At 39.8% G+C, this 115,343-nt stretch carries 103 protein-coding genes (1 of these 103 running past the window's edge); 64 read left to right on the top strand and 39 right to left on the bottom strand.

Annotated features, from left to right (window positions below; all coding sequences use genetic code 11):
- Both QNI15_RS29255 and metH read left to right on the top strand, forming a co-directional pair.
- Positions 1 to 605, top strand: the 3' portion of a protein-coding gene (locus QNI15_RS29255) for a patatin-like phospholipase family protein (protein WP_314002038.1). It extends 442 nt beyond the left edge of the window; only the last 605 of its 1,047 coding nucleotides appear in the window; the start codon falls outside the window, past its left edge; the stop codon is at positions 603 to 605.
- 62 nt (positions 606 to 667) lie between these two features.
- Positions 668 to 4,426 carry a methionine synthase gene (gene metH, locus QNI15_RS29250; protein WP_314035205.1) on the top strand — a complete coding sequence of 1,253 codons (3,759 nt, stop codon included), beginning with the start codon at positions 668 to 670 and terminating at the stop codon, positions 4,424 to 4,426.
- A gap of 177 nt (positions 4,427 to 4,603) precedes the next feature.
- On the opposite strand, the gene QNI15_RS29245 is transcribed toward metH, so the two are convergent.
- A complete protein-coding gene (locus tag QNI15_RS29245) occupies positions 4,604 to 7,549 on the bottom strand; it encodes a glycosyltransferase family 117 protein (RefSeq protein ID WP_314002034.1) in 2,946 nt (981 codons plus the stop codon).
- A gap of 176 nt (positions 7,550 to 7,725) precedes the next feature.
- On the opposite strand from QNI15_RS29245, the gene QNI15_RS29240 reads away from it, so the two are divergent.
- Together QNI15_RS29240 and QNI15_RS29235 are read left to right on the top strand one after the other, a co-directional pair.
- The gene (locus QNI15_RS29240) at positions 7,726 to 8,724 is read left to right on the top strand and encodes a DMT family transporter (RefSeq protein WP_314002032.1); all 999 of its coding nucleotides are present in this window, start codon (positions 7,726 to 7,728) and stop codon (positions 8,722 to 8,724) included.
- Between the two features lie 13 nt (positions 8,725 to 8,737).
- Entirely contained in the window at positions 8,738 to 9,190 is a 453-nt protein-coding gene (locus QNI15_RS29235; RefSeq protein WP_314002030.1) for an HAD family hydrolase, read from the top strand.
- 55 nt (positions 9,191 to 9,245) lie between these two features.
- Here the strand turns inward: QNI15_RS29235 and QNI15_RS29230 are convergent, their stop codons facing one another.
- From QNI15_RS29230 to rplS, 3 genes are all read right to left on the bottom strand, one after another.
- Entirely contained in the window at positions 9,246 to 9,938 is a 693-nt protein-coding gene (locus tag QNI15_RS29230) for a DUF3592 domain-containing protein (protein WP_314002028.1), read from the bottom strand.
- 137 nt (positions 9,939 to 10,075) lie between these two features.
- Positions 10,076 to 10,861: a diaminopimelate epimerase gene (dapF, locus tag QNI15_RS29225; protein WP_314035204.1), complete on the bottom strand. Its 786-nt coding sequence runs from the start codon at positions 10,859 to 10,861 to the stop codon at positions 10,076 to 10,078.
- Positions 10,862 to 11,107: 246 nt separating this feature from the next.
- Entirely contained in the window at positions 11,108 to 11,479 is a 372-nt protein-coding gene (gene rplS, locus QNI15_RS29220) for a 50S ribosomal protein L19 (protein ID WP_313986287.1), read from the bottom strand.
- A 268-nt stretch (positions 11,480 to 11,747) separates the two neighbouring features.
- On the opposite strand from rplS, the gene QNI15_RS29215 reads away from it, so the two are divergent.
- Both QNI15_RS29215 and map read left to right on the top strand, forming a co-directional pair.
- Positions 11,748 to 13,253: a glycine--tRNA ligase gene (locus QNI15_RS29215; RefSeq protein WP_314035203.1), complete on the top strand. Its 1,506-nt coding sequence runs from the start codon at positions 11,748 to 11,750 to the stop codon at positions 13,251 to 13,253.
- A gap of 309 nt (positions 13,254 to 13,562) precedes the next feature.
- Positions 13,563 to 14,327: a type I methionyl aminopeptidase gene (gene map / locus QNI15_RS29210; protein WP_314002022.1), complete on the top strand. Its 765-nt coding sequence runs from the start codon at positions 13,563 to 13,565 to the stop codon at positions 14,325 to 14,327.
- Positions 14,328 to 14,868: 541 nt separating this feature from the next.
- On the opposite strand, the gene QNI15_RS29205 is transcribed toward map, so the two are convergent.
- Positions 14,869 to 15,912 carry an LLM class flavin-dependent oxidoreductase gene (locus QNI15_RS29205; RefSeq protein WP_314002020.1) on the bottom strand — a complete coding sequence of 348 codons (1,044 nt, stop codon included), beginning with the start codon at positions 15,910 to 15,912 and terminating at the stop codon, positions 14,869 to 14,871.
- Positions 15,913 to 16,042: 130 nt separating this feature from the next.
- Here QNI15_RS29205 and QNI15_RS29200 point away from each other — a divergent pair, with 130 nt between their 5' ends.
- Positions 16,043 to 16,978 (top strand): serine hydrolase, encoded by a 936-nt coding sequence (locus QNI15_RS29200; RefSeq protein ID WP_314002018.1) that lies wholly within the window; start codon positions 16,043 to 16,045, stop codon positions 16,976 to 16,978.
- A gap of 427 nt (positions 16,979 to 17,405) precedes the next feature.
- On the top strand, positions 17,406 to 17,897 hold the full coding sequence (locus tag QNI15_RS29195; RefSeq protein ID WP_314035202.1) for a hypothetical protein: 492 nt from the start codon (positions 17,406 to 17,408) through the stop codon (positions 17,895 to 17,897).
- A gap of 118 nt (positions 17,898 to 18,015) precedes the next feature.
- Here QNI15_RS29195 and trpS read toward each other — a convergent pair whose 3' ends face one another.
- From trpS to QNI15_RS29180, 3 genes are all read right to left on the bottom strand, one after another.
- Complete coding sequence (trpS, locus tag QNI15_RS29190) at positions 18,016 to 18,987, bottom strand: tryptophan--tRNA ligase (protein ID WP_313986275.1); 972 nt, start codon at positions 18,985 to 18,987, stop codon at positions 18,016 to 18,018.
- A gap of 77 nt (positions 18,988 to 19,064) precedes the next feature.
- The gene (locus tag QNI15_RS29185) at positions 19,065 to 19,994 is read right to left on the bottom strand and encodes a DMT family transporter (protein WP_314002014.1); all 930 of its coding nucleotides are present in this window, start codon (positions 19,992 to 19,994) and stop codon (positions 19,065 to 19,067) included.
- Positions 19,995 to 20,102: 108 nt separating this feature from the next.
- The gene (locus QNI15_RS29180; RefSeq protein WP_313986271.1) at positions 20,103 to 21,182 is read right to left on the bottom strand and encodes an LptF/LptG family permease; all 1,080 of its coding nucleotides are present in this window, start codon (positions 21,180 to 21,182) and stop codon (positions 20,103 to 20,105) included.
- Between the two features lie 179 nt (positions 21,183 to 21,361).
- On the opposite strand from QNI15_RS29180, the gene QNI15_RS29175 reads away from it, so the two are divergent.
- The 5 genes from QNI15_RS29175 to pyrF all read left to right on the top strand — a co-directional run bounded on the left by QNI15_RS29175 (position 21,362) and on the right by pyrF (position 27,346).
- The gene (locus tag QNI15_RS29175) at positions 21,362 to 22,426 is read left to right on the top strand and encodes a quinone-dependent dihydroorotate dehydrogenase (protein WP_314002012.1); all 1,065 of its coding nucleotides are present in this window, start codon (positions 21,362 to 21,364) and stop codon (positions 22,424 to 22,426) included.
- 53 nt (positions 22,427 to 22,479) lie between these two features.
- Positions 22,480 to 22,920 (top strand): GNAT family N-acetyltransferase, encoded by a 441-nt coding sequence (locus QNI15_RS29170; protein ID WP_313986267.1) that lies wholly within the window; start codon positions 22,480 to 22,482, stop codon positions 22,918 to 22,920.
- Positions 22,921 to 23,024: 104 nt separating this feature from the next.
- Positions 23,025 to 25,640, top strand: a complete 2,616-nt coding sequence (locus QNI15_RS29165; protein ID WP_314002008.1) for an FtsK/SpoIIIE family DNA translocase — start codon at positions 23,025 to 23,027, stop codon at positions 25,638 to 25,640.
- 126 nt (positions 25,641 to 25,766) lie between these two features.
- On the top strand, positions 25,767 to 26,408 hold the full coding sequence (locus QNI15_RS29160) for a LolA family protein (protein WP_313986264.1): 642 nt from the start codon (positions 25,767 to 25,769) through the stop codon (positions 26,406 to 26,408).
- 122 nt (positions 26,409 to 26,530) lie between these two features.
- A complete protein-coding gene (gene pyrF / locus QNI15_RS29155) occupies positions 26,531 to 27,346 on the top strand; it encodes an orotidine-5'-phosphate decarboxylase (RefSeq protein WP_313986262.1) in 816 nt (271 codons plus the stop codon).
- Between the two features lie 73 nt (positions 27,347 to 27,419).
- On the opposite strand, the gene frr is transcribed toward pyrF, so the two are convergent.
- From frr to QNI15_RS29140, 3 genes are all read right to left on the bottom strand, one after another.
- Complete coding sequence (frr, locus tag QNI15_RS29150) at positions 27,420 to 27,980, bottom strand: ribosome recycling factor (protein ID WP_313986260.1); 561 nt, start codon at positions 27,978 to 27,980, stop codon at positions 27,420 to 27,422.
- A 68-nt stretch (positions 27,981 to 28,048) separates the two neighbouring features.
- Entirely contained in the window at positions 28,049 to 28,765 is a 717-nt protein-coding gene (gene pyrH, locus QNI15_RS29145) for a UMP kinase (RefSeq protein WP_313986258.1), read from the bottom strand.
- 204 nt (positions 28,766 to 28,969) lie between these two features.
- Complete coding sequence (locus QNI15_RS29140) at positions 28,970 to 29,443, bottom strand: biotin/lipoyl-containing protein (RefSeq protein WP_314035201.1); 474 nt, start codon at positions 29,441 to 29,443, stop codon at positions 28,970 to 28,972.
- 164 nt (positions 29,444 to 29,607) lie between these two features.
- On the opposite strand from QNI15_RS29140, the gene QNI15_RS29135 reads away from it, so the two are divergent.
- From QNI15_RS29135 to QNI15_RS29120, 4 genes are all read left to right on the top strand, one after another.
- Entirely contained in the window at positions 29,608 to 32,238 is a 2,631-nt protein-coding gene (locus QNI15_RS29135; RefSeq protein WP_314035200.1) for a M1 family metallopeptidase, read from the top strand.
- A gap of 393 nt (positions 32,239 to 32,631) precedes the next feature.
- Complete coding sequence (locus QNI15_RS29130; protein WP_314035199.1) at positions 32,632 to 33,552, top strand: sugar phosphate isomerase/epimerase family protein; 921 nt, start codon at positions 32,632 to 32,634, stop codon at positions 33,550 to 33,552.
- A 25-nt stretch (positions 33,553 to 33,577) separates the two neighbouring features.
- A complete protein-coding gene (locus QNI15_RS29125) occupies positions 33,578 to 34,405 on the top strand; it encodes a 3-keto-disaccharide hydrolase (protein WP_314035198.1) in 828 nt (275 codons plus the stop codon).
- A 105-nt stretch (positions 34,406 to 34,510) separates the two neighbouring features.
- Positions 34,511 to 35,857, top strand: a complete 1,347-nt coding sequence (locus tag QNI15_RS29120) for a Gfo/Idh/MocA family oxidoreductase (protein ID WP_314035196.1) — start codon at positions 34,511 to 34,513, stop codon at positions 35,855 to 35,857.
- A 135-nt stretch (positions 35,858 to 35,992) separates the two neighbouring features.
- Here QNI15_RS29120 and QNI15_RS29115 read toward each other — a convergent pair whose 3' ends face one another.
- Entirely contained in the window at positions 35,993 to 37,432 is a 1,440-nt protein-coding gene (locus QNI15_RS29115; protein WP_314035194.1) for an OmpA family protein, read from the bottom strand.
- Positions 37,433 to 37,710: 278 nt separating this feature from the next.
- Between QNI15_RS29115 and QNI15_RS29110 the strand changes: the two genes are divergently transcribed.
- From QNI15_RS29110 to QNI15_RS29060, 11 genes are all read left to right on the top strand, one after another.
- Positions 37,711 to 38,766, top strand: a complete 1,056-nt coding sequence (locus QNI15_RS29110) for a DUF6807 domain-containing protein (protein WP_390902222.1) — start codon at positions 37,711 to 37,713, stop codon at positions 38,764 to 38,766.
- A gap of 72 nt (positions 38,767 to 38,838) precedes the next feature.
- Positions 38,839 to 39,831, top strand: a complete 993-nt coding sequence (locus tag QNI15_RS29105; protein ID WP_314035191.1) for an SMP-30/gluconolactonase/LRE family protein — start codon at positions 38,839 to 38,841, stop codon at positions 39,829 to 39,831.
- 629 nt (positions 39,832 to 40,460) lie between these two features.
- Complete coding sequence (locus tag QNI15_RS29100) at positions 40,461 to 41,369, top strand: helix-turn-helix domain-containing protein (RefSeq protein WP_314035190.1); 909 nt, start codon at positions 40,461 to 40,463, stop codon at positions 41,367 to 41,369.
- A gap of 75 nt (positions 41,370 to 41,444) precedes the next feature.
- A complete protein-coding gene (locus tag QNI15_RS29095) occupies positions 41,445 to 42,230 on the top strand; it encodes an SDR family NAD(P)-dependent oxidoreductase (protein WP_314035188.1) in 786 nt (261 codons plus the stop codon).
- A gap of 134 nt (positions 42,231 to 42,364) precedes the next feature.
- Entirely contained in the window at positions 42,365 to 43,786 is a 1,422-nt protein-coding gene (locus tag QNI15_RS29090; RefSeq protein ID WP_314035187.1) for a S41 family peptidase, read from the top strand.
- Positions 43,787 to 43,893: 107 nt separating this feature from the next.
- Complete coding sequence (locus tag QNI15_RS29085) at positions 43,894 to 44,988, top strand: Ldh family oxidoreductase (protein WP_314035184.1); 1,095 nt, start codon at positions 43,894 to 43,896, stop codon at positions 44,986 to 44,988.
- A gap of 315 nt (positions 44,989 to 45,303) precedes the next feature.
- The gene (locus tag QNI15_RS29080) at positions 45,304 to 45,669 is read left to right on the top strand and encodes a hypothetical protein (RefSeq protein WP_314035183.1); all 366 of its coding nucleotides are present in this window, start codon (positions 45,304 to 45,306) and stop codon (positions 45,667 to 45,669) included.
- 60 nt (positions 45,670 to 45,729) lie between these two features.
- Positions 45,730 to 46,647, top strand: coding sequence for a pyridoxamine 5'-phosphate oxidase family protein (locus tag QNI15_RS29075; RefSeq protein WP_314035182.1), 918 nt, complete (start codon positions 45,730 to 45,732; stop codon positions 46,645 to 46,647).
- A 31-nt stretch (positions 46,648 to 46,678) separates the two neighbouring features.
- The gene (locus tag QNI15_RS29070) at positions 46,679 to 47,152 is read left to right on the top strand and encodes a nucleoside deaminase (RefSeq protein ID WP_314035180.1); all 474 of its coding nucleotides are present in this window, start codon (positions 46,679 to 46,681) and stop codon (positions 47,150 to 47,152) included.
- Positions 47,153 to 47,158: 6 nt separating this feature from the next.
- Complete coding sequence (locus QNI15_RS29065) at positions 47,159 to 48,040, top strand: helix-turn-helix domain-containing protein (RefSeq protein ID WP_314035179.1); 882 nt, start codon at positions 47,159 to 47,161, stop codon at positions 48,038 to 48,040.
- Positions 48,041 to 48,142: 102 nt separating this feature from the next.
- A complete protein-coding gene (locus tag QNI15_RS29060; RefSeq protein ID WP_314035178.1) occupies positions 48,143 to 49,378 on the top strand; it encodes a DUF1028 domain-containing protein in 1,236 nt (411 codons plus the stop codon).
- A gap of 880 nt (positions 49,379 to 50,258) precedes the next feature.
- Here the strand turns inward: QNI15_RS29060 and pgl are convergent.
- Both pgl and zwf read right to left on the bottom strand, forming a co-directional pair.
- On the bottom strand, positions 50,259 to 51,011 hold the full coding sequence (pgl, locus tag QNI15_RS29055; RefSeq protein WP_314035177.1) for a 6-phosphogluconolactonase: 753 nt from the start codon (positions 51,009 to 51,011) through the stop codon (positions 50,259 to 50,261).
- A gap of 153 nt (positions 51,012 to 51,164) precedes the next feature.
- Positions 51,165 to 52,682 carry a glucose-6-phosphate dehydrogenase gene (gene zwf / locus QNI15_RS29050; protein ID WP_314035176.1) on the bottom strand — a complete coding sequence of 506 codons (1,518 nt, stop codon included), beginning with the start codon at positions 52,680 to 52,682 and terminating at the stop codon, positions 51,165 to 51,167.
- Positions 52,683 to 52,843: 161 nt separating this feature from the next.
- Between zwf and QNI15_RS29045 the strand changes: the two genes are divergently transcribed.
- Both QNI15_RS29045 and gndA read left to right on the top strand, forming a co-directional pair.
- Positions 52,844 to 53,287 carry an RpiB/LacA/LacB family sugar-phosphate isomerase gene (locus QNI15_RS29045; RefSeq protein ID WP_313983772.1) on the top strand — a complete coding sequence of 148 codons (444 nt, stop codon included), beginning with the start codon at positions 52,844 to 52,846 and terminating at the stop codon, positions 53,285 to 53,287.
- 242 nt (positions 53,288 to 53,529) lie between these two features.
- Positions 53,530 to 54,933 (top strand): NADP-dependent phosphogluconate dehydrogenase, encoded by a 1,404-nt coding sequence (gndA, locus tag QNI15_RS29040; RefSeq protein ID WP_314035175.1) that lies wholly within the window; start codon positions 53,530 to 53,532, stop codon positions 54,931 to 54,933.
- Positions 54,934 to 55,293: 360 nt separating this feature from the next.
- On the opposite strand, the gene QNI15_RS29035 is transcribed toward gndA, so the two are convergent.
- The 5 genes from QNI15_RS29035 to QNI15_RS29015 all read right to left on the bottom strand — a co-directional run bounded on the left by QNI15_RS29035 (position 55,294) and on the right by QNI15_RS29015 (position 63,495).
- Positions 55,294 to 57,747, bottom strand: a complete 2,454-nt coding sequence (locus QNI15_RS29035) for a TonB-dependent receptor domain-containing protein (protein WP_314035173.1) — start codon at positions 57,745 to 57,747, stop codon at positions 55,294 to 55,296.
- A 63-nt stretch (positions 57,748 to 57,810) separates the two neighbouring features.
- Entirely contained in the window at positions 57,811 to 59,232 is a 1,422-nt protein-coding gene (locus tag QNI15_RS29030; RefSeq protein WP_314035171.1) for an HTTM domain-containing protein, read from the bottom strand.
- Between the two features lie 380 nt (positions 59,233 to 59,612).
- Positions 59,613 to 60,719 carry an imelysin family protein gene (locus QNI15_RS29025; protein ID WP_314035169.1) on the bottom strand — a complete coding sequence of 369 codons (1,107 nt, stop codon included), beginning with the start codon at positions 60,717 to 60,719 and terminating at the stop codon, positions 59,613 to 59,615.
- Between the two features lie 34 nt (positions 60,720 to 60,753).
- The gene (locus tag QNI15_RS29020; RefSeq protein ID WP_314035168.1) at positions 60,754 to 62,187 is read right to left on the bottom strand and encodes a di-heme oxidoreductase family protein; all 1,434 of its coding nucleotides are present in this window, start codon (positions 62,185 to 62,187) and stop codon (positions 60,754 to 60,756) included.
- A gap of 138 nt (positions 62,188 to 62,325) precedes the next feature.
- A complete protein-coding gene (locus tag QNI15_RS29015) occupies positions 62,326 to 63,495 on the bottom strand; it encodes an imelysin family protein (RefSeq protein ID WP_314001969.1) in 1,170 nt (389 codons plus the stop codon).
- 267 nt (positions 63,496 to 63,762) lie between these two features.
- On the opposite strand from QNI15_RS29015, the gene QNI15_RS29010 reads away from it, so the two are divergent.
- The 10 genes from QNI15_RS29010 (at position 63,763) to QNI15_RS28965 (ending at position 72,892) form a co-directional block, all read left to right on the top strand.
- Positions 63,763 to 64,581: a metallophosphoesterase family protein gene (locus tag QNI15_RS29010; protein ID WP_314035166.1), complete on the top strand. Its 819-nt coding sequence runs from the start codon at positions 63,763 to 63,765 to the stop codon at positions 64,579 to 64,581.
- 185 nt (positions 64,582 to 64,766) lie between these two features.
- Positions 64,767 to 65,528 (top strand): hypothetical protein, encoded by a 762-nt coding sequence (locus tag QNI15_RS29005; protein ID WP_314001965.1) that lies wholly within the window; start codon positions 64,767 to 64,769, stop codon positions 65,526 to 65,528.
- Between the two features lie 77 nt (positions 65,529 to 65,605).
- The gene (locus QNI15_RS29000) at positions 65,606 to 66,334 is read left to right on the top strand and encodes a hypothetical protein (protein ID WP_314001963.1); all 729 of its coding nucleotides are present in this window, start codon (positions 65,606 to 65,608) and stop codon (positions 66,332 to 66,334) included.
- Between the two features lie 219 nt (positions 66,335 to 66,553).
- Complete coding sequence (locus QNI15_RS28995; protein ID WP_314035164.1) at positions 66,554 to 67,504, top strand: polysaccharide deacetylase family protein; 951 nt, start codon at positions 66,554 to 66,556, stop codon at positions 67,502 to 67,504.
- 24 nt (positions 67,505 to 67,528) lie between these two features.
- Positions 67,529 to 68,161: a DUF6891 domain-containing protein gene (locus tag QNI15_RS28990; protein WP_314035163.1), complete on the top strand. Its 633-nt coding sequence runs from the start codon at positions 67,529 to 67,531 to the stop codon at positions 68,159 to 68,161.
- A gap of 53 nt (positions 68,162 to 68,214) precedes the next feature.
- Positions 68,215 to 69,363, top strand: a complete 1,149-nt coding sequence (locus tag QNI15_RS28985) for a Gfo/Idh/MocA family protein (protein ID WP_313983735.1) — start codon at positions 68,215 to 68,217, stop codon at positions 69,361 to 69,363.
- 87 nt (positions 69,364 to 69,450) lie between these two features.
- A complete protein-coding gene (locus QNI15_RS28980; protein WP_313983732.1) occupies positions 69,451 to 70,374 on the top strand; it encodes a sugar phosphate isomerase/epimerase family protein in 924 nt (307 codons plus the stop codon).
- A 119-nt stretch (positions 70,375 to 70,493) separates the two neighbouring features.
- Positions 70,494 to 70,997, top strand: a complete 504-nt coding sequence (locus QNI15_RS28975; RefSeq protein WP_314035161.1) for a hypothetical protein — start codon at positions 70,494 to 70,496, stop codon at positions 70,995 to 70,997.
- 92 nt (positions 70,998 to 71,089) lie between these two features.
- Complete coding sequence (gene tgt, locus QNI15_RS28970) at positions 71,090 to 72,220, top strand: tRNA guanosine(34) transglycosylase Tgt (protein WP_314001953.1); 1,131 nt, start codon at positions 71,090 to 71,092, stop codon at positions 72,218 to 72,220.
- A 30-nt stretch (positions 72,221 to 72,250) separates the two neighbouring features.
- Positions 72,251 to 72,892 (top strand): NUDIX hydrolase, encoded by a 642-nt coding sequence (locus QNI15_RS28965; protein ID WP_314001951.1) that lies wholly within the window; start codon positions 72,251 to 72,253, stop codon positions 72,890 to 72,892.
- 677 nt (positions 72,893 to 73,569) lie between these two features.
- On the opposite strand, the gene QNI15_RS28960 is transcribed toward QNI15_RS28965, so the two are convergent.
- From QNI15_RS28960 to QNI15_RS28940, 5 genes are all read right to left on the bottom strand, one after another.
- A complete protein-coding gene (locus QNI15_RS28960; RefSeq protein ID WP_314035160.1) occupies positions 73,570 to 73,932 on the bottom strand; it encodes a CoA-binding protein in 363 nt (120 codons plus the stop codon).
- Positions 73,933 to 74,015: 83 nt separating this feature from the next.
- A complete protein-coding gene (locus tag QNI15_RS28955; RefSeq protein ID WP_314035158.1) occupies positions 74,016 to 75,683 on the bottom strand; it encodes a hypothetical protein in 1,668 nt (555 codons plus the stop codon).
- 37 nt (positions 75,684 to 75,720) lie between these two features.
- A complete protein-coding gene (locus QNI15_RS28950) occupies positions 75,721 to 76,497 on the bottom strand; it encodes an ABC transporter ATP-binding protein (protein ID WP_314035155.1) in 777 nt (258 codons plus the stop codon).
- Positions 76,498 to 76,722: 225 nt separating this feature from the next.
- Complete coding sequence (locus QNI15_RS28945; RefSeq protein WP_314035153.1) at positions 76,723 to 77,574, bottom strand: hypothetical protein; 852 nt, start codon at positions 77,572 to 77,574, stop codon at positions 76,723 to 76,725.
- A gap of 250 nt (positions 77,575 to 77,824) precedes the next feature.
- Positions 77,825 to 78,982 (bottom strand): Gfo/Idh/MocA family protein, encoded by a 1,158-nt coding sequence (locus tag QNI15_RS28940; RefSeq protein ID WP_314001942.1) that lies wholly within the window; start codon positions 78,980 to 78,982, stop codon positions 77,825 to 77,827.
- A 449-nt stretch (positions 78,983 to 79,431) separates the two neighbouring features.
- Here QNI15_RS28940 and QNI15_RS28935 point away from each other — a divergent pair, with 449 nt between their 5' ends.
- Both QNI15_RS28935 and QNI15_RS28930 read left to right on the top strand, forming a co-directional pair.
- Entirely contained in the window at positions 79,432 to 82,437 is a 3,006-nt protein-coding gene (locus QNI15_RS28935; RefSeq protein ID WP_314035151.1) for a TonB-dependent receptor domain-containing protein, read from the top strand.
- Between the two features lie 188 nt (positions 82,438 to 82,625).
- Positions 82,626 to 82,769, top strand: a complete 144-nt coding sequence (locus QNI15_RS28930; protein WP_314035150.1) for a hypothetical protein — start codon at positions 82,626 to 82,628, stop codon at positions 82,767 to 82,769.
- Between the two features lie 372 nt (positions 82,770 to 83,141).
- Here the strand turns inward: QNI15_RS28930 and QNI15_RS28925 are convergent, their stop codons facing one another.
- Positions 83,142 to 83,765, bottom strand: a complete 624-nt coding sequence (locus QNI15_RS28925) for a hypothetical protein (RefSeq protein ID WP_314035149.1) — start codon at positions 83,763 to 83,765, stop codon at positions 83,142 to 83,144.
- Between the two features lie 308 nt (positions 83,766 to 84,073).
- On the opposite strand from QNI15_RS28925, the gene QNI15_RS28920 reads away from it, so the two are divergent.
- The gene (locus QNI15_RS28920) at positions 84,074 to 85,324 is read left to right on the top strand and encodes a hypothetical protein (RefSeq protein WP_314035148.1); all 1,251 of its coding nucleotides are present in this window, start codon (positions 84,074 to 84,076) and stop codon (positions 85,322 to 85,324) included.
- Between the two features lie 114 nt (positions 85,325 to 85,438).
- On the opposite strand, the gene QNI15_RS28915 is transcribed toward QNI15_RS28920, so the two are convergent.
- The 3 genes from QNI15_RS28915 to QNI15_RS28905 all read right to left on the bottom strand — a co-directional run bounded on the left by QNI15_RS28915 (position 85,439) and on the right by QNI15_RS28905 (position 87,482).
- Positions 85,439 to 86,266, bottom strand: a complete 828-nt coding sequence (locus QNI15_RS28915; protein WP_314035147.1) for a hypothetical protein — start codon at positions 86,264 to 86,266, stop codon at positions 85,439 to 85,441.
- A gap of 356 nt (positions 86,267 to 86,622) precedes the next feature.
- Positions 86,623 to 87,228, bottom strand: a complete 606-nt coding sequence (locus QNI15_RS28910; protein WP_314035146.1) for a hypothetical protein — start codon at positions 87,226 to 87,228, stop codon at positions 86,623 to 86,625.
- A gap of 35 nt (positions 87,229 to 87,263) precedes the next feature.
- Positions 87,264 to 87,482, bottom strand: coding sequence for a hypothetical protein (locus tag QNI15_RS28905; RefSeq protein ID WP_314001934.1), 219 nt, complete (start codon positions 87,480 to 87,482; stop codon positions 87,264 to 87,266).
- Positions 87,483 to 87,992: 510 nt separating this feature from the next.
- Here QNI15_RS28905 and QNI15_RS28900 point away from each other — a divergent pair.
- From QNI15_RS28900 to QNI15_RS28875, 6 genes are all read left to right on the top strand, one after another.
- Complete coding sequence (locus QNI15_RS28900; protein WP_314035145.1) at positions 87,993 to 89,030, top strand: hypothetical protein; 1,038 nt, start codon at positions 87,993 to 87,995, stop codon at positions 89,028 to 89,030.
- A 45-nt stretch (positions 89,031 to 89,075) separates the two neighbouring features.
- On the top strand, positions 89,076 to 89,336 hold the full coding sequence (locus QNI15_RS28895) for a hypothetical protein (RefSeq protein WP_313983700.1): 261 nt from the start codon (positions 89,076 to 89,078) through the stop codon (positions 89,334 to 89,336).
- An 11-nt stretch (positions 89,337 to 89,347) separates the two neighbouring features.
- Complete coding sequence (locus QNI15_RS28890; RefSeq protein WP_314035144.1) at positions 89,348 to 90,382, top strand: hypothetical protein; 1,035 nt, start codon at positions 89,348 to 89,350, stop codon at positions 90,380 to 90,382.
- 208 nt (positions 90,383 to 90,590) lie between these two features.
- Complete coding sequence (locus tag QNI15_RS28885; protein ID WP_314035143.1) at positions 90,591 to 91,073, top strand: Imm26 family immunity protein; 483 nt, start codon at positions 90,591 to 90,593, stop codon at positions 91,071 to 91,073.
- Positions 91,074 to 91,176: 103 nt separating this feature from the next.
- A complete protein-coding gene (locus QNI15_RS28880) occupies positions 91,177 to 91,614 on the top strand; it encodes a hypothetical protein (RefSeq protein ID WP_314035142.1) in 438 nt (145 codons plus the stop codon).
- Positions 91,615 to 91,772: 158 nt separating this feature from the next.
- A complete protein-coding gene (locus QNI15_RS28875; RefSeq protein WP_314035141.1) occupies positions 91,773 to 92,243 on the top strand; it encodes a hypothetical protein in 471 nt (156 codons plus the stop codon).
- A gap of 122 nt (positions 92,244 to 92,365) precedes the next feature.
- On the opposite strand, the gene QNI15_RS28870 is transcribed toward QNI15_RS28875, so the two are convergent.
- Both QNI15_RS28870 and QNI15_RS28865 read right to left on the bottom strand, forming a co-directional pair.
- The gene (locus QNI15_RS28870; protein WP_314035140.1) at positions 92,366 to 93,277 is read right to left on the bottom strand and encodes a helix-turn-helix domain-containing protein; all 912 of its coding nucleotides are present in this window, start codon (positions 93,275 to 93,277) and stop codon (positions 92,366 to 92,368) included.
- A gap of 627 nt (positions 93,278 to 93,904) precedes the next feature.
- Positions 93,905 to 94,813, bottom strand: coding sequence for an alpha/beta hydrolase (locus QNI15_RS28865; RefSeq protein ID WP_314035139.1), 909 nt, complete (start codon positions 94,811 to 94,813; stop codon positions 93,905 to 93,907).
- A 993-nt stretch (positions 94,814 to 95,806) separates the two neighbouring features.
- On the opposite strand from QNI15_RS28865, the gene QNI15_RS28860 reads away from it, so the two are divergent.
- The 8 genes from QNI15_RS28860 (at position 95,807) to QNI15_RS28825 (ending at position 101,245) form a co-directional block, all read left to right on the top strand.
- Positions 95,807 to 96,160 (top strand): helix-turn-helix domain-containing protein, encoded by a 354-nt coding sequence (locus QNI15_RS28860; RefSeq protein ID WP_314001920.1) that lies wholly within the window; start codon positions 95,807 to 95,809, stop codon positions 96,158 to 96,160.
- A gap of 3 nt (positions 96,161 to 96,163) precedes the next feature.
- Positions 96,164 to 96,322 carry a hypothetical protein gene (locus QNI15_RS28855; protein ID WP_314001918.1) on the top strand — a complete coding sequence of 53 codons (159 nt, stop codon included), beginning with the start codon at positions 96,164 to 96,166 and terminating at the stop codon, positions 96,320 to 96,322.
- Entirely contained in the window at positions 96,319 to 96,726 is a 408-nt protein-coding gene (locus QNI15_RS28850; RefSeq protein ID WP_314001916.1) for a hypothetical protein, read from the top strand. The genes QNI15_RS28855 and QNI15_RS28850 overlap by 4 nt, the downstream gene beginning before the upstream one ends.
- Entirely contained in the window at positions 96,686 to 97,861 is a 1,176-nt protein-coding gene (locus tag QNI15_RS28845) for a hypothetical protein (protein ID WP_314001915.1), read from the top strand. The genes QNI15_RS28850 and QNI15_RS28845 overlap by 41 nt, the downstream gene beginning before the upstream one ends.
- A 982-nt stretch (positions 97,862 to 98,843) precedes the next feature.
- Positions 98,844 to 99,314 (top strand): helix-turn-helix domain-containing protein, encoded by a 471-nt coding sequence (locus tag QNI15_RS28840; protein WP_314035138.1) that lies wholly within the window; start codon positions 98,844 to 98,846, stop codon positions 99,312 to 99,314.
- Between the two features lie 50 nt (positions 99,315 to 99,364).
- Complete coding sequence (locus tag QNI15_RS28835) at positions 99,365 to 99,745, top strand: hypothetical protein (RefSeq protein ID WP_314035137.1); 381 nt, start codon at positions 99,365 to 99,367, stop codon at positions 99,743 to 99,745.
- Positions 99,746 to 99,914: 169 nt separating this feature from the next.
- Positions 99,915 to 100,496: a hypothetical protein gene (locus QNI15_RS28830; protein WP_314035136.1), complete on the top strand. Its 582-nt coding sequence runs from the start codon at positions 99,915 to 99,917 to the stop codon at positions 100,494 to 100,496.
- Between the two features lie 5 nt (positions 100,497 to 100,501).
- A complete protein-coding gene (locus QNI15_RS28825) occupies positions 100,502 to 101,245 on the top strand; it encodes a hypothetical protein (RefSeq protein ID WP_314035135.1) in 744 nt (247 codons plus the stop codon).
- A gap of 95 nt (positions 101,246 to 101,340) precedes the next feature.
- On the opposite strand, the gene QNI15_RS28820 is transcribed toward QNI15_RS28825, so the two are convergent.
- Positions 101,341 to 101,739: a hypothetical protein gene (locus QNI15_RS28820; RefSeq protein WP_314035134.1), complete on the bottom strand. Its 399-nt coding sequence runs from the start codon at positions 101,737 to 101,739 to the stop codon at positions 101,341 to 101,343.
- Between the two features lie 154 nt (positions 101,740 to 101,893).
- On the opposite strand from QNI15_RS28820, the gene QNI15_RS28815 reads away from it, so the two are divergent.
- Positions 101,894 to 102,877, top strand: coding sequence for an HNH endonuclease (locus QNI15_RS28815; RefSeq protein WP_314035133.1), 984 nt, complete (start codon positions 101,894 to 101,896; stop codon positions 102,875 to 102,877).
- A gap of 92 nt (positions 102,878 to 102,969) precedes the next feature.
- On the opposite strand, the gene QNI15_RS28810 is transcribed toward QNI15_RS28815, so the two are convergent.
- The 6 genes from QNI15_RS28810 to QNI15_RS28785 form a co-directional block, all read right to left on the bottom strand.
- The gene (locus QNI15_RS28810) at positions 102,970 to 103,236 is read right to left on the bottom strand and encodes a hypothetical protein (RefSeq protein ID WP_314035132.1); all 267 of its coding nucleotides are present in this window, start codon (positions 103,234 to 103,236) and stop codon (positions 102,970 to 102,972) included.
- Between the two features lie 79 nt (positions 103,237 to 103,315).
- On the bottom strand, positions 103,316 to 104,077 hold the full coding sequence (locus QNI15_RS28805) for an HNH endonuclease (protein ID WP_314035131.1): 762 nt from the start codon (positions 104,075 to 104,077) through the stop codon (positions 103,316 to 103,318).
- Positions 104,061 to 105,173, bottom strand: a complete 1,113-nt coding sequence (locus QNI15_RS28800; RefSeq protein ID WP_314035130.1) for a hypothetical protein — start codon at positions 105,171 to 105,173, stop codon at positions 104,061 to 104,063. The genes QNI15_RS28805 and QNI15_RS28800 overlap by 17 nt, the downstream gene beginning before the upstream one ends.
- Positions 105,166 to 107,508, bottom strand: coding sequence for a sensor histidine kinase (locus tag QNI15_RS28795; RefSeq protein WP_314035129.1), 2,343 nt, complete (start codon positions 107,506 to 107,508; stop codon positions 105,166 to 105,168). Before QNI15_RS28795 ends, QNI15_RS28800 begins: the two co-directional genes overlap by 8 nt.
- Positions 107,498 to 108,736 carry a DNA cytosine methyltransferase gene (locus tag QNI15_RS28790; RefSeq protein WP_314035127.1) on the bottom strand — a complete coding sequence of 413 codons (1,239 nt, stop codon included), beginning with the start codon at positions 108,734 to 108,736 and terminating at the stop codon, positions 107,498 to 107,500. The genes QNI15_RS28795 and QNI15_RS28790 overlap by 11 nt, the downstream gene beginning before the upstream one ends.
- Positions 108,711 to 109,124 carry a very short patch repair endonuclease gene (locus QNI15_RS28785; protein ID WP_314035126.1) on the bottom strand — a complete coding sequence of 138 codons (414 nt, stop codon included), beginning with the start codon at positions 109,122 to 109,124 and terminating at the stop codon, positions 108,711 to 108,713. The genes QNI15_RS28790 and QNI15_RS28785 overlap by 26 nt, the downstream gene beginning before the upstream one ends.
- A gap of 737 nt (positions 109,125 to 109,861) precedes the next feature.
- Between QNI15_RS28785 and QNI15_RS28780 the strand changes: the two genes are divergently transcribed.
- The 5 genes from QNI15_RS28780 (at position 109,862) to QNI15_RS28760 (ending at position 112,290) form a co-directional block, all read left to right on the top strand.
- Positions 109,862 to 110,281 (top strand): hypothetical protein, encoded by a 420-nt coding sequence (locus QNI15_RS28780; protein WP_314001897.1) that lies wholly within the window; start codon positions 109,862 to 109,864, stop codon positions 110,279 to 110,281.
- 89 nt (positions 110,282 to 110,370) lie between these two features.
- The gene (locus QNI15_RS28775; protein WP_314035124.1) at positions 110,371 to 110,625 is read left to right on the top strand and encodes a hypothetical protein; all 255 of its coding nucleotides are present in this window, start codon (positions 110,371 to 110,373) and stop codon (positions 110,623 to 110,625) included.
- A 389-nt stretch (positions 110,626 to 111,014) separates the two neighbouring features.
- The gene (locus QNI15_RS28770) at positions 111,015 to 111,200 is read left to right on the top strand and encodes a hypothetical protein (RefSeq protein ID WP_313983627.1); all 186 of its coding nucleotides are present in this window, start codon (positions 111,015 to 111,017) and stop codon (positions 111,198 to 111,200) included.
- Positions 111,201 to 111,245: 45 nt separating this feature from the next.
- Positions 111,246 to 111,536 (top strand): hypothetical protein, encoded by a 291-nt coding sequence (locus QNI15_RS28765; protein ID WP_314035122.1) that lies wholly within the window; start codon positions 111,246 to 111,248, stop codon positions 111,534 to 111,536.
- A gap of 232 nt (positions 111,537 to 111,768) precedes the next feature.
- Positions 111,769 to 112,290, top strand: a complete 522-nt coding sequence (locus QNI15_RS28760; protein WP_314035120.1) for a lysozyme — start codon at positions 111,769 to 111,771, stop codon at positions 112,288 to 112,290.
- A 72-nt stretch (positions 112,291 to 112,362) separates the two neighbouring features.
- On the opposite strand, the gene QNI15_RS28755 is transcribed toward QNI15_RS28760, so the two are convergent.
- Both QNI15_RS28755 and QNI15_RS28750 read right to left on the bottom strand, forming a co-directional pair.
- Positions 112,363 to 113,379, bottom strand: coding sequence for a hypothetical protein (locus QNI15_RS28755; protein ID WP_314035118.1), 1,017 nt, complete (start codon positions 113,377 to 113,379; stop codon positions 112,363 to 112,365).
- Between the two features lie 518 nt (positions 113,380 to 113,897).
- Complete coding sequence (locus QNI15_RS28750) at positions 113,898 to 114,497, bottom strand: FMN-dependent NADH-azoreductase (protein ID WP_314035115.1); 600 nt, start codon at positions 114,495 to 114,497, stop codon at positions 113,898 to 113,900.
- Between the two features lie 117 nt (positions 114,498 to 114,614).
- Here QNI15_RS28750 and QNI15_RS28745 point away from each other — a divergent pair, with 117 nt between their 5' ends.
- A complete protein-coding gene (locus QNI15_RS28745; protein ID WP_314001881.1) occupies positions 114,615 to 114,980 on the top strand; it encodes a winged helix-turn-helix transcriptional regulator in 366 nt (121 codons plus the stop codon).
- Positions 114,981 to 115,343 lie beyond the last annotated feature (363 nt).

Genomic DNA, 115,343 nt, shown 5'->3' with positions numbered 1-115,343 from the left:
ACGGTATGAGGGATTTATATGTCACAGGCACCAATCTTACCCAACAAAAGGTCGAAGTGTTGTCATACGAAACCTATCCAGCCATGAAAGTATCAGATGCAGTTCGTATTTCTATGTCGATACCTCTGTATTTTAAAGCCATGTTTATAGATTCTCTTGGTAATACTATAGCAAAACCTGCGCCTGGTCAGAAGGTAAATGTAATGGTAGATGGAGGTATTTTAGCTAATTATCCTATTGACCTTTTTGACCAGAACAAGTATTTATACAGGCCACAACCTGAACTTTCTTCAGATACCTATGTATTCAATCCGGAAACACTTGGTTTGCGTCTGGATAGAGAAGAGCAAATAACCTATGACACTCAACAGAAAGGGCTCGCACCCTATGAGATTTACAACTTTAAGAGTTATATGTCTGCCTTTTACACTATTGTCAGTGAAAATCTGAATCGTAACAAACTCAAAACAGAAGACTGGCGTCGGACAATCAGTATCAATACCCTTAACTTCGGACCCAAAATTAAACACCTTTCTAAAGCAGAAAAAGAACAACTAATGGAAAGTGGCAGGTTCGGAACAATTGGATTCCTGCATAAGAAATAATTTTCATCTACTATACTAAGAATATATACCATACATCGACATTAACACATAGCTATACCTACATGACTGACATTCGCGATATTCTCAAGCAACGTATCCTGATACTTGATGGAGCCATGGGAACCATGATTCAACGATATCATCTGACAGAAGAAGACTACAGAGGAGAACGCTTTAAGGATTTCCCCCATGATTTGAAAGGTAACAATGACTTGTTATCTATTACACAACCAGCAATCATTAAGGAAATCCATACCAAATATCTGGAAGCAGGTGCAGATATCATTGAAACCAATACCTTTTCAGGTACTTCTATCGCGATGGCAGACTACCATATGGAAGATCTGGTATATGAATTGAACTATGAGTCAGCGAAGGTAGCAAAAGAAGCGGTAATAGAATTTAATGCAAAATACCCTGAAAAGCCTCGCTTTGTAGCAGGTGCTATGGGCCCAACTAACCGTACTGCATCTTTATCGCCAGATGTTAACAATCCTGGTTATCGTGCCATTACGTTTGATCAACTGGTTGACGCTTATTATGAGCAGGTACGCGGACTTGTTGATGGTGGAGCGGATATACTATTGGTAGAAACCATTTTTGATACGCTTAATGCCAAAGCGGCTTTATTTGCCATTGATTTATTCTTTGTCAATAACAAAGACAAGCAGCCTTTGCCTATCATGGTTTCCGGAACCATCACAGATGCCTCCGGACGTACCCTATCCGGACAGACAACGGAAGCATTCTTAACCTCTGTATCACATCTGCCATTGCTTTCAGTAGGACTTAATTGTGCACTAGGTGCAGACTTAATGCGTCCGTATGTCCAAACACTGGCAAAGGAATCTCCTTTCTTTACCTCTGCATATCCTAATGCCGGACTACCAAACGAATTTGGCGAATATGATCAATCTCCGGATGAGATGGCAGCCATTGTAGAAGGGTTTCTGTCAGATAGCTTTGTCAATATAATAGGTGGGTGTTGTGGTACTACACCTGATCATATTCAGGCTATTGCAAAAGTAGCAGCCAACTATCAACCACGTCCTCTACCCCAGTTTGACAAGACAATGAAATTGTCAGGTCTGGAACCATTACGGGTAACTAAAGAAACTAATTTCATCAATGTTGGGGAACGAACCAATGTAACAGGATCGAAAGCATTTGCACGACTTATTAAAACAGGGGATTATGAAGCAGCCCTGAGTGTAGCACGTCAGCAGGTAGAAGGTGGAGCCCAGGTCATAGATATTAACATGGACGAAGGGATGCTTGATTCCGTAGAGGTGATGACTACATTTCTGAATCTGATAGCAGCAGAACCTGATATCTCCCGTGTCCCAATCATGATAGACTCTTCCAAATGGGAAGTTATTGAAGCCGGATTGAAATGTGTACAGGGTAAGGCAATTGTAAATTCTATCTCCCTAAAAGAAGGGGAAGAAAAATTCAAAGACTATGCACATAAGATACTGCGTTATGGTGCAGCAACTGTGGTAATGGCTTTTGATGAACAGGGGCAGGCAGACTCATACGAACGCAGAATTCAGATTTGTGAAAGAGCATACAACATTCTGGTAAAAGAAGTAGGCTTCCCACCTGAAGATATCATCTTCGACCCTAACATCCTGACAGTTGCAACAGGGATTGAAGAACACAACAACTATGCAGTTGATTTCTTTAATGCAACCAAATGGATAAAAGAAAACCTTCCTTATGCAAAAGTATCAGGTGGGGTATCCAATATATCATTTAGTTTCCGGGGTAATGACCATGTACGTGAAGCTATGCACTCTGCTTTTCTGTATCATGGAATCAAGGCTGGAATGGATATGGGTATTGTCAATGCAGGTCAGTTGGCAGTTTATGATGATATACCCAAAGATTTACTGGAACTAGTAGAAGATGTGTTGCTTAACCGTCGTCCGGACGGAACTGAGAGATTAATTGCTTTTGCTGAAACAGTAAAGGCGCAAGGCAAGGAAAAAGTCGAAGATCTGGCCTGGAGAAACGGAACAGTTGGCGAACGTCTTGCACATAGTCTTGTAAAAGGTATTGTAGATTATATCGATCAGGATGTAGAAGAGGCCCGTCAGCAAGTAGATCGTCCATTAAAAGTTATTGAGGGGCCATTGATGGATGGGATGAATGTGGTTGGAGATCTGTTTGGTGCAGGAAAAATGTTTCTTCCTCAGGTGGTAAAATCGGCTCGGGTAATGAAAAAAGCAGTAGCTTATCTGCTACCATTTATCGAAGCAGAAAAAAGCGGTGGTGGAAGTTCTTCGGCAGGTAAAATCTTGCTGGCAACAGTTAAAGGAGATGTGCATGATATCGGAAAGAATATCGTAGGTGTGGTGTTAGGTTGTAATAACTACGAAATCGTTGACCTTGGTGTAATGGTACCTACAGACAAAATTCTGGAAGCAGCTCGTAGAGAAAATGCTGACATTATTGGTTTGAGTGGCTTGATTACGCCAAGTCTGGATGAGATGGTAGGCGTTGCAAAAGAAATGGAACGCCAAGGATTTACCATTCCATTACTGATTGGTGGTGCAACAACTTCACGTATCCATACTGCAGTCAAAATTGATCCTCATTACTCCGGTCCGGTTATCCATGTGCTGGATGCGAGTCGCTCGGTACCAGTTGCCGGAAAGCTAGTACAAAACGAACAAACCCGTGAAGAAATATTTCAGGAGATAAAAGGCGAATATGCCAAACTTCGTTCAGACCATGCGAATCGTCAGAAAGACAAGAACTACGTTTCTATTGAAAAAGCACGTGAGAATAGACTGAAAATTGATTGGGAAGCCTCCCCGATGTATCAGCCTAAGTTCCTGGGCAATCGTTACTTTGAAGATTATGACCTTGCTGAAATAGCTAAATACATCGACTGGACTCCATTCTTCCAGACATGGCAGCTACAAGGTAAGTATCCAAAGATATTTGAAAACCCGGTTGTAGGAGAAGAAGCAAAACGTCTTTATGAAGATGCTCAACAGATGCTTCAAAAAATCATAACAGATAAATCCCTGAAAGCAAAAGCTGTTGTAGGTTTCTATCCGGCAAATGCGGTTGGCGATGATGTAGTTCTCTATGACTATCAAGAAGAAGTAGTAGAAGTGCCTTGTGAAAAACATGGCTCTCATAAACATGTAAAATATGTAGTAAAAGATGCTCAGGTTCGGAAGCAGGAGGCTGTCACAAACAAACTTCACTTTATTCGCCAACAAGGACAAAAAGCGGCCAATGTTCCGAATATATGTCTCTCAGACTTTATTGCACCTCTTGAAACAGGTAAGACAGATTACATTGGTGCCTTTGCAGTTACGGCGGGTATTGGTATTGAGTCTCTTTTAGAACAATACGAAAAAGATCATGATGATTATAACTCTATTATGATCAAGGCATTGGCAGATCGTCTCGCCGAAGCATTTGCAGAACTCATGCATGAACGTGTCCGCCGGGAATTCTGGGGATATGCAACCAATGAGAAACTAAGCAATGAAGATCTGATTTCGGAAGAATACCAGGGTATTCGTCCAGCCCCTGGCTATCCAGCCTGCCCGGATCATACAGAAAAACGCACCTTGTTTGATCTGCTGGACGCAGAACAACAGATTGGAATTACATTAACAGAAAGCTTTGCTATGTATCCGGCCAGTTCTGTAAGTGGATGGTATTTCTCTCATGAACAAGCAAAATATTTTCCAGTTGGCAAGATGGCTAAGGATCAATTGGAAGATTATGCTCAACGTAAGAATATGACCATAGAAGAAGCAGAAAAATGGTTGGCGCCTAATTTGAATTATGATTAATTAATTCTGCGATTCATAAACTACAAATTCATTTATTCAAAGGCTTGTTTTCCTGCTATATTCAGGATGCAAGCCTTTTGTTTTACTTAAATCTGATTGACTATCATTTTCCAACAGTGGCAAATAAAAAATCCCCTGAGAGATCAGGGGATTTTTTATCATCTATAATCTTGTATTTTATTGTCCACCGAAAGCAGGAGCATACCGATTCAATACTTTTTCATAAGCATCCGCTTCTTTTTTACCAGCTTCTTTCAAGGCATTGGCAACCTGACTCAGAATGTACATACTCAACCGGGAATCATCATTCTGTGGATCGTTCTGCATATAGTAATCCAGATTTTTTACAGCACGATCACCCATAATCTTCGCTACCTCCATACCCTTTTTCTCATCTCCTGTTTTTAACAGTACAGAAACCAAAGGTGTAGTGTATAAATCGTATGGGATAGTCTGATCTGGTAATACCTTCAAGCAGAATAATGCAACCTCACGAGCCTTATCATTTTTACCTTCCATCATTAATTGCTCTGCCAGTTCAAGGAATGCACGACGAGGAACAATAGTAGGCAGTGCCCGATAGTTTGCATCATAATATACTTTAGGGTTGTCCGTATTACGCCAGAAGGTCTTTTTCATCATGTTGTCAAACATAATGTCAGAGTTTACATAGCCATCACGTGCTCCCTGTACCCTAACAGGTAATAAACGCATAGCATATCCTTCCTGCTGCATATACTCACGCAGTCCCAGGTAACTGGATTGAGATAATGTTGTATTAAAGTAAATAGGACGCTCCCAGTTATTATTGGTAATCATATCAAGCATAATCAGGTCTGGTTTTAACAGATCACCACGATTCACACTCCATACCATCTCAGATTTGATAGAATCCTGCAATTCAGTTTTCACAATGCCCATACTACGCACTTTGTTTACATCTACAGGCAATACCAGTGTTTTGGAAGGCAGGATAGTCAGCTTTTCACTACCATATGCATACTGGATAGCAGGGTTTTCATCCTTTACCAGTTGCATATATTGTTTCAGATTTATACCACCTTTCACAGCTTCATTTTCTATTACTGGAATCTGTTCATTTTTTCCTTTATAGTTCTTCTCTTCCAGAGAGATAGGTAATGCCTCAGACTCATATACCTTACGTTTCATTTGGCTGATATACCATTCTGTTCCCAGCAAACTTAGGTTACACACCCGTACATCCGTACGGAAACCTTCTACATCCTGCACATACCATAGAGGGAAGGTATCATTATCTCCACCTGTAAACAAGATTGCATTTGGAGCGCAGGAATTCAGTAAATTCTTTGCCCAATCTACCTGCATATAGCGACCCGAACGGTCATGATCATCATATCCCTGTTGAAGCATAATTCCTGGTACAATCAGAGAAACAGCCGTAGTAGCAAAAGCAACTGTAGTGGAATTTTTCAGGTACTTAAGTAGTGCATCACCAAGAGCAATTACTCCCAGTCCGATCCATATAGTAAAGGCATAAAACGACCCTACATAAATATAATCCCGCTCACGAGGTTCAACAGGAGGTGAGTTCAGATACAGTACCAACGCTATTCCAGTAAGGAAATACAAAATAAAGGTTGCACCAAAACCTTCCTTGTCACGATTAAATTGAAAGACCAATCCAATAGCACCTAAAATCAGTGGCAATGCCCAAAAATTGTTTCGGGCTCTGTTATGCTCTACTTCAGTAGGAACTGCTTTTCCTGCCATTACAGGTGTTAATGTACCCGCTCCTTCAATGTCACTTTCCCGGCCAATAAAGTTCCAGCCGAAATAGCGGAAATACATATATCCGATCTGGTAAGTGAATAGAAACTTAATGTTATCAGCAAAGGTAGGGCGTTCATCCGGACGTAGCCCTAATTTCTGACGATATAATTGAGGGTGGTTGTCCTGACGGCTAAACAAACGAGGGAATAACATCTGTCCACGATCTTCATACACATACTCAATCTTATAATCATAGATTTCGTATTTGTCTTTGCCTTTCAGATATACAGGACTAGTACGTTTTGTGTCTACCAATTGAGTAATGAAAGTAGGTCCGAAGAATAAAGGACGATCACCATACTGTTCACGTTTCAGGTATTTTACGAACTCAATTACGTTACTTGGATCATTTTCATTGATTGGCGGATTAAAATTTGACCGAACCAATGCCAGCATGTAACAGGAATATCCGACGATGATAAACGTAAATGAAAGAATAGCCGTATTCCACAGTACTTTCTGGTGCTTCTGAGTATAATAGATACCAAAAACCAAGGCCCCAACAAACAAAAGAACAAAGAAGATAATACCTGAATTAAATGGTAATCCTAAACTGTTAACAAAGAAGATCTCAATACTTCCTGCCAGACTTGGTAATCCAGGGATAACTCCCAGCATGATAAATAGAATCACAGCACCACTGATTGCCAAAGCAGCCAGCAGACCCATCACACTGAACTTATAATTTTTATGGTAGTAGACTAATCCAAGAGCAGGTAAGGCAACAAGGTTTAGTAAGTGAACACCTGTAGAAAGACCAATCATGTAAGCTGTAAAGATAAGCCAGCGATTAGCTGCTGCCTCATCTTCTATTAACTCCCATTTCAGAATAGCCCAGAAAACAAATGCTGTAAAGAAAGAAGACATCGCATATACTTCTGCTTCTACAGCAGACCACCAGGCGGAGTCACAAAACGTATAAGCCAACGCTCCTACAACACCAGCTCCCATTAAAAGGAAAGTTTCACCAAATACGAGTTGCTCTGCGGACTTTTTGAAAACTTTACGACCTAATAACGTAATAGTCCAGAATAAAAACAAAGAAGCTCCGGCACTGGTCAATACTGACTGCATATTAATCCAGAATGCAACTTTAGTTACATCAGATCCAGCCAGCAAGGCAAATGCCCTGTTAACCATCAAAAATATAGGTGCTCCGGGAGGGTGAGGAACCTGCAGTTTGTATGATGCAGCAATGAACTCGCCACAATCCCAGAAACTAGCCGTAGGCTCAACGGTGAGAGTGTACACAACAGCCGCAATGAGAAACACTACCCAGCCAGTAATGTCATTAATTCGCTTAAAACTCATGAAGTACAAGATTAATGGTTATTCGGTTTGTGCAACGAAGCACATGATAAAACAAATATTTTTGTTATAAACAACACTTTGTAGCAAGGGGCGAAAATAGTAAAAAAATATTGGAACTTTGGAAATAATCCTTTTGTAACCTAATTATCAAATTTATTCATTGAAATACTTTTTCCTTGACAACTAAATCAGCGTCTGTTACTACCTCTATCAACCCCTTACTGGGCATTATTGCTGTCTTTTTTTCAGCTCTGCTTTTTTCAGCGAAGGCAGTCATGATCAAACTGGCATTTCGCTATCCTGTAGATCCGGTTTCTCTGCTATGTCTGCGTATGGTATTTTCATTGCCTTTCTTTGTAGGAGTTGCATTGTATGTGAACCGGAAAACATGGCTCCCTAAACTACCTTTGCTAGGGAGAGAATTAGGAGGCGTAACGGAAAAAACCAATTTAGCTGAGAATGCAGAATCTGAAAGTCAATCCAGGCTCACATTTACAGACTATGGAAAGCTAGCTGGCTTGGGTATACTTGGATATTATGCTGCCAGTATTCTGGATTTCTGGGGATTACAATACGTCAGCGCAGGTCTGGAAAGGCTTATTTTATTTGTATACCCTACGTTGGTTGTTGTGATTTCCTGGTCAGTATTCAAAAAACCAATAGGCCGTACTGAGGTGTTTGCATTAGTCCTTACGTATGCCGGCATGCTGGTTGTGTTTTCAGGCCAATCCTTTCTTAAGCAAACTAATATATGGATGGGTGCCTTTCTGATCTTCGGAAGTGCACTAACGTATGCTATTTATCTAGTAGGTAGTGGTCGCATGATCCCACGCTTTGGTGCCGTTCGATTCAATGCTTATGCCATGATAGTATCCTCTTTTGCAGTGATTCTACACTATCTGATCTCTTATCCGGAATCGTTATGGCATTTTCCGGCACAGGTTTATTATTACGGAATGGCCCTGGCTATATTTTCGACAGTTATCCCTACCTTTCTGGTAACAGCAGGAATAAAGATTATTGGCGCAGGTAGAGCTGCCATTGTAGCCAGCATAGGTCCGGTTTCTACTATTGTTTTGGGTTATTTCTTTTTAAATGAAACGGTGGAATTACGAGAAGGGATCGGCACTGTTCTGGTTTTGGCAGGAGTATTGCTGGTAAGTACAAAAAAATAACAAAGCCATTTGTATGCGCATCGCCTTTGATCTGGATGACACCTTACTCTGTTCCAGGTACCGATTTCCGACAGAGTTGCCTACAAGATCTTTTTTTGCCAGAGTTATATCGTATGAACAACTGAGAGAAGGAACCAAAGAACTCTTTGAGTTTTGTAAAACTCAAGGCTGGCAAACCTGGATATATACAACCTCCTATCGCACTCCAAGTTATATTCGTCGGATTTTCTGGCTTTACGGTATTCGATTGGATGGAGTTATTAACCAATCCATACATGAAAGAAAAGTTTCAGTTCGTAGCTCCAAATATCCACCTACGTTTGGAATAGATATCCTGATTGATGATAGTAAAGGTGTCGAAATAGAAGGACAAAAATATTCTTTCAAGGTTTGTTGTATCAAAGTGGGCGAAGAAAAATGGATTGAAAAAATAAAGAGGTTTTTAGTAGAGAACCAATATAATTAAAATACCCTATTCCCTCTGCTGGAATAGGGTATTTTAATTATAACTCAATAAACGATTAGGCTTCCTGTGGAAGAAAAGAAAGATCTACATAATGTCGCTTTTTAGGATTTTTGGGATCTATCAATACTTTTAACTGTGTCTGAGAAATATAGGGAGCAGGATCAAACCAGATATTCTTACTTTGAAATACATAAACCTTATTAGATAAAGTATCTACCCATTGACAGTAGATGACAAAAGGATTTCGTCCATTAATTGTCAGATTAGTATTCAGTGATATAGAACTGAATTGCGCCTGAACGGACTCGCCATGTTGTTGTAACCATTCTGTATTTACTTTTTGCTTGTAAATGGAGAAACCAACTGCTCCTCCTATTGTAGAGAACACCAGCCCAAGTCCTCCCAGAATCAGTGTAACACCCCACATCGAAAAGAAGTCAGGCAGCATAATATCAGTTGGATTCTCAGGATTATAGTACACTTTCACCGTTTCGCCAATGGAATAAGCAGCAGGATTAGAACCGGTGTTTCCAGCCACGTTAAAAACACTTCCGGTCTGAGTGCTAAACTGAACCATCGGATAATAGGTACCTCCTCCATCGCTATCTCTGTGATAATTCAACTGAGTAACGATGCCTTCTGATGTTTCTGAGTTTGCGATGAAATTTCGGGAATGGATAAGACTAAATACAGAACCAATTACTAGTGCCACACCGACACCTCCAAAGATATAGACGAATAGTTTCATAAATTAAGAGTTTGTCCATTAGTAACCGTTTAAGCTGAATGTAAACAATGACCACTCTTAACGAAAAACGGGTTAACTTCTTCACCAGGGAAAGAAATCAACCCGTTTACAACAATCAATACTGTTATAGAATTATATCATATTTCAATCATACCCTCAAACACCTTCTCTGCAGGACCTATCAGATAAATATCTGTAAACTCCTGCTCTCCTACCTGGTTAAAGGCCACCTGTAGGTCTCCTCCTTTTGTGCGAATCTGCACAGGACTTTTTAACTGATGAAAGTTGGCTGCCAGTGCACAGGCTGTCACACCCGTACCACAGGAATAGGTTTCATCTTCCACACCTCGTTCGTAGGTACGTACAAACAGACTATTGTCTGGCAGAAATTCTACAAAATTTACATTTGTGCCTCCTTTGGGTCCAAAATAATCATTATAACGAATAGCGCGTCCTTGTTTTACAACTTCCTCATGGGTCATAGATTGAACCTGTTCCATAAAGGTGACGTAGTGAGGAGAACCCGTATTCAGGAAATCATATCCGGCTTCACGTTGTACATAGCGAACATCATTCATCTTCAAATACACCAGATTATCCTTCACAGATGCTTCATGCAATCCATCCACAGCCTCGAAGGTAGTTGTCTCTTTAAAGATCCCTAATGCATGTGCAAATCGTACCAGACAACGCCCTCCATTGCCACACATACTACTTGTATTTCCATCGGAATTGAAGTACACCATTCGGAAATCATACTCCGGATGGTTCTGCAATAACATCAACCCATCTGCTCCTATACCAAAACGACGATCACACAATTTGGCAACGAGTTCCTGACTTATTGGAAAGGTTTGTTTGCGGTCATCAATGATCACAAAGTCGTTTCCTGTCCCCTGATATTTATAAAAATGAAGCAACATAAAATCTGAAAAAAAATTTTGTATGCAAAGGTGCAAAATATTCCTGTAGACTAAAAATAAGCCGCTTTTACCCGAAAATCTGTATCCGGTAAAATATGCATAATCAGTTTACTTCCTACAGAACTACCTGACTATGAGGCATATAAACAAAAAAACCGTCCATCAGACGGCTTCTTTGCTACTACAACTATGAAAACTATGCAAAAAACTTAGGTGAAATTTCCCAAATATACAAATATTTTTTTTCTATGCTTGCCCCACTACGGTTTTTTTCTCTTTAATACGAGCCGCTTTACCTTGCTTACCACGCAGGTAGAACAGACGTGCCCGACGCACTTTACCTTGACGAACCAGTTCGATCTTCTCAATACTTGGAGATAAAATTGGGAAAATACGCTCAACACCGATACCATTAGAAACTTTTCTTACAGTAAAAGTTTCACCAGTAGTACTAGCATTGCGACGCTGAATCACAGTACCTTGAAATTGCTGAATACGCTCTTTGTTACCTTCACGGATTTTTACGTGAACGTTTATTGTATCCCCAGCTTTAAACTCAGGAAAATTAGCCTTGCGTCCTGTATATTCAGCCTCGATAGATTTAATAATCTCACTCATGACAAACAGTATATAAATATGTGAATAAAAACCTCCCTCCAAAAAAGGACTGCAAATTTAGGAAGGTTTTATCGATGCTCAAAATAATTCTGCAAAATAATTTCGCTGAACTGGGTTATGAATACTCTAAAATACAATAAAATGCCTGAAACACAAATATTGCTACTTTATTATTAGAATATGTTGTCGCAAAGTCTATAAATTTGCGCCCTATGTTTTCTTGGCAAAAAATACAATTGGTTTCGTAAACTACTAATTTTTTACATACATGCAAAAACCGCAAGCACAATCTACTACGGAAAGTACATTGCAAAAAATTATTTCACATGCCAAAGAGTATGGTTTTGTGTTTCCATCCAGTGAAATTTACGATGGTCTGGCTGCTGTATATGACTATGGTCAATACGGTGTGGAGTTGAAAAACAACCTGAAAGCGTTGTGGTGGAAAGCCATGACTCAGCTAAACGAGAATATTGTAGGGGTAGATGCGGCTATCTTTATGCATCCATTAACCTGGAAAGCATCTGGCCACGTGGATGGATTCAGTGATCCAATGATTGATAACAAGGACAGCAAAAAACGCTATCGGGCAGATGTGCTGATTGAAGATAAGGCAGCCGAATATGAAAAAGCAGGTGATGAAACCCGTGGACAAGACTTGCGTAATCGCCTGGCTCGTTTGCTGGAAGCAAATGATCTGGAAGGTGTACGTAATCTGATTCTGGAAGAAAAAATCGTTTGTCCAGTCTCTGGAACAGCCAATTGGACAGATGTGCGTCAGTTTAACCTGATGTTTTCTACTCAGATGGGTGCTGTGGCAGAAGATGCAGACACTATATACCTGCGTCCGGAAACTGCTCAGGGTATCTTTGTAAACTTCCTGAATGTGCAGAAAACCGGCCGGATGAAAATTCCATTTGGTATCGCTCAGATTGGTAAAGCTTTCAGAAACGAAGTAGTAGCACGCCAGTTCATTTTCCGGATGCGTGAATTTGAACAAATGGAGATGCAGTTCTTTGTACGTCCCGGAACACAACAGCAATGGTACGAATACTGGAAAGAAACCCGTCGCAAATGGCATGAAGCATTAGGCTTGCCAGCTGCAAAGTTAAAGTGGCATGTTCATGAAAAATTAGCCTTTTATGCAGATGCTGCCGTTGATATTGAGTATGAATTCCCATTTGGTTTCAAAGAAATTGAAGGTATTCATTCTCGTACCAATCATGATTTGAGCAAACATCAGGAGTATTCGAAAAAGAAACAACAGTACTTTGATAATGATCTGGATGAAAATGGTAAGCCATATGGAAACTACATTCCTTATGTAGTGGAAACTTCTGTAGGCGCAGACCGTCTATTCCTGGCAGTATTGAGCAATGCCTATACAGAAGACGAAGGTGTAGATGCAGAGGGTAATCCGAAAACCCGTATCTTCTTGAAGTTACATCCAGCTATTGCACCTGTCAAGGCAGCTATCTTCCCATTAATGAGAAAAGATGGTCTACCTGAAAAAGCCAAAGCAATTCTGGATGATCTGCGTTATGACTTTAATGTCATTTATGAAGAACGTGATGCCATCGGAAAGCGTTACACTCGCCAAGATTTGATTGGTACCCCATTCTGTATTGCAGTTGACTACCAGACAATGGAAGATGATACAGTAACAATCCGCTATCGTGATACTACAGAACAAAAACGCGTTCATATCCGCGAGCTGCGTTCCATCATAGGTGAAGAAGTTTCCTTCAAACGTGTATTGGAGAAACTTAGCTAACTCTTAATCCTCCTTATAAAAAAGACCTAATCCATCCAGATTAGGTCTTTTTTATGGAAAGCACACAGGAGAAATACCTTGTCTACTGCCCCCTATACTGTTCAAACTTTTTTTGCCTTTTAGACAAAACAGCATAAACTATAAATAGCTTTTGAACTGAATCTAGTTCATTTTTGGTTTTGAACAGAATAGTGGTCGTTTTTAATTTTGACCGTTATTCTGTTCATCTTCTGCTTTGAGCAGTATACTAGTCAAATCAGACACTCATAATCTTTTCGTCTTTCTTTTTTTCAACAAACGTCCAGCCATATGTCAATATCCAATGAGAGTGAATTAGCCGGAATGCAAAAAATCAGTGAAGTGGTAGGTATAACCCTTCGCAAAATGCGGGAATATGCCCGGCCAGGCATGTCAACCAAAGAACTGGACGAGTATGGCGGTTCGCTTCTTTCGCACTATAATGCCCGATCCGCACCCAATCTTGCCTATGGATTTCCAGGTTGGACGTGTATTAGCGTTAATAATGAAGTAGCTCACGGGATTCCGTCAGAGAAAACTATATTGCAGGAAGGAGATCTGGTAAATATTGATGTATCTGCGGAATTGAATGGGTATTGGTCAGATAACGGAGGATCGTTTGTACTGGGACAAGATATTCACAATCACAATAATCTGGTAGAAGCCTCTCGCAAGATTTTATACAAGGCGATTCAACACATTCGGGGAGGGATTAAGATAGCAGATATCGGAAATCTAATTGAAAAAGAAGCCCGTATGTCAGGGTATAGAGTTATTCGGAATCTGGCGGGTCACGGTATTGGACGGAGCCTGCACGAAGAACCTAGTGATATTGTATGTTATTATGACCGGTTTAATAAAACCCGTTTCAAAAAAAATTCGGTAGTGGCTATTGAAACATTCATTTCAACAAGAGCCTCCCATGCCTATGATAAAGGTGACGGCTGGACGCTGGTCACAAAAGATAAAAGTTTTGTAGCACAACATGAACATACCATTTTGGTAACAGATGGAAAACCTATCATTTTAACGGAAGCAAACCACATCTGGAACTGACCTGTATTCCCTAGTACTAGAAATGTGCTTAGGAGAGTAACAGGTATCGGATTTATAACAAAAACATCCTTGCGTTTGATTCACGACAGCCGATTGTTTGCGGTGAATTCCGATCACTTTCTCTTCTTGCGGTGAATTCCGATCAAATTTTGTTTTTGCGGTGAACTATGCGCAAGAAGAAAAAGTGATCGGAGTTCCAGTCAAAAAAATTTTGTCGTGAGTTATGCGCAAAACAAAAAATGATCGGAACTCCGGTCAAACTCAAAAATGCCGTGAGTTCTGATCAAAACCTTCTTTCATGGCGGGGCAACTGAGACAAACCAAAACAAGAGCCTTGCTGTGAATTATGCGCAAAATAAAAGTAATCGGAACTCCAGTTACAATTAAAACTCATTGGAGTTATATGCAAATTGATCACTGATAAGTTGACCAGCCTTGTCTTCTTCAAAAAAGTTTTTGCATAGAACCACGTTCAGCTATCGGCAGCATAAAAGGAGTAGCTTAAAGAAGTCATACCTTCATAGACTATCTGATATATTTTCTAAGAAGAGAAACATTCAGCCTTTTCAGCATAAGGAGTGAGTTCAAAGGCTTCTGCCAGTAACTCATAGGAGCGAATCCGGTCAGCGAAATCATAGGTAATGGTTGCAGCAACGATTTCATCTATCTGATAATCTACGGCTAACTGCTCAATTTGTTGTTTTACCTGCTCAGGCGTTCCCGCAATCATCCGAGCTCTGTTAAACTGAATACGTGACAGTTCAGCCTGTGTATACTGAATATTCTTCACCTCATCATAGGTACTTAATCCGGATCGTATACCTTTCTCTATACTCAGAAAACGCCAATCCATAACAGCCTGTAATTCTCTGGCCTTTTTTTCTGTATCTGCACAAAGCACAAATATTCCTACAGTGGCGTATGGTTGTGCAAACTGATCTGAGGGACGAAAACTTTCTCGATAAGTCTTTACTGCCTGAGGTCCACCAACTGGATTAATAAACTGTGCAAAAGACAATGCCATACCAAAATGTGCAGCAACCAATCCACTATGTCCACTGGAAGTAAGCATCCACAAATGGGGTACAGTATCTGCGATAGGAATAGCCCTGATATGTGCCTGTACAGAAGCCCGATCTGGAGAATCTGTCAGAAAACCCTGTAAATCTACAATCTGTTGGATAAAATCCTGTTCGCTAAATGTATTAGAGGGGTTAAGTAAACTGGATGTAATACGATCTCCACCAGGAGCTCTACCCAATCCCAGGTCGATACGTCCGGGAAACAATGTTTCCAGCATCCGAAAGTTTTCGGCTACTTTTAGTGAACTGTGATTAGGAAGCATAATACCTCCAGAGCCTAAACGTATGTGTTTTGTCTCTCCTGCCAGATGAGCAATCAATACTTCTGGTGTAGATCCTGCCAAACTGGTAATATTATGATGCTCAGACACCCAATAGCGGGTATATCCTAACCTATCAGCCAAACGAGCTAATTCTATGGTTTCTTTGATAGCCTGTGATGCAGTGCCACCAGCTCTGACAGGTGACTGATCCAGTACACTTAGTTTAATCTTTTGTCCCATGTCTCCTCAACACTTCATACGTTAAAATAGTTGAGTCTTCTACTTACGTGTCGCCATATGTATTTCAGATTCATTTTTAGGTACAGCCAGATGTAGCTATATTTGGATACATCCCTTTTAAACAACCATTATGAAATCCAAAATTATTTTATTGTCCTTTTTTCTTAGCCTCTGTTTACCTATTTGCCTGTTGGCGCAAACTAACAAGCCAAAGAATGACCCTATTTTACAAAAGAAATTATCCGATGCAGTAAAGGACTTCAAAGGAACAGTAGGAATATATGTTCGAAATCTGAAGACTGGTCAGACAGCCTATCTGAATGCAGATAGCATTTTCCCTACAGCCAGTATGATCAAAGTGCCGATTACCATTGGCATCATGGATAAAATCGAAAAAGGAGAACTTCACTACCATGACAAACTTGTATATAAAGATTCGCTACTATATGCAGGAGAAGATATTTTGGGGTCATTCAAAGACAGTTCTGTCATTACCTTAAGCAAAGTAATAATGCTGATGATTACGACTAGTGACAATACAGCCAGTTTATGGTGTCAGTCCTTGGCAGGAACAGGAACTGCTATCAATAAAATACTTGAAGACTATGGATTTCGACACACCCGCGTAAACTCCCGAACACCAGGCAGAGAAAACGCACGAAAAATTTATGGCTGGGGACAAACAACACCAAGAGAGATGGCCGATTTATTTGTCAGCATTCGGGAAGGCAAACTCATTAGTCCGGCAGCCAGTGAACGTATCTATCGTAATCTGACTCGAATTTATTGGGACGAAGAAGCACTTTCAGAAATTCCACCTTATGTACAGGTAGCCTCAAAACAAGGGGCAGTCAATGAATCCCGCTCAGAGGTTGTGTTGGTTAATGGCCCTTCCGGTGATTATGTCTTTTGTATAATCACCAAAAATCTACAGGATACAAGCTGGAAATACACTAACGCAGGATATGTACTAATACGAAATATATCCCGCCTATTATGGAACTACTTTGAACCTACCTCAGACTGGAAACCAGCTTCTGGTTTAGAAAAATATTATGCAGATTAAATCCTCCTGTTTTTTGCAGCCTATATGAGAAAAGTTACTCTTATATGGGCTGCCATTATTTTTAAACCGTTTTCTACTCTCTCTGGTCCTACCATCCATCTAATTATTCCCTCCTTCTATCCTTTTTTCAAACCACTTACCCTAAAATCTTTAATGGATAGGGTTACGGCTGCATCATATAGCCATAAATATTCAAAACAGGTTGAAAATTGAATCTGAACTCTGAAGCAAAATATAAGCAATGTGTCCGAAAATGAACAAGTAATCTTGAAACCGGACAGAAGCGAAAAAGCAAGGAAATCGAAAAACCTTGAAATTGAGCTAAAAACGAAGATTCTTATGAATTGGCACAGAGATTGGAAAATATCTACTACCGAAAGCAACTATGAAAACTTTAAAATACTCTTTTAAAAATTATTTTACAACTATGAAAACTGAAACTAGTATCTCTTTAAATTCAAACACTACTATCTCAACTACAACTAACAATTTAACAACTACAATTATGAAAACTCAGGTAACTAACAATCGTCTTCGTTTCGCTATCCGTAAAGCTGTCTTAACATTGGTTGCAGCCGTTGCAGTAGCAGCTACTCAGGTAACTTTTGGTGCTACAGGTCCAGAACCAGCAGCAGCCGGATCATTGCAGTCAACAGTGTTCCAGTTACCAAACTCGCTGAAATTTAAAACAATCATAGCAGCGAATAATAACAACAAAGTGTTTATTACTATTCTGAATGCTAAAAACGAGACTATTTACACAGAAGTAACGAAAAACAATTCTAGCTATATCCGGACATTTGATTTCAGCACATTAGCAGATGGAGAGTATACATTCCAGATTTCTAATGGTAAAGAAACTCAAAGCAAAACATTCAAGATCGAGACTACTACAGCTCGTGTAGTAAATCTTAACTAAGATATCAAAAATAAAGGTTTATAAGTGATTTATTAACAGGAAAGTTTGATTGGTTCCTACAAAACAGCTGTCATGGGCATCCACGACAGCTGTTTCATTTTCAACAGGGTTCAGTATTTTATATAAACCCTAATACCTTTCGTACTTTATCCAATGTATGGGCAGCAATTTCCTTAGCCTTCTCTTCTCCCTTTTGAAGTTCTTTTTCCAGTTCGGGTAAATTCTCCATGTAATAGGCAAATTTACGACGTGGCTCTTCAAAAACAGACAACATCACAGCATGCAGTTCCTGTTTGGCATGCCCATAGCCAAAGTTTCCAGCCAGATATTTTTGTCGTAAGGCTTCAGTTTGTTCTGATGAAGCAATCAGCGAATACAGTTTAAATACGATATCTGTATCCGGATTCTTAGGTTCTTCTAATGGGGTGCTATCTGTCTTGATTGTCTTTATCACCTTCAACAATTCTTTCTCTGGCAGAAAAATATCAATATAGTTATTATAGGATTTACTCATTTTCTGTCCATCGACACCTGGAATCACCATTACATCCTCACTAATCTTTGCTTCAGGTACAACAAATACTTCTCCATGCTGGTAGTTAAATGTATTTGCAATATTTCGGGTAATTTCAAGATGTTGTTGCTGATCTTTTCCAACAGGAACATAATTGGCATCATACAATAAGATATCTGCTGCCTGTAAAATTGGATAGGTAAACAATCCAACATTGGCACTTGCCTCAGATCTACCTGATTTTTCTTCAAATGCACCTGTATACATCCAATTCATAGGCGTATAGCAATTCAGAAACCATGCTAACTCGGTATGAGCAGGTACTCTTGATTGTCTCCACAAAACATTTTTCTCAGTATCAAATCCACACGCGAGCCATGCGGCAGCAATGGCATATGTATATTCTTTTCGTTTTTCTCCGTCTTTTAGCGAAGTCAGCGAATGCAAATCAGCAATAAAGAAAAATGATTCATTTTCTGGTTGGCTGGAAAGCTTGATTGCAGGAGCAATAGCACCCAGAATGTTTCCCAGATGAGGGCGACCAGAAGATTGAATGCCTGTAAGAATGCGAGACATAAAATAGAAAGATATATAATTACCAGGATGCAAAATGCGGCACAAAAATGATATTATTTTCTCGTTATCCCAACGACTCAGACATTTTGCCTTAGATTCTTTGCCTGAAAACTTTTCAGTAACGGATAAATTAATACTGCCAGTAAGATGATAGCGGTACCAGCATAAAATCCAGGGGTCATTCGTTCCTTTTCTCCAAAGATTAATACTGCCAGAACAATTCCATATACAGGTTCCAGGTTAATAGTCAGATTAATCGCAAATGGGGTAAATTTACGTAACAAGCTCACACCCATTGAATACGCATACACTGTACACACCCAGGCAAGTAGTACAATCCATAACCAGTCCCATGCTACAGGAATCAGATTGATGGGTTCTCCCTTATAGAAAAATACAGAAAAAAGAGGCAGTAAGACTGATGCACTCAAACAAGCACCCATCATTTCATAAAAAGTAACTACCTGAGCATCATATATATGAGCAAATCTGGAATTAATCACAGAAAATAAAGCAGCCAGCATAGCAGAAATTACTGCCATCCCTAATCCCAATGCATGAGTAAACTCAAAACGAAAAACCACATACAAGCCTGCTATGGCAATTATTCCTAGACCTATTTCCAGCAATCTAACTTTACGACGTTGTACTAGTGGTTCCAATAAACTAGTCCACAACGATCCAGTTGCCATGCCAGCCAGACATACCGACACATTAGCCACTCTTGCTGCAGCAAAAAATAAAATCCAGTGAAGGGCAATTACAGATCCTGTCAGAAAGAACTGAATAGTGACAGATGTCCCTACATTCAGCTCTTTCTTTCTGTAGAAGCAAATAATTCCTAACAAAATAGAAGCCAGCAATGTGCGATACACAACCAACTCCACAGCAGGAATTGTTATCAATCGGCCAAGAATAGCAGTAAATCCCCAGATAATGACCAGAAAATGTAACTGCAGATAGTCCTGTAGTGATGGAGTTGCAGATGTACCAGTGGATTCTTGCATAAATTATCTATTGTGAAAAAGATTTTACTACAAAAGTATGGTTAAAAACAAAAAAAGAACCCCTCATTGATGAGGGGTTCCAATATATAGTATGATAGAGATCAGACGCTACCTTGGCACAACAAAATACAAGATAAAGCTCAAGACCGCAAATATAAAGTTTGGAATCCATACAGCCACCATAGGTGGAATAGAACCAATCTGTGCCAGTGTTTTACCCATAATAAAGATCAGAATGTATGCGAAAGCCAGTACAAACCCAAATGCGATCTGGAAACCAACACCTTGCCGACTTTTTCGGGCAGATACAATTACCCCCATCATAGTCAGAATCATAATGGCAAACGGACTGGTAAAACGCAGATACTTTTCAATCTGATAAATCTCTACTCCATCATCTCCCCGTTTAATCAACTCTCCAATCAGGTCTTCCAGTTCTGTCAGGGTATACGTTTCATATTGCATGTAGTTGTTGCCAAAATCGGCAGGCACCAGATTGGGAACAATGGTATCTTTCTGTATTCCGGAAGAAATTGTCTCCTTTAAACCATCGAAGGTATGAATGCGGTAATCAGTCAGCTTCCATTTACTCTTTTCAGGAATCCAGGTAACCGATTGAGCAAAAAGCTTTGCCTTCATTTCGGTTCCTATAATTTTCTCTTCTGTAAACCGATATCCTATATCACGGCTATTATCATAACTTTCCAGGTATACATACAGATCCGGAGCAACCTTACGATGGATATTTCGTCCACTAAAATAAAACTGGTCTTTGGTGTATTTTTTCTCAAACGCCAGTCTGGTTTTATTCGCATTCGGTATAACCCATCCAGTAAGGTAGAAAATCATCGCTCCCACCACACAGGAACCTATCAAATAGGGCACTAGCACTCTTCGAAAGCTTACCCCACTACTGAGTATGGCAATAATTTCTGTACGGGCAGCCAGCTGTGCCGTCACAAATACAGTGGCAATAAATACTGTAATCGGACTTAGCAGGTTTGCATAGTATGGAATAAAATTCAGATAATAATCAAAGATAATGGCTTTTAATGGTGCATTCCGTTTGATAAAATCATCCATTTTCTCCACTACATCAATCACCACAATAATCGCCATCAGAATCCCTACCACAAATATAAATGTGGAGAGATATTTCTTAATAATATACCAGTCAAGGATTTTCATTCGAATCGTATAGTCTACCTGTATCTGAAATCACAAATGTAAACCTAAATTTCCTCAAAAATAATACCGGGCTATTCTGTAAAGAACCAAAACAGATTCATTTTTAAAAATAATAGCTTTTTCTCAAAAGCTGATCACACACTCATCAATAAACACAAAGGAATATTATCTTTGCAGGCATGTACAGATATGTTCTCCAACCCCTCTTCTTCTTATTAGATGCAGAAAAAGCGCATCATACTGTTTTTAACCTGGTTAAGTTCTTATTCCGGATACCCTTGGTGCCATCTATCTTCCGGGGATTATATCATATAGCCCACCCCAAACTGGAAAGAGAATTATTTGGTATTCGTTTCCCCAATCCAGTAGGTATTGCAGCAGGTTTTGATAAAAATGCCGAACTAATTACCGAACTGGCAGATCTGGGTTTTGGATTTATTGAAATCGGAACGGTTACTCCCCTTGCTCAGCCAGGTAATCCTAAACCCCGCATGTTTCGTCTTAAGGAAGACAAAGCATTGATTAATAGAATGGGATTCAATAATGAAGGTGCACAGGCAGCGGCCACCCGCATCCGGAAAATTCGCAAAGCAGAAGCTCAAAACCCTCAACGTAAACGGGTAATTATAGGCGGAAACATTGGAAAGAATAAAGATACATCAAATGAAAACGCTGTTAAAGACTACGAAATCTGTTTTGACGTTTTATTTGATGAAGTAGATTACTTTGTAGTAAATGTAAGTTCACCTAATACACCTGGCCTACGAGATTTACAGGATAAAGAACCGTTAATGAAATTACTACAAACTTTGCAGGATAAAAATTATCGCAAACCAATACCTAAGCCCATTTTATTGAAGATTGCGCCAGATTTAACAGAAAAAATGCTGGACGACATTATTGATATTGTACAGCAAACCAAAATTGCCGGTGTAATAGCAACCAATACAACGATTAGCCGTTCAGGATTACAATCAGATCTTTCAGCTATACCTAGCCCTGAGGCTGGAGGAGTGAGTGGACAGCCACTTACCAAACGAGCCACAGAAGTAATTCGTTACCTGCATCAAAAATCTGGAGGAACATTTCCTATTATAGGAGTAGGCGGTATTGCGTCTCCGGAAGATGCACAGGAGAAACTGGCAGCGGGTGCTTCACTGATTCAGTTATACACAGGATTTATCTATGAAGGGCCGGGCATTGCTAAGAAGATTAATCGGGCAATCCTGAAAAATAATATGTAATTTTGTTTATATCAGGAGAGTCCAACGAACCTAAACAAACCGAAACCAAATCTATGCAACTTGAAAATGGTGAATACACCATCAGTACAGACAAAAGCAGATTGGATATTCCTTTAATCCATCATTTTCTGAGTACGAAATCTTACTGGGCTATTAATATTCCTTATCAGACCGTTCAAAAATCTATTGAGAATTCACTTTGTTTTGGTGTATATCAGGGAACACAACAGGTAGGTTTTGCACGTGTCATTACTGACTTTGCCACAGTTGCCTATTTAGGAGATGTATTCATACAAGAAGAATACCGAAAAAATGGTTTATCCAAATGGTTGGTAGAAACGATAACTTCTCATCCTGAATTACAAGGCCTTCGCCGTTGGGTATTGCTTACATCCGATGCACATACGCTTTATGAAAAATACGGATTTAAAGTAGCTGCCCGTCCCGAAAACTGGATGGAAAAACACAATCCGGATGTATACAAAACTGTATAATAGTACATAGTTCTCGGAATAGAGATCAATTACACATAAATATTCTAATACTATATATATAACAAACTTTCTTTTCGTAGAAAAAGATTTTGGAGTGAGGACAGATGGCAAAAAACACTTACAACAAGTCAGGTAATAACGGAAACTCTTATCGCAAAGAGAAAGAGCCTGAAGAGAAAAAAAGCACCCCCAAACGTCGTGGAAACAACCGTTGGGAACGAATGACTGCAGCCTTTAGTGATCCCCGAATGAAGCTTTCACTTGGCTTATTGCTACTGTTTCTATCATTTTTTCTCTCGATTGCATTCATTTCGTATTTGTTTACAGGCAAAGCAGACCAAAGCATGGTAGGCTCTGTCAATGAAACTCCTATTCGTGAAGCAGGAGCAGAAACCGAAAACTGGTTGGGAGTTACAGGAGCATTCCTGGCTCACTGGCTTATCTATAAATGGTTTGGAATAGCAGCATTTTTACTTATTCCTATCCTGTTTCTTGGTGGCTATAAAATTGTATTCAAACGTGAGTTGTTTCCAATTGGACGGATGACTCAGTTTTCCCTGTTTACAGCCATCTGGCTTAGTTCGTTGTTAGGTTATTTGGTTCTGACAACTCAACAACAGGAGTGGCTAGGCTTTTTGAGTGGTGGGATAGGATACGAATTAGCCTCGTTTAGCCATGATCTGCTGGGATGGGGCACTCTCCTGCTAATTGCCTTTGCACTGGTGGTATTTATCATTTACTTCTTTAATGTTACAACGATTCGCAGCTTCAATGTAAAAATCAATGAAACGATTCGTGAAATTGAAGAAGCTGGAAAAGAAGAGGTACATATACCTGAAGTTCCTGTAGTAGTGCCAAGCCAATGGAATACTATCCCTACAAACAATGATCCGGATTTGGCAAAGTTTGCTGTGGCAGTAGATAAAGTAGAAAAAATAGCTGTAGAAAAACCAGAGGTGGAACCAGTTGGACAGTCTATGCATTTTGAAACCAACCTTACCACACCTAAACGGGATATTCCTCGTAAGCCGACAACAGAAGTTGCATTTAGCATTGAACAACCCAATATAGCAGATATACCACTTACAACAGGAAGTCCGATCAAAACGGAGATACCTTTTAAGATAGAAGACTCGCTTCCAATCACAGAGAATATTCCTGTCCTTCCATTTGATAAGGATGCTCTTCCTCCAGACTTGCCTAACTATGACCCAACATTGGATCTGGCACATTACCAATATCCATCATTAGATCTTTTGGACGAACAACCTATAGAAAAAGCCCATGTGTCTGTTGAAGAACTGGAAGCGAATAAAGATAAGATTGTTGAAACCTTAGGCCACTATGGAATAGGGATTGCCTCAATCAAAGCAACCATTGGACCAACAGTAACACTGTATGAGATCATTCCGGAAGCGGGTATCCGGATCTCGAAGATCAAAAGTCTGGAAGATGATATTGCACTTAGCTTAGCGGCTTTGGGTATACGTATTATTGCTCCGATTCCAGGTAAAGGAACCATCGGTATTGAGGTTCCAAATAAAAAGCGGGAAATGGTGAGTATCAAGTCTGTTATGCTATCACCAGCCTTCCAGAAAAGTGACAAGGATTTACCCGTTGTGATGGGAAAAACTATCTCAAATGAAGTTTTTGTAACGGATCTTTCCAAAATGCCACACTTGCTGATGGCAGGAGCTACTGGTCAGGGTAAGTCTGTGGGATTAAATGTTGTGCTAGCTTCATTAATTTACAAAAAACATCCTTCGGAGCTCAAGTTTGTTCTTGTTGACCCTAAAAAAGTAGAATTAACACTATTCAATAAAATAGAACGTCATTTCCTGGCAAAGCTTCCAGGTGATGAAGATGCCATCATTACAGATACAAAGAAAGTAGTACATACATTGAACTCGCTTTGTGTGGAAATGGACCTTCGCTATGACCTGTTGCGGGACGCAGAATGCCGGAATCTGAAAGAATACAATACAAAGTTTGTTAATCGACGGCTAAATCCGGAGAAAGGGCATCGTTTTTTACCTTATATCGTATTGGTAGTGGATGAGTTGGCAGATTTGATGATGACAGCAGGAAAAGAAGTAGAACAACCTATTGCACGCTTAGCCCAATTAGCCCGTGCTATTGGTATTCACTTAGTTGTTGCAACACAGCGTCCATCTGTTAACGTTATTACAGGTATTATCAAAGCGAACTTTCCGGCACGTTTATCGTTTAAGGTTACATCAAAGATTGACTCACGCACAATCCTGGATACAGGTGGTGCAGATCAGCTAGTTGGACAGGGAGATATGTTGTTAATGATGGGTTCGGAAATTATTCGTTTACAGTGTCCTTTTGTAAAAACAGAAGAAGTAGAGAGAATCTGTGATTTCGTAGGCGGACAACGGGGGTATCCAAATGCCTATCAGCTTCCGGAATTTGAAGGTGATGATAGTGGTAGTGGAAAAGAAGATATAGATCTTGCAAACAGGGACTCCATGTTTGAAGAAGCCGCACGAATTATTGTTCAGCATCAACAAGGAAGTACATCACTATTACAACGTCGTCTGAAATTGGGATATAACCGCGCAGGACGATTAATTGACCAACTGGAGGCCGCAGGAATTGTAGGCCCTTTTGAAGGTAGTAAAGCCCGTGAAGTGCTTATTCCGGACGAATATTCCTTGGAACAGTTGATAAACAAAATGAATGATGACAGGAAATAAAAGACAACTTTTAGCACCTGTTAAAATAACGGCAAGCTTTTTGTAACACAAATAATATATCTAACTAAACCAATTCACTACTTTCTTATCTAACGTAGTATATTTGCGCAGTAAAACTCGAAAAAAATGAAACGTTTATTCTTATTCGCAGCGAGTGTATGGATGAGCTTCTCGGTAGCTCAGGCACAAAACAATGATCCTAAAGCTGGGGAGATATTAGAAGCAATGAGCAGTAAATACAAATCTGTTAAAGGCTTCAAAGCGACCTTTTCCTATTCTATGGAAAGCCCAGGTAGTGGGATAAAAGAAAACGCAACAGGCGAAATTGTTGTTAAGGACAGCAAATTTTATCTGAAACTAGGTGGCCAGGAAGTCATAAACAATGGTAGTACTGTATGGACCTATCTGAAAGATGCTAATGAAGTAACTATTACAGATTACGAACCAGATGACGATGATATTACACCATCTAATATCTATAATGTGTATAAAAAAGGCTACAAATATACATTGGTACCCAAAGAAAGTAACAAGGTAGATGATGTGATTGATCTAACTCCTGACAACAAAAACAGTCAGGTAAATAAAATCAGAATCATCGTTAACAAAAAAGATAAAAGCATTAAAAGCTTTAAGACATTTGAAAGAAATGGTAATAAATACAACTATACTATTACCAATTTTACTCCTACAGCTGTAGATGATAAAACTTTTGTATTTGACAAAACAAAATACAAAGGAGTAGAAGTAGAAGACCTACGTAACTAATCAGGAGTAATCTCCATAATAAATAGTAATATTATTCTGAAAAAGTCCGGTCGCAATGCCGGACTTTTTATTTTTGTGGCAATATTTTTTTTAAGTTCAGCAGATAACATTCAAATAGCAACATGAATAAATCAGACCTGTTTCGCCACATACAACAAAAACAGTCATATCTATGTGTAGGATTGGATACGGACATCCAGAAAATTCCTTCCCATTTGCAACGTACCAGTGACCCGATTTTTGAATTCAACAAACAAATTATAGATGCTACAGCTGATTACTGTGTTGCCTATAAACCCAATATAGCCTTCTATGAAGCACATGGAGCCAAAGGCTGGGAAAGCTTGCAAAAAACGATAGAATATATTCCTAAAGAGTTTTTTACGATTGCAGATGCCAAGCGGGGAGATATTGGCAATACATCCGGACTCTATGCAAGGGCATTCTTTGAACAGATGAATTTTGATTCTATTACGGTAGCACCGTATATGGGAAAAGATTCTGTAGAACCATTTCTGGCATTTGAAGACAAATGGGTCATACTTCTTGCCTTAACATCCAATACAGGCAGTCACGACTTTCAGACGCTTCCACTAAAAAGTAGCCAGCCTCTCTTTGAGCAAGTTATTGAAACCTCTCAGAAATGGGCAGGTGCTGATAAAATGATGTATGTCATTGGTGCCACACAAGCCGAACAACTTGGACGTATCCGGCAACTAGTACCTGGTCATTTTTTGCTCGTACCTGGTGTAGGTGCTCAAGGAGGAGATCTGGAAGAAGTATCCCGTATCGGGCTCAATAAAGAATGTGGACTACTGATCAATTCGTCTCGTTCTATCTTATATGCATCCTCAGGTGAAGATTTCGCCAGACAGGCTGCTACTGAAGCGCAAAAACTACAACAGCAAATGGCTACCATGCTGGAGAAATATTGTTAATCACCCCATTGCTATAAATGTAAAGAGCCAGTGTACACTGGCTCTTTACATTTATCCATAAAAAGAAATACGATCAGATAGTCATTATTTCGGTTTCTTTTTTGGCAGACAATTCATCGGCTTTAGCTATATATTGATCTGTCAATGCCTGTACCTTTTCCTCAGCACGTTTGATATCATCTTCAGACGCACCTTCTTTCAATAATTTCCGCAAAGCCTCATTCGTTTCTTTCCGCACGTTACGAATACTTACTTTGCCACTTTCTACTTCATTCCGTGAACGCTTTACCAACTCTTTCCGACGTTCTTCACTCAAAGGCGGAATGTTAATCCGAATCATCTCTCCGTCATTTTGTGGATTCACTCCCAGATCACTATTACGGATTGCTTTCTCTACCTCACCAATCAACTTTTTGTCAAATGGCTTGATAGCAATAGTTCGGGCATCTGGTGCAGTTACAGACGACATCTGATTCAGAGGGGTAGGACTACCATAGTATTCTACCACAATACCATCAAGCATATTGGTTGTAGCCCGGCCTGCGCGGATACGGGATAGTTCTATGATTGTATGCTGCATGGACTTTTCCATATCAGTTTTGGCCTCATCCAGATAAAACTGTATCTCTTCCATTTTTATTAGTTATAAATTTAAAAACCAGGTTTTAAGTCCTTGTATAATTAATTTGTAATACGAGTTAATTATTCTCCGTTCATTGTCACTAAGGTACCTACATCTTTGCCACTTACCAGATCAAACAGGTTACCAGCTTTATTCATATCAAACACAATGATAGGAAGGTTATTTTCCTTACAAAGTGTAAAGGCAGTCATATCCATGATATTAAGCCCCTTTGCATATACCTCTTCAAACGAAATATGTGCATAACGGGTTGCTGTGGGGTCTTTTTCAGGATCAGCGGTATAAATACCATCTACACGGGTTCCTTTCAACACTACATCTGCTTCAATTTCAATAGCCCGTAAGCTAGCGGTAGTATCTGTTGTGAAATAAGGATTACCAATCCCTGCCCCAAAGATTACAGTACGGCCTTTTTCCAGGTGACGTACAGCCCGGCGACGAATAAAAGGCTCACAAACCTGATCGATACGGATACCAGACATTAACCGTGTGTAAATACCATGACTCTCCATAGAACTCTGTACAGCCATAGCGTTAATCACAGTAGCTAACATCCCCATATAATCTCCCTGAACGCGATCAATGCCAGAGTTTTCACCATCCACCCCTCTGAAAATGTTACCACCTCCAATTACAATAGCCACTTCCACACCAGCATCTACTACTCTTTTAACTTCCAGTGCATATTGGGTTAACCGTTTAGAATCAATACCATAGCCTTGTTCACCGGCCAGAGCTTCGCCGCTTAGTTTCAGTAGAATCCGTTTGTATTTCATTCGATCAATTAGTTTTGACCTGTGAGGTCTGGAATGACTTAAGATGAAGTAAGAGATATTAAGGTTGCAGAATAGCTTCCAATAAAGCCGCGCAAAGATAATAAAAAAGTTGAAAGTCGGTTGCGTGTTTTTTAATGGGCAGAAAAAGGTAATTTCTTTCTGTTGCTATTTGTAATCCTGTTATCAAAAAGATAAGTAAAGGCTCTAAAAGGAAAGTAAAATCTGATTTTTCTCTACCGTTTCACCTTTCTTTGCCTTGATTAACTTTACGACGCCATCCGCCGGAGCTTTTATAATATTCTCCATTTTCATTGCTTCCAGAATAATCAATGGATCGCCTTTCTGAACCGATTGTCCTTCTGTTACCTTGATATCCAGAATCAAGCCTGGCATAGGAGCTTTCAGATCTTTAATCTGTTTGTTGCTTCCATTGCCCATACCAAGTTGTTGTAACAACAGATCAAATTTATCCTGGGCTTTCACTTCATAGATCTGCCCATTCACTTTTACAGTAAAGGTTTTCTCTGCATAGTCAGCCTTTACTACTTCCACATTATAGGAGTGGTTATCTTTGAGAATATGAAAAATTCCCGGATGAGTCTCCATAAGATCCAGATCCTGTGCTGCATTTTCATTCAGTTCAAATGTATGTTGGCTGTTAACGACAATTTTCAGCATAAAATCGGTTTTCCTGTTGATAAAAAGATAGATAAAAGCATTACTTGTCTGTCTATATGAAATTTTCCGAAGCTATAGACACATTTTTTCTATTTTAGGCAGCGGTTTGGCCTTGGTCTTCAGTCTCATTGTTATATTTACGCCAAATAAATGAAAGAAATCCAATGCACAAAAAACTGTTTGTTACAATCAGCTTTCTATCGCTGATTTTTTATTTTGACGCCTGTAAATCTTCACAACAGCCTTCCGCTTCTACCAAAGAAACGCAATCTGATACAGCAGCCATTGACTCGGTTGCCTCTGCCGTAATTGATTCATCAGAAGCCGAAGAGACAGAAGGACCTGAAGAGATGTATCCTTATCAACCTGAACGTACACGCAAACACGACTTGATTCACACACGTCTGGAGGTACGATTTGACTGGAACAAACAACATCTACTGGGAACTGCAACACTTACACTTAAACCTCATTTCTATACACAAGACTCTTTGTATCTCGATGCCAAAGGATTTGATATACAAAGTATTGATGTACTGGAAGCAGGCAAAACTACCAAACTTCAGTATGGATATGACCAGAAGATCATAGGAATAAAGTTGGCAAAGCCGATGACACGTAATGATAAGTTTACAGTACAAATTAAATATGTAGCCAAACCTAACGATTTACCCAAAGGAGGTAGTGCGGCTATTACAGAGGATAAAGGGTTATATTTTATCAATCCGGATGGCAAAGATCCCAATAAACCCCGTCAGTTATGGACACAGGGGGAAACTCAGGCTTCTTCCTGCTGGTTCCCGACCATTGACTCTCCTAACGAACGCTGTACAGAGGAAATCTATATTACTGTTGACAAAAACTATGCAACACTGTCCAATGGGCGTCTAATCTCATCCAAACAAAATTCGGATGGTACGCGTACCGATTATTGGAAACAAGATAAACCACATGCACCCTATTTGTTTATGATGGCTGTAGGTGATTTTGCAGTAGTTAAAGACAAGTGGAACAATATTGAACTTAGCTACTGGGTCGATAAATCATATGGAAAATATGCCAAAGATATCTTTGGCCGTACACCAGAGATGCTTACGTTTTTCTCCAAAGTACTGGATTATCCTTATGCATGGGACAAGTTTGCTCAGGTAGTTGTGCATGATTATGTATCAGGAGCTATGGAAAACACCACAGCTGTAGTATTTGGAGATTATGTGCAAAAAGACGATCGTGAACTACTTGACGACACTAATGACGATGTGATTGCCCATGAAATGTTTCACCACTGGTTTGGGGATCTGGTAACCTGCGAATCATGGTCTAACTTACCTCTTAATGAGTCGTTTGCTACTTATGGGGAGTATTTATGGATTGAACACAAACAAGGAAGAAACGAAGCAGATTACCATTTGCAGGCAGATCAGGAACAGTATCTGGCAGAAGCGGAAGGCAAACAGGAATCACTGATTCGCTATTATTATGCAGATAAAGAAGATATGTTTGATGCACACTCCTATCAGAAAGGGGGGCTTATTCTCCATATGCTTCGCAAATATGTAGGGGATGAAGCCTTTTTTAAATCATTGAACCTGTATCTGAAACGTAATGCATTCACTAAAGTAGAAATTCATGACCTGCGCAAAGCATTTGAAGAAGTAACAGGAGAAGATCTAAACTGGTTTTTTGATCAATGGTTTCTGACTGCAGGTCATCCTAAAGTAAAAGTAGCCCATCAATATGCCAATGGAAAAGTGCAGCTACAGATCAGTCAATCGCCAAGCGATGAAGATGTATCTCAAATTTACCGCCTTCCGGTGCAGGTAGAAATCTGGACTGGAGGTAAAAAGACTACACATGAAATCACCATCAATCAGTCTCAGCAGGTATTCGAGTTTCCGGCAGCAGCCAAACCAGACCTGGTTTTGTTTGATGCAGAAACGCAACTTCTGGCAGCTCAGGTTACTCATCCCAAATCAGAAAGTGAACTGGTATATCAGTATTATCATTCAGACAAGTTTCTGGCTCGGTATGAATCATTCAATGAATTGTTTAAAATCCTGACAGATGAGGAAGAAGAGGATGCTGAAACAAAATCCAAAACTCCTGCTCTGAGTAGCAGAAGTCAGGCTATACAACAATTAGCAAAAGATGCATTAAATGATAAATCATGGGTAATTCGCCAAATGGCGGTGCGGAACATTCCGTCAGAAGTCAGCCCTGATTTTGAAACGCTGGCTAAAAAGATTGCGATACAGGACACCCGTTCGTATGTTCGTGCAGAAGCCCTGGGCAAGCTAATCAAATGGCAGGCGGAGAAATACCAGGATGTATTCCGCCAGGCACTTGCCGACAAATCCTATTATGTAGTAGCCACAGCGCTTATTGGCTATCTACGCACCCAACCTGCTGACGCAGAACAACAACTGGCTAGTTTCAAGAAGTATACCAACAATGATATTGTATTGGCTCTGGCATCGTATTACTCACAAACAGGTAATCCGGAAATGTTTGATTGGTTTACAGAGAAATTCAATCGTACAGATATGAACTTCCTATATCCATTCACCCAACTATATGGAGACTATCTGCAGAAACAACCTAGAGATGTTCAGAAAAAAGGGATTACCTATCTGGAAAATATTGCTCGTAACTCCAGCAATGAGTTTGTACGCTTTAATGCCTATCAAACGCTGGGTTTGTTTGAGGAAGTTGAAGGCGTAAAGGAAATGCGCAATGATATACGTTCGAAAGAGACTAGTCCCAAGCTGAGGGAATTTTACGATAACATGAAATAACAACGTAGGAATAGAAAATAGACAACGCCCTTTTCATATAGAAGAGGGCGTTGTTTTTATATAACTGGCATCTATAAAATTACCCTCTGAAACTCCGCTATTTATCCAATAAAAAATAATAATTTTACTAAATCATTTGTTGTTTACAGGATAATTGCAATTTTTAGTATTCAATTATGCAATCGATCAGTTTTTCTCATTTAGAGAAATCAAATATTTGGTAAAAGTATAGCAAAACAGACTATATACTATAGATAAGGGTGAAAACTATTAAAACTAGACTTTCACTACTAAATTATAGGATAAGAGACAAAAGGTAGTAATTCACTCTACAGTATATTTTTTAGAATCTTTCATATTCTGATTTTATTTAATTCATACCCTTCATTACCCATGACACTTCAATCTATTTCCCGTAGAAATTTTCTGAAACAGGCAGGACTATACACCGCGGTAGGTGCTATATCTCCTTCCTTGCTTGCAGCACCCAAACCGTTGTATTCATTTGCCTGCTCAGCCATAACCTGGAATGGCAATGATAAACAAGCTATTCAGGACATTTCTTCATTGGGGCTTACAGGAATTCAGATACGAGCCAATTCATACAAAGAGTATAAAGACAAGGTCGACGAACTGAAAGCGCTATTAACACAGCATAAACTCCAGCTGGCCATGTTTTCAAGTGGCAACGTGGATATAGATCCGGCAGTAGAGAAAAGTCAGTTGGAAATGCATGTGAATCATGCCCGGTTTGTAAAAGCCCTGGGAGGTCATGCAATTCAGCTTACCAACAGTTCCCGCCCTAAAGATCGCCAGCCAACTACTGAGCAACTCAAGCGGTATGCTCAACTGCTGAATGAAGTAGGTAAACGAGCAGCAGACGAAGGTATACAAGCTGTGTATCATAACCATATGCACCAGTTGGGAGAAACACCTCAAGAGGTAGACATTATTCTCCAGAATACCAATCCCAAGTATATCAAATTCCTGTTAGACATTGCCCATTACTGGCAAGGAGGCGGAGATCCGGCTAAAGCAGCCCGTGACTATAAAAGTATCTTACACACACTACATATTAAAGATGTAAAACGTCCTAATCCTAATCACACAGACGATCCCAAATCGTATCAGTTTGTAGAACTAGGTCAGGGAAATATGGATCTGCCAGCCTTTTTCTCAACATTGAATGATATTAAGTTCAAAGGGTGGGCTGTGATAGAACTAGATTCAGTACCTGACCCCTCCCGAACAGCATTGCAATGCAATAAAATCAGTAAAGAGTATCTACAATCCAAAGTAGGTGCTCAGTTTTAATATACGCTATACTCCCTAATTCACTATGTACCTTATCAACGGCATTAAAATCACTGTATTCTCATTGAGTGTTATCAGCCTGTTTTCCTGTTCTTCTAACGAAAAGAAGGAAGAAGATACAACACAAACAACTGCTGATACAGTAACACAAGCGACCACTGCCTCCAACGACTCTTTTAATCAGCTAACCGAACAGGAAACCAAAGAAGGATGGAAATTATTGTTTGACGGAAAAACAACGAATGGCTGGCGGGGAGCTTACATGACAACATTTCCTGAAAAAGGCTGGACAGTAAAAGATGGCACACTCACTGTGGAGGCATCAGATGGAGCAGAATCCCAACATGGCGGAGATATTGTGACAAATGATGAATATACCAATTTTGACCTTCGGTTTGAATTCAAACTGACAGACAGTGCCAATAGTGGTGTCAAATATTTTGTAGTAGAACAGCAACCTAAACCGAAAGGGTCCGCCTTCGGACTTGAGTTTCAGGTATTAGATGACGATAAACATCCGGATGCAAAAAAAGGGCGTGATGGCAATCGTACAGTAGGTTCATTATATGATCTGATCACAGCCAAAGACAAAGCCGCAAAGCCTATAGGCGAGTGGAACGAAGGACGTGTACTGGTTCAAGGCAAACACGTAGAACACTGGTTAAACGGCAAAAAAGTGGTAGAGTATGAACGTGGCAGCGAAGACTTCAGAAAACTTGTAGGTATGAGCAAATATGCAGCTCCGGAATACAACGCCAATGGACGTTTTGGAGAAGCAATCAAAGGCCATATCCTGCTACAGGATCATGGAGATGAAGTATCATTCCGAAATATTAAGATTAAAACATTATAATATATCCGGGCAGAATAGCTTCCTGCCGGAATAAGCGAAGTAAAGGCGTTTCTTGATAAAACGAGTAAAGTAATTATTCCACATCCTGATTCAGATAGTATTTCCATGGAAAACAATCATCAAACCTCCCGCCGTGATTTTCTAAAGAAGACCGCTCTGGGAACAGCCGGATTAGCCATGAGCATGAGTGCATCCAGTTATGCACGTATCATTGGCTCAAATGACAGAGTACGGGTAGGCATTGTTGGCTTTTCGGATCGATTCCGTCAGTCACTGTTGCCTGCATTTATGAATCATGCCAAAGAACTTAATTTTGAACTTGTTGGGGTATCCGATCTCTGGAATCGCCGTCGGGATGAATGTGAAGCTCACCTGAAGGACAAACCCAATGTAAACAAAAAGTTTTTCAAAGTCCGAAACAATGATGAATTGTATGCGCGTAAAGATGTAGATGCTGTTATTATCAGTACTGCCGACTTTCAGCATGCACTACACTGTGTGGAAGCTGTACGGTCAGGCCGCGACGCCTATGTAGAGAAGCCCTTTGCAGAATCTCTGGATGATGCAAAAGCAGCCCTCAAAGCAGTAGAAGAAACAGGTAAAATCGTTCAGATTGGTTCTCAACGCCGTAGTGCACCAAATTACTGGGCAGCCAATGACTATATCAAATCCGGCAAGTTCGGCGATATCAGTATGGTTGAAATGACCTGGAATGTAAATCAGCCGGGTCGGTGGCGCCGCCCTCAGCTTGTAGCTGAGATAAAAAAAGAAGATATAGACTGGGATCGTTTCCTTCTCAATCGTCCTAAAGTAGAATGGAATCCTCGTTATTATCTGGAGTACCGCTTGTTCTATCCGTATTCTTCAGGCATTCCGGGACAGTGGATGAGCCATCAGATAGATACCGTACACTGGTTCTCTGGTTATGATCATCCAAGAAGTGTAGTGGCCAATGGAGGTATTTATGTATGGAAAGATGGCCGTATGAATGCGGATACATTCACTGCTGTATTTGATTACGGTCCGGACAATGATCCAACCAAAGGCTTTCAGGTATTGTATTCTTCCCGTATGCATAATGAAGCAGGTGGCGTGAAAGAATATTATTTCTCCAATGGAGGAATGATCAATCTGGATACCAATAAAATTTCTCCGGAAGGTGGTCTAAAGGCAGAATATGCCAAGGCGATGAACATGCAACCTAACTTACTGGCAGAAACCTCCTTGCGTTCGGATATAAAAATGGAAACCGGAGCCAATACAGGAGGTGACCCAATGACATCTCTGCATATGCGTAACTGGCTGGAATGTGTACGAAGTCGTAAGCAACCCAATGCATCTGTAAAAGCCGGATATAATCATTCTGTTGCAAACATCATGGCTACCAAGGCATTGCATACAGGCAAACGAGTCACTTTTGATGCGCAGAAACAGGAAATTATTACGAGTTAATATCTTTTCTGTTTTACAATCTTCTATAAAAAACAAAATCCCTGCTTTTAAAAACAGGGATTTTGTTTTTTAAGAATTTAGCGTGTAAGAGGTTATAGGTTATAAGTGGTTTGTAGGTTTATGTTCATCCAACCTTTATTGGCGCGAAGCCTGCATAACAGAATCTACCACAGTAATCTCTACACGACGATTATACTGACGTCCTACTTCTTTTTCGTTATTCCCAACCGGCTCTTCAAAATTATATCCGGTATAGGATAGACGACTTTTAGTAATCCCCTGAGAGATAAGATATTTAATAACAGCTACAGCCCGGTCTTCAGACAATTGCTGATTATGTTCTTTACTACCCACATTATCTGTATGACCGTACAGTTGACATACCAGTGTTTTATTCTTTAACAGATAGGCTGCCAGTTTATCTAATTCATCCTTAGAACTATCAGGTACACTATATGAATCTGTAGCAAAGTATACATTGGTGGTTTTAAACACATCAATGTTCTTAGGTGCAGCATAACTCACTACATCTTTTTTATTACCTGATATAGTAGTTATTTCATTCTGATCAACACTTGTAACAGGAATCACATCTGTAGTACCAGGAGCAGATGCATGAAAGTTAGGCAGACGAGGATCATCTTCACTAGAGAAAGAACCAGCTTCCAAAAATACACCTGAGTCAAGGGCATAATCTCCTACATCTCCGATGGCCAGCTTCAAATGATATTTTTTATGAGGAATTACCTGGCACTCTGCTGTTAATACATGTGTAAAGCCATCATATTGAAAATTTGTAAGCAGTTCGTGATCTATACGGCTTCTTTCTTTTTCATCAATCAATACAGCATCATCATTCAATGATACCTTAGCATTTTGAAAAACGGTGTTGGTTAATTTTTTCAAGCCTGATTGTTGTCCGGACAAAGCAGCCAGATCTGTATTTTTTATATCAACGAAATAATCGTTATTGAGGTAAATCTTGCGGTATTTTTTATGGTTGATATTATTAACAGCCACAGACTCATCCGTTCCCGGAATCACAGCTAAATTTCTTTTAGGCAATCCAGGTCCATCAATAAAGAAACCAAATACATCATTGAAACGTGATCCTACATATTCCTTGTATTCTTCCGAACCAAAGCAATAACGAAAAGATATTTTATTGTGAACAGGGATAAAATCGAATTCTATTACCATTACATCCTGTGTTCTACCACCACAAAGACGATTTAAATCCACATCCCCAATGTCTTTGTTTTTTAAAGTCTGAGGAGTAGAGATAATTCCTGAACGGCCAGGAGCATTATTCGGACCAATCGCATCGTGTACTTTTCCGGTTGAGAGCAAAATTCCATTCCGCATTCCAATCACGTCTGAGTTTACGTGAAAGTAACCTACACCTAGCTTACTTCCCTTCATACGAATGTTTCCTACCTTCACACCATTCCCCATCAGGATCTTATTGACCATATCTTCTACTGTATAAGAAGTATCGATCTTCAATTGAGCCTGTGCAGAAAGAACACCAGACAGAAAAATTACAAGAAAGAAGAATTTATTTAAAACTTGCATGGCGCATGTAAGGATTTTGAAAGAAAGAGAATTATTTTTTCTACACACCTATTTATTTGATTGCCAGCGGATTTAAAAAAACACTTATTAAAAGTCGCACTTTTTTATTATTTTACAAAGCCTATATATGACTTTTATTATATTTTTAATCCGTCGCTTTTTACATTAATTCCATATTTCTTACATAAGGTAAACGATAAAACATGAAAAACTTACAAAATTACTCTGTAACGGGTCTGAAAAGTCTGCTTGTATTAGCGCTCTGGAGTGCCTTCTGCATGCAAAATAGTGCCTCTGCGCAGCGTAAAGGGCGTTCTCAAGCCAATCAAGTAACCCTTACACAGGAGAATGGAAAAGTAGTGGTGAAGGTAAATAATCAACTGTTTACCCAATATTTGTTCGGTGTCACAGAACTCCAGGGATGCAAAAAGCCGGTTTTATTTCCAATACTTACATCAAAAGGGGCTCCGATCACACGTGGGTATCCGCTGGAACCTCGTTCAGGAGAGCGGGTAGACCATCCTCATCACGTAGGTCTATGGTTCAATTATGGCGATGTAAATGAGCATGACTTCTGGAATAACTCCACAGCCGTAGGCCCGGAACACAAAGGGCCATTTGGCACGATTGTACATACAGGCATCCTGCAAATGAAAAGTGGGAAGAAACAGGCTCAGCTTATCGTTACAGCTGACTGGCTCGATAAGGATAATGCCACATTGCTAAAAGAAAAGACTGCCTTTACTTTTTTCGGTGATACGACATTGAGACTGATTGACCGGATTACAACGTTAACAGCTCTTGACAAAGACATCTCATTCAAAGATAACAAAGAGGGAATGATTGCTATTCGGCTAGCCCGACAACTGGAACATCCATCCAACAAACCGGAAGTATTTACAGATGCAAGTGGTCAGGCAACAGCTGTACCTATGCTTGACAATACAGGTGTAACAGGTCATTATCGCAATAGCGAAGGAGTAGAAGGTGAAGATGTTTGGGGTAAGCGAGCTATCTGGATGGATCTGACAGGAAAAATTGGTGATGAGAATGTTTCACTGGTAATGATTGATCATTCTGAAAACGTAGGATATCCTACCTACTGGCATGCACGTGGGTATGGATTGTATGCTGCAAATCCACTAGGAGCCAAAGCTTTTACAAATGGAAAAGAAGAGTTAAACTATGTACTGCCTGCTGGCCAGAGTGTGACATTCCGTTACCGGATCGCTATAGTTAGTAAAGATTTATCTGTTCCGGAGATCCAGCAATTGGCAGCAGATTTTGAGAAAAAATACAAAACTAATATAGAAGTCATCAGCAACAAAAAATAAACTGTTCACTTTCAGACTATTACAACCACAAATACAGAAAAGGATTTTTATTCTCTCATTTAAACAGCTGTCATGAGAAAAACAATTAAAACCTTAGTCTGTAGTATGTTGGGGTTGTCAATGGCATTGGCACAAAATCCTCAAACTGGTAAAGTAGTACGTATAGATCCGCGTCTGGATGAACTGGTTTCGGCAGATGCTAAAATTGAAAAAATTGCGGATGGTTTTGCTTTTACGGAAGGTCCGCTGTGGTCAACAGAAGGAAATTATCTGCTATTTACAGACGTTCCTAAAAGTTTGATTTACAAATGGCAGAATGGACAGGTTTCTGTTTTCAGAGACTCAACCAATCGTGCCAACGGACTAACTTTTGATATGGAAGGAAGGTTAATTGTATGTGAGGAACAGACACGCTGTATTTCCCGTATTGAAAAAGATGGTACCCGTACAGTACTTGCAGCAACGTATAAAGGCAAAAAATTTAATAGCCCCAACGATGTGATTGTTCGCTCTGATGAAACAATCTATTTTACAGATCCTCCTTATGGACTACCTAAAGCCGATGAAGATACTGCTAAACAACTTCCATACAATGGCATTTATCGTATAAAAAACGGAGTTGTAACGCTCGAAGAAAAGGGTATGTATCGTCCAAACGGGATTGCCTTTTCTCCAGATGAGAGCTATATTTATATTGGTAACCTGGATAGTGGTCGTGAAGTGTGGGCAACCTATGATGTGACCCAGGAAGGAAGTTTTAAAAAGGGATTTATTTTTGATGCTACTAATTATACTGTGAAAGGCAATCCGGATGGATTGAAAGTAGATTCCAAGGGAAATGTATATGCGACGGGTCCGGACGGGATATGGGTACTATCGCCCGAAGGAGAACATCTGGAAGGTATTTTATTTCCGGAAATGCCCTCCAATTGCGCCTGGGGTGATGCAGATGGTAAAACACTCTATGTTACAGCACGCACAGGGATTTATCGTATTCGTATGAATGTTGCAGGCATCCTGCCAGGTCCAAAAACTGCAGCCGAAGTAATAGGGAACAAGAAATAAGTTAATCTTCTATATTTTCACAAAAGCACTGTAGCAAATCAGTGCTTTTGTATGTGATAATTAAAGGTCCAAATTTTATCAAATAGTTTCAGCGTACATCCAGATTTACAATATCGTTATTAGTATAGCAAAAACTATGATAGTAATTTTTTACGTCTATTCAAATAAACTCGTCCTGATACTATCAGAATATAGATCAAGCTACTATCAACTACAGCAAACCCAATATCATACAAGAAAATACGATCTTCATTTTCTTTAAGATTTTTCTTTAACCTTTTCAACTCCTCCTTCCCGTACATAGTCTCACTGTCTCTAAGGACACTTTTGACAAACCCGATGTTACTGCTAATAGGCAGATAGCCTACAAAAAGCATGAAAATCACAAAAAAAATTGCGATTGATGTAAGCGTCCTTCCAGGACTCCTGGAAAGTAAACTAAAAATGATTGCTCCTGGTAAAAGGATAATGGCTAAAAAACCAAGCATACGTTAGTCACTTGTTGAGTCTATTTTTATTCGAAAGTTAAGGATGAATATCCTCAGAAATAATAACATCAAGGAATCCCTTAATAAATCAACTCCTCGCTCACCTTTACAAATTTTATTTGAATTTCATAACTTTACAGAATGAAAGCAAAGGAAACAATACAGGATTTTTACTACCAGCATCATCAGGATTATACAGGTATTGGACAGTTTAATGTGTATAAACGAGAAGAATTTGCCTGTCAAACCACTTCCCTATCTCCTACTCGGCGCGACTTTTATAAGATATCACTGGTAACCAAAGGGGAAGGATTGTTTTCCTATGCAGATAAATCTATCCATATACATGGAAATGCGATTACGTTTCTTAATCCATTTACGCCTTATGCATGGGAGCCACTCACAGAAGATCAAACGGGATACTTTTGTGTATTCACAGAAGAGTTTATCACCAATCATCTGAAAATAGAAAGTCTTTCGCAATCACCTCTGTTTAAGATAGGCAGCAACCCTGTATTGATACCGAATACACAAAGTATGCAGTTTCTGGAAAATATTTTTGCCAGCATGCACACAGAAATTCAATCTGCCTACGTAAACAAATATGATCTGTTACGTAGTTATGTGCAGATCATTATACACGAAGCATTAAAAATACACCCTGCAGAATCATATACTCATCAGGGAAATGCAGCCAGGCGAATAAGTTCTTTGTTTCTGGAGTTATTGGAACGGCAATTTCCTATAGAGTCGATTCATCATACGATTCGGTTAAAAAATGCCAACGAATTCGCAGATCAGCTTTCTATCCATACAAATCACCTGAATAGAGCACTGAAAGAAACAACAGGCAAAACAACCACTGAGTGGATTACAGATAGTCTTATCAAAGAATCGAAGGCCTTATTGTTACACAGTAGTTGGGATATTGCCCAGATTGGCTATTGTTTGGGTTTTGAACATTCATCCAATTTTATACTATTCTTCAAGAAGCATACTCATCAAACCCCTAATCAATTTCGTCAACAGCAGGTTGTCGCTATCTCATAACTTCCTGTTTGATTTGCATAACTCCACCACCCTTCTCCTCTTTACCTTTGTGTCATAAGTAAAAGTTAAAAAACTATGACACCAAACGAAAAAGATCTCACAAACAAAGTAGTGGTAATTACCGGAGGAACTACCGGAATAGGATATGCTACTGCCGAATTATTTCTAAAATATGGAGCCAAAGTAGTTATTGCAGGCCGCAGAAAGGAAGAAGGTCAGAAAGCAGTAGAACAGCTTCAACAGATTAGCCCATTCATTCATTTCATTCAAACAGACGTTTCCCAGAGTGATAATGTGCAACAGCTTATCCAGGAAACAGTGCGGCTGTATGGACAACTCGACATTGCCTTCAACAATGCGGGTATTGAAGGTCGTTTTGCCCTGATTGAAGAGGTAACAGAAGATGAATATGACACACTGATGAATATCAATCTGAAAGGTGTCTGGCTTGCCTGTAAATATGAGATTGAACAATTCAAAAAACAGAATATGGGAGGCGTTATTGTTAATACATCCTCATGGCTTTCCAAAGGAGCATTTTCAGGATCAGGCATTTACTCAGCCAGCAAAGCCGCTCTGGATGGGTTGGTACGTGTATTGGCCGTTGAAACAGGTCCTTATAATATTCGGGTTAACAACATTAATCCCGGATATATTCTCACACCTATGTTTTCCCGCTTTTTTGATCCGGAAAGTGCCGAAGCCCAACCCATCAAAAAACAAGCACCGGTACAACGTTTCGGAACAGCAGCCGAAGTAGCAGAACTAGTAGTCTGGCTAAGCAGCCCTTCTGCCTCCTTCATAACCGGAGAAAGCATTCTGGTTGACGGCGGACTTACTATTGGTGGTCAGCGTATGTAAAACCCTCACTTATCTTCAGAATTATATGCTGAAGATAAGTACTCCTATTTTGTTTTTACACATAACCTGTCTAACTATGTATATCCACTTGACATATTTGTCACCAGAATAATGCATTCGTACTTAGACGTTATATGAAAAGTACTGTTATTTTTATCCTGCTTTATAGCTTTCCACTTTTACTTCTTAGTCAGACTCCAAGCAACCATAAGAATATATTACAGAAGGACTTTCAGCTACTGAGAACTACACTTGAACAAAAATATCCGTCTCTCTATCGATATGTAGATAAAAAAACATTAACCTCTCTTTTTGACAGTTGTTACAACTCTATACAGAAGACCACTACCAATATAGAGTTCTACAGACTGATAAAGCTCTATTTGAGTACCATAAAAGATGGGCACTTATCATCTGGCTTGTCTCCTGATTTAAAAGAGTATATCCACAATCAAGCAAAGTTTTTTCCTATTCGATTGTATTTCACTAACAATCATGCGTTTATACTTAAGTCCGATAATCCTACTCTACCTGCCGGAGCTGAAATCATTGCAATTGATAAGCGTCCTATTGGTCAGATACAGAAGAATTTATTCGGATTTATTGTATCTGATGGATCAATTGAAACAAAAAAATACCATATACTCAACAATGTTTTCCATTTTTATTACTTGCTGGCTTATGGGGAGCATTCCCGATTTGAAATCACGTATCAGTCCAAATCCGGCAAACAACAAAGTATTACATTGGAAGCTGTTTTTGAAAAAGATATCCCACAGCTACCCATTCAGGCAGAGCCTCAGAAACTGTTAAGTCTTTCTATCGACACCAACCAAATTGCTTTAATAACCATCAAAACGTTTTCCCGCTTAGAACTTGAGGAAGCAAACGAAAATTTTGAAGATTTTCTCCGATCTTCTTTTGAACAGATTAATCAACGTCAGATTAAAAAACTAATTATTGACTTACGGGACAATGGAGGTGGTAGAGATCTGTATGGTTCTCTACTCTATTCTTACTTGACTAGTAAAAAGATCCCCTATTACAAGCAGTTAGAAACCAGTACAGACTCACTTCCTTTTGAAAAGTTTGCACGTAGTTTTACATCTTTCAATGGTCTTACACATGAAATGCTGGAGAAAGTGACTACCAAAAGATTTCGGTTGAAAAAAGAAGCTCATACGAATCTGAGTCACGTATCTCCCAATCCCAATAAGTACACAGGCCAAGTTGTCTTTCTGATAAATGGCCAATCATTTTCCACTACAGCTGAGTTTTGCGCCATTGCAAAAAGCCATAACAGAGGCAAGTTTATAGGTGAAGAAACAGGCGGAGGTGTTGATGGCAATACATCTGGAGTACTAACAGAACTTCTATTACCCAATACACAGATCCCTATTATATTTGGACTTGTTCAATATGACCTAGCAACCACACCGAAACTCAAAGGCAGAGGCACATTACCGGATTATACAATTCATCCTACAGTACAAGATATTCTTTTGGGAAACGATGTGCAACTTTCCTTTGCCAAAGCACTAGTATTAAAAAAGTAATTCCTATAATTACCCTTTACTGTTCACTCCTCTGTGTAAACGTTTTTGAGTGATTGCTTTTAACTCTCCATATCTTCTTCCATTTTTGCGCATCTTTTTCGTAACATATGGAACAACATACCTATTCTCATTCTCGTCTTCAGGAACTGGTTCAGAATATATTTCTGCAAATGGGTTGCTCTCCTGACGATGCCACACAGGCAGCCAACGTACTTGTTTCTGCTGACCTGCGTGGCATTGACTCACATGGAGTAGCCCGTCTTAACGGCTATGTACGATTGATGGATCTGAAACGTCTGAATCCATCTCCATCTGTGAAGGTAGTGCATGAAACACCCAGTACAGCTGTTGTAGATGGAGATGCAGGCTTAGGTCTGGTGGTAGCCCCAAAGGCGATGGAAATTGCTATTCAGAAAGCGACCCAAGCTGGTACAGGCTGGGTGGCAATTCGCAACTCCAATCACTTTGGCATTGCCGGATACCATAGCATGTTAGCTTTGCCACACAATATGATAGGTTTTGCCATGACCAATGCGGGTCCTTTGGTAGCCCCTACATTCTCCAAAGATAAACTTCTGGGAACAAACCCTATTGCGGTGGCAATCCCAGCACAGGAAGAACCACCGTTTGTACTGGATATGGCAACAACTACAGCCGCCTATGGCAAGTTGGAGATTTTACAACGCAAAAGCCAACCTACCCCTACGGGTTGGGTACAAAATGGCAATGGAGAGCCTGTTACAGATGCCCATGCGGTAAAAAATGGAGGGGCATTATTGCCATTGGGTGGAGATCGCGAACATGGTAGCCACAAAGGATACGGATTAGGAGCCTGGGTAGATATATTTTCAGGTGTATTATCAGGAGCCAATTATGGTCCATGGGTACCACCATTTGCTACAGCAGGCTTTATGAGTTCTGCCGAACAGCTGGTAGGTGCAGGCACAGGACACTTTGTGGGAGCTATGCGTATTGATGCATTCCGTCCGGCAGAGGAGTTTAAACAACATATGGACAACTGGATACGTGCGTTCCGGAAAGCTACGCCTGTAGATGGACAGGACCGAGTACTTATTCCGGGTGATCCTGAAAGAATACTTGAAGCAGAACGCCGTCAGAATGGCATTCCGATTCTACCTATCGTAGTGGATAGCTTGCGCGAATTAGCAAAGCGTTTTAATGTAACCTGGAATCTGGATTAATCCGGATAGATAAGAATATACTAAGCACAAAAGGTATCCTCACACAATTGGATACCTTTTGTGCTTTATAGCTGACCACTCTCAAATTTTCGAAGAATGAACTCACACCCAAAATTTGGTATAGCTCAGACTTATAGTATATTGAAGTCTGAGCTATATATTGAAAGATTTTTAATAAGATATAATAACCCTGACAAAGCAACACAGACTGCTCATCATGATGGGTTTTAAAATTATCCATTAGATTGCATAATTTATCCATTCTCTGTGAGCTAATCCTGAAGCACCTTTGCTGTACATACTAAAACAATCCATATGAACAAAACAGCAATCGTGATTCTTTCTGATCCGAAGAGTGGCTCTGAGGAAGCTCTGGGACGTGTATTTAATGCATTGGCAGCAGCTTACGACTTTAAAACGGCAGAAGAAGAGATAAAAATTATTTTTCAAGGTACAGCAACCCGATGGCCAGAACAACTGCAAAAACCAGAACACCCTGTGAATGCACTCTATCTGGCTGTAGAAGACAAAATCGAAGGCATCTCCAGTGGATGTGCAACAGTGTTTGCTGCAAACCCATCAGGATTTGATCTTATAAAAGATAATCAGGTACCAGGAACTACTGGCTTGCCTAGTTTTATCAAACTGAAAAATGACGGATTCAACGTCCTTATTTTTTAATTGATTTACCTATCACTGCTCCTTACTTGCTGTAAGGGGCAATTGTCTACTTTTCATCTTATGCTAGAGATATTTCATCAGGGCGAACGAGAAATCCAAAATAAAGTCGGTGAGTCACTGATAGCCGATAGGAACAAACCACTCATTTCAAATTCGATAGTAAGGGGTGCCATTCATTTTATTGACAAGCAGCCTATGGCAATAGTAGGTAGCAGAAATAAGGAGAATGAACTATGGGCATCTCTATTAATCGGGAATTTTGGCTTTGTAAAAGTGTCCGACCCAGGCACTATTGTCTTTGATACAGAACAGATTACCAGCAATCCGTCAGATATTTTCTTTTCAAACATAGCCCAAAACCATCAGATTGGTAGTTTATTTATCGAACTGGATTCCCGAAAACGATACAGAGTGAATGGAACCTGCCAGATTAACAATTCGCTAATCGAACTCAGTGTAGAGCAGGCCTATCCTAATTGTCCCAAGTACATACAACGCAGGATCATTTCCACCCCCGACCATTTTAAGAAAGTGCCATCCAGTATAGTTGAAGGAAGTGGATTGACAGACCAGATAATACAATGGATTACTAATGCAGACACATTTTTTGTAGCTAGTGCAGATTCGGATGGGAATCTGGATGCTTCCCATCGAGGGGGTAATACCAACTTTATCGAAATAACTCCAGATGGACTATTGAAAATACCGGATTATCCAGGCAATAGCTTATTTAATACGTTGGGTAATATTCTGGCAAATCCAAACGTAGGTTTACTATTTATAGATTTTGAGAGAAAGCAAACATTACAATTGACAGGTAGCGCAAGCTTGCTTTTTGGCCAAAACACAGAAACGGATCTACTTAAAACCAAGGGTACATGCCGTTATTGGCTCTTCCATACATCTCGTTGGATACATACCATTGACAACCACCAGGTAGAGTGGGAGTTTTTAGAATACTCACCTTTCAATTCATAAGGATACAGTCCTGAAATTGAATTATAAAACTATGCAAGAAGAATTTGAAAAGTATATGCACCAATGTCTGGAGCTTGCAAAAACGGCTATGGCAGCAGGTAATCCACCTGTGGGAGCACTAATTGTGTTTGAACAAAAGGTACTGGGCACCGGAATCGAATCGGGAAAATCTACTGGTGATATTACCAATCACGCTGAAATACTTGCCATAAAAGACGCAATCAAAAATGGTTACTCAGACCAGTTGCCTTTAGCACGCATGTACACAACACATGAACCCTGCATCATGTGTTCTTATGTAATACGACATTACAAAATACCTGAAATTGTCTATGGAGTATCTGTACCTCTTGTTGGCGGACTGACTTCCCAATTTACCATACTGTCTACTGAGCAAGTACCAAAGTGGGGACTCAAGCCAAATATTATTGGAGGCGTATGCCAGGAAGAATGTAATGAGCTCACCCGACAATTTATGCTAACACAAACGCCAAATCCACTGTAAAGAATCATGCTCTCTCAGTCTGTTCATACACTGGTTAATCAGCAGAATGGAAATTTGTCGTTTAAAATTTTTGAATTCGATAATACCAGCTACTTTGACCATATCCAGCGAAATAATTATTTTACGCTTATTCTTATTACTTCCGGAGACGGAATAGCCAAAGTTGATTTTTGTGAGTATGTATTTGGGGCTGATACCTTGTTTGCTTTTTATCCGTATCAGCCATTCATGATAAGTACAAAGGCACCCTTAAAAGGCTTTTCTATCCAATTTCACCATGATTTCTTCTGTATATACAGACATCATAAAGAGATAGCGACCAATGGTATTTTGTTTAATAATATCTATCAGCAGCCATTTATCCAGTTGCAGGAAAGCTCAAGAAAAACCTTACTCACTATCATCGGAGAGATTATTGAAGAATTAAAAGTGGAAGGTATACAAAGAGATGAGGTCATTGTTTCATACCTGAAGATATTTTTAGTCCTTGCCACCAGAATAAAACTTGAGCAGCAGCCTGTTCAGGAAGATGATGCTGCTAATGGCAGACAAGTATTTATCGTGCAAAGCTTACGAGATGCAATTGAAGAAAACTTTCGAATCAAGCATTCTGCAAGTGACTATGCAGCCCTGCTGAATGTTACACCCACTACACTGGCACGAATTACGAAAATCCATTTTAATAAAACGCTTTCGGACTTGATTAATGAACGAATTATCATTGAAGCAAAAAGAGAACTATATCTAACAGGAAAAACGATCAAAGAGATTGCCTATGAGCTTGGATATGAAGATGAATATTATTTCAGTCGGTTCTTTAAAGGAAAAACAGATGTATCACCTCAATTGTATAGAGATACAGTAGGCTTCAATAGAGGCGGAAGTTAAAAAGCTTTCTGAATCAACATCATTCAGGTCAGCTTATTTTTAGTGTATGCAACCCTCCGGTTTCTTTTTACTCTTTTGACTATTTCCTAAAAGATATATAAAATGAAACTAAAAATCGCTCTGCATCTGCTTTTCTGTGGGATTGTGCAACTCTGCATGTCCCAGAATTTACCTAGTCTGGTAACAGACCGAAACATCAATAGTACTTTCAGTATTATTGCTTATGACAAAGCCACTCAGGAATGGGGTATTGCTGTAGCTACCAACAATATTTATGTAGGCAGCTCAACTATCTATATAGAACCTGGCTTGGGAGCGTTTTCAGTTATTGCAGAGACCGAACCGTTGTATGCCATCAATGGCTTTAAACAGCTGCAACAAGGAAAAACCATTGAGCAAGCCATTGTATCTACCGTCTCTACTGACTCATTAGCCGATTACAGACAGGTGGCAGGTATTGATGGAAAAGGCCACGTGTATGTAATGACTGGTTCTTCCTTAAAATACTGGAAAGGAAAAGCAGGACACCTGACAGGCGAAAGCTTTGTAGTAATGGGTAATCAACTGGCAGACAATGTGCTTACCAGTATGGCAGAAACATTCCGGACTTCACAAGGCACATTAGCGGAAAGATTGCTGCAAAGCCTCATAGCAGGACAAAAGGCAGGCGGTCAGATCAATGGCAAACAATCAACTGCTTTGGTTGTGAAAGGAGAGAAAAACGAATGGTTTAATCAGATAGACCTGCGAGTGGATCATTCTGTACAGCCATTTGAAGACCTCCAAAAATTACTAAACTATCACTATGGGAGGATTCGGCTCAATCAGGCGATGTTTGCCATCCGAACGAAAAATATTGCCAGAGGTAAATTATTATTAAGCCAGGCTGAGCCAATGATTGAAGGATGGAATGGTATGTATGGCAAGCTAGCCAAAGCCTATCTCCTGCTTAATGATGAAAAGAAGGCTATCTCTATCATTAGTAAAGCCATCAAAGAGAATCCTTACTGGAAAGAAAATCTTCCAGCCTTCTATTGTCTGCGTCATGCACCCGAAATAAAACTGCTGCTGGATGAAACCACCTTTACGCTGGCAGACTGGAACAATGCCATTAGCATTCTGATAGATCTGCAAAAATCAGCAGAAAGTATAGATCTGGGTCAAAAAATTTTGAAACAGTATCCGGAATCGTCTTACACAAATTATCTGCTCGCCAAAGCCGTATTACTAAATCAAAACAAATCTTCTGCAAAGAGTTATCTTGAAAAAGCCATCCAGTTAGACAAGGCAAATGCAGATGCTCAGCGACTGTTGACTCAACTTAAAGGAGCCTCCTAGTGTTAAGAAGTGTTAACGATAGTTAATATTAGTTAAAATGCTAATCTTCCTTGCAACCATCTTCTCAAAAATGGGATCTTGCATATATAAGCCAGTTAGCATTTACCATCAGGTATGGAATTGGAATATATAGGTACATTTTCGACTGAAAGAAAATAGACTGAATCTGGAAATAGTAGCTTTACTCAAGATAGGTGTCAGTATAGAGACAGTATCTGATTGGAGTGTGCAGATTATTGAAAACAGCCGTGCCAAAATGTATAAAGAAGAAAAGTCCATACGCTCAATTATAGGTCTGATTGGGCACTTGAAAAAAAAATCATTTTTTTTTCTAAATCTCGGTTACCTTTTCTTACATGAGTAGTATTAAGATTTAGAATAACAAAGATTATTCATACACCTGTTTAACACTTATTTTGTTTAGGAAACCCTTTTTGCTCTACAAAAAGGGTTTTTTATTTCCCAAAAAACCAAGTTTCCCGCCACTTCTGCTATTCTTATCCTACAATCCTCTCTATGAACACTTTATTTTGCATGTTCTTTACAAAACAATTCTTACTCATTTTTCTAAGCTTTTTTTATGTAACGATTTGGTCGGTGCCTCTTTTTGAAGAGCTATTTTGGAAGAAAAAAATGTAACCGAAAAAAAATAACAAAAATCTTACATGCCATTCAAAGCCGAAAATATCAGCAGAAAACAAAGTAAAAAAGCTGCCTTTTATAAGAACTTCATGTCAAAAAAACCGAGTTTTCCGTTAGAACATCGATTAATAGACTCTACATTTTACCATAGATAAACTACTATCCACACAGTTGCAAAATAAAAAAGGACATGTAGTAAAACATGTCCTTCTATCTTTTCTGATTTTAGAGTATTTCATTAAGCACGGGTTGCTTTGGCCAGGATATTTTTCTTTTCCCAGTCATCAGCAGCAGCTTTATCCAGATACCAGTACAAATTACCACTTTGAGGATTTACATAGGCAGCCGGATACATGTCTGCTTCTGGTTTCTCACCCAGAATCTCTTCAACCTTTGTTGCCTTATCAGCACCTGTCACCAGGAAGGCTACATGACTGGCATGATTGATCAGCTTCATCGTAAAAGAAACCCGTAATTGACCGGACTGAGGATGTTTGGCAATCGTACACAGATTATCAGAGTCTATAAGATCTATTCTGTCAGGAAACAAGGAAGCAGTGTGTCCGTCCGAACCCATTCCCAGTAAAACCAGATCAAACTGAGGAACCTGATTTACAGAAGGCACTACTTCTCTGATAGTGCGTTCATAGCGTATAGCTTCATTATAGGCATCTAACTCTCCATGCATCCGAAATATATTGGATTCGGGAATAGCTAAAGGCTCTAATAAATGTTTTTGTGCCATCAGAAAGTTACTTTCCTCATGGGTTGGTGCTACACAACGTTCATCCACCCAAAAGATTTTCACCTTTTGCCAGTTGATAGAGTCTTTGTAGTGGGTTGCGAGATGATCGAATAGATATACGGGGGTTTTTCCACCAGATACAGCCAGATAAAAAGTGTCTTTCTGATTAGCCAGACTGGCAATCTGGCGTGATAAAGCTTCTACAAGCTCTCCCGAAGTATCGTAAATCTGAATGTTGGGCGTCATATCAATCACAGGTTAAAAATGGCAGGTTATAAATCGTATGAATTACAACTAAAAATAAGTATACCACACAATTAAAAGATTGTGGTGTCATTATTACCAGGAGCAGAAACAACAACATCTGACATTACAAAAGCCAGATGTTGTATACTATACTTATAATTCACAGTAAATTCCGTCGTTAGACAGGTTTTTACATGGATATCGCCACGTAATATTTTTGTGTTTGCCTTCTACCAGATCATCAGCATTTTCAGGTCCCCAGGTTCCGGCCGGATATCCATACATCTTGATATTCGGATTGGTTTCCCATGCTTTCAGAATCGGATCGATAAACTGCCAGGCAGCTTCAACAGCATCTCCACGGGCATACAGTGTAGCATCGCCCTGTATACAGTCAAGGAGTAGTCGTTCGTAAGCCTCCGGAATATAGGTATCTGCCAGATCTTTGTAATGGAAGTCCATATCTACATCTGTTACCCGCAATCCTTCACCTGGAATCTTCATGGCAAACTTCAATAGCATACCCTCATCTGGCTGAATACGAATAATGAGCATGTTATCCTGGTTCATCACGCCTGTATTTTTAACAAACAGGTGGTGCGGAGTCGGATTAAAATGGATAACGATCTCTGTCACCCGTGTAGGCATGCGTTTACCGGTACGGATATAAAATGGTACCCCCGACCAACGCCAGTTGTCAATAAAGAATTTCATGGCAACATAGGTCTCCGTACGGGATTCAGGCGAAACCCCTTCTTCTTCCCGATAGCCGGGAACAGTTTCACCATGAATAGTGGCACTGGTATATTGTCCCCGGATTACATTTTTCTCAATATCCTCAGGAGACAATGGACGCAGAGACTGGAATAATTTCATCCGTTCGTTACGTATAGCAACTTCTGTGGCCTGTACCGGAGGCTCCATTGCCACCAAAGCTGCCAATTGCAACAGGTGGTTTTGGATCATATCACGCATAGCACCTGAACCATCGTAATATCCACCCCTCTTCTCTACCCCAACGGTCTCAGCCGCAGTAATTTCTACGTGATGAATAAAGTTACGATTCCACAGCGGTTCAAAAATGCTGTTGGCAAAACGCGTGATCAACAGGTTCTGAACGGTTTCTTTACCCAGGTAATGATCAATACGATAAATTTGTGGCTCTGCAAAGTAAGATAACAATTGCTTGTTTAGCTCCAGTGCCGTTTTCAAATCATACCCAAATGGCTTTTCGATAATAATACGTTTCCATCCATCCTCTTCATTGCTTAGCCCCACATTAGACAAACTTCTGGAAACTACCTCATACAAACTAGGTGGGGTAGATAGGTAAAAAATGTAATTGCCGGAGATATCTAATTGTGTCAGACGATCTTTGAGAGAGCCATAGGCATTCGGATCGCTGGTCTCCATGGCATGGTAATGAATCTTTTCAGAAAAAGCAGCTTGCTTGTCTGCTGATCCATTGTCCTTTAGGTGTTTGTTTTCAAGAATAACTTTTTTTCGATATTCTTCGTCTGTAAATTTGGTGCGACTGACACCCAATACCGCAAACTTCTCTGGTAAAAATGACCTGCAATACAGATTATAAATAGCCGGAATCAGTTTGCGTTCGGTTAAGTCTCCAGACGCTCCAAAAATGACTAGAATGTGATTGTCTGTCTGTTTCATTTTCTTAGATTTGGGGTGTGGAGCGTTTTAGTACAGATGTTGTGGGTTGTTACTGCCTTTAAAACACACCATTATATAGTTTAATTGTGCAGCTAAGGTAACAAACATGTTTTTTATTGCACCTATATATCTAAAGTTTTTATCTGTAAAGTTTTTGTAAAATGAAAATAGGAATCGCTGCCGATCACGGTGGATTTGAACTAAAAGAGAAATTGAAGGCAAAAATCCAGTCTCTTGGATACGAAGTCACTGACTTTGGCGCTACAAAATATGATGCTGCCGATGACTATCCTGATTTTACAGTGCCACTGGCTCAGGCCGTAGCTGCCAAACAGGTCGACAAGGGTGTGGTATTATGTGGTAGTGGTGTAGGTGCCTGCTTTACCGCCAATAAGGTCAAAGGAATACGCGCTGCACTGATTACCGAAACATATTCAGCCCATCAGGGAGTAGAACATGATGATATGAATATGATCTGTATTGGAGGAAGGGTAGTCGGAGAAAATCTTGCCTGGGAAATTACAGAAGCATTTCTGAAAGCAACCTATTCAGGAGAAGAGCGTCATGAACGCCGACTGAATAAGGTCAAGCAACTGGAAAAATAATTTGAGGTTTCTGCCTGTCGTTGGTGTTATCACCAACGAGTTGCTTTCCTTCATGCAGGTTGGTGATAACACCAACCTGGGGATTGAAATGATTTTCGGTTTGACTCTACCTTATCTTTTTGCACTTAACCAAAAGAATATTTATTAATAGGTAAAGTTGAATCAAAGGAGGCAATAAACCGTTCATATGTTTTCTAATTACACTGTTTTATTTTTTTCATCCATAATTATTCAATTAAGATATGTCACAGCAGTATGACTTCGGAATGGTAGGGTTAGGCGTGATGGGTAGAAACTTTATTTTAAACGTTGCCGATCATGGATTTTCAGCCATTGGCCTGGATACTGATACAGCCAAATCAACCGCCCTGCATCAGGAAGGTTCAGGCAAACCTGTAAAAGGAACAACTTCCAAACAGGAATTTGTATCATCCCTGAAAAGTCCGCGAACAATTATGCTGCTGGTACCTGCAGGTGGCCCTGTAGATGCAGTAATTGAAGACCTGCTTCCTTTACTGGATAAAGGCGATCTGCTCATTGATGGAGGTAACTCGTTTTATACAGATACCAACCGCCGTGAAAAATACCTGAGTGAAAAAGGAATTCATTTTATGGGTATTGGTGTTTCTGGCGGATCTAAAGGTGCTCGTTTCGGTCCAAGTATCATGCCGGGTGGCCCTAAAGATGCGTATGGTATTGTGCAACCTATTCTGGAAGCCGTATCTGCAAAAGTAAACGGAGATCCTTGTGTAGCCTATCTGGGTTCCGGCTCGGCTGGTAACTATGTAAAGATGGTACACAACGGGATTGAGTATGGTCTGATGCAGTTGATCTCTGAAACCTACGATCTGATGAAACGGGGGCTGGGACTTACCAACGAAGAATTACACGAAGTATATGCTCGCTGGAATACCCAACGCCTTCAGTCTTTCCTGATCGAAATTACAGCCTCCATCTTTACTACAGATGATACGCTGGCATCTGGCAAACTGGTAGATGCGATTCTGGATCGTGCCAAACAAAAAGGTACTGGAAAATGGACGTCTCAGAATGCGATGGATCTGGGCACTCCTGTACCTACTATCGATATGGCAGTAACCATGCGTGAATTGTCAGCTCTGAAAGAAGAACGGGTACAGGCAGAAAAACTGTATGGTACTACTTCTGCTATCAGTGGAGATAAGAAAGCAGTTGTAGATCAGATCGAACAGGCTCTTTACTTTGCCTACATTATTACCTATGCACAAGGATTAGCTCAATTGACTACTGCCTCTGAAGAATATAAATATGGTCTGGAACTGGAAACAGTAGCCCGTATCTGGCGTGGTGGTTGTATCATCCGGGCTGGATTACTGGAACATATCCGTCAGGCATACAGCAAAACGCCTGATCTGGCTAACCTGTTACTGGACGAAACAACAGCGAAGGAAGTAAATGCTGTTCAGGCTGCTACCCGCCAGGTAATTAGTTATGGTGTTACCAGTGGCATCCCGGTTCCTGCACTGGCAGCTTGTTTGTCATACTTCGATGCCTATCGTAGTGGACGTCTGCCATCTAACCTGATTCAGGCTCAACGTGACTTCTTTGGCTCACATACGTACGAACGTCTCGACAGAGAAGGCATTTTCCATACTGAGTGGGAATAAGTATTGTCTATTTATAGGAATAAAGAAAAGCCCCAGGACTTCTTTTCAGAACCTTGGGGCTTTTCTTTATTCCTATAATGTTCAAAATCCCAAGGAAAGACAGATAAAAAAGTTTGCAGACTAAAATAGAAAATGACCAGTATTCTGATCATTTCTGCTTTTGACCGGAATACCGATCACTTTCGAGAAATATTCGAATAATGGTCAATTTTTATTTTGACCTAAACTCTGTTCACTTTTGAGTTTGACCGGAGTTTAGGTCAAAATTCTGTTTGACTGGAGTTCCGGTTATTCTTACCAGCAACCGGAACTCCAGTCGATTTTTTAAACTTTCAGTATTTCGATACTCTTGAGCGATAATCAGAATCGGGCCTGTACGGTCAGATAGAAGCTTCGCCCATCAGCAGGGATAATACCGGGTCCGGGATAACTATCTGCCCGACGGGTAAAATAAGCATGATTGGTCAGGTTATTTACACTACCTTCAAACACCAAAAACTTATATCGATAGGATAAGGACAAGTCCATCACATAATAGCTATAAATAGGAGCAAGTGTAGCTGTTGCCTCCCGGTTGCTATCACTGTTGGCAGCATCCGAATACTGTAGACTCGTGTAAGACGCCTGATAGATTGCCTTCCAGTTTTTCCAGCCAAAAGTAAGTCCTCCCCGACCAATCAACCGAGGAGCAAAAGCGACAAAATTATTTTTTTTAACTTCTGCTGAAATATCCTTTTTTACTTCCTCTCTGATCATCACATATCGTGCATCAGCCAAGGTCATAGCTCCAAATACTGTCAATCTTCTATCTATACTGGAAGAACTCAGAAACTTCCACAAATTGACCTCAGCAAATATCTCTGCTCCAATATGTCGGGATGTACCTATGTTTGTTCGGAAACGTCGTTCGATAAAAAGTATGCTGTCCGTTTGCGGCACCAAATCTATCCGGTTATTGTAACGCATGTAAAACAGGCTCACATCATAGTTAAACCAGCCTTCAAGATTACCCCGAATTCCCAGATCTGCATTGTATCCTCTCTCATCTTTAATGGTTGAGTCTATTGAAATGCTTGGATTGTTTATACGAACATCCGAAAAAGTCACTGCCCGGTAGTTCTGAGAGAAGTTAGCATAGTATTCTGTAGAGTTGTTTTTCTTGTAGCTAAATCCTATTCCCAACAACACAAAATTACGTGGCACTTTTCGGGTTTCGTCCTTACGCTCTTCATAAACCAGATTGTCTGCTGTATCAAATACTCTTCTTTTATAATACCCAGTATAGTTTGTACTGATGAACTCCCAGCGAATTCCAGGTGTAATGCTGAATTTATCTGTAATAGTAAAAATATTCTCAGCAAACAGAGCCACATTGGTATTATGGAAAGTATAGTCTGAATTTTCCAGGTTATCCGGATTCAGGAAGTAAAAATCTGGTGTAGAGGCATTATTGGCGTCTCCTTGCTGTTTCAGATTATAACTTCTGTAAAATCTGGCTCCCACCAGTAAATGATTTTGCTGTCCACCAAGCCTATACTGATGCAACATACGCAACTCAGAACCCACATTCTTAAATTCATCGGCTATCAATGTACGGTTGGAGGAAGGATCATCATAACTATTGATACGTTCCAGATTACCTACAGCATCACGACTCGATAAATTAAGAAAGTTACGCCAGTTGAGTTGTGTCTGATCAGATAGTTTATATTCTGCACTTACTGCAACCAGGTTCCAGTTGACACGCATCCAGTTACGTGCCCGCTTGGATTGGCGGGGATCTTCTTCAAACTCTTTGTCTGTTAATCCTCCCGGCTGATGTGCCAGATAGGTCATATAGGTATACTCTGATGTAATCTTTAACTTCTCAGAGAGCTGTAATGGTAAGGCAATATAAGCTGTATGTTGTGTAAAATCGGCATTAGGTCGCCAGCCATCTCCCATTTTGTACTGATAAAAACCGTAATAGCCCAGTTTTTTATAGGTACCTGAAATGCTGTTGAATGAGTTAAAAAACTTCCAGGAACCTACGGTCTGACGAGTAACAAACTCAAAAGGTTTGGCTGCAGGCTTTTTCATGACAAAATTTACCATCCCTCCAAACTGTGGTCCGTATTGCAGGGAGGCAGCACCTCGTACTACCTCAATACGTTCCAGTGCTTCCATTGGAGGGGTATAATAACTTTCAGGATAGCCAATCGATTCAGCCGCAATATCATAGCCGTTTTGTCGGGTATTAAAATTAGCTGTTCGGTTAGGGTTAAGTCCTCGTGCTCCAATACTTAACTGGAGTCCGGCTCTATCCATTTCCCAGATATTCAGGCTAGGCACTCTGGCAAATACCTGACGAGGGTTGTTGGTTGCCAGGTTAGCCGTAATATCTTTCATGACTACCACCTCTGTCTTTTTCCCTTCATAAATCCCAAAGTTCTCTACAGCTTTCATTCGGGTAATGCCAAAAGTCCTTTCCCGTTCGGACTGTACGACCACTTCATCCAGTTCTTTATTTAGATCCCCTAATATAAAGTCAACTGTTAGCTCCGAACTTGAGACAATAATAGGTTTTTCAAGTAATTCCTTTCCATACGAAAAAGCAACAAGTGTATAGGAACCATATGGGATATCTTTCAGGACAAAAGCTCCGTCTGCAGATGTCCGGACATAGTATTTAGTTCCTTTCAAGGTTACTACAGCGTCTGCAATAGGCTTACTATCCGAGGTTTGTACCTGTCCCGAAAGTGTAGCACGTTGAGCATAGACATTACAAAGAAACAAGATAAAACCGATCAGACAGAGAGGAAAACGTAAAGACATATAAACAAAGTGGATAATTCTGATACATAGAATTTAAATAATATTTATACCGAAGGATAGTTTTTATTGATCTGGTAAGATCCAGCTTTTGGCCTCCCAGCCATCCTGAATCTTTGTGAGATCTGTATGGGGATCAATTAATAACCGACTGGGCTTTCCATTGAGAGTCACATAGACTTCTGCTCTGACTTGTGGTTGTTTAAACCCCTTCTGCTCATATTGACTAGCAAGAAAATGGGCAAACTGTAGTATAAAGTCTGGCTGTGCAGACATCTGTCTCTCCTGAAACTCGTTTAAATAGTTTCGGTTTTGCACCTCTATTTCTCGTCCTGTTTGGATATCCTTTACATAGAAAGTAGCCACACCTGATTTTTCCATTAACATCACCCGCCAGGAAAAACGGAAACCCTCTTCTGTCCAGAACAAATTACCCGGATACAGCAGATACCGCCAGGGAAAGACAATCTGAAACAAGCAGAAAAGCACTACAGATACAAGGGTAACATATCTTTTCCTATCTGTTACAAATCCTAAAGTATATGTTGGCAGTGTAACAGTACTAGCAATAGACAAAAATTTCTGATGCCAGTTAGCAGAAAAGAAAATCAATGTAGCCCCTATCATCACCCAGGGGAATACTCCAATTGGAAATAAAATCCAGGTAAATATATGAAACACTATGACAAACCCATATCCAACTACACGAGTCCTCTTGTTCAGCAATAAAAAAGGTATGGCACAATCATACAGCATACCTATCCAACTAAAAGCATAAGCAGTAATTTTCCATGTAAAAACAGGTCCAATCAGAGGCAATGTATCGTTTACAGGTAACCAAAGTTTCAGTGGCATTGCGTCAATCAGCCAATCATAGTTAATTTTGGCTAAGCCTGCATACAAATACACGATAACCAGCTGAAACCTGAGGATACCGATTGTCCAGACTGGTATTAGAGGCATTCCAGAAAGTTTTGCTTTTCTGTTTGATAACCAGTGATCAATTGAAAAATAGTGATTGGCAGGCAACCAGATCAGCAAAAAACAAACCAGGCTGACAAAGTAATAATGATTAAGATAATAGGTCAGATCTATGAGTTCTGTATAGACAAACGTCAGAAAGAGCATCACTGCGGATAAACGATAACAAAAGCCCAGCATCACTCCAATGGCACTTATTACCATCAATACATGAACTACATACAAAACTGGAGCGGAAAAAACGGGTATCCATCTAAATCCATAATAGGTGAAATGGAAAACAGGTTGACTATAATGCGTATCTATCCACCCCATCCATATAAATCGAATGGTACTAAAAGCCAGCAGTGCGCCAAATACAATCCGAAAGGTGATCAGTGGTGCAGGTGATACAGGCTTAAAGCATGCCTCCGTCAGGGCACCAATCCAAGTCTTTCGTAGTGTTATTTGATTCGTTCTATCCTCAAGCAGTTCCATCTTTCTACAAAACACGAAAACGTGAGTCATCCCAAATATTGGAGTATATTTATTTTACAAACCAGAGCCTGTTTTTGAGAAAAGTTTAGGTCCTAGTTTTGTTTCGGCAAGTCTTTCTTCCTTATTTTTTCTCAACTTCCTAATCATCCCTCTTCTCTAGGCTTCTTCATTTTTTGCTTGCCCAAAAAACGAAGCAAAAAAGGGCACTTTCTGCCGAACCTCCCCCCGCACAAAGCCATGGGCTTTCCTCGCGGCAGAAAGAAAGCCAACGCACCTGTACGACCTACCACGATTAAAGGAATCTTTACTCTGTTTGTAATACCTTTATTTAATTCTTGATGTATTTCATCCAAATTTTTTCCTCAAAGTTTGGGGATGAATCATATTTTGTGAAGAAGATTTACAGGTCATTAATCACCATCGCCACTGGTGAATGTAATAGAGATCCCTAATAACACAGCCATTTCAGATTTAATGTGCGCTACATTTTTCTGAAGTTCAGTATACAACGTATCTATCGGAGCTGGGTTTGTTTTAATCTGGGATGCCAGTGTTGCATTCGTAGGAACGGCAGTCAGCGCATTGTTAATCGCTGTAAGCTGACTTTCAATTGTTGTATTCAAAGCGTTACCTCCATCCACACTAGCCAGATATTCTTTAAAGCCAATAATATCTGTTCCGTTTTTGGTTCTTCCCTTCCAGATATTCTCCATAGCCTTCAAGTGGTGTTTGATCATTTCCAGCGATTTGCCACTGTAATATGCTTCCACCTTTTCAGGATAGGCCTTATCCACCATTTTGCCTAAGGGCAAACCCACTTTTCCATTTTTAATGGTTTCATAGCTTTGTACAAAGTTATTGTACAGAGCAGACATGCTGCTACCAACCTTAATTCCATCATTCGTTACAAAAGTAGTTTTATAATTACCTGCCCAGGCTGTAACAACTCCATCTATCTGGCTTTTCAGGTTTGTAATCACTGCCTGCAGGTAATTACCTCTGGAAGTAGAATTCTGGTATTGTGTTACAATAGAGGCATTGTCATTTTGCAGATTAAAGATCAGGTATTCCACTGTCAGAAAACCACGTGTATCCCGTGTTACATCTGTCATACTTGTATTTCCAGCTGATATTTTACTTTCAATGGAGGAAGTATTTACAGGAAAAATGCCAATCTCCTCTGACAATTTCCGACGTGTACCTTCTTCATCCGCAGGGCCTATGTTATAGGCATTGGCATATTGCCAGGCAATAAAAGCAGTTTCCCATGCCTGCTGCAAAGTGGTCAGATTATCGGTGGTTGGTGTAGTTACAAATGTTGTAGCAGCTGTTTGCAATGCATTCGTTTTGGTTTGCAGATCGGTAAAGGCAGGTACAATCAGGCTGTCGGCATAGACCTGCAACATCGTCTTACGATCAAATGAGTCGGAAGAACTTTTTTCAGAATCACAGGCAATAAACCCTGTTGCACCAACAAATACAACAATCAGATTCAGGAGTATTTTATGTATTTTCATATCAAAAGCAGTAGTGATCAATACTATAGTTGATTTATAAACTTTCCAGAAACTTAATCAGACTGGCCCGGTCTGTAGCAGATAGTTTTTTAAAGTCAGTAGCAGACTTTTCTGCTTCACCACCATGCCAGAGTATAGCTTCTTCCAGGCTAAAGGCTCTGCCATCATGCAGAAAGTTGGTATGTTTATTTACCGTTTTCACCATACCAATGCCCCACAGCGGAGGAGTACGCCATTCCTGTCCATTAGCCAGAAAGTCAGGGCGGTTATCAGCCAGCCCCTCACCCATATCATGCAGGAGCATATCAGTATAAGGCCGTATAGTCTGGTTATTCAGCACAGACACTGTATGTGTCCCGGCAGTCTGCATTTTGGGGATATGGCATCCCGAACAGTTGAGTTGTGAAAACAGATACTTACCTCTTAATATATCTTTATCTGTCCAGTCACGACGCACAGGTACTGATAAAGTCTGTACATAAAAGATAATTTTATTAAGCTGCTCATCAGAGATCTCAGGTGAGCCTCCATTGGGAAGGGAACTGTAGAGTTCATCCTGTGATTCACTTAGTCCACTAGCAGGAAAAACAGAACTCGTAATACCCATATCACCCTGTAAGGCTCCTGCAGTTTGCTGTTTAATAGTTGCCACATTGGCTTTCCAGCCAAACCGACCTAAGGAAGTTTTGTTATTGACTACATCCCACACATAATTAGGGCGTCCGGAGATACCATCCTTATTCTTATCTGTTTCATCGGCAAAGGAAAGGATTGTCTGCTCTGATACTGCTTCCAGCAAACCCAAACCAGGTATCTGCTGTGCAATACGGGGAGAAACCATCAATCCTGCATGAAAACTCCCAAAATTGGGATTATACAATTCGTATACAGGCTTTTGTAGTGTATAGGTAGTTCCATCTGCATATTGTCCGCTGACAGGTTGATAAGTAACCCGGACACTACTTTCAGGTGTTACACCTAAAATAGCTTTATCCTGTAATTGTTCACCATAAACCGGATCATGAACAGGCTCACCATGCACGCCTGTGCCAGGAATACTCAGACGAAATAAGAGTCCATTTAACGTAGCTGTTTCAGTAGCAGGAGGTTTTGCTCTGCCATCTTTGAAATGACATCCACCACAGGACGACTGGTTCATCAGTGGCCCCAGGCCATCTAAAGAGGTTACAGAAGAAGGGGCTGTCACCCAGTTGGATTGAAATAAGGAATTACCCACTACAAATAATACACCTTCATCAAAGGTGATGTTATTTGCCTGCTTACCAAACGCATTATCAGATAAATCATTGGATGTTAAATTATCACCTCCTGAATACTGTTCCTTGTCTTCTGCAGAAGCTCGCTGAATATCAGTTTCAGTCGATTTACACGCACTCACACATAACATACTACCAGCAAGCATCCCTAGAATGATCTGATAGCTTTTTATACAAAACGGGGTTCGCATTTTTTGATACTGTCTATTGTATCCGGAAGGAATTTTCTGAGTACATTACGCAGAAGATCCTTGAATTCTTCTATGTTTCTACTACAAAACCCCCGCACTGAGTGTACGGGGGTCACTGTTCATGCAATTATTCCATTATTAATTTATACCTAAGGCAAATGCTCCATCCAGTAATTCTTCACTTAATGTTTTTAAGCTGGCTGCTGCTGCTTGAATTTTATCTACATTATTGATGATGGCCTGATCAAAAGGCGCTGGAATAGCGAGTATTTTGGTTTCTGTAGCTGTGAAAGTAGCATCCAATGCTGACGCACGTTCTTTATCCTGTTTGGCAAGAACTTCTGCAATACTGCGGCCTTTCACTACTGTACCATCTACCCGTGTATAGGTACCATAGTACACATTTTTCACTCCTTTGAAATTCATTTGAATATCAATGTGCGTATTATCACTGAAACACGAATGCTCATGCTCCTGACGTTTGGTTGGATCTTCTTCAGAAATAGCAACCAGCATACGTTCTCCGGCAAGTTCATCATTGCTTAGCTCGCTAAGACCTGTAAAAACGTCAGACAGAGCCGTTTTTACAGTCATCTGAGACGTAAATGTTTTGCGATAAGCCCCATCTTCAGCCCACAGATCTTTTACATACGCCAGATCTTCAACCAGCAGTTCAGCTATTACTTTCAGGTATTGTCCACGACGCGCCTGATTTTTAGCAGTACCACCTGTTACATAATCCGTATAGGGTCTGTCACCTGGGCCATTGGCATTAAAATCCTGTCCCCATAGCAAAAACTCAATCGCATGATAACCAGTCGCAACATTTACTTCGCTTTGCTCATCTGTATCTCCGCCAGTCTGATTCTTTGCTTCAATTACTTCTTTTGTAATTTCCACACTGCTGTTATTGATCAAACCAGCATCAGGTGAATCCTTTACATAATCAATATATGCTTCATCAAGAGGCCAAGAGTTAATCAATCCTTCAGGTCCGTTTGCATCATCGATAGGACCACCGTAAAAACGGTAAGCTTCTGTTTGCCCATATGGAATACGAGCAGCTTTCCATGCAGCTTTGCATTCTTCCAGACCTGCGGCAGAAGGAGCAGCTACAAAGGCATTGATCTTTTGCTGGAGAGTTACGGCTGTGTTGTAGCTATCTTCATAGGAAGCATACACAATAGCAGCATAATTTGAAACAACTTCTTTTTCAAGAGATTCTGTAGATGGTTCATCATCTTTTTTGCAGGAAAACGCTAAAAGAGTACAAACCACGATCAAACAACGGGTGGTAAACTTGGTCATATGTATGGTGTTTTATTTAGAGTATTTCTAAAGAAGGCAAAAGTATAGTAGCTCTCAGTGAAATACAATTTTTATTTAGATTTTCTCTAAATAATCTTAACGCCTATAAATAATCCATACACTTTTGAGATTCAATCCAAAGTTCAGTTTTACAATCTGGTATCTAATCATTATGCAAATGTTATTTTTTACCAGAAAACCAATAGAGTATAGTCTTTTTCTGCCTGGCTTTCTACCTTTGTTGCTCTTTGTGCATAGCAATACTTTATGAAACGTCGCACCTTCCTTCAGACTTCCTTTCTCGGTCTTTCCATTTCCTGGTCTAAGCCCTTTAGATTTTCATTGGAAAAAGATAATCAGCCTGTATTCCGGTTTGCAGTAGCTTCGGATGGGCATTATGGCCAACCGGATACAAGCTATGAAGCAGACTTTTCGAATCTGAACAAGTGGCTAAAAGGCGAAAAAGCGAAAAAGGGGCTGGATCTTATTTTTATCAATGGAGATCTGTTTCATGATGACCCTGTATTTATTCCAAAAGTAAAATCATCCTTTAATCAGTTGCCGGTACCCTATTATGTCACACGGGGCAATCATGACAGAGTAAGTGAAGACACCTGGAAACAAACCTGGGGGTATGTACCCAATCATGACTTTGTAGCAGGCGATTATGCGTTTGTACTAGCTGATACCTCAAACGAAAAAGGAGAATATCTCTGTGCAGATGCAGCTTGGCTGGAAAAAACGTTACAGAAACATGCAGCCAAAAAATGGATCTTTGTATTCATGCACATTCCTCCCAATAAAAAGTGGACAGACAGCGGTGTTGACTGTGTTCCTGTACAGGAAATTCTGGAAAAAACGCCAAACCTGGCAGCTGTTTTTCATGGACATGACCATGAAATTGATGATCATAAAGTAAATGGAGGCAAACACTTTTTCTTTGACGGACATTTTGGGGGAAACTGGGGAACAACCTATAAAGGATATCGTATTGTAGAAATCTATAAAGATAGCAGTTGGTCTTCCTACCAGTGTAATCCTACCTTATCTCCTATTATCAATACGTTTCAGGTTAAGGCCAACTAAAGGAGTGAGAAAAGATACTGATTCAATCATCCGTTTGGCCCTGAATTAATAGTATTAGACATTAATCTTTATTTCTGCATTAGCGTTTTACTATTTCTACAAAATATTCTGCACTACTAAGGCTTATGTTAGTATCAAGGCATGCATTTTGCCTTGATACTTTTAACTTTTTACCCCATAATCACATGAAAGCCAAGGTATTATTTTTTTTACTTCTGCTACTACCTTCTATCTGGTCGTTCAGTTATGGTCAGTTCTTTGCAGATCTTGAAACAGGCATTGTATTCTCTAGTCCCTACAATCAGGTAAGGGCACCCGGAAAGACAGGTACTCAGATTGATCTCACTAAAGATCTTCAACTACAAAAAGCATGGTTTTATAGGGTACGGCTTGGTTATACCCTCGGTAAACGGCATAAAATCTCTCTTCTGGCGGCTCCGCTATCTGTAAAATCGGATGGAACGCTGGACAAAAACGTATCCTACAATGGAGAACTTTATCAACAGGGCAAAAACACAGAAGGTACGTTCATGTTTGATACCTACCGCTTTACATATGCTTATGAGATTATACATTCCAATCGGTTTCAGTTAGGAGTGGGAGCAACAGCCCTTTTACGAAATGCATCCGTCAGATTACAAAATCCAACAACCAATACGGCGTATGATAATCGGGGTATAGTGCCACTGCTGCACTATGATCTCTGGTGGAATCCTACTCGTAGACTTTTGATTTTATCAGAGGCTGATGGAAGTTATGCCAATGCAGGACAAGCATTTGATGTATTTGCTGGCATTGGCTATCGCTTTACGCCTATTGTTTCCGCCAAAGCTGGTTATCGGGTCATTCAGGGTGGAACCCGTGGAGATAATGTCTATATATCGTCCTGGCTGGATTTTGCATCAGTAGGCCTTACCATTGACTGGAGACAGAAAGAGGACAAATAAAAAAGGAGGTTCTGTAATGTGGGTATTTTTGCATTAATTATTGTCAAATTTACCCGTATTTTTGTATACCTTCTGTTATGGACTATCCATTCTATATTTTTGGATCTCACAGTTCAGTAGACTATGATGTGGTTGTTTTTACCAATCGATTAGGAACTACTAAAGAAAACCAGGACTTCTGTAATCAGCAGACCCAATATCTTGAGACTTTTTTCAATACCAGAAACCTGCCTGTCAAGAAGATAAACACTAATATAGCTATTCTCGAAAACGGAATCATTACGGCTGTTCACAAAGGTACTCCTGATGAACTGAATAATTCTGTATTATATACCTATTCCCTGCATCAACAATTTTATCCCTTATTGATTACACGTGCGGTAGAACGCAACTGGCAACTAAAAATGCTTCGCGCCTGTCGTACCATTCTTTCTTTTTATACACGAACTGCTATTCGTTCAGATATAAAACTGGCATTACAAGGAGATCTGGATGTGAAGTTACCTGTATTGGAAAACCTCGACATAACACAATGGACGGAATTTCACAAAAACGATCCTCAGGATTGCTGGAAAACCATAGCCTTTCAGTTAGGGCAAGCCTTGGGACTTCTTGAAAATAAAGAATTATATACCAAAGAGGATATCATAGATTTTCTTCCGGAAATGTCTGTTTTCCTGAATAGAAAGACCACTTATACAGATCTCACTACCTTACAAAACTACAAGAACCTATTTATCAAACGACTGAAAGAAGTAAGGCCTTTATTTTCTCAATTAACAGAAACGGGTGCCTCTACAGAGTAACCCTATCTCTATCTGATAGCAAACTTTTCCAGTGTAACCTTTGTGAATCCGCCCTCAAACACTACTTTTGATAAATAATAAGACTGTTTCAAGATACAAGTGAAGATTTTGTAGGGTAACAGGCCACCGGTAATAGTAAACGTATCCAAGGGCATTCATTTAAAACAAACTAAACGAAAAAAAATAGTTAATTGTGGACTAGCCGAATCATTCAACAGGATGAAAAAACAAGTCATTATTGGAGTGCTACTTTTACTGGTTGCATGTAAGGCAACCAATCCTTCACACACTGCTGGTTCGGATATTTCTTCTGCTCAGAAACCTACCATTTCGTTTACCTTCGATGATGGCAATACAGCTGATATGCCCGGATACACTCTTGAGGTATGGAATGCACTATTACTTAAAAGCCTTCAGAAACACAATCTGAAAGCCATTCTCTTTTCGTCCGGAGCCAATAAGATAGACCAAAAAGGCAAGTATGTCCTCCAGAGCTGGAATGATGCAGGCCATCGGATTGCCAATCACACATTTACACATCCCAATTTTAACAGTAACAAGACAACACTGGAAAATTTTGAGTGGGAACTTATGATGAATGATTCCATCATAAAAACCTACTCAAACTATCTTCCCTTATTTCGTTTTCCCTACCTGAAAGAAGGCAATACAGCAGAAAAAGTAAATGGATTCCGATTGTTTATGAAGGAGAAGGGATATCGCAACGGCTATGTCACCATTGACGCTTCTGACTGGTATGTGGATAGTCGCCTACGGGAACGGTTGAAACAGAATACACAAGCCAACGTAGAAGCCTTCAAAACATTTTATATCGAGCACCTCTATGATCGTGCTCAATACTATGAGTCGCTATCTTATCAGTTAACGAACCGTCATATTAATCATACGATTCTACTGCATCATAATCTGGCAGCTGCCCTGTTTCTGGATGATCTGATTCAGTACTTTAAGGATAAGGGATGGGATGTCATGGATGCAGAAAAAGCCTATGCAGATGCTATTTACCAGAAACAACCTACCAATATTCCGGCAGGAGAAAGCCTGATATGGGCTCTGGCAAAGGAATCCGGAAAGTTCGAATCAACTCTCCGTTATCCGACAGAAGACAGTGAATATGAAAAAGATAAAATGGATAAGTTGGGTTTGTAGGATAGAATATTTTACTCTACACAAATGGATAAAGAATTAAAAGAAGAGATAATTGAACATATTGAAAAGTATATAAAATATGCATTTGAAGATTGGGAGGAAATTTGTTTAAATTTTTATGATGAGATAGAAGATGGGAAAATAAAAGAGGAATGGCTAAAAAGAGAAGTCAAGAAGCGATATGAGAAACAGTTGGAAAAAGAAAAAGATTGGCAAACTACTACGTTTGATAAATTAGTATCAGTATTCGATACACTTAGCACACGCCTGATCATCTCGCTCCATATGGCTGGAGTAACAAGACAAGATGGAGAATACATAGCCTCTGCTACATATGACGAATTGGAGGAAAAAGGTATAGAAGCAGAGGGATACTGCTATTACCACACACAAGATGTGGAACTAGCAATTGGAGATAACCAAAAACTTTACATACGATATGGAGACTTTCAGGGTGATAATGATAAATGCCAACAGGTAGGAAAGTTAATTGTAACAGAACTTAGAAAGCACAATTTTGAAGTACATTGGAGTGAATCTATTAATACTGCCATTGAAATCAAACCCTTTCTATGGCAAAAACGGCATGATGGAATTGATTATAGCTCCAAACGAACTATGGCTCACATTCTGGCAACCCAAACAAAAAGCAGTTAATTTTTATTTATATCTATTCTATACCCTAAACATCCAAAACCTAACTTTCTTTCATGGAAAAAATTAAAGTTGCTGTTGCTGGTACAGGTTTTATTGGTCCTGCCCACATTGAGGCACTTCGCCGCTTACCGAATGTTGAAGTTGTAGGCTTAGCAGAAGCCAATGCCGAACTTGCCAAAACCAAAGCAGATCAGTTGGGTATCCCTCGTTCGTATGGAGATTTTCAGGAAGTAGTAAATGATCCTGACATCAATTGTGTACACATCTGTACGCCCAACTTCCTTCACTATCCGATGTCTAAAGCTGCTTTGCTGGCTGGCAAAAACGTAGTGTGCGAAAAACCTCTGGCAACCAGTACCAAAGAAGCAGAAGAGTTAGTGCAGATAGCTCGTGAGAAGGGTGTAGTAAATGCGCTTCACTTTAATGTACGCTATTATCCGCTGGTGCGTCAGATGAAGACCATGCGTGAAAAAGGAGATCTGGGCGATATTTTCTCTATCACAGGTTCGTATCTTCAGGACTGGCTGTTTCTGAATACAGACTACAACTGGCGTCTGGAACCAGATAAGTCTGGAGAATCCCGTGCTATTGCAGATATCGGCTCTCACCTGATGGACTTGATTGAATATGTAACCGGACTGCATGTAACCGAAGTACTGGCCGACTTCTCTACAGTGCACAAAACTCGTATGAAGCCGCTGAAACCTGTAGAAACGTATTCAGGTAAAATGCTGACTCCGGAAGACTATCAGGAAGTAGCCATCAACACGGAAGACCATGCAAATGTATTGTTACGTTTTGACAATGGCAACAAAGGGGTAATTACAGTAAGCCAGGTAGCCGCAGGACGCAAAAACCGCCTGAATGTAGAGATTTCCGGATCTAAACAAAATCTGGAGTGGTGTTCTGAAAAGCCAAACGAACTATGGATTGGTAAACGCGAAACAGCCAACCAGTCTCTGATGCGTGACCCTTCTCTGGTATACAAAGAAGCCGCTCAGATTATCTCCTATCCAGGTGGACACAACGAAGGCTTTGCAGATTGTTCGAAACAACTGTTCAAAGAAGTATACGCGGCTGTAGCACAAGGTAAACAGCCTGAAAATCCATTATTCCCTACATTTGCCGATGGATTACGCGAACTGGTTCTTTGTGATAAAATGATCGAAAGTCACAAAAAACAGGCTTGGGTTAAAATTTAAGTTAGTTTATATGTAGTTTGATGGCTGAACCGTTGAATAACTTTTATTCAATGTTTCAGCCATTCTCATTTCAAATCACTTATCACTATGTTAAAGTTAGGTTTTGTAAGCGCCATTCTTGCTGATAACTCATTCAATGAAGTTATAGACTTTGCAGCCGCCAATCGGTTTGCCTGTGTGGAAGTTATGTGCTGGCCGAGAGACAACTCTGACACCCGCCGGTATGCAGGTGTATCTCATATTGATGTCAATGCACTGGATGCGACTGCTATTTCACAGATCCAGCAGAAATGCAAAGAATCAGGTGTATTTATCTCTGGACTAGGCTACTATCCCAATCCATTGGATGCAGACACAGCAAAAGCTGAGTTTTACAGAGAACACATCAAACAGATAATCCGGGGAGCAGCCAAGTTAGGCATTCCGGTAGTGAATACGTTTATCGGACGTGATCCTCAAAAGAGCATAGCAGATAATCTGAAAACGTTTGCTGAAGTATGGCCTGCTATTATCAAGGTTGCAGAGGAGAACAATATCAAAATTGGTATTGAAAACTGTCCGATGTTTTTCACCAATGACGAATGGCCTGGAGGGAAAAATCTGGCTACTACTCCTGCTATATGGGATCGCATGTTTGAAATCATTCCTAGTGAGGCATTGGGCCTTAACTACGATCCATCTCATATGATCTGGCAGATGATGGATGAAACCCGCCCTATTTATGATTACAAACATCGTCTGCATCACATTCACCTGAAAGACGCAAAACTGTATCGTGACAAACTGAATCGGGTAGGTATTATGGCAAATCCACTGGAATACCACTCACCAAAACTACCCGGTCTGGGTGATGTAAACTGGCGTGGATTCTTTGCAGCACTGACCGATGTACGCTACCGGGGACCCGTCTGTATCGAAGTGGAAGACAAAGCTTATGAAGGCTCAGATGAAGATGTGAAAGAGGCCATTCTGACAAGCCGCAACTATCTGAGTCAGTTTTTAGTTCTGTAAAACTGCATGTCGGGAGTAATATTATTTCTCCCGCATCTTCCTTATCAGCATGGAGCAAGTAATCCAGTTACTACTATTAATGTAAATGATGACACTATCTGAGTCAATTTTTATATAGAATGAAAAGATCAAAAACCAATTATGCATTCGTATTCGTTCTGATTTTTGTTTGTGTAACATCATGTACTAAAAAAACAATAAAACAGTTTTCGTGTAAAATTTATAACCAGAAAATAATACCAGCAGCTTTCTTAAAGAATAGTTTTTATACGCATAAACAGGTTTCAAGACAAAAACAGGCAGAGTTCCTAAATCAGAAACAGGATACATTATTTATTTTAGAAGGTTACGATATTCAATCTGCTCAAATTACAGGAAGTATCTGGAATAAAAAAGGCATGATTAACTACCGATATTCTTTAGGTAATGTAGAAATTCTGGATAAAACAATATTTTCTAAAAGTGATATTGACTTGGTATCAAGATTTGATACAACTGAAATAAGGAAAAGAGAAAAAATACATGGACATTATCTCGGAGCTTTTTACTATAAAGCAATAAGAGGTGTTTACATAAAGAATAAGTTAAGACTGGATCATTTTTCATTTGATGAATTTGAATAGTTACAACTCAGCTTATAGCAAGCATAGGATTGATTAAAAGTTGTATATGCCTCTAAAAGATGCTATTTTTGCACTCTTTTTAAGGATTTTACATGAAGTTTGACATACAAGCAACCGATTCCCAGAGCAATGCCCGTGCAGGAGAGATTACCACTGATCATGGCATTATTCAAACCCCTATCTTTATGCCTGTAGGAACTGTAGGTTCTGTGAAGGCAGTACACCAGCGGGAACTGGAAAACGACATCAAGGCTCAGATTATTCTGGGCAACACCTACCATTTGTATTTACGTCCCGGATTAAACGTACTTCAGAAAGCAGGAGGTTTGCATAAGTTTAATGGCTGGAATCATCCTATTCTGACAGACAGCGGAGGATATCAGGTTTATTCCCTGGCCAATACCCGTAAGATCAAGGAAGAGGGCGTTACCTTCCGTAGTCACATAGATGGCTCCAAACATATCTTTAGTCCGGAATATGTAATGGATATCCAGCGTATTATCGGGGCTGACATCATTATGGCGTTTGACGAATGTACTCCCTACCCTTGCGAATATGGTTATGCCCGCAAGAGTCTGGATATGACTCATCGCTGGCTACGTCGCTGTTGTGACCGTTTTGATAGTACAGAAGGGTTATATGGCTATCAACAGACATTATTTCCGATTGTGCAGGGTAGTGTATACAAAGACCTTCGAAAGCAGTCTGCCGAGGTAATTGCCTCCTTTGAACGGGAAGGGAATGCCATTGGAGGATTGTCTGTAGGAGAGCCTGCCGAGATGATGTACGAAATGACCGAACTGGTATGTGACATTCTACCTAAGGACAAACCACGTTACCTGATGGGAGTGGGTACACCTGCCAATATCCTGGAAAGCATTGCATTAGGAGTAGATATGTTTGACTGTGTAATGCCAACCCGAAACGCCCGACACGGTTTGTTATTTACCACACAAGGAGTCATCAATATCAAGAATGAAAAGTGGAAAGATGATTTTTCTCCCATTGATGAAACACTCGGAGGATATGTAAGTACATTTCACAGCAAGGCCTATCTACGACATTTATTGATCAGTCAGGAATACTTGGCAGCTCAGATTGCCAGTGTACATAACCTGACGTTTTATCTGTGGCTGGTAGGTCAGGCACGTGAGAAGATCAAAGAAGGAACCTTCACTGAATGGAAAAACCAGATGGTAAAGCAGGTTTCTCAGAGGTTATAATAAACGTCTTTATCTATCAGAAAACAATCAGTGATACAATATACATACTCTCAACTAGCTGATTATCTGCATGAACGCCTGACAGATGTATTACCAGGCGAAGCTGCACAGCAAAAGATGGCAAGCTCTCTGCGAAATGCAGGTCAGCTCAACTTTAAAACCGACGGGAAAACACGTCAGGGGGCAGTGTGTATATTGTTTTATCAGAAGCAGGGTATATGGCATCTGCCACTGATTGTAAGGCCGGAATATGATGGTACACACAGTGGACAGGTAGCTTTTCCAGGAGGAAAAGTAGAAGAAACCGATCCTACCTATGTAGCAACAGCCCTGCGGGAAATGCACGAAGAGATAGGTGTGCCTACTGACTCTGTGCAGATACTTGGTGCATTAACGCCCTTGCTGGTAATAGCCAGCAACTTTATGGTACATCCGTTTGTGGGCATCACTTCCGAAGCTCCTGTGTTTATACCTGATTCACGAGAAGTAGCTAAAATTATTGAAGTACCTCTCCCCGATCTGTTGGATGACAACCGCCGCTCTGCCAAAGAAATACAGGTACGGGGATTTTCTCTCTGGGCTCCGTATTTCGATCTGGAAGGGCAAACTGTGTGGGGTGCCACAGCCATGATGCTCAGCGAACTGATCGAAGTTTTAAAGAAAGATACATGAGTTATCGCGAAGACCAATGACTATACTTTTAAAAAGAGTAAAAACTACGATTAATTTTTAAGAAATCTCTTTTTCTAGATTAGTTTATAATCCCTTTCATCCATCTTCCTGTGGCTTCTTCATTTTTTGCTTGCCCAAAAAACGAAGCAAAAAAGGGCACTTTTTGCCGAACCTCCCACCCACAAAGCCAGGGGCTTTCCTCGCGGCAAAAAGATTGCCAACGCACAGCTACAACGGTTCGCGATTTAAGGAATCTTTACTCTCTTTGTAGCCTCTAAAAGTTGCTCCTAGACTATTTATTGGCTATTCCTTATAAATTAGTACATGATACAAAGAAAATAATGTTCACTTCAATAGTGTAGGGTGGTGTAGGTGCGTGAGGATAAAAATTCCGCGGGCCTAGCGTTGGCCCTGCGGGGCGAAGCTTTGGAATTTTTTGCCCTTTTTTGCTTCGTTTTTTGGGCAAGCAAAAAATGAAGAAGCCACAGGAAGAGAAAAGTAAGTGACTATAAACTAATCAAGGAAAAGACAAGCAAAAATTGAAGAGCCCTGTAGAAGAACACTGAAAGGGACAATAAACAAACTCAGGAAGGAAGATTTCTCAAATAACTAAACAGAGCCTACACACTTCTCAAAAAGTATAGGCTCTGATCTCACATCCAAACTATATAAATACCCTAAAACTGTCCTGTAGCAAGCATTACCAGTGTACAACCCTGCACCGTCTCAATGCCCTGCTGTCGGGCTTTCTGAGCAAATTCCGGATTCTCTGTTCCCGGATTGAAAATAATCCGCTTAGGTTTTAGTCGCAGCAGATAATCATACAAAGGTGGCTGGTTGCGTGTGCCCACATATAAGGTAACCGTATCGATGGATTCCAGATCCGGCTCTCCACGTTGGATAGCAGCACCTGCTACCTGTCCTGACTTTAATCCCAGCAACTCAATTGGATGACCATATTCATTCAACATGGTTGCGGCTTTGTAAGCATATCGGGTAGGATTGTCTGAAGCACCTACCACCAAGGTACGTTTTTTCATAACTTCCAGTTTATTTATCAAAAAGACCCAGATTGAGTCTTTTGCTGTTGTAACATGATAACATAAAAGTCAGGCCGTCTGGTTCAATCTATCACAGACGCCCGTATCTGGCTCCAGGTGGTCTGACTATACAATCGTAGAAAATAAAATACTGTACCACCTACAACGGCTATGGCAATCCAGATACCAGTCGGAAAACGAGCTAATCCATAGTGGGCAAATCCTATCATGGTACTTACCATCATCATTAGTAAGGCAACACCAATACTCGAAGCCTGTTGTGCCTCAGCAGGAGCCTGTGAGAAAGGAAACCGCTTCGGAGAGATCAATGCAAAAATGCAGATAAACAGCATGTTATTGAACAACGCCAGAATTACATTGGCCAGTGCATCTATTCCCCAAAACCAGAAGATAGCGGCGATCAGGAATGCATAAACCGGAAGAATAAACTTGATGAATACAGCTTTTAGCGCTCCGGACAAAATATATCCTGGCGGGTCAGCAGGTACAGAGCCATAAAACCAGGTAGCTTTATAATCATCCGAGAACTGGATGTTTGTATAAAAGGCGTTGATAGCAAATGACATGGCATATAAAATCAGAATGTATTGCCAGTCACTTTGCCCTAGTTGTTGCCCTCTCAGAAATACAAAAATAGTAGGAATCATTACACCCAGTGTCGGATAGGTACGCATCTTGAACTTCTGATCCCGACTGGTAATTTTCCAGGTAAGTTCAAAACCCATTTTCTCCAGCGGATGGCGGGTAAAGATTGCTGATAGTCTCTCAGAAAGAGGCTTTTTGCTTCTATCCTCTGTCGTACCTGTTTCGTTTTTATCACCAGAGGCGTCATTCATCTCCAGCAATTTCCGGCTAAAGCTTTTAGAGACAGCACTATTCATCAGGTAAATAATTCCTATAGGTAAAGCAACAGCCAGCAAAGTGAAAACAATATAGGGAGTCTCAAAATGCCTGCTGACAAATGCATCCATAATCCCTCCCATCCAGAAAGGCGGAACCAGATATTGCCACCACACAACTTCCAGAGAGATACTCTGCAACATCTCTACTTTGATAAGCCGGGGTAGTATCTGATAGCCAGACACAAAGACCATAGTAAAGCCAATTTGCACATAAGCAATAATCTGCTTTAAACGAGCTTCACTGGTAAACCGTATTAACAACACATACAGCAGATTGGTCAGAAACACGGCAAATAAAGCAGACAGAATTACCAACACCACAAACAGAAGCAAGGCACCCAATCCATATTTAATTCCTACAAAAACAATAGGTAGCAATGCCACTGAGAAAGTAAGTGTAAGTACATACACTACTACATGGATCAATCGAGCCATCCATACTGTACGGCTATCTACTGGGCGAGGTGACAGAATAGCATAATCGGTAGTATCCATTACGACAGAGGCAAAGTCTGTAATCAGTGTCATAATTGTCATCACCATAATATAGGCAAACACAATAGTCGTAGCCCAGTATACATTAGGCATGGCAAAGATGAGGCTTCCTACCAGACCACCCAGTATAGCATACATAAAAATCGCTATCCAGTACTGATACTTCGTGTTAGCATCTGACTTACTGGGCTGATTTGCAAAAGCTGCTGGTTTACGACGTTTGTCCATCAGCAGCTTTATCTCCAGAATGGCCCGCAACTGGCTATAGTCAATGTGTAAAGATTGAAATACACCCTTTAACAGATCCAGAATAAACAGTACAATTTTACTCATGTTTTAATGTGATTTGTTGATAGAAAAACATCTCATATTACCCGCGCAGTGCTTCTATAAACTCACCTGCCTGAGACTGATGGGCATGATTACCAGTGAGCTCTGTGAAAATCTGCTCCAGAGATTCCGTTTTTTCCCGTTCCTGTAATTCGGCAAAGGAGCCATCGGCAATAATCTTTCCCTGATGCAGAATCATAATCCGGTGAGCAAACTTCTCTACCACATCCATGATATGCGAACTGTAAAACAGCGTTTTGCCCTCTAATGCCAGCTTGGAGAGAATTTCTTTTACCAGAATCACTGCATTGGCATCCAATCCGGAGAGAGGTTCATCCAAAAAAATAATATCCGGATTATGCAGTAAACCTGCAATAAGCAACACCTTTTGTCGCATACCTTTGGAGAAGGCTGTCATGCGGGTATCGGCTTTAGCCTGAAGATCAAAGATACGCAACAGATCCAGTGACTTTTTCTCAATTCGTGCAGACTCCATCTTATGAAGCAATCCTATAAAACGCAGGTATTCCATAGGTGTAAGCGTATCATATAGCAGGGCGTTCTCAGGTATATATCCAATACGTCTTTTTACTTCAATAGGGTCTTTGCGTACATCCATCCCCATAATCTGAACATCTCCCGTAAAATCGGTAATCATACCCGACAACACTTTAATGGTTGTGCTTTTTCCAGCTCCATTCGGTCCCAGATACCCAATGATCTGACCAGGAGTAATTGTAAAATTGATATCATTCAACACCGGTTTTTCATAACTCTTTGACAGGTGCGAAACAGTAATGACAGGTTCTGTATACATACGATTGCAGGTTAGGTAATAACAAATGTGTTTAGGACACACGTTTGAATTTATGAGCCTCTTTCCGGAAAGTAACCTTTTAACCAAAGGTATTTAACTTTAGTAAAACAAAAAACCGATACAATGACTTGTATCGGTCTGGCCTATTATAATTATAGCATGTTCCATAAACTTGGTATAAACGAATATCCAAGCCAGGTTTATCTTTCTTTTAGAAAGAAAAATCTATTGATTCAGGTTTTTACGCAGATCTTCAACAAACTCTTCGGTTACATCAAAATAAGAAGCCAGCTGCTGAGTAGTTAAGACTCCATCTTTCAGGAATTTTAAAATAGTCTCACGTTTATTTTGCTCAATTCCTTCAAGTTTCCCTTCCAAACGACCTTTCTCTTCTCCTTTTAGTTGGCCTTTCTTAAAAAGGAAGTCATCTTCTTCTTTGATATATTGAGAAATAGATTCTATCATGATTTCTACAAAGGGTGTTAGTTTACGCAAGTTAGCTAATACACGTAATTGTTGCAAGTGCTTATCCCGCTCAAGTTTATTACTTGATGTCTGATTTAATCGTTGTACAATCAGACTAGCCGCAGTTTCAGGAGTGGTATTGCCAAAGTTGCCTAATACAGCAAAAACCACTTCATCACCTTTATCAGAAGAGAGAAATAACTCATAACTAATCGTAGAAAATTGGACCAGATAAAAGGAAAACATAAGATTTTCCTTTTCAATCTTCGTTTGCATCCTAGGCTCCTGATCTGAAAGAAAAATCACATACTGTTTGACTGGTAGCTTGTATTTTCGCCAGAGTAATCCTATGTACTCTAACATCCGATAGATCATTTCTTCTTCATCTATCAACTGAAACTCAAGTTGCAGTAAAAACGTATCTCCTTGTTTGTTGGTTATTTTCAGTAACTGATCTGGTTTGCGCTCCAGAGTCCGTTGCAACTCTTGTGGCAGTCTTTCATAAGATGCAATCTGAATCTGAAGCACTTTTTCAATGAGTGCCAGAGTAACAGATTCCAGGTTTTCTTTGAATATTTTATCATATTGATTGCCTTCTTTTTTGGTGCTCATACAAGGATAGAAAAATGAACAGAGCGCGAAAGTAACCAATAAATCGTCAAAATAAAGAAGCCAATCTGGTAATAAAACCGAAAAGGAGTATTCCACAAACGTTGGAACACTCCTTTTCCAAACAACATAGAAGGAGGTATAAAAATGACAGCATTGATTACTGTCTACTCTTAAAATAATTTTACGCCATTCTGAAAGCTATAGTCTCAAATTAAAATTTATTCAAGCTACTTTATATTAAGCGACCAAATTACTCCAGCATTTTCGTCCACTTTTCATTGCTTTGGTTGGACTTTATTACAGTATCAATAAACAACATACCACGCAAACCTGCTTCCAGTCCGGGGAAATCCAGATAGGCCGGATCAGGTGTCTCGCCTTTCAGACGGCTGCGCAGTGTTTTGGCAAAGTTGCGGTATAGAATAGCAAAAGCTTCGATATAGCCTTCAGGGTGCCCTGCCGGGATGCGGGTACTGATTTTAGAGGCATTGGATAGTTCGCCCACTCCTGTACGCAGCAGTTGTTTAGGCTTGCCAGGTTGTGTATATTCCAATGTATTAGGCTCCATCTGATGCCACCACAGTCCACCCACTTCTCCGTAGATACGGATGTTAAAATTATTCTCCTCTCCTACTGAGATCTGGCTGGAATGCAGTACTCCTTTTGCTCCATTTTCAAAATGCAGTAAAAGATTGGCATCATCTTCCAGCTTACGTCCCTCTACAAAGGTAGTCAGGTCAGCACAGATTTCAGTTACTTTCAGATCTGTGATGTATTCGGCCAGGTTAAAGGCGTGAGTACCAATGTCTCCAATACAACCTGCAGCACCTGAACGTGCAGGGTCTGTACGCCATTCCGCCTGTTTATTGCCACTAGCCTCAACCAGTGCATTGAGCCAGCCTTGCGGATATTCTACTACCACTTTGCGGATCTTGCCCAACTTTCCTGATGCAATAATGCTACGGGCTTCTTTTACCATCGGATAGCCGGTATAGTTATGTGTCAGACAGAACAGCAATCCGGACTTCTCAATTACCTCTTTCAGCTCTTTTGCTTCTTCTGTATTTAAGGTCATGGGTTTGTCCAGCACTACATGAAACCCATTTTCCAATGCCATCTTAGCTGGTCCAAAGTGCATATGGTTAGGCGTTACAATAGCCACAAAGTCCATCCGCTGACCTTCTGGCAGCTTCTTTTCTTCCAGAATCATCGTACGATAATCCGGATATACCCGCTCTTCCGGCAGGTATAACATTTCACCTGACTGTTTGGAACGTTCAGGATCACTGCTGAACGCACCGCATACAAGTTCTATTTCATTATCTATGGCAGCGGCCATACGGTGTACGGCTCCGATAAAAGCTCCGATTCCCCCTCCTACCATTCCCATTCGCATCTTTCTATTCATGAGTATTGACTAGGTTAACGTTAACAAAGGATATATGATCTGTAAACAGTAAAAATTGTAAATGGAGCAAATGATCTGACTGCTATCATCTACTATATCTATTTCTGGTATTTCTCTTTTTTGCAATTATAAATGAGATAAGTGAAAAAAGAAACCAAAGCGGGAAGCAAGTTTTGTTTTTCACGAAAAACCTTTTTAGCCAATTTAGTTAGTATACATTTTAACAGAACACCCTGTATTTCAATGTACACATACATAAAAACCTTGATAAAACACTCCATCCCCAGATAAAACCAAAACACAAAAGTCTCATTTTCAGGGCATTACTGGATATTAAATATAGTCAGAAAAAATCCCAAAAATAAAATATAACAAAACGCACATATTCTTTAAATTAAATAATATATTTCTTATAGATTCATTATCTATAGCACCATAACAATCTGTTTATGAGACCATTTTCTACAAAGAAAATTTTTCTGGCTCTATCTTTCCTTATAGGAATCCTCACTCAGACAGAGGCACAATCTGTGACAGTTTCCGGAACTATCACAGACTCGCTAACCAAAGCCCCTTTAGCAGGAGTAAGTATTACTGTTAAAGGAAAAGTGCTCGGTACCACTACGGATACCAAAGGCAACTTTCTTCTGACTACCAATACTCCACCTCCCTTTATACTCACGATTTCTTCGGTAGGCTATAAAACCCTGGAACAAGAAATTACCAGTAGTAAATCAGATCTTGCCATAGAGATGACAGAGCAGGTTATTCTGGGTCAGGAAGTGGTGGTAGCTGCATCCCGTGTAGAAGAATCTGTATTGCAGTCTCCTGTTACAGTTGAAAAACTCGATTTACGTTCGATACGGTATGCAGCCACACCTAGCTTTTTCGATGCTCTTATCAATCTGAAAGGAGTTGAAATGAGTTCCCAAAGCTTATTATTCCGCTCTATCAATACCCGTGGATTTAATTCCAATGGTAATACCCGGGTAGTACAATTGATTGATGGAATGGATAACCAGGCACCAGGATTGAACTTTGCAGTAGGCAATGTAGTAGGCATTTCGGAACTGGATCTGGAAAGTGTAGAAATGTTGCCAGGAGCAGCTTCAGCGTTATATGGTCCCAATGCAATCAATGGCATTATTCTGATGAATAGCAAAAACCCCTTCCAATACCAGGGGCTCAGTGGCTATGCAAAGGCAGGTATTATGAACGAATCCAACCGTTCTGAGGCTACTACGCCTTTTTATGACTTTGCACTCCGGTATGCCAAAGCGTTCAATGACAAAATAGCATTTAAGATAAATATCAATTACCTGACTGCCAAAGACTGGCAGGCTACGGATACCCGCGATCAAAGTTTGCTGAATGGTTCCTCCTTAAGCAGTACCCAGCAAACGAATCCTGGATACAACGGCATAAATACCTATGGTGATGAAACCAATGTTAACCTCTATACAAGTTTGTATGGCAATGGACAACCAGGTACGGGTGCTGGTGGCACCTCTCAATTTCTGGGAGCTATTGCGACTACTCAGATTCCACAGGCAGGCAACAAAACGCTACCCGAACTCACAGGGCTTACCCCTCAGCAACTATTTAACCAGATGATTCCTAATGTATCCGTCTCACGTACAGGCTATGCAGAAAGAGATCTGGCTAACTACAACACACATAGTTTAAAGTTGAGTGGTGCGTTGCACTGGCGTATTACTGAAGGTGTAGAAGCTATTCTGCAGGCTAATTATGGTACAGGAACCACTGTATATACAGGCTCAGACCGATATTCGCTGGCTAATTTTAATTTGGGTCAATACAAAGCGGAAGTTCGAGGGTCTAACTTTTTTGTACGTACCTATACTACTCAGGAAAATTCCGGTGATTCGTATGCTATAGGAGTATTGGGCTCTGGAGTAAATGAAGCATGGAAACCGAGTACTACCTGGTTCCCTCAATATTTCGGTGCCTATGCCACTGGCGCATTTCAGACCTATGCAACAGCATTACTGGTAGCTCTGGCAAGTGGACAATCCGGAGAAAATGCCATTGCGGCAGCTCAGGCAGCAGCAGGTAGTAACGCCGGCACCCTTCACAATCAGGCACGTGGTGTAGCAGATCAGGGACGGCTGGTTCCCGGAACCACAGCTTTTAACGATGCTGTGTCTGCTATTAAGTCACGTCCCATCCCCGGAAATTCGGAAGGAGTCGGGGCCCGGTTTACAGACAAAACCAATATGTACCATGTGGAGGGCATGTACAACTTTAACAAGATTCTCAGTCCTACTATGGTGGAAATCATTGTGGGTGGAAACTATAGACTATACACACTAAACTCTAATAAGACGCTTTTTGCCACAGACGACAACGGTAATGAATTCAAGATTCACGAATATGGAGGCTATATACAGGGTGGAAAGAAGTTATTGGAAGACAAACTAAAACTGACTGCCTCTGTTCGCTATGATAAAAACCAGAACTTCAAAGGTCAGTTTAACCCCAGAGCTTCTGCCGTACTGACATTAGCTAAGGTACACAATATTCGCGCTTCCTTTCAGACAGGCTTTCGTATTCCTACTACACAAGCTCAATATATTGACCTGCTTACTCCACAATCCCGCATTCTGGGTGGTCTGCCTATTTTCCGGGAGCGATACAATATGGTCAATAACCCTGTCTATACGCTCCAGTCTGTGCAAGCTTTCGGAGCAGCTGTACAACAGGGACAAAACCCTCAGCAGGCCGCTTCATTGTTACAACAACATATATTCCGGGGCTACCAGCCTGAGCGGGTGCGTACTGTCGAAGTGGGTTACAAAGGTTTGATTTCCAATCGCCTTTTCATAGATGCCTATTATTACTATAACACCTTTGTGAATTTTGATGGTGGTCAGGTAGTGGTTCAGGATATTCCGAATGATGGTGTGTCCTCTCCTATCTCCCTGCTTAGCTCTACTACCCGCAGTGTATATAGCTTTCCTGTCAATGTCACTCAGAATCTAAACAATCACGGCTGGGCACTTGGCATTGATTACCTGCTACCTAAGAACTTCTCAGTGGGCGGCAATGTATCCTACAACAAACTTCTAAACACAGACAAGCTGCCAGCAGGGTTTGAAACAGCTTTTAACACACCAGAGTATCGTTATAATTTATCGTTTGGCAATCGGAATGTGATTAAAAACCTTGGATTTAGCCTGACATGGCGCTGGCAGGATCAGTTTGTATGGCAATCCAGCTTTGTTGGCGGGGTTATCAGAGGACAGAACAAGAGTATAGTACCTGCTTATGGAACGCTGGATGCACAGGTGAACTATAAAGTCACTGCGATTAAATCCATCATCAAACTCGGCGGATCAAACATTCTGAATAAGGGCTATACACAATCCTGGGGCAATCCAACATTTGGAGGCATGTACTATGTATCTATATTGTTTGATCAGTTTATGAACTAAGCGGAGGTTGGTATGCCAGGTTAATGAAAACATAAGTCATGCTTAATTTTGGATGAGAGTAAAACCCAAGCCTATACTTTTGAGAAATGTGGACTTGGGTTAATTTTTGCGATCCCCCTTTCTTCGTTTCTTTATTGTCCCTTACATTGTTCTTCCACAAGCTTCTTCATTTTTTGCTTGCCCAAAAAATGAAGCAAAAAAGGACACTTTCTGCCGATCCTTCCGCCCGCAAGGCCAAAGGCCAACCTCGCGGCAGAAAGATTGCCAGCGCACCTACACTTCCACATACGATTGAAGGCAGCACAACTCCCTTTGTAACTCCTTTGTCTTAATTTGTTATTCACTCCTCTAAATTCGGGATGACTCATTTGCTATCCTCCTGAAAGAAACTCTCTTTTTCCTGTCCTCCTGAAAGAATCTTTTTACAAACAGAGTCATCTATGGTTTCTGGGAGAAAATAAGTATACCCAAACCCAAAGGTCACTAATCTTATTACATGTGTCCCGACAACGGCGGGAAGATCATTTCAGCTAACAGGTAAGTAAAATCAGAAGACATAGTGCAGGAATTAGTTAGCCGTCTTCTTTTGTCTACATAAATGTATTGCCTCTTCAAAGAAAGCTTTAATCTCTTCTTGTTTTCCATTAGCACAAACTTTAAATTGTTTACCATCCGTTTGGGTAATCATCATATAAGGAGAATAATTAGTGCATCATGTGTAGTCTTCTTTTTCTTTTGTGTTTATTCTGCCTGTACCATTCTGTATACCACTCTTCTATAAGTATCTGTTTCAGATTATTCATAAAAAGGTTGTAATACCTTTTATTAAGAGGCTTTCCATTCCAATGTGTTACTACCCGAGCCGCATTATGCGGGAAAAGCACACTTCCAATCTGACCATATTCTCTAGATAATATAACTGCAATATTTATGTGCATAATGGAATCCATGGACTCATATTTATAGAGTTTCACAGATGAATCTTCTTTATCTTCAAAAATATGAACCAGGGTCAGACTACGATCATTAACCAGCTCAAAAGAATCGTTTCGGATATTGAAGCTATAAAAGAACATTTCTGTAGAATCCGGATATTTCCAGTAATACCTGAGCTTCAAGGTAGAATCGGTCTTTTGTCGGATAAGTAACAGTTTGGCTATCGAGGGGCCCACCGGCTTAGGTGACATAGCAGGATCTCCCAATATTCTTTTTGTGACCAGTCTGACTGTATCTGTAGAGTTTTCAGAAAAGGCATCTGACACATATTTACAACTACTTATAATGAGCAGACAAGTAACGAGTAAGCTTGTTTTATAATATGAGTGCATAAATTCAGGTAACAATTACAGATCAGAAACATACATAAATAGCAGAAAATATTGAGTATAAACTTATGAAATCCTTAATCCAAACAACTTCTTCTTCCTATTGAAAAAAATCCATTCTCACTAGTCATTCCAAATCAAAAAGTAACAGGCATATTTCCTACTTGTATACACTTGTAGCAGATTTTAGCAGGATAGTACATTGTAGGTATTATAGTAAATAGCAAAGGGTGATCTTATTGGGAAATGATAGTTTTGGTTTGTGATACCATCACCAGAAAAAGCATCCGAAACGCAACCCTCAAATCGCTATGCGCTATCCCTTGAATGGATTTGTTATCAACAGAAATCTGCAGAGTATTATTTCAGACATTGAAATTCCGTTAGAATGCAAATTTTCAACGCCTGAAGAAATTACGTATGATTCATTTTTAAAGTCAGCTAAACGACCTAATACCATTGATATTTTCTTTGCAGGCCGACTGACCTTTTTTCTGGCAGATGAGAACCTGATAGATGGACTCCGCTTTCATACGTTGGCAGGGACTCTGGAAGAAGGCATACGATTTAAAATCAGTAAAGACAATCATTCTTTCTGGGGAAGCAATAACGGAACAGTTACCGGGGAGTTTCATATGGACTGCACAACAGGTGAAGTGCAGAGTACAAACAGCTATCTCACTACTGAAGCAGGAAAAGATCCTGTATGGGATATACTGGCCCAATTTATCAAAGACAAGTCAGGGCAGGTACTGGCTGACTTTCCGAACGATGCCAAAGCATACCGCTATAAAGTTTCACCCAAGAATATGGATGAGTTTATGGAGGATCGGTATAAGAATGAGGAGATTAACTATATGGATACCAATACGGTAGCAACCAACTCCAAACCCTTTACTCTTTCTGACAGGAAGTTTCGTTATCTTTTTCCGGAATACTATAAACCTGTTAGAAAAGGAGTTCTTAGTCGCATATTTGGCAATTCATCAGAAGAGTATGTATATGATGTGGAATGCGCTAAAAATAATTTTAACGGAGCAGATCACCGCAAATATATCAGTGAAGTCATTCAATTTGGAACCATCCATGGAGCTGTAGTGATTGAAGTTAACCCATTGAGAATTGCGGCATATAACAGTGACCTTGATTGTGTGGTAATGCTGGAGTTTCCTGCCCACTTTGTAACAACCTACAAACTTCAAAAAAACCAGAAGCTGATCACTGCCAACTCATTTGGTAATGCAGATAAGGTTCAGGGCGATTTGATTCCGGGAAAAGGCAATGGAGGGTACTGGCAACGCGTACATCCTTGTATTGTAGATTTTCTAACGGATGATCTTGAGTTGCTAAAGAACGTCAAAAATAGTATTGAAGACGACGAATGGAGATATATCTATCGGTTAGGGCTTTATATGCATAGGCAGTTTAATAGTGTACACAGGGATGGACGGCCTGGATTTTCCAGCGGTACCAAATATGAAATCGTCAAGATGCCTCCGATGTCTATTGAAGAGTGGCTACAGAAATGTGAAGAAGCTTCCCGAAAAAATAATGGAGGATAAGAAGTATTTAACAACCCATATCAGATAGTAGAAGCATATTACCTTTGTAATGAGCATAGCATAAGCCAAAGATAAAATTCGGACTTATGCTATCTTTCTTTTATAAAGGATAATCTATTGATTCAGACTTTTACGCAGGTCTTCGACAAACTCTTCGGTCACATCAAAATAGGAAGCCAACTGCTGAGTAGTTAAGACTCCATCTTTCAGGAATTTCAAAATAGTTTCACGAGTCTTTTGCTCAATGCCTTCTTCTTTTCCTTTTAGTTGGCCTTTCTTAAAAAGAAAGTCATCTTCTTCTTTGATGTATTGAGAAATAGATTCTATCATGATTTCTACAAAAGGTGTTAGTTTACGCAAGTTAGCTAATACACGTAATTGTTGCAAGTGTCTATCTCGCTCTACTTTACTGGTTGAAGTCTGGTTTAATCGTTGTACAATCAGACTAGCCGCAGTTTCAGGAGTGGTAGTACCAAAGTTAGCCAATACAGCAAAGACCACTTCATCACCTTTGTCGGAAGAGAGAAATAACTCATAGTCAATTTGTGAAAGCTGAATCAGATAGAATGAAAACGTAAGATTTTCTTTTTCGATACGAGTACTCATCTGGGGTATCTGATCTGATAAGAACAGCACATACTGACGTACATTGAAATCATATTTTCGGTTAAGAATGGCTCGATATTCAAGCATGCGATCCACCATCCTCTCCTCATCCGCGAGTTGGAATTCAAGTTGCAGCAAAAACGTATTTCCCTGCTTATCTGTGATCTTTAAAAGCTGGTCTGGTTTGCGCTCCAGAGTCCGTTGCAACTCTTGTGGCAGTCTTTCATAAGATGCAATCTGAATCTGAAGCACTTTTTCAATGAGTGCCAAAGTAACAGATTCCAGGTTTTCTTTAAATATTTTATCATATTGATTACCTTCTTTTTTGTTGCTCATATAAGGATAGAAAAATAAACAGAGCGCAAAAGTAACTAATGCTGAATTTACAAGACAGCGTTTACTCATAAAAACGAGGCTGAATTGCAAACAAATCATGAGATAGCCTTTAGTGACCTGAAATCCTTTGAGGCTTGAGAATATTTTTCTCTCTAATAAACCCAATATAACTCTATTTGTCACAAGTTCCTTTCAGGAGGACAGGGAGAGAGTTTTTTCTTTATGTACAAATCACTTTTCCAGAAAAGTGATCGGACACGATAAGGGGCCTGTCTCGCCCCACATGTGTTCAAGATAAAAAAACTATTCTAAACAAGTGAAGGCACAGACTCTGACAAATATTACAGACCCACAGATCAGTATACATGCACACTTTGTGGGTAAGGCACTGTTACCGTGATAGGACGCAAAACAATACCTTCAAATGCCAAATCGTAATGAGAATCCAGATATCCATGATTAGCATCCAGATAGTCGCCTGTAAAGTTGAACATAAAAGTACTTTCACCAACAGGTAGTAAGTGAGCTTCGAGCATGCTTATAATAGTAGGCCCGGTAAAATCTTTTCGTGTAGAACACAAGTCAAAGTTAACAGGCAACACTACACATACCTTTTCTTTTACCTGCTTGCCATTCCGATACACTCTCCATTTACCTTGTGTACCTTCCAGCACATGCAACAAATGTGGACGTAGAAGAGAATCGGTAAAGCTGGAAAAATCCACATGGCTTATCCGCCCTTTTGGATCTATATAAAAACGTACAGAAGCAAAATTCTCAAATTTAAACCCTTGTTGGGCTTTCAGAATTGTATCATAAAGAGCATACGTCAAATACATATCCGGGTGTCTGGGAAACTTTTTTGCCTCTTCAGGACTGTGCTCAAGGAACAACTGTGTCTGAGCAGATATTTGGCTAATGAACAAACAAAAGAAAGAAATAAGGAAAAGACAACGTATCATAGACAGTAAAGTAAGAAAATATGTTTAGAATATAGTTAGAAGGTTCTTTGGCGTAAAATAGTATTATTTTGTTTGTCGATAATGTTCAGAAACAGATCCGGTTTGCGTTCAACGGTTCGTTGCAACTCTTGTTGCATTATTTCATAGAAGGTTACCTGGATCTGAAGTACTTTCTCAATCAGGGCCAGAGTAACTGACTCCAGGTTGTCTTTGAATATTTTACCATATTGATTGCCTTCTTTTTTGGTGCTCATACAAGGATACAAAAATAATTAGAGCAAGAAAGAAACTAATGCTGAATTTATAAGACAGCGTTTACTCATAAAAACCAGGCTAAATTACAAACAAATCAGGAGATAGCCTTTAGTGACCTGACATCTATTGAATATTAAGAATATTTTTTCTCCTTAACAAACCCAATATGGCTCTATTTGTCACAAGATTCTTCCAGAAGGACACGAAGGGGCTTGATTTTCAGGAAAAATAGCAAGAAATAGATCTTTACAGGAGGAAAGGACAAAAAGAGATAATACTCTTTTCACAAGGAAATAAAATAGCCTAGCATGACAATTATGAAGAAATAATTTCAAACAATCATCAGGTATTTCCCATTAATTAGGTTATATTTATATATCAAAACGCCATTTGCACCACTATAAATGGCATTTTTTCTGTATACGTACTATAAAGTTCCTACTACTGTGTATAGTACAAATCCTGAACTGGTTTAGAAAGGCATCATTTGAATTTCTATTGTCACCCCTATGAAAAATGCTATCTATTTTCTGATTGCAGTATGTATCCCTACGGTTCAGGCACAGACCGATACTACATCCCGGTTACCTAAGGAGAAACCATTGCCGGATTCTGTCATCAATGTTGGGCGGTGGCCTGAACTGACTATCAAACAAGCCTATCTGAATCAGAAGATATTAGTTAAAACCAAAGGTACATCAGAGCTATTGCAAAAAAATGAACACATTATTTTGTTCATCAACAATATTCCTATCGATAGTTGTGAAGCACGTCCCAATGTCAAAAACCGTCAGGATCTGATATTTAATCTAAACGAGAAGACAACAACTGAAACACTATGGAATCTCTTTTACACACGGGGAGAGTCGAAGCGAACAGTTACCATTAGTGCAGGTGTGCGGGGAGAAAATCCATTACCCGTAGTTCAGCCAAATAATTTCACCATTGTGTTCTATGATACCTACTGGCTGAGAGGAGCTTTGGGAGTAATCATTCTTTTACTGATAGGTTTTATACTATTGGGCAAATATACCCGCCTGATCAAACATCCTAATAAAAGTTCTGACCCTCCCTATAGTCTGGCACGTTTTCAACTGGCATTCTGGACTTTTCTTATTGTCAGTTCCTATATCTATATCTGGATCATCAAAGATGACTATAACTCCCTGAACAGTACAGCTCTCATACTTCTTGGCATCAGCGCCGGTACTGCCCTGTCTGGCACGATCATCAGCAACAACCAGGAACGACAAGATTCAACTCATGCGCTGCAACACAAAAAGAGTGCGGGATTGATAGAAGATTTGCTCGCAGATGAAAGCGGAATCAGCATCCATCGTTTTCAAAACCTGTTGTTTACCCTGATTCTGGGTTTTATCTTCTGGGTACAAGTATATAAAGACCTGGAAATGCCCGTTTTCAGTGACACTATACTTACGTTGATGGGTATCAGTGCCAGTACATATGCGGCACTTAAGGTCAATGAAAATAAAGATAAAGTAAGTCCTGCTCCTACCTCACAGCAACAGCAGCAGAACCAATCATAAAACGCAGTTTTGTCAAACTACTATTCACTTTTTTGATTCAGAAATATGGCAACTCCCATTACTATTTCCGCATTCTCAGATTCTGGTTGGGTGAAAGTATATATCAATGGAGACAAAGTACTTCATGGTTCCGGTACAGCAACTATCGAACTGGACAACGGAATTCACTTTCTCACCTATTTTGTGCAAGGCTTACCAGGCGACAACTATAGTGTTGCCATTGTCGATCCGCCTGCTGAATTATGGGCAGTGAAGGGTAACTTAAAATTAAATCATACTACAGGCCAACACGGTATTACTATTTAAGTCCAGCTCTCATGCAAAAAATCATCTTTACTCTTTTACTTTTTGGTAAGGCGCTCAGTTCTTACTGTCAACTTTCTGATAAAACAACTGACAGCGTAAAAACCACTCAACCTTCACTGACGCTTCAGTCGTCTCCAGCTTCAGGGTTTCAGTCGTATAATAGTTTCACAAAACTAAGTGCTACGAATGACGGATTGATTGCAGAAGGCAATATCAACTACAGGATAAAAAGCTCATGGAATCTCAATACCAGTATTTCAACCCCTGTTGCCAGTAAAACACAGCGGGTAAAGCCCCTGACAATTGCGGGTCTGTCCAATAATAGCTCTTTCACTATAGGAACTCAAAAAATATGGTGGGGCACTGGCTTTGCCTATGATGCCAAAAAATACAATGAGGCGATCAAAGCCGTTGGGAAGGATATGGCTGATTTTAAGTACGATGATCTGACACCAGAAGAACAACGGATATTTGACCGAAAGGCTAAGATACAGTGGGGAGTTGCCTGGTATGGAGGGCTTAAATTTGGAGTTGAACAACAGGATTTTGAATATATTACAGACACAACATCTTTTCTATCCCAAACAGACTCTAAAGCTGCTGTAAAACTCACAGCTACTGTAGGGGCATTAACCAGTATAGGCATTTTTGCATTGTCATTTACGCATACGGCAGGGTATCAGACAGACGATCCTATCAAGTATTATGTACCGGTAAATAGTACAGGGGTCCTTATTGAAAAAAACCTGAGTTCGTCTGCTCCTACACGACAAACAAGCAATCGAGTACGGATCGAATATCTTTCCAGTGGATACCAGGGAAAATTGTTGCGCATAAATCCCAATATCAATCTGGATCTTAACCAGGAACTTTTTTCATTTGAGTTTCCTGTTTACTTCCTGACTTCAGACAAAGACCGGGCTAACTTTAATGGAGGAATATTTACAGGCTATGTAAGTGATAAAGGATTTGCATTTAACACTGACAAAAACAACTTTGTATTAGGCGTTTTTCTTGGAGCAAACTTCACAAACCTATTTCAATAATAAGACAAACACCCATTGTTTCGTTTTAATCTTTGTATAGAGACATACTTAGGGACAGAGATAAGAGTCCTGGTCTTTATTTCCAAAATAATATAGTCAGTTTATATGTATCTTTCAATCGGAATCAGATTATAGAACAAAAGTAACGAACGCATTTCTAAGGCTTATGGATTCCAGAAACAAGAAACAGTTTGACAATATTCCCCTTATGACAAAGATTAGCCTATTAAAAAAACGCAGATATTCTATAGGAGATGTGTTTTGTGTACCCTTAGCAGAAAAGGGATATTGCCTGGGACTGATTACCCATATACATCCTCGCCTTAGAGTACCACTGGGCTGTTTTTTTAAGAAAATGTATAAGAAAGTTCCTGCTATAGATAGAAAGATTATCCGCAAGGAGAATGTAATCCTGGTGAAGAAGTTTGGAATACAGGGATTTGACGATGGCTCATGGCCCATTATAGGCAAGCTTGAGCCATTTGAGATAAAAGAATGGCCTATACCTATTTTTTTAAGAAGACTAAACCTGTCTCCGCCTCAGTTTGTATATTATAATCAGGATTTAGAGGAAGTAAAAAGCGAAGAAGTATCTGAGGGAACTAATTTATCCCTTTATCATGAAGATGGACTAGGAGGATCAGGGTTTGTAGAAAACCGATTAATAAGATTATTCGAGGATAATTCCTAAGAATCAACCTATATCTTCATACTCTTGCTAATTCCCTGTTTTCCATGAAGCATGCCTTTCTGCACAATTGCTTCATGTGTAGACATTGCCTAAAGATGAATCTATGCATTCTTTACTAAAAAAGTTTGGACTTACTGCTTTTCTATGTTTGACAGGATTTGGAATCTATTGGTTTTATACGAACAGATGTCCAGGAAAAAAGATGGAGTTTGATCTGTATGGAGGAATGAAAGGAGATACCATTCAGGTTTTTGTTAATGAAGAGCTATTGATTAAAAAAGAGTTTGAAACAGATACTATTGCGCAAACGCATCATAGGAAGTACATATTTATAGCGTCAGAACGGTATTGTACTACAGACAGTTTGATTAAAATAAGACTTAACTGGAATTCCAAGTTTGATACAATTTTTTATTATCGTCCTGATTCCATCAAAATTGTAACTATTTCAGCAGTGAGAGGGATGCCTTATGAGGGTACAAATCCATTTACGGTTATTTCTTATGGCAGAAAGATTATGGATTACCTTAATCCTGAATGAAACAGAGAAAGTTTTCGTGTAAGTTATCATAGCGATATATTGTGGTCTTTGTATAGAATAGTCATTAATTCTTTGGTGCACCCACTAATGGAAATCCTTCTATAAAATCATTTTGAAATAGTAATTTACTGACGCTATACTTTACTACGAATGTGTTTATGATTTTAGCAAAGAAAAAGTTAATTATAGGCATTGTTGTAATTATTTTTGTTGCATACGTCGGTTTTATAATCAGGGCTCGCTATCAGGGGTATGCAGTTGATATTAATTTATATTCAGCAGCAGAGGGCAATTATGTACAGGCATATGTGAATGAGTCTTTACTCATTGATCAGACTTTTGAGGCTGATACCTTTTCCCGTTTATTGCCTTTTTCCAGTACTAAACATCGATACCTGGCTACTGAAAGATATTATAGTAATGACAGTCTTATTAAAGTTAAACTTATATTGCATACAATACGAGAGAAACGGGATACTGTTTTTTATGTATCCCCCAAACAAGTAGAGAGTGTCATTTTTAATACTATGTTGTCTACTAATTTGGATTATCAAAGAAGAAGTAAGGAGATGAATCCATTTGATGTCGAGTTAACGGACCGAGAATTACCTCCAGCTACTACTAAGTAATACCTTTTTAATCTGCTATCAAACAAAACATTTGTTGAACATTAGATGACTTATTAACGAATCCATATCACAAAGTAATAGGCATATTTTCTTTGTGATTGAGAGAGTTGGTGCTTATCGCATCAGTTAAAGCCCTGACGGAATTCCAGTGGGGACATGTTTGTTTTTTTCTTGAATAACTTATTGAACGATTGAGGGTGACCGAAGCCTAACTCATACGCAATTTCAGCCACAGTTAAATTACTCGTTGCCAGGTATTGCTTGGCTTTCTCAATCAGCTTTTCGTGAATATGCTGCTGGGCACTTTGTCCGGTTAATGTACGCAACATGTCGCTCAGGTAATGTGGGGAGACGTTTAATTCACCTGCCAGATAGTCCACAGTAGGAAGTCCGTTTTTTAATGTTTCTTCGCTGTCAAAGTAGTCCTGGAGTAAGGTTTCCATTCTGGTAAGCAAGTGGTTGTTTACGGATTTCCGAACCAGGAATTGCCTTTCGTAAAAGCGGTTGCTGTATTTCAGCAATAAATCCAGCTGTGCAATCAAAATATCCTGGGTATGGCGATCAATATGCTGGCACTCCCGTTCCATTCGTTGAAAGATATCTACCACATCTGTTTCCTCTTTTTCTGAAAGATGCAATGCTTCATTGACTGTATACGAAAAGAAGCCATACTGTTTGATAGTCGTAGCAAGGGGATGACCATAAAGAAAGTCGGGATGAAACAGTAGGGCGTAGCCTTTGCCTGATTGCTGGCTTTCCAAAGCCAGATCCATCACTTCAACGGACTGGATTTGTTTGGGAGCAATAAAGCTCATGACTCCCTTATCAAAATCGAAATATTGTTGCCCATATTTTATTTTCGCCTGTACATCTCTTTTCAGCGACACGCTATAAAAGTTGAAAAGAAAGTTCTCTGAAGAAAATTCTTCTGTCAGTTGGATATTCTCTACACGAATCACACTCATTAAGGGATACAAGGGTTCGGGTAGGGATAGTAAACGATGAAAGTGTGATATGGAGTTGATGGTTTTCATGGGATGTAATTTACACTAGTGAACCTGAGGTTATGCTTTTGAAAAGAGTCTTGAGTTAATTTTTGAGAATCACTCTTTTCATTTTTTGCTTTCTTGTATCCATCCTTGTCTATAATCCAGAACATTTCCCTTCTTATCGCCTCTTCATTTTTTAGATTGTCTTTTCCCAAATTAGTTTATTGTCCCTTACATTATTCTTCCACTGACCTCTTCATTTTTTGCTTGCCCAAAAAACGAAGCAAAAAAGGGCACCTTTTCCCGATCCTCCTGCCCGCAAGGCCAAAGGCCAACCTCGCGGGAAAAGGAATCCCTACGCACCTACACTTCCTCTCGCGATTGAAGTTTCCTTTGCTCTCTTTGTACCAAAATTTTCTTTATTTCCAGGAAAGAGGACTTGAGAATAAAGAAAAAACATTTCGAAAATAATCTCCCTTGGGACTCTCATCCCTTCTTGTATCCTTTGTCCTCCCTCCATCCTGTCCTCCTGAAAGGAACTCGTGACAAGACCGGCGGCCTCTCCAACTGGAGAATATTCTTTCGCTCCAACACCAAGCATGGCTCTATTTGCCACGCCTGTCCCAACAACGGCGGGAAGTTCATTTCAGGAGGACAGAGAGTGTGTTTTGCTTATAAATATGTTGTAAAAAAGGGTACCAGTTTGCTTAGGGCTTCGGTGGTTGCTTCGGGTTGATCGTATAAATCATAGTGGCCTGCTCCTTTTACCACATGAATACTTTTGTTTGTAGAGATGGCTTTGTTGTAGAGTTCGAAGCCATCTCTGTAGGAACCAAATGCACCAACCCTGTCTCCTACTATCACATATAGTGGTTGGGTGAGCAACTTTTCAGCCAGATGGAAGGCGTCAAACGCTATTGCGGCACCCATACTTATAAAGAGGAGCTTGTTGCTGGATCTGGGGTGTTCGCCTCTGGGTGTTCTGTAGTAGTCTATTGCCTCTGCCATATCCTGTTCTACAGGCCCATTCTTTTGGGCTTCTTCCAGAGAGGCAGGAGTCCAGGGAACAATTAATGCTTCGGCACCTCTGGCTTCGGCTGTGCGTTGCTTGCCTACAGCTTCCAGGATCTGTAGTGCATTGAGCTCTCCATACGCTCTGGAAAAATTTGAGGCTACCACCGTACCTACAGCCTTAATGCGCTTCTCGGTTAAGGCAACATTGGCAGCATAGCCACCTCCAGCACAGATGCCCAGCACTCCGATTCGATTCTCATCGATAAAAGTCAACGTGGTCAGATAATCTACTGCACACCGGATGTCTTCCACACGGGTGGCTGGATCTTCAAGGTAACGAGGCTCTCCACCACTCTCGCCCTGAAAAGAGGCATCAAAAGCCAGTGCCACAAATCCGGCTGCTGCCAGCTTTTCGGCATAGAGTCCTGCTGTTTGTTCTTTCACACTGCTTCCGGGATGCACACATACAATGGCCGGATAGGTGCTCTTTTCATTGAACTGTTCTGGTAAATGAAGAATGGCAGCAACCTGCCAGGTTCTGTTTTTAAATTCTACTGCTTTTTGCATAACTGTATTCGTTAGTTCTGAATGCAAAGATCCGGAGAGTTTACTACGCAGGTGTTGCCAAATCGTGTTTAGTTGTAGCCAAATTGGAGGTGTGAGAATAGAGGCACTGCCTTATGACGCTCTATAACTATAAAGTATAAATACTGATTATCAACGCATTGTATTTTGTAGATAAACCTATGTAAAACGCTCATACCCATCATCGGAAATGACAAGACACTCTATCAATGAGACCGTAGTGCTTATGGTGAATAGGCCCTTGAAATGGTGTAATTGAAATAACTACAGGGAATACTATTTATTATCCTATAAGAAGTAGTATTAGATAGAAGAATATTTCTATTTGATATACCAGTCAAAAACAGGTTAAATGCAAGTATATAAGAATGAATTTACACAAAAAAAATATCTAGGCCAAATCAGTATAATTGCCAATAATTTTATTGCCAGTTTATGATTATTGGCGTACCTTTACAACCCTATTGACTCTGGGTAGAGCCTTACAGATTTTCTTAGAAAGAAGGATACTTCTTAGACAAGAAAGAGGTCTATTTAGAAAAAATAAGGAATCCCACTTTGAAATGAGATCCCCCCTTAATGCCAGTATGTAGGAAAGTTTGGCGACCAACTACATCTGGACTAATGAACAACTATTCTGCGATGCAGAAAGGCTGTTTTTTATTTTTATCGGAAATGATACAAAAAAGGTAAACTGCTTTGTGTGATTCTGTAGAGATATAAACTGAATCTGTTAACTACTATATGACAGCGGAGGCTTTGTTTTTGCTACAGAAAGCAATAAATCATAAACAAAGGTAACAAAAAGTAAATAAAAGTAAATATCCATAAATGGTTTTTTACGGTTTTCGTCGAAAAGCCAAAGATTATTTTACTGCATTACATACTGTTATCTTTTGCCTATCTGTATCGTTTTCAGGTGTTCTCATGGTGGGGTTTTGGTGTAATCAGTTATTCACCCTAACTCTAATTTTTATGTTTAATCCTTTTGAGGAACTTCAGGCTCGTCTGATACGGGTGGAAACACTGCTGTATGATGTGCTCTCTATTATTGCTCCAGCCAAAGCACTTCAGGAAAAAGAACGTCTCGGTGGCATAGACCTGGCTATACAGGTGACCGGACTGGCAAAGTCCACTATTTACAATCTGGCTTCGGAAGGACGCATACCCCATATGAAGCGAGGCAAGAAGCTCTATTTCAGCTATACCGAACTCGAAAACTGGATCAGAGAAGGGAAACCGCAATTGCTTCAGAACCTGCAATCAATGCCAGATTATCAACCTGACGAATCCAGCAGATCTCTGTTACCTCAACCCCAAAACAGCTAGCCTATGCAACAAACACAGTTTGTAACACACGCCAATGGCGTGAATGGCGAAGCTTTGCCTGTACAAAAGGTAATGGCGATAGCGATGCCTCCACAGAGAGGCTACTGTCCGGGAGGGATAGACTATTGGATACAAGCCTATCCGAAAGGAGGTGGACTATGAATATACCACCCAGTCTGCCTCTGGCGGTACAATTGGCTGTAGATGACTTTGAAGCGGCATCCAATCCGATCAAGCAGCGACTAACGGCTAAGCTCAAACAACTTCACGAACTCGAAGAAAGCGACTTTACAGACAATCCGGATACGTTTCGAAAGTATGCAGCCATCCGGGCAGAAGTCAGTGTGCTTATTGACTTTGTAACTATAGCTGAGCTAACCATTGAGGCACTTTGTGAAATACTGACCCAAGGTCCGCGGTTGCAACAATATTGCCACCTGTGGATTGCCAATGCAGAGCTGACCCGACACAACCAACGCCTGGAGGAATCCAATGATATACTAACCGATCTATTGCTAAACCACTATGAGAACACGTATGACAAAAGAACAAACCTCAAACAATGAATATGACCGGCTGGTAAACCAGTTTCGGCAGGATAGCCGACCAGTAATACCCACTAGTACTATGCCTGCGTATACGATTCGTCCCAAGCGAAGCATTGCCATTGACTTTACCTACCAGGCTCGCAACCGCAAGCCTGCTATATGCATTGGCGATACCGAACTAATCAGCAAGGGCGAGATCCTGTCTGTGATTGGGGCTCCGAGTTCGGGTAAGTCTAATCTGGTAGAAGATATTGTGGCGGGTTTTGTATCGCATATCACACATACACCGTATCCCCATCCGCTGATTGGCTTTCAGTATGAATCGGCAACTCCACAAAGCCGGCTTGTAGTGTTTGACTTCGAACGGTCTACTGACGATGTAGCCAAGTCGTTAGGCCGTATTTTCAGGCGGACGGGTATGAACGAAGCATTGATCAAGGACAATCAATTCTATAATGTGAAGATTCTCTCGCAGCTAGAACTGCAAACCCTGGAAGAGAAACGCAACGACATTCGCCTGTTTTTGAAGGAAGCAGCCGACAAAGGCCAGCCATACGACTACCTGATCCTGGACGGCTGTCTGGATCTGACTACCAACATGAACGACCCGGAAGGAGCACCAGAAGCTGTTCGCTGGATACGCACGCTGACAGCAGAGTTTAACCTGGCAACAATCTGTACCCTACACCCTAATAAGCAAAGCGAAACAGCAGCCGGACACTTCGGAACGTTTCTGCATCGATGGAGCCGGGCATTTCTGCTGGTGAAGAAAGTACCCAATATGAATGGTCTGCGTGTGCTCACTTCCGACTTTGAAATGGGCAAGCTGTCGCATAGTTCGGAAGCAGTAAACCAGTATTTCTTCTGGGACAAAGAGCAGCATTTCTTTATGCCTGTCCAAGATCCTGTAGTCACAGCCTCCAAACCCAATCCAAACCATTCGCCCAGGTTACAGAATCTCATTGAAAAAGTATTTGCCAGACGAATGACTACCGAGATACCAGCTGTAGAGTTTAAAAAACTTATTCTGGAAGCCTCAGGTGAAAACGAAAGTAAGGTAAAACGCATGATAGCCGATGCCGTTGACTTTGGGTATGTACGGGTGAGTGGTGATCGAAAAGCAGCTACATATCATATTGTTAATCTACCCTGATACCTTTTTTGGTTCATTGGTTCACTCTCCAATAGGAGAGTGAACCAATGAACCAAAAAACCAGAAAAAGGAGCATGAACCAAAACGAGCCAAAAACCGAACCAAAAAAACTTAAAATAAATAACTGTTTATTAGTCAATTACATCGAGCCCACTGAAAGTAAGTTGTACCAAAAACGAACCAAAAGTGAGCTAAAAAAGTGGTGTTTTTTGGTTCATTTTTGGTCCACGGTCTGAGCCAAAAAATGAACCAAAAATTCAACTGGAAGAGAGTAGGAAATACAGTTTATAAACAAGCCATCACCTATGTATTATACATCCGCTTTTACTGACAACCTAACCAGCATTACTATGAATCGCCTTGGTACAAACAACGTTTGGGCTAGTAAACCAACATCAGGAAATTGTAGGGGTACCCCTTGCGGGTACCCATGTTAGGTACAAACCGGTCTGGGATCAATCCGAAAGAATGTCTGATAACGTCTAACCTTTCACGTTAGGAATCAGGGCACCCGCAAGAGGGCTTATCGTGTCCGATCACTTTTCTGGAAAAGTGATTTGTACATAAAGAAAAAACGATCTCCCTGTTTTCCTGAAAGAAACATACAGTCCCTTATAAGGGCTTCCCCCCGTTGACCTTCTGAAAGAACCTTGTGACAAATAGAGCCATGCTTGGTTTGTGAAAGAAAAAAACACTCCAGTTGGAAAGGCCACCGGTCTTGCCACGAGTTCCTTTCAGGAGGACAGGAAGGGGAAGGTCCTTTCAGGAGGACAACAATGGAGAGAGCCTTTCAGAGGGACAAGAAGAAACAACGATCCTCTTCAGAGGATAAAAAAGGAGAGCATTACTTTCAGGAGTGCAAGACGAGAGGAGATTCTTTTTCCTTGTGTTGAATTCCCGGCAAAGATCATTCATGCGCATTATTCACAGCAGCCAGGCACTTGCGTTGAATTCCGATCAGATTTTGTTTTTGCGGTGAACTATGCGCAACAGAAAAAATGATCGGAACTCCGGTCAAAATAAAATCTGCCGTGAGTTATGCACAAACGAAAAAGTGATTGGAGTTACGGTCAAAAGCAAAACTGCTGTGAATAAACTGCAATCTCCCGGCCAAGCAGTAAGAGTGCCTTGCCTTTGCGAAAAAAACTTTTGCAGTGAACTATGCGCAGACCAAGAAGACAAAACAAATACAATAACCTTTAATCCATATACTATGAATCTACAACAAATCGGCGAACGCATTCGCTATGTACGTACCGAAATCACAGGACTTTCCCAACGCGAGTTTGTGCAGCGAATGGGCCTGGGTCAAAGCAATATCTCAGCTCTGGAAAAAGGCCAGTCGCTCCCCAGCTGCTTTTTCCTCTACAGCCTGCACATCACTTACAATATAAACCTGAACTGGCTCATGACCGGAGGCGGAGAAGCGAAGAATACACCTATCACACACTAAAATCTATCCAGACTTACCAGTAGTAAACCAAACCTAATATCAGCCTAACAATGACTTACACCCGCAAAGACGACAAAATTGAGATTCGCAGAAGAGACCGCATCTATGGTTTTCTGCTGATAGACGGCTATGCCTATGAGTTTAACCGCTACTACCTCCCACTCGGCGAACGCCAGATCCGCATGCCTTATGAGGAATGGAGAGACTATATACGCCAAAAGGCTCAGTATCGCTTTGAGATCTCCAAAGAGGAAATACAAAAACTGACTCCATTTTTCAGAGATGAAGCTGGTTACCAACCAACCAGCAAGGATCTATCCTTTGAAGAGGACAGATGTTTCTACCTCTACAACGACGGCTGCCTCCCCGATAAAGCAGCCCACCGAAAAATGTATGAAGCCCGCCTGGAGGCTGTGTTGCAGTATGTCTAAAAGCTAGAGAGGTGAAGCTGTAAAAACAAACAAGGTCCGGGCACATGTTCGGACCTTGTTTGTTTTTAGTCTATGGTTACAAAATTGCAGCTATCCGGATGAACATTTGTAAAAATTCTCTTATCAGGTTACACACATAATCTGATAAACATTTCTCTCATCGACTATTATGCTCTGGTTTTGGCACCATGGAAATCAACTTTTCATACTCTTTCTGACTCCCTTACTGGGACTTATATTTGACTATACACTCAGTAAAAAAGTAATACTCTATTTGTTGGGCGCCAGTGTTGTGCTCTTCCTTCCAGTAGTGGCGGGTTATGAATATATCATCCCTTACACTGTTCAGGCGCTTGGACTTATTGCTTTGAGCTGTCTTTATTATTTTTATTCCAGACAAATCACGCGGGTAACGCCTAAAATAATCTCATCAATACTGATAGGCGGATTAGCCTTTATTGTACTGAAACATTTGGCCTTTATGGACTCCATGTCAGGGTATCAGAAAGTGGAAAAGAGTTGGAATGTAAATCACCACAAGATTGAGTATATTGTGGATCAGGGTTTTTCAGGTAGACCTTTACTGAAATATGAAATCAGCAAATATGGGCTAATTCCAATTGTTCTAAAGAAAGTAGATCGTGCTTATGATGATGATACAACAAACAGTTGTATAGTACACTTTACGGATATTCGAATGAACTTTGATAAATGCAAAGGCACGCTAACTGACGCAAAAACGGGTAAGTAAAAAATATGACACTTTACGACAGGTATATTAACGGTGAAACAAAACAGGTTTACGAGGATATTTATGCTTTGGGAGAAGATGCGTTTTTACCGGAAAATCTGCCTGACATTGAAAAAGTATTAACAGAGACTTTTGAACGGGTTGCTTATAACCTTGACATACTTTATGTTGAGCTTACAAGGATTAACTATCTTTTCAGGACTGAGTTTAAGCATAATTTTCACCGACCATTGCTAAAACCTTTACCTGATACTGAAGAATTACTGGCACAGTTGGACAATATTGTTCGCCCTTTTGGATTTGTACCATTGTCCTTAAAGATGTTTTATAGAATTGTAGGGTCATGCAATTTTGGATGGGACTATGAAACGAACGAAGATTATTTTTGGGAATTTGCTGACCCAATTCAGATTAGTAGTCTTGATAGCGTTGTGGAAGAATTGACAGATGAAGATTTTTTAAGTGAGTTACAGGAATATTATGAAGAAGACGGCTTCGCTTCATTGGAATTGTCTGCCGACTACTATCATAAAGACAATACTAGTGGAGGACCACCTTATTCTTTACAAATAACTGATAGACCCAGCATTGATGCAGACTTTCTGAATGAAGAACACGAAACAACATTCATCGATTATCTAAGAATATGCTTTGACAGATGTGGCTTCTCAAGAATTGCAAATCCAGAAAGCGACAGTGACTTTCGAGACTTTTTCAACAAAGTAAAACCACAGCTAAAACCTATCTAACAGCGGTTACATTGCTTTAGTAGTATGCCATATTTTAATGATGTTCTCCACTATAGCAGTGCCCCAATAGTTTCCTTCCGACTCATGCGAATGAATTACAAACCATCCTCACCTGGAAAAAAACCATGACCATCACCTAAGCCTAGAGCAAAAACAAGTCCAAGTGCAATGAGATAAAGTATAGTAAGCTTTATACAAGGAATCACAGCAATGAATTTTAGATAGATATTCTTACATTTGAGAATACTGAAATCTAAAAGAAACGTGAGAGGGCAATTTATTATTAAGAGGAACTCAACAATAGATTTTTCTTTTTCCCGATCATGAAATATGGATTTAAGAAATGGATAATCAGTAATCATAATTAAATAGGACACACCAAAATAGAGAAGCAGTACTACTCCTATTTTATCATATTTTGTAGGGAAGAATTTTTTAAAATATTCCAGCAATTTGAAGGCTTTGTTATAGTTTCTTCTTTCTGTTGTATTCATCTTGTTCAAAGATGCTAAATAAGCTTAATTTCTTGTCTAATCAACAGTTATACTATCTGACATTAAGATAATAAAAATAAATTACTGGCGTCCTCTCAAACAAAAGGCATTTATGGCTCTTGTGAAAATTTTGCCAGTAACCTATATTGCAACTATGCCAGTGAAGAACCTTTCTTACTACATCCAAGCCTTTTCCAAACTGAATGTCAACAGAAACAAGAAGATGACATCAGGTGTAGCGCCACACAAGCCTGTGTTGTTGCTGAGTGTGATACAGGCATTTGAGAAAGGGTTGATTGGTAGTACACACATTCCCATTACACCAGAGCTAATTGGTTTGTTTAAAAGCAACTGGAACCTGCTGGTAAAGAGCCCGGACTGGTCACCTACATTTGCATTACCTTATTACCACCTTAAGTCAGAGCCGTTCTGGGAACTAGTGCCGAATGCAGGGTATGAGACCTGGATTCATCAGGTTAGCACCCGACCTAGTCTGGCAAACCTTAACATAGCTGTAGCCTATGCTAGCATTGATGAAGAACTTTGTGAGTTATTACTGAATGCTCAGGGAAGGCTAGCCTTGCGTCAGACACTGCTTCAGGTATGGTTCCCGGAGGCAAAAGAAACAGTATCCTCTTCCTACAATTATGTAGATACTGTGACACATGAAATTCTGGAAGACAATGCTGTAGAATACCAGACACGCATTAAACAACTACAATTAGAATTTGACAAGGAAGAATACCAGGAAGAGATTTTTCTGCGAGGCACCATATTCAAACGGGAAATTCCCCGATTATATGACTTCACTTGTTGTATCTCCGGACTGCGGATAGATTCTACACTAACGCTATCTCTGATTGATGCCTGCCACATTGTCCCTTTCAGCAAAAGCCACAACGATACGGTAACCAATGGCATTGCCCTATGTCCCAATCTGCACCGCGCCTTTGACCGGGGGTTGATCTCTCTAACAGATCAGTATGAGGTGCTGGTATCCGATCGGTTTACAGAAAGTAGTTCGCCCTATGCTATTCGCCCCTTTGTTGGAAAACGCATCCTGCTACCTTCAGAAGAAAAGTATCTGCCAGCTTCTGAGAATCTGGCCTGGCATCGGGAGAATGTGTTTCAGAAGTAAACTTTATTTGTAAGCTACATCCCTTACCTTATATTATGAGCTTAAACTAGTGGATGATGGGATATGAATTATTAAGAATTCTCCTATTATATTTATAGCAGTAAATCGCTATTAAAATCACTCAAAATATCATTTACTAGATCGGTGATCTTATTTTCTTCTAACCAGTCACTTATTACATCTAAATCAATTCTTGCTTTTTTTGCATCTTCAACATTGTTTTGACTATGAGCTAGAAACCATTCTCTGCATTTAGAATATACATTGTTATAAAAAGAATCTAGTGATTCATATTTATCCTCAATAACTTTTTTTGAGCTTGGTGATAAATCGAAAATTTTTTGATAGCCTATTTTCATACTATTCAATTTTTGGGATTGATGAAAGGTTAATCCACAAAATACTAACATCTGTATTTTGTGAATAAATTATATCTATCTAACCTTTATAGATATTGGTTAAATGATAATGAAGGAAATCTCTATCAGGTAGAAATCTTTTAGGAAGGCTTATTTTCTGGTTTTTATAAGATTGAAAAAAAATAGCAGTTCCTGATGAACTTTCAAGCAGTTTTCCTGATATTTTAATTTCAAAGTCAGGAGTTATAGTAATTAGACCTTTATCAAATGCTTTATCATGTAAAGCATTTAAACAGATGCCATTACATGGATTTGTCCTATTACCTTTATCAATAGACCATGGTATAATATGACTTGCTATTAGTAACTCAGTCTGAGTAATTCCAGTAATACAGCATTTGGTTTCGTAAGAAGTCAAAACTGCATGTCTAAAAAATTGTTGATTAACACGTGCTTTTATTATAGTCTCTCTATCCCCTCCCTGTGGAAGATCATCTATTCTTATTGAGGTTGTTTGAGTTATTGGCTCTTGTTTATATCTGGCCAATTGTAATTCACTTTCATACGATAGTCTTTCCCAATCTGCATGAAACTCCTTCCATATTTCTTTTTCACCTTTGCTGCCATTTTTTAAACCGGAAATATTTCTCTGTTTTAACACAGGGTCGAGGCTTGCGAAGTTAGCCAGCTTAAATGAGACAGCTCCAGGTGATCTACCAATTAAAGATGCGAGTTCGATCACTGGTTTATATTTTTCATTTATCTTACTGAAAGGAATTTTACAGTACAGATTGAAAACTACAATTAACTCTTCTCTCGTCCAGTTATTTTTCTGCGACATCTCTATCTTTTTCCAATTTTATATGTTCTTTGGCTTCTTGTTCATCCCAGGGAGTAATACCAGATCTGAAGAAATACGCTCCAAATTTTCCAAGGATCTCGTTTGTAAGTTCATCACTTAAGGATAATGCAACTTTAAATTCGCTTAATAATATATCTCTTTTTATTATTTTATATTTCGATAAGAGAACCTTACCTCCTGCAAAAAGTGGGGATCGGGCCAGATATCTATCATACCCAGAAACTTTAGGATCACCTCTTAGTGCAGAAGTTATTGCATCTGATTTAGATGGAAATTCACTCGTGTCAATTTCACAAACTAGCAATTCTTGTGATTTAGCTACATTACATCGCGGCGTAATTATCAATAAGTATTCATTTGTTGTATTATGTTTTAAAATATCGCCTGTCCAAAGATCGATAGAACTAAGCCTTCTCAAATAATGTTCAACTGGATGTAATTTTAATTCCTTCTCATCAATGCTGGGTGCAAGTAATTTACTCATAAGTGACTTGACCGCAATTCTTGTAAATATTTCCTGAACTCTTTTTGGTTTATCTTCGGGCAGGGCTGTTACAGATTGAATTATATTTTCAATATCATTTTCAGTAGAAAACTGCTTTGTAAAAGCTTGATGTAAATCATCTATCAACATCTTTTCAACAATACCTTCAGAGCAGAATATGTCAAGAAATCCTGATTCCTGAAAAAACCGAATTTTTTCAGCTACCGGCTTAAACCCTAAAGTTTTATCAAATTTAAAAACAGTGCCACTATACTCAAAATCATAGTAGTTCGGCAGAAATCCGCTAAATATAAATATTGGAACTCTGAACTTTTGAAATTGCTCTTTAATTTCTTCACTAAACTCAGTTTGAATTCTGAGTAAATCTTTTTGCTGTCCTTTATCTCCCGTTAAATCAAAAATAAGAGCTTTAACCTCACTAGCTCTTTCATTTATAATATTCCTGAAGTCCTTTAAATTCTCACAACATACATATTCTAATTGAGTGTCTAATTGATCAAAGTAATGCTTTGAAGGGTCAAGGATTTTAACGCGATCATCATCTAAATGAACTATTATTCCCTTACTCATTGGCGTTTGGATTAGTTTTAGTGATTATAAAAGCTGGACCATTTTTCCCATTTTCGGCGGTTATATTCCAATTATTTCTACTTAAAGCACTTCGAGTGAAGGCTAATCCCAGACCTGTTGCATTCTTTTCCTGTCTGGTAGTTACTCCATAGTCAAAGATATATTCTATTAATTCTTTATTAATAAGAGGTCCTGAATTGCTTACCATAATCCCATCTTGATATTTGCTTAATCTTATTTCTCCTCCATTCTCTGCTTTTTTTAGCCAATAGACTGCATTATTAATAATATTAAGAAAGGCAATCCAGAATGCATATTCAATATCTTTAATCTCCCAGGTCTGGGACTCGTCATCTGCTAAAACTTTAATATTGAACTCCTCAAAATCAGATTTAAATAAGCTGCAGACCTTCTTGAAAGTATCATATGGTTTAAATATTTTAGTTCTGGTTCTGCCAATGGCTGGCTCCAACGAACCACGTAACTCTGTCAATACATCTACAGATATCGTTAAATTCTCTATATCTTTTAAGAAATGTTTTCTTGCAGAGTCAGGTAATTTTTCTTTTTTTAGCTCTAATGAGGATTGAGTAGTTTTTATTGTTGAAATTGGTTGTGCTATTTCATGGTAAACAAGCTCTATACCACTTCCTAATGAAGCCAGTCTTTCTGAAAAAGAAAGAGATTCTTCCATATTATCAAGAGAGGTCGATACTTCCTTGAAAAATTTTTCAGAGAATAACCTGATTTGTTCTATATTGGGATTTTCTCGGATACTCGCATAAAATTCTTCAAAGTTTGGTCTGCTATGTCTGCTTGATGGAACTCGTCCTAATCCATGTCGTAACCGATAATTGTATCGTCTTCTACCTAAGGTTTTAAATATGCTTGCGAGTGTATCCTTTACCTGAATAAAAGCTTTGTTTTCAAGAAAGCCTTCACGATTTGTTTTTTCTTCCAGAGTATCATTTTGCGGAGAATAAAAGAATACATATCCTAAAATTTGATTTGTATTAACATTCCGTCCTGGGTCCTGCACCCGCTTTTTCGATAATTCTATCCAATCTTCGACTTCTTCCCCATAAGGCTTAACGCCAAATCCGTTCTTCGAAACCCTTAAGCCTTGAAATGTTTTAAATGCGTTTCTGAATTCAGTTCCGGATTTTAATCCTGCCGATTTTGCCAATTTTTCCAGGTTATTATCTTCCTTATCACCTATATCATAAACTCTTATATCAAAATAATATTCACCTGCTTCATTTTTCCAGCTGTCAAAATGTCTTTTCTTAAACTCATCTTCAAATATTTCACTGACTGGAATTTCTACTCTTTCTTCCCTTTCATCTGTTAAAAGCCTCTTATAGGAAAGATATCCATCTACCTTACCTCCATTAGTAACCTTGCCATAAATCCTATAATCATAGGCAGATTGTACTGGAATAGGTGTTACTTCTTGCCATTCCAGCTCTTCCTTATTAGACACAAGCTTATTTATGCCAAAATCTATTGAGAACGAACTACGTTTATCTGCAATTGAATATGCTTTTTCAATTATTTTTTTCTCAACCAATTCTTCTTGTATACTGTAATTGAGACGTAATGGAGTAATCAGAGTAGCCAATGATTTATAGAACTCTGTATTTTTTAGATCAGGCTCTTTAAACAAATCCAGTTTTTCAAAATCGTCATGAAGAATTTTATGAACAGATTCGTCCATATCCTCTATCACTATCATTGTGCCTTTTACAAAGTCTTTAAAATTCTCATTCTTTAGAATCTGAATAAGTTTCTGGCTAGGTTCTACATTTCTTATCTTTATATACTCTTTTAAGGAAAATAATTTTGAAAAATCGTCAATGCTATCACCGGGAAATCGTATTTGATGTAAAAGTTTCTCTTCTTTGAAAAGTCCACGGTCTATGGTTATCCAGTTATATTTTTTATCTTCCTCTTTTTTAGTTATAACTGTTATAAATCGTCCCAAAGACATAGCAGCTAAGCGCCCAATACCTTTACTCCCCAAAAAATGCCTTTTGAAAATAGGGCTTAGTGCTCCTTTCTGTCTTTTTGTACTGACAGAAGGACGTAACCATGGTCCAAACAAAGTCTTATCATTCATCCCACTGCCATTGTCCTTAATAATAACAAACGATTGATCAAGTAAATCCTCCTGATTAAAATAGATATGGCACTTCAATGCATCTGCATCATATCCGTTTTTAATTAGCTCATTTAATGCTGTACTTGGATGTCCGATCAATTCTTCTCCCATTTGAATGATAGCCATCGCACCTGGTTGAAAAGAATGCCTTTTTGTTTTTATATCATTTGCCATTGAGCATTTCTTTAATTTTTTCAGCAATTCTAATTGCCATTAATGGAGGTACGGCATTCCCTATCTGCCGGAACGCTGCAGTTCTATATTGATCTTCTTTTACTCCTTCAAAATAATAATTATCTGGGAATGACTGAATCCTTGCTGCTTCCCTCACAGAAATAGACCTAAGTTGTTTTTTGTCAGGATGAATGAAATGATGTCCGTCTTTAGCAATATGTGCAATCATAGTATGAGGTTCATTTCCTACTACTTTAAATCTATCAAGAAAATCAGTTGTATTTTTCTGCGTTCGATCCTCTTGAGGAATTTGGTTATGTTTTAATCTTTCACCCTCTGCAAGTTTCTCTATTGCAAGTTCATAAATCTTCAAATCTCTCAAGTTGTGTGGCCTCGTAATATGCTGAGTAACAATATCTATCCCATTTCTAAGTTCTTTTGAAAGAAGATATTCATTTGGAATAGCAGCATATTGGTGAAATCTGTTATTTTCACCAGGAGCAATTTCAGGTAAATCAGAAAATATATCATCCCTGGTATATCTTTGTTGTTCACATATAAAATCAGGATAAGAAAGTTGCAGTTCCTTTTTCCAGCCAATTATAATAACTCGTTTTCTGTTTTGAATAACACCAAAATCTATGGCATTTAATAATTTTGCTTCTACTTCGTAACCAAGGCTTTTGTAATAATTCTGTAAATTCTTGTAGTGTTTTCCATCTGCTGATGAAAGAATACCTGGTACATTTTCAAAAACAAAAATTTTAGGATTGTATTTATTCAAAAACTTACCATACTCAAGGTATAGAGTAGTTCTTTCATCATTCTTTTTGTGCTTTAATGGAGCCCTTCCAACAATAGAATATGCCTGACATGGCGGTCCTCCAATAATAACATCAATCTGTGTAGTTGGTGTTAATTCGTCGATCTTATCAAAGATGAACTGGTTACTTTTTCCAATAGCTGCATTTATTACAGTGCTAAGAGTATTATCTGGAATTAAGGCATATAAATCTTTCCTCTTAATTTCGCCCTTTAAGTATGAAATATAAGATTCTGACTGCTTATTTTGCTTTAAATAGTGAAATGCCAATCTTGTTTTTAGAGTAAGGCAGGCTGCCTTATCTATTTCCACATGTGCTATAGGTCTGAAATCGGACTGTATAAATCCTTCTGATAGACCACCTGCTCCCGCAAATAAATCAATGTAGGTTAGTGATGAGGTCATTAAGTATGATTTCGCGTGATTTAACTTTTAATTCGCACTCAAATATCGTTAAAACCCTCCAGCCTGCCAGAATTAGCTCATTAAAACTTTCTTTGTCTTTTTCTTTATTTCTATTAATTTTATCTAACCACCACTCTGTACGGGTTTTAGGAATTACATAATATTTACAGCCTTCATGCCCATGCCAGAAACAACCGTGAATAAAAATAACTGTTTTGTACTTTGGCAATACTATATCTGGCTTTCCTGGTAATTTCTTTCCATGCACCCGATACCGATATCCCTTAGAAAATAAAAACTTTCTAACGATCATTTCCGGCTTGGTATCTTTTCCCCGGATACGACTCATGTTATAGCTTCTCGTTTTTTTATCGTGTACGTCTGTCATAAAAAGGTTTTTTATAATAAACGTACAAATGAGATACCAGGTATCAGCTCTTTATCTATCTAATGGGTAGTTATACCATATCTAAAACCGCCATTTAATAATATGTTTGATATACATATTCAAAAGTAGCTTTTATCAATTGTTACCAAAATGAAAAATATAAATAATATTACAAGCTGTACAACAGACTATTACATGTATTTTTTGCTTGTTTTTACAAATAAAGTATGCTGCACTGCAAAATCCGTAGAAAACATACATTAAGCCATTAATAAGTAATTAATCACCTTTTGGCTACTGTAAAAACCTGTAAAAAGTCAAACGGGAAAAATACCCTTTTTAATAAGGCGTTTTTTAGCTTTTATCCAGATGAATCTCATCTATTTACTACACCTACTCTAACTACTCGTTATCTATTATATCCTTCCTATAAAGTCCATCTCTGCCCCACACTTACTATCTTCAATTCTATTTATCCAAAAGCTACACCCATAAGTACAACATCACTGAACTAAAACAAACTAATCATAAGCAAACTGCGCCTTTTGACCGTTGTTATGCTGATCAAAACTACGGTCAGTTTCGTGTATGTAGAATGCCGATATTTGTAAAGTCAATCAGCCAGAGCCCCAGCTTGTCGCGAAAAGCTTGCCACGCCCTGGGAGTGGATCGGGGAAAAATCTGAGTCTGATGACGGCATTCTCTATCTATAACCCCTTACACAAACTGATTTATTTATGGCACTATCTATAGCCCTATTGACCTCAAGAACCGACTGTGACAAGGTTCTTACCAAGTTAAGTGACATCAAAGAAAACCTGGAGTTTCGGCAAATCTCCCTGACGCGTAGCAAAGACAATGCAGCTGAGCGGGCGTCAGATATCGATGCCGATCTGGCAGCAGCGGAAGCCGAGGTGGAATCGCTGATTGCGATCATTGCAGCCCTTCCCGAAAGTGCCACCAAAACTGAGATGGAAAACCGTAAAGTACGCGCCGACTATCGGTTGTTTACATTGCAGCAACGCAAAGCCCAGTTTGGTACTACTGCTGTGATCCTGTACGAGTCAGAACTAGACGAAATCGAACAACGGTTGTTTGTCATAGATGGCTCTATGTCGGAGGTAACCACTCACAAAGCTACCCTGCCTGCTACCTAATCTGGTAGGTAAGTACCCCACGAAGCAGTAGCACCACAGTCTACTGCTTCTTTTTTATCGGATTTGTTTCACTATACGCTTTATTCTTTATGAAAACCCTGATTCTGGTATCGGCCTTGTGTTTTGTGACGGGTGTGGCTCTGGGTGTGTTTGCCGAACATTGCCTGAACCCAACGGAAGTATATGCCTGTGAGGTAATTGATTACAACCAGATCGAGGCAATTGTGGCTAAACACGCAGTTGCCCCTCAGATACAACCACTGGATGTAGAGAAGATCAAGCACGTTCGTCAGTTTACGTATGCCCCCGTGTTTTGTGTAAAGGATACATGTAACGGTCGGTAAATTATTCTGATTGGCGCAGAAGATGCTTGGTATGATCCGATCCAATGTAGAGGTGCACCTGTGTGCGCCCGGTTTCCCACAGACCGCGTTTGTAACAATCCGAGCCATGTAGGGGCGACTGGCGGTCGCCCACATTCCCGCAGACACGGCATGGATACATCCGAAGGTTTTGTTTTTTTAAACCCAATCTTTCGCGAATGGAACCAGGGCGACCACCAGTCGCCCCTACAGGGTGTCGGACTAATCCAAACATTCGTTGCGACGATCCAGGCGAATACGCGGGTTCGCCCCTACATTGGTTCGGATTGTTTCATGCCGAGTTTGCGCCTACCAGGGCGATCTGCCAATCGCCCCTACAGTTCTTATTCATTATATAACCCCAACATCACATGGCAAAATCAATATATGATTATATCCAGTTTGTGCTAAACAACTGGAAAACCTCAACCCTGGGTTTGTTTACGTTCTCAGGATACATTCTCTGGCTGGTGAATCGCATCGACACGCAGTCGTTCGTTTCACTGCTGGCCTTTATTTCAACGGTTGGCTTCTTTTCGATGCGTGACCCTAAATAATTCATATCGTCAATACTCTAAACATTCTATACACACCTTATTCCTATGACTATCACATCTGTTTCTGATCTATCAATTTCTGACGAGAGCCTGATTATTGAAAACCTCTGTCTGACTCTTACCAATGAGCAACTGGCTTTTGAGAAAAAACTGCTCGAAAACGAAAACTTGCGCCTTCAGCATCTGCTTAGTGACAAAGAACTGGAGATGGAAATGCTCAGAGAGCAAATCGATGAACTGGATGGCGAAAACCAGGACCTGCATATGGAAGTCACCGAACTGCAGGAAGAAATCGCCGATCTGACGGAAACAGTAAACGACATGCTGGAAGGCTAATCACACACCGGATCATATGTCTATCAAAAATAGTATGATCCGGCTTATCATTCTTCCCGTCGTTGGTGTTATTCACCAACGACATCTTTCCCCGTTTATCTTGTTTGAATCACGGGTTTTCCCCGTCGTTGTGCGTTTTCACCAACGATCTGTTTCCCATCCTTTAGATTGTTAAAAACACATAACTAAGGAAGATTACAATGTCCTATATTCTCTATTTATCTCTACCCCTATGAAATTTCAATACCTGATTATACACTGCACCGCCACTCCTGCCGGACGCTGGATCTCGGCTGATGATGTAAAACGCTGGCACACCAAACCCAAACCCTATGGCAACGGTTGGAAGCAAGTCGGCTACTCGGATCTGATCCTGCTTGATGGCTCCCGTCACCAGTTTGTCAAACACAACAACGACCAGATCATTGACACCTTCGAGATTACAAATGGTGTGGCTGGCATTAATGCTATCTCCCGACATCTGTGTTATGTAGGTGGTCTGGACTCTTCCCATAAAATGCCACTGGACAGTCGCACCCCTCAGCAGATTTCGTGTATGCTGGATATTATCAGCGAGGTACTGGGCTATGCCCCTAATATAAAGATTGCCGGACATAACCAGTTTGACAACAAAGGCTGTCCAAGCTTCTTTGTCCCCACCTGGCTCAGGCAGTTAGGCATTCCGGAACACAACATCGAGTGGCGTGATCCGTTTGGCTATGAACGCTATTTCAGACAGAATTGGAAACGGTAACGTGTATTGATTGTGATTCTCTGCCAGATTAGATGTACAATATTGGATTCAATAAAATGATATATATGCATTTTATCGAATCCAATATTGGGGTGCACTCATTTCGATTTCCGATTTTTCTGCAAACCACATATAAAACTCAATCGCCTCATTTTTAGAACTCTTGATTGAATACATTTTTCCATCTGCAGGAATAGCCAGTGTGGCATTATGTGAAGCTGTGATCGGATAATGCACAAACTTATATTGTCCGGAAACTGCAAACATAATGTACTTTCCATCAGATGACCATTGCGCCTTATAGAGAGAATAATCAGAGTCTGTGATTTGCGTTAAGCCAGTTCCATCTATATTCATAATCCACAAGTTTTTGTCAATATCCCGGTCTGAAAACAAAATCTTTTGCCCATCTGGACTTATATCTATCTTCCATCGGCCATTAAATAAATTAAAGGTTAGGAATCTGCTGGTATTCCCTGTTGCAGGATCACCCACCTCTAATCCGTCTATCTGATAATTATTCAGGTAAAGAAGTATTCTGCCATCAGGTAGCCATTCAAATTCATTATATCCATTAAAAACCCTGTAAGGAGTAGTCTCTGTTAGCTTATATACATATACCCTTGCTGGCCTGTCAAATTTTGAACCATAGGATACAGCTACCTGAGTGCCGTCAGTTGAAAACTTTATATCCCATGGACCTTCGGGTAGATCTTCTATTGGAATCTGCTGCAAAAGCTTTTCTGTAGCCAGATCATAAATCGAGATATTACTTGATACCTGCCAGCCTTGTTTTTCTGTTGTCAGAAGTGCTATTCTTTTTTGAGCACGGTCTATATCAAAAGAAGAACTGATTAGGGACTTGGAAGAAACAGAGTTAGGCGTTTCCTTCACATATGTATCAAAATATACTGTGTCACTGCTTCCATCTGCAACATTGATCTTAATAATACATTGTACTGGATAATTGTTTGCAGAACGTAATGAAGTTTGATAAATCCAACCTGTGTAAACTGGATTGATTTCATCGTCTTTTTTACATCCAAGGCAAATACTTATTAAAAGAAAAACTGTAAAGATTTGTTTCATAGGATTATACTAAGGCTGTAAAGCCAGAATCTGGTTATTATTTTTTAAGACTACACAAATGAGCATAAAGGTATCTCTTTTTTACATATAGCTGATGACTATTTGGATTAAAACGGACTTACCTCACACAAGAATTTTTAGCTTCTACCAAAGAATGGTTTAGAAGCTTTTTGCAAAGATATAGGCTCTTAAACTGTGCACTGAATTGTAATCGACGAATCATTATCTAAAAACAACGAATAAGCTTTGATACAGCATGAATATAATTCTATGAGCAAAAGCTTTGCAGATCTATAAAACAAAAATTCCCTGGAGGAAACCTTCAGGGAATTTTAGTAACAAACCACTTACAACCTAAATTTTATTTTTATATCTATGATCAGACGTTGCGTCTGAGGATATGTCTGCTTGACTTACATTACAAAGGTACTGCAATCAGACTAATTGTAAAGTCATAATACGTTCATTATCATACATGTATGCTTTCTATCCAGTTTTTGAAAGAAAGCGTCAAATAGCTAAACAGCTATGCTTTCAAGGGCCTTTTTTAACGCAGTTTCCTGCAATCCGGGGATTCCTGTTCCTTCCACACGAAACACACTTACGTCCGTAATGCCTAGAAATCCTAAGAAGTGCTTCATATAAGGTACAGCAAAGTCGTAGGCCTGCATCTGCTCATTGCCAAAAACACCTGCTGAACCAAAAGCGATATAGGCTTTTTTGTTTTTCAGTAATCCTTCCACTCCACTCTCACTATACCGAAACGTTAGACGTGCTCTTGCAATGTGGTCAAAATAGGCTTTCAGGCTGGATGTGATGGAGTAGTTGTACATAGGTGCCCCAATCACCAGAATATCTGCATCCTGAAGTTCGGCAACAGCCTCGTCTGACCTTCTTACAGCAAGCTCTTGCTCGGGTGTACGGCTTTCTTCCGGAGTAAAAAACGAACTGATCTGAATGGGTCCCAAATGAGGATAGGGATTTGCGGAAAGGTCAATTTCTTTAACCACTGTGTCAGGGTCTTTTGTTTTGATCCTGTCAATAATAGCGTTTCCTAACGTAAGCGTTAAGGATTCAGCACCGCGGGTGCTGGAAATAATGTGCAGTACTTTTGCCATGTCCGAATAGTTTAGATGGATACAAAGCAAAATTATATACCTTTACTACTCAAAAGTAAGTCGTATACTTTTGTATAGTGGTATACTAAACTATAGTTTCAACATAATCAATTAGTTATGAAGAAGATATCAGAGATGGAGAGCATCCGGGAATGCTCCAGCAATTATATTCTGGCAGTTAACGACACGATAAATGTAATCCACGGGAAATGGAAAGCTGCGATTATCTCTTCCTTGCTGTTCGGTAAAAAACGATATGGTGAGCTGCAAAAAGAAATCCCCAAAATCACTCCCCGGATGTTGTCCAAAGAATTACGGGATCTGGAAGCCAACGGAATGGTGATACGAACGGTTCATGATACAATTCCTGTCACTGTCGAATATGAATTAACTCAATCGGGCTATGCCTTCCAGCATGTACTGGATGTTATGCTGGAATGGGGATTAGAACACCGTAAAAGTATAATTGGCAGTACGAAATAGAGTTAAGAGGATTTTTTCTCCCCTCCTGGAACCTTTTCTTTCTCTAACCTTTTGAAAGTGCTTTTCTGCCCTATACTTCTGAGAGGCACTCTTCCTCTTCTATGCTTCCGAAATTTACATTCCGTTCTGTGCCCTTTTAAAGCTCTCTTGTCCTCTTTGTCCTTTTCTTTCTAGTCTATCATTCTAGAAAATCATGTCCCCTTCCTATCATTCTCTCCCTGTCCTTCTGAAAGAACCTCATATCTTGTAAAGGTTAAGAAAAAGTACAATTTTGAATAAAATACTTGGTTAGTAAACTATTCACCCCTTGTAAGAGCCCTAAAAGAAACATAGATATGTTGAGTAGGCTATTCTTTCAATACT

Source organism: Xanthocytophaga flava (assembly GCF_030068545.1).
Taxonomy (GTDB): domain Bacteria; phylum Bacteroidota; class Bacteroidia; order Cytophagales; family 172606-1; genus Xanthocytophaga; species Xanthocytophaga flava.
The sequence above is the reverse complement of the archived record's forward strand: the minus strand, read 5'-3'. Positions and strand labels throughout refer to the sequence as shown.

What these genes read in the sequence shown, in the direction of transcription:
- QNI15_RS28885 (WP_314035143.1), top strand. Translation starts at nt 90,591, where the DNA reads ATGACAAAGATTAGCCTATTAAAAAAACGCAGATATTCTATAGGAGAT.
- QNI15_RS29115 (WP_314035194.1), bottom strand. Translation starts at nt 37,432, where the DNA reads ATGCAAGTTTTAAATAAATTCTTCTTTCTTGTAATTTTTCTGTCTGGT.
- zwf (WP_314035176.1), bottom strand. Translation starts at nt 52,682, where the DNA reads ATGAAACAGACAGACAATCACATTCTAGTCATTTTTGGAGCGTCTGGA.
- QNI15_RS29065 (WP_314035179.1), top strand. Translation starts at nt 47,159, where the DNA reads ATGCTCTCTCAGTCTGTTCATACACTGGTTAATCAGCAGAATGGAAAT.
- QNI15_RS29095 (WP_314035188.1), top strand. Translation starts at nt 41,445, where the DNA reads ATGACACCAAACGAAAAAGATCTCACAAACAAAGTAGTGGTAATTACC.
- rplS (WP_313986287.1), bottom strand. Translation starts at nt 11,479, where the DNA reads ATGAGTGAGATTATTAAATCTATCGAGGCTGAATATACAGGACGCAAG.
- QNI15_RS29205 (WP_314002020.1), bottom strand. Translation starts at nt 15,912, where the DNA reads ATGGGACAAAAGATTAAACTAAGTGTACTGGATCAGTCACCTGTCAGA.
- QNI15_RS28755 (WP_314035118.1), bottom strand. Translation starts at nt 113,379, where the DNA reads ATGAAACAAATCTTTACAGTTTTTCTTTTAATAAGTATTTGCCTTGGA.
- tgt (WP_314001953.1), top strand. Translation starts at nt 71,090, where the DNA reads ATGAAGTTTGACATACAAGCAACCGATTCCCAGAGCAATGCCCGTGCA.
- QNI15_RS29165 (WP_314002008.1), top strand. Translation starts at nt 23,025, where the DNA reads ATGGCAAAAAACACTTACAACAAGTCAGGTAATAACGGAAACTCTTAT.
- pyrF (WP_313986262.1), top strand. Translation starts at nt 26,531, where the DNA reads ATGAATAAATCAGACCTGTTTCGCCACATACAACAAAAACAGTCATAT.
- QNI15_RS29020 (WP_314035168.1), bottom strand. Translation starts at nt 62,187, where the DNA reads ATGCGAACCCCGTTTTGTATAAAAAGCTATCAGATCATTCTAGGGATG.
- QNI15_RS29080 (WP_314035183.1), top strand. Translation starts at nt 45,304, where the DNA reads ATGAACAAAACAGCAATCGTGATTCTTTCTGATCCGAAGAGTGGCTCT.
- QNI15_RS28950 (WP_314035155.1), bottom strand. Translation starts at nt 76,497, where the DNA reads ATGTATACAGAACCTGTCATTACTGTTTCGCACCTGTCAAAGAGTTAT.
- QNI15_RS29070 (WP_314035180.1), top strand. Translation starts at nt 46,679, where the DNA reads ATGCAAGAAGAATTTGAAAAGTATATGCACCAATGTCTGGAGCTTGCA.
- QNI15_RS29090 (WP_314035187.1), top strand. Translation starts at nt 42,365, where the DNA reads ATGAAAAGTACTGTTATTTTTATCCTGCTTTATAGCTTTCCACTTTTA.
- map (WP_314002022.1), top strand. Translation starts at nt 13,563, where the DNA reads ATGTCAATATCCAATGAGAGTGAATTAGCCGGAATGCAAAAAATCAGT.
- QNI15_RS29140 (WP_314035201.1), bottom strand. Translation starts at nt 29,443, where the DNA reads ATGCTGAAAATTGTCGTTAACAGCCAACATACATTTGAACTGAATGAA.
- QNI15_RS28960 (WP_314035160.1), bottom strand. Translation starts at nt 73,932, where the DNA reads ATGAAAAAACGTACCTTGGTGGTAGGTGCTTCAGACAATCCTACCCGA.
- pgl (WP_314035177.1), bottom strand. Translation starts at nt 51,011, where the DNA reads ATGACGCCCAACATTCAGATTTACGATACTTCGGGAGAGCTTGTAGAA.
- QNI15_RS28980 (WP_313983732.1), top strand. Translation starts at nt 69,451, where the DNA reads ATGTTAAAGTTAGGTTTTGTAAGCGCCATTCTTGCTGATAACTCATTC.
- QNI15_RS28810 (WP_314035132.1), bottom strand. Translation starts at nt 103,236, where the DNA reads ATGAAAATAGGCTATCAAAAAATTTTCGATTTATCACCAAGCTCAAAA.
- QNI15_RS28895 (WP_313983700.1), top strand. Translation starts at nt 89,076, where the DNA reads ATGGCAACTCCCATTACTATTTCCGCATTCTCAGATTCTGGTTGGGTG.
- QNI15_RS29125 (WP_314035198.1), top strand. Translation starts at nt 33,578, where the DNA reads ATGTACCTTATCAACGGCATTAAAATCACTGTATTCTCATTGAGTGTT.
- QNI15_RS29075 (WP_314035182.1), top strand. Translation starts at nt 45,730, where the DNA reads ATGCTAGAGATATTTCATCAGGGCGAACGAGAAATCCAAAATAAAGTC.
- QNI15_RS28915 (WP_314035147.1), bottom strand. Translation starts at nt 86,266, where the DNA reads ATGAGCAACAAAAAAGAAGGTAATCAATATGATAAAATATTTAAAGAA.
- QNI15_RS28835 (WP_314035137.1), top strand. Translation starts at nt 99,365, where the DNA reads ATGACTTACACCCGCAAAGACGACAAAATTGAGATTCGCAGAAGAGAC.
- QNI15_RS28865 (WP_314035139.1), bottom strand. Translation starts at nt 94,813, where the DNA reads ATGCAAAAAGCAGTAGAATTTAAAAACAGAACCTGGCAGGTTGCTGCC.
- QNI15_RS28775 (WP_314035124.1), top strand. Translation starts at nt 110,371, where the DNA reads ATGAAAACCCTGATTCTGGTATCGGCCTTGTGTTTTGTGACGGGTGTG.
- QNI15_RS28760 (WP_314035120.1), top strand. Translation starts at nt 111,769, where the DNA reads ATGAAATTTCAATACCTGATTATACACTGCACCGCCACTCCTGCCGGA.
- pyrH (WP_313986258.1), bottom strand. Translation starts at nt 28,765, where the DNA reads ATGAAATACAAACGGATTCTACTGAAACTAAGCGGCGAAGCTCTGGCC.
- QNI15_RS28955 (WP_314035158.1), bottom strand. Translation starts at nt 75,683, where the DNA reads ATGAGTAAAATTGTACTGTTTATTCTGGATCTGTTAAAGGGTGTATTT.
- QNI15_RS28770 (WP_313983627.1), top strand. Translation starts at nt 111,015, where the DNA reads ATGGCAAAATCAATATATGATTATATCCAGTTTGTGCTAAACAACTGG.
- QNI15_RS28905 (WP_314001934.1), bottom strand. Translation starts at nt 87,482, where the DNA reads ATGAGCACCAAAAAAGAAGGCAATCAATATGGTAAAATATTCAAAGAC.
- QNI15_RS28825 (WP_314035135.1), top strand. Translation starts at nt 100,502, where the DNA reads ATGACACTTTACGACAGGTATATTAACGGTGAAACAAAACAGGTTTAC.
- QNI15_RS28930 (WP_314035150.1), top strand. Translation starts at nt 82,626, where the DNA reads ATGAAGCAAAAAAGGACACTTTCTGCCGATCCTTCCGCCCGCAAGGCC.
- QNI15_RS28990 (WP_314035163.1), top strand. Translation starts at nt 67,529, where the DNA reads ATGGATAAAGAATTAAAAGAAGAGATAATTGAACATATTGAAAAGTAT.
- QNI15_RS29010 (WP_314035166.1), top strand. Translation starts at nt 63,763, where the DNA reads ATGAAACGTCGCACCTTCCTTCAGACTTCCTTTCTCGGTCTTTCCATT.
- frr (WP_313986260.1), bottom strand. Translation starts at nt 27,980, where the DNA reads ATGGAAGAGATACAGTTTTATCTGGATGAGGCCAAAACTGATATGGAA.
- QNI15_RS28800 (WP_314035130.1), bottom strand. Translation starts at nt 105,173, where the DNA reads ATGAGTAAGGGAATAATAGTTCATTTAGATGATGATCGCGTTAAAATC.
- QNI15_RS28745 (WP_314001881.1), top strand. Translation starts at nt 114,615, where the DNA reads ATGAAGAAGATATCAGAGATGGAGAGCATCCGGGAATGCTCCAGCAAT.
- QNI15_RS28875 (WP_314035141.1), top strand. Translation starts at nt 91,773, where the DNA reads ATGATTTTAGCAAAGAAAAAGTTAATTATAGGCATTGTTGTAATTATT.
- QNI15_RS28975 (WP_314035161.1), top strand. Translation starts at nt 70,494, where the DNA reads ATGAAAAGATCAAAAACCAATTATGCATTCGTATTCGTTCTGATTTTT.
- QNI15_RS28830 (WP_314035136.1), top strand. Translation starts at nt 99,915, where the DNA reads ATGCTCTGGTTTTGGCACCATGGAAATCAACTTTTCATACTCTTTCTG.
- QNI15_RS28785 (WP_314035126.1), bottom strand. Translation starts at nt 109,124, where the DNA reads ATGACAGACGTACACGATAAAAAAACGAGAAGCTATAACATGAGTCGT.
- QNI15_RS28765 (WP_314035122.1), top strand. Translation starts at nt 111,246, where the DNA reads ATGACTATCACATCTGTTTCTGATCTATCAATTTCTGACGAGAGCCTG.
- QNI15_RS29180 (WP_313986271.1), bottom strand. Translation starts at nt 21,182, where the DNA reads ATGAAAATCCTTGACTGGTATATTATTAAGAAATATCTCTCCACATTT.
- QNI15_RS29005 (WP_314001965.1), top strand. Translation starts at nt 64,767, where the DNA reads ATGAAAGCCAAGGTATTATTTTTTTTACTTCTGCTACTACCTTCTATC.
- QNI15_RS29170 (WP_313986267.1), top strand. Translation starts at nt 22,480, where the DNA reads ATGCAACTTGAAAATGGTGAATACACCATCAGTACAGACAAAAGCAGA.
- QNI15_RS29045 (WP_313983772.1), top strand. Translation starts at nt 52,844, where the DNA reads ATGAAAATAGGAATCGCTGCCGATCACGGTGGATTTGAACTAAAAGAG.
- metH (WP_314035205.1), top strand. Translation starts at nt 668, where the DNA reads ATGACTGACATTCGCGATATTCTCAAGCAACGTATCCTGATACTTGAT.
- QNI15_RS29025 (WP_314035169.1), bottom strand. Translation starts at nt 60,719, where the DNA reads ATGAAAATACATAAAATACTCCTGAATCTGATTGTTGTATTTGTTGGT.
- QNI15_RS29235 (WP_314002030.1), top strand. Translation starts at nt 8,738, where the DNA reads ATGCGCATCGCCTTTGATCTGGATGACACCTTACTCTGTTCCAGGTAC.
- QNI15_RS28940 (WP_314001942.1), bottom strand. Translation starts at nt 78,982, where the DNA reads ATGAATAGAAAGATGCGAATGGGAATGGTAGGAGGGGGAATCGGAGCT.
- QNI15_RS28870 (WP_314035140.1), bottom strand. Translation starts at nt 93,277, where the DNA reads ATGAAAACCATCAACTCCATATCACACTTTCATCGTTTACTATCCCTA.
- QNI15_RS29245 (WP_314002034.1), bottom strand. Translation starts at nt 7,549, where the DNA reads ATGAGTTTTAAGCGAATTAATGACATTACTGGCTGGGTAGTGTTTCTC.
- QNI15_RS28860 (WP_314001920.1), top strand. Translation starts at nt 95,807, where the DNA reads ATGTTTAATCCTTTTGAGGAACTTCAGGCTCGTCTGATACGGGTGGAA.
- QNI15_RS28890 (WP_314035144.1), top strand. Translation starts at nt 89,348, where the DNA reads ATGCAAAAAATCATCTTTACTCTTTTACTTTTTGGTAAGGCGCTCAGT.
- QNI15_RS28945 (WP_314035153.1), bottom strand. Translation starts at nt 77,574, where the DNA reads ATGAGCACCAAAAAAGAAGGCAATCAATATGATAAAATATTCAAAGAA.
- QNI15_RS28805 (WP_314035131.1), bottom strand. Translation starts at nt 104,077, where the DNA reads ATGTCGCAGAAAAATAACTGGACGAGAGAAGAGTTAATTGTAGTTTTC.
- QNI15_RS28795 (WP_314035129.1), bottom strand. Translation starts at nt 107,508, where the DNA reads ATGGCAAATGATATAAAAACAAAAAGGCATTCTTTTCAACCAGGTGCG.
- QNI15_RS28780 (WP_314001897.1), top strand. Translation starts at nt 109,862, where the DNA reads ATGGCACTATCTATAGCCCTATTGACCTCAAGAACCGACTGTGACAAG.
- QNI15_RS29105 (WP_314035191.1), top strand. Translation starts at nt 38,839, where the DNA reads ATGAGAAAAACAATTAAAACCTTAGTCTGTAGTATGTTGGGGTTGTCA.
- QNI15_RS29185 (WP_314002014.1), bottom strand. Translation starts at nt 19,994, where the DNA reads ATGCAAGAATCCACTGGTACATCTGCAACTCCATCACTACAGGACTAT.
- QNI15_RS29120 (WP_314035196.1), top strand. Translation starts at nt 34,511, where the DNA reads ATGGAAAACAATCATCAAACCTCCCGCCGTGATTTTCTAAAGAAGACC.
- QNI15_RS28815 (WP_314035133.1), top strand. Translation starts at nt 101,894, where the DNA reads ATGCCAGTGAAGAACCTTTCTTACTACATCCAAGCCTTTTCCAAACTG.
- QNI15_RS29110 (WP_390902222.1), top strand. Translation starts at nt 37,711, where the DNA reads ATGCAAAATAGTGCCTCTGCGCAGCGTAAAGGGCGTTCTCAAGCCAAT.
- QNI15_RS28900 (WP_314035145.1), top strand. Translation starts at nt 87,993, where the DNA reads ATGAAAAATGCTATCTATTTTCTGATTGCAGTATGTATCCCTACGGTT.
- QNI15_RS28840 (WP_314035138.1), top strand. Translation starts at nt 98,844, where the DNA reads ATGCGCAACAGAAAAAATGATCGGAACTCCGGTCAAAATAAAATCTGC.
- QNI15_RS29160 (WP_313986264.1), top strand. Translation starts at nt 25,767, where the DNA reads ATGAAACGTTTATTCTTATTCGCAGCGAGTGTATGGATGAGCTTCTCG.
- QNI15_RS29085 (WP_314035184.1), top strand. Translation starts at nt 43,894, where the DNA reads ATGGAACAACATACCTATTCTCATTCTCGTCTTCAGGAACTGGTTCAG.
- QNI15_RS28855 (WP_314001918.1), top strand. Translation starts at nt 96,164, where the DNA reads ATGCAACAAACACAGTTTGTAACACACGCCAATGGCGTGAATGGCGAA.
- gndA (WP_314035175.1), top strand. Translation starts at nt 53,530, where the DNA reads ATGTCACAGCAGTATGACTTCGGAATGGTAGGGTTAGGCGTGATGGGT.
- QNI15_RS28985 (WP_313983735.1), top strand. Translation starts at nt 68,215, where the DNA reads ATGGAAAAAATTAAAGTTGCTGTTGCTGGTACAGGTTTTATTGGTCCT.
- dapF (WP_314035204.1), bottom strand. Translation starts at nt 10,861, where the DNA reads ATGTTGCTTCATTTTTATAAATATCAGGGGACAGGAAACGACTTTGTG.
- QNI15_RS28910 (WP_314035146.1), bottom strand. Translation starts at nt 87,228, where the DNA reads ATGATACGTTGTCTTTTCCTTATTTCTTTCTTTTGTTTGTTCATTAGC.
- QNI15_RS28845 (WP_314001915.1), top strand. Translation starts at nt 96,686, where the DNA reads ATGAGAACACGTATGACAAAAGAACAAACCTCAAACAATGAATATGAC.
- QNI15_RS28920 (WP_314035148.1), top strand. Translation starts at nt 84,074, where the DNA reads ATGCGCTATCCCTTGAATGGATTTGTTATCAACAGAAATCTGCAGAGT.
- QNI15_RS29175 (WP_314002012.1), top strand. Translation starts at nt 21,362, where the DNA reads ATGTACAGATATGTTCTCCAACCCCTCTTCTTCTTATTAGATGCAGAA.
- QNI15_RS29030 (WP_314035171.1), bottom strand. Translation starts at nt 59,232, where the DNA reads ATGACTCACGTTTTCGTGTTTTGTAGAAAGATGGAACTGCTTGAGGAT.
- trpS (WP_313986275.1), bottom strand. Translation starts at nt 18,987, where the DNA reads ATGTCTCGCATTCTTACAGGCATTCAATCTTCTGGTCGCCCTCATCTG.
- QNI15_RS29215 (WP_314035203.1), top strand. Translation starts at nt 11,748, where the DNA reads ATGCAAAAACCGCAAGCACAATCTACTACGGAAAGTACATTGCAAAAA.
- QNI15_RS28995 (WP_314035164.1), top strand. Translation starts at nt 66,554, where the DNA reads ATGAAAAAACAAGTCATTATTGGAGTGCTACTTTTACTGGTTGCATGT.
- QNI15_RS29100 (WP_314035190.1), top strand. Translation starts at nt 40,461, where the DNA reads ATGAAAGCAAAGGAAACAATACAGGATTTTTACTACCAGCATCATCAG.
- QNI15_RS29035 (WP_314035173.1), bottom strand. Translation starts at nt 57,747, where the DNA reads ATGTCTTTACGTTTTCCTCTCTGTCTGATCGGTTTTATCTTGTTTCTT.
- QNI15_RS28850 (WP_314001916.1), top strand. Translation starts at nt 96,319, where the DNA reads ATGAATATACCACCCAGTCTGCCTCTGGCGGTACAATTGGCTGTAGAT.
- QNI15_RS28935 (WP_314035151.1), top strand. Translation starts at nt 79,432, where the DNA reads ATGAGACCATTTTCTACAAAGAAAATTTTTCTGGCTCTATCTTTCCTT.
- QNI15_RS29135 (WP_314035200.1), top strand. Translation starts at nt 29,608, where the DNA reads ATGCACAAAAAACTGTTTGTTACAATCAGCTTTCTATCGCTGATTTTT.
- QNI15_RS28750 (WP_314035115.1), bottom strand. Translation starts at nt 114,497, where the DNA reads ATGGCAAAAGTACTGCACATTATTTCCAGCACCCGCGGTGCTGAATCC.
- QNI15_RS28790 (WP_314035127.1), bottom strand. Translation starts at nt 108,736, where the DNA reads ATGACCTCATCACTAACCTACATTGATTTATTTGCGGGAGCAGGTGGT.
- QNI15_RS28925 (WP_314035149.1), bottom strand. Translation starts at nt 83,765, where the DNA reads ATGCACTCATATTATAAAACAAGCTTACTCGTTACTTGTCTGCTCATT.
- QNI15_RS28820 (WP_314035134.1), bottom strand. Translation starts at nt 101,739, where the DNA reads ATGAATACAACAGAAAGAAGAAACTATAACAAAGCCTTCAAATTGCTG.
- QNI15_RS29195 (WP_314035202.1), top strand. Translation starts at nt 17,406, where the DNA reads ATGAAAACTGAAACTAGTATCTCTTTAAATTCAAACACTACTATCTCA.
- QNI15_RS29230 (WP_314002028.1), bottom strand. Translation starts at nt 9,938, where the DNA reads ATGAAACTATTCGTCTATATCTTTGGAGGTGTCGGTGTGGCACTAGTA.
- QNI15_RS28880 (WP_314035142.1), top strand. Translation starts at nt 91,177, where the DNA reads ATGCATTCTTTACTAAAAAAGTTTGGACTTACTGCTTTTCTATGTTTG.
- QNI15_RS29000 (WP_314001963.1), top strand. Translation starts at nt 65,606, where the DNA reads ATGGACTATCCATTCTATATTTTTGGATCTCACAGTTCAGTAGACTAT.
- QNI15_RS29200 (WP_314002018.1), top strand. Translation starts at nt 16,043, where the DNA reads ATGAAATCCAAAATTATTTTATTGTCCTTTTTTCTTAGCCTCTGTTTA.
- QNI15_RS29015 (WP_314001969.1), bottom strand. Translation starts at nt 63,495, where the DNA reads ATGACCAAGTTTACCACCCGTTGTTTGATCGTGGTTTGTACTCTTTTA.
- QNI15_RS29130 (WP_314035199.1), top strand. Translation starts at nt 32,632, where the DNA reads ATGACACTTCAATCTATTTCCCGTAGAAATTTTCTGAAACAGGCAGGA.
- QNI15_RS29060 (WP_314035178.1), top strand. Translation starts at nt 48,143, where the DNA reads ATGAAACTAAAAATCGCTCTGCATCTGCTTTTCTGTGGGATTGTGCAA.